Origin of the sequence: Methylophilus sp. Leaf408 (genome assembly GCF_916856905.1) — a bacterium.
In the GTDB taxonomy this organism is placed as follows: Bacteria; Pseudomonadota; Gammaproteobacteria; order Burkholderiales; family Methylophilaceae; genus Methylophilus.
In genome coordinates, this window is sequence record NZ_CAKASK010000001.1 from 517004 (window position 1) to 632346 (window position 115343).

The window sequence follows — 115343 nt, forward strand, 5'->3', positions numbered from 1 at the left end:
CAAAGCTTGCAAACCTGAAGGCGATGACCTGCGCAAATAACGAACAAAGAATCACATTTTTTCCACCAAGCTGATAAGTGGCATACTCAATGAGCGCGGCACCAAAGCCAGCGGTCAGCATGGCAATGAACAGGAACAAGAATGACCCAGGGTAAAAGAAAAAGGCGACTATGCCGGGTAATGAAATAAAGTGGTGTTTGCTTTTATCCGTTTTTACATAAGAAGATTCGATGAAGTTGTTATCATAAAAGCTGGTCTGGTTCTCGTCATACACTTCATTCACAGCTTCTTTCCATAACGGCCAGCCTAGTTTGGGGTAGCTTGAAACGGCCATCACACCTTCCATGCCTACCCACCTGTCGATAAACAGCGGAGTAGCGCTCGCATGCATCTCTTCTATAACTTCTGCTTCGGATTCAAAGTTATTAAAAAGATCTGCACGTATGAAATTGACGATATATACAGAACCTACAAATAATGTAGAAAAAACAATAGCTACGATAAATACGTGCCGTAATCTGAATGTGATGCCACTGAACTTGAGGTTTCTGAATACGCCGTAAAGTAACGCCGCTGAGTTCAGGATCATCCCTCTGCTTAACAGAGACACATTTGATACAAATGCTTCAATCAGACCCAGGGAAATAGTGATGGAGGAGATTGTTTTTTTGATCTGGAACTCAAGCCAGAGTATGACTGCCGAAATAGACGCCAATCCAAACAGCAGCAGCCATTTGTAAACGCCATTTAAGCCGAAAGGCAGAATGGTTCTGGTGATGCTACCTCTTTGATAGACACCTAAAAAAACATTGCTGATGCCTACAGCCAATATTAACAATAAAAAAGCCACCCAGATGCTTTTGCGATAGCGGACATAAAAGTCGAATAACCCTGTTTTTACAGCATCGATTTTTTCAGGATAATTGAATAAAAACTGCTCTCTTAACAGGCTTGCGATCAGCAGCCCCAGAAAAGCGACGCTGCTGACCAGCAAGCCTTTATCAAATGCGGCGGCTGAACCATCGAAATTGCCGACCGGCACATAAAACATACCATTGGTGGAAATAAGCCTGATGCCGCACTTGAGCCAAAAGCCTATCCAGAAGAAGATCCCGATAAAGGTGTCGAAGAAAATGGCATTTCGTCTAAAACCAAAATAAAGCAAAAGATTGGATGTGACGCTGAATATTAAATAGACATGCGATTGACCGATGTATTTGCTGGCACTGATGACATAAAGTAGAAATATGCCCGCCCAGAACAAATAAATAAGCGGTTTAGATAATTTGTTGTCAGCCAGAGATGCGTAGGTGAAGTTCATTTTATGTTCTTTTTTTATGTTGATTTAAACGGCTCAGGTAAACGCCCCACAGAAAAAAACTGAGTATACCGGGGTAAGGCTGCTTTAAGCCCATGTAGAAGATATTTTCTATCAGCAGAAGAAATATAATCGACAGCAGCGGGTATAAGAGATTGGCTTTGCAAATGACCTGGCGGTATTGAGTCCAGGTTCTGTAAGCAGTAAATATGATCAGCGCCAATATCGGCAAAAGCCCGACCAAGCCAAAATTATAAATGAAATCCAGGTAGTAGTTGTGAGGGCTGGCCGCGTTACCACGTTCTGAAATATGTGAATGACCTACCAGGAAAGTTTGAGGATGCTTTTGTATCGTGTCTAAATGGTTTTGCCAACCAGTAGATTTCTGATCCCAGCCGTACTGTACTTTGGTGATCATGCTGACTGGCCCGGCTTCTAAGTCGGCGTTCTTCATCAAATTGAAATGCTGGTGGCAGGTAAAAACAATGACGATGATGAAATTCACGCCCAGAAAGGTTTTTAACCGTTTGTTTTCTTTCAATTTTCCGAAGAAAAAGACATAAGACAGCATGCAGATAAGATAGTTAGCTACAATAAAAAGCGAACCTGTCATCACCGAATATATCGCCAGCAACAGCCATAGCAGCAATAGCAGGCGAGGCTGGTAAGCATCACGCCACAAACGTTCAAAAATAAAGGTGTAACTGATAATGAACATGACAGGCACATAGTGCAAGTACTGGTAAATACTGAATATTTTCATGGATGGCAATAAGGTCACTGCCCCGGCAAACAACGTGAATGCCAGTTGTAAGGAAACCACAATCAATATGGTGTAGAAAAAGACTTTTTCGAAGGTAAATGTCGCCTGGGTTCTGTTCTCTTCAAAAAACTGGCCGGAGATCAGCGCAAACATCGGCAAGCTGAATTGTGCGATCTGGATAAATTTGGATTCTTGCGCCAGCGTTGCCGCCGGGGTGCTGATGATCACAGCCACAGTCATCAGCACAAAAGATAGAAAGATGAACAGCAGGGAAACTCTGGCACGTGAAAAAGCGCCTATGCCCAATAAAATCGCAAAGTTAGCAATGATGGAAAATGGAAATGGCAGTTTTAATATGGAGCGATCGCTATCGAAAAAAAGATCTGTTGAAGTGAAAATGCCTGAACCAAATTGAAAGAAAACAGGCAAAACCAGTAGACATATAAGTAGTGGCGTTACCTGGGCAAAGGTTTTTCTCCAGTTTGCCAAATGGCCGAGCTCATAAGACTCATAGCTCTTATAAAATAACCATGCCAATACCGAACTGAACAAATACATGGCAGCCATAAACTGCACACCCAGAAGGTAATACACCAGCGGCATGATGGCGACCAAAAAGACGTTCATTAAAACGTCCGGGCCGAATAAGTCATGGTCGTCGTGCGTTTGTAATAGCCGATGTCGGGTCAACTGTGCAATGACCATAGGCACGGCGCCTATCATGGATAAGCCTACCGCTTGCCAGAATAAAGGGGATTTATTAAAAAGCGTGAACATGGACGATGTGAAAATGAGGCAGGCGCCCATGATGAAAAATACAGCCATCAAGATTTTTAACAATTTCGGGTATTGAATATGACTGTTTGCCTTTTGAGCAAACACCATCGTTGGACCAAATGCGTTTGCAATGACGGACCCTAAAATACCACCGATAGCAAACGCCACAAACAAATCACCTGCGACAGATTTTCCTAGCAGGTCAACCATCAGAAGCCGGAACACGTAAACAGTAATGCCAATGACCGCAGTTGATCCAATGTGCGGCGATATTTTTCTGAAAGTACTGTACAGCTGGTTGAGGCCAGTACTCGATATGCGTAAATAGAATCGCCCGCTTAAGCAAAGTGGCAAACTCGCCCAAAGCAGTATGCCCAGTAAGGGGAAGGGCATGTTGGCAAGTAACCAAACCAATGCAAAAGCAAGCAGTAGCGATTGCATCAGGAAATATTGAAAAGCTATTTTTTTATGATTAAGCCGTTCCATTTCTGAAAGGAATATTTCATCCAGCCACTCAATTGACCTGCGTAAAAGCAAAAGAAGCGCAATAAACGTATTTACATTGGATATCGATGAAAGCCAGTAGGCAACTGCTAACAGGGGCAGCAATAAAATGAGCCGATAGTAGAGTAGCTGTTTTGCTTCTAAGCCTGAGGTGCTTTTTAAAATAAGATTTCTGGCATTGGCTGAAAATGCACTAAATAAGGCTAAGGTAATGGCTTGGGTGATCGCAATGTCTGCTGCCAGTTCGTTTAAGCCGGCAAGACCACAAACAATTAACATGCCGGTCATGGCCAAATTGCTGGACATGAATGCAAATGGAAAGTAGGAAAGTTTTAGCATCGCGATTGATCAGTATTTTTTGACAGGGCCATCTTTTTTTGTGACTTCCTGTTTTTTGCTACCGGAGCATCAATTTTAGATCAGCTCAGAAAGCTATTTTGCTGCGAAGTGTATTTTAGCAGAGAAGGCCTTAAGCAAAGTAGAAGCCATTTTATTTTTTTAAAATATGAAAATAGATGTCAAGAAGCTGGGTTGCACTATTTTCAATAGAGAAATGGGACAGAGCCCAATCTCGGGCTTGCTGGCCTAATGTATTTCTAAAATCCAGATTGAGTGCCAGGCTATCAATCGCATCCGCCAATAATACCGGTGATGGATGATCAATCGCCAAACCGGTGACACCATGAATAATGGCATCTTCCAGCGGATGTTTGATTGCAACAATACTTGGGATGCCAAAAAGCGCTGCTTCAAATACCGGCCTGCCACAGGCATTCAAGTGCGAGGGAAAGCAAATCACATCCATGCCAGGGTAAAACTTTCGAATGTCTGGCAGGAAGCCTTTGAAAGTCACATGCTTTTCAAGGCCATTTTCCCTGACGAATCGTTTGGCTTCTGCAAGCACATCCTCATAAAAGCCCAGTTTTTTAAGCAACCACTGTTTTAAACCGGCCGTCTCTCTTGCGTTTTCACCAGCAATCGTAAAATGCATTGCCCGGTGCCTGTCATTAACGAGAATGCCCGCTGCTTGCAAGAATTCATAAACGCCTTTAGAGCGCAACAGGACACCTGCCATACCGACGTTAACAACCTGTGTGCTAGTTTGAGGTTCAGCAAGATTGGATTCAATACTGATGCCGTTATGAATGACCGTGGTTTTTAGCCAGCCTGGAACAGAGGCGCGTACGGTTTCATCGATGCAAATCACCGTGCTGGCAAGTTTGTTCAGAAGTTTGAATACCTGGCGTGTACGCCAGCTCGTTTGATCGGGGTGCTGTACTGAGCGAACATGAAAAACCATAGGCAGTTTAAATATCCACCTTGCCAGGATTGCTGTTGGCAATAATGTGATTTCGTTCACATGAATGAGGTCGAAAGCCGCTTGAGACCTCAGCCTGAGTAAAGCAATTAAAGTGACCGGAAGATAAAGTAATTCACGCAGTAAGATCAACCATCTTAAATGGCGGTAGTAACCATATCTGGTGTGGTCGAATTGCGATAATCCTGTGGTTTCCACTACATTCATACCTGCCTTTTGAAAGGCGGTCGCAGCCGTTCCAGCAGGCGTAAGAATAACGGCTTCTATATTCCCCAGTTTTTTTGCTGCCGCATACAGCTCGATCAGGCTTTTTGAGGCCCCTCCGAATGCGCCAGCAGGATGCAGGTATAAAACTCTCATTTCTTTTTAATGATTTTTTTGTAGAGTTGATTGAGTTTATTCGCTAACACGAATTCAGAAGGGAAATGATCATGCGCTTGCGGAGGGCGTGACAAGTAATCACACAGGTCACTTGCCTGCCACTTCATTTTTTTCAGAAAATAATCGATGTCTGACTTTAGGTCATCTTCATCAGGGTAGGGCGAGTGTGCAAGAAGCTGTTTAGCCTCTGCTCTTGTCATTTGCCCTGAACATATCAGTGTTGAAAGATGCAAGCGTCTTTTATCAACCCCGAATTTCTGTGGCAAAAGATAGCCTTGATAAAAGCGGGTAAAGATGGATTCATAATGCTTGTAAGGGTAGGGTCTATAGCCGATCTTTTCCTGTATCTCTGCCAGGCAGGTCGGTTTGTGGTAATCAACGTAGTCAAGAAAATCCAGCCATTGGATACCCCGCACAAATCTGTACCAGGCGTAGCTTAAGACGCTCAGGGTAGGCATGCTATTCAGTTTGGCACCCGATCTCCTGGCGATGGCCTTGATATTGGTCTGGTCAAATTTGAACCAGTTCCAACCTTTGGGCATGGGCATGCCTTCGGTAGTGGTATTAGTGCCCGCGAGTATGTGTTTGATGCCGTACTTGGCTGCCAGCCTATAATTGACTGCGAGCATGGCGTTATCATAGAGCAATTCAATATCAATCACATCTGCGTCAAAAAAAGCCTGCTGCAAGGCGCGGTATTCGTGCCAGTTGATGACATGCGTATATAAATCTACGCCCAGTTTTCTGACCAGGTTCTCGATGTTATTGACCGCCAGTTCTGAATTCCAGCCATTATCCATATGCACTGCTAACGGCCGTAAACCATTGAGTTTGGCGATGTATAAGGCATATGCGCTGTCGGCGCCGCCACTGACGCCGATAATGCAATCATAAGGCTTGCCTTTGCCGGACTGCTTGATGTCGCTGATCAGCCGGTTGAACTTGTCCTGCAGTGCCTGTTTGCTGGCTGGCTGGAAGTTTTTCAGTTTGATCAAGGTCTCAGTGCAGTAGTTACATTGCCCGCTCTGGTCAAAAGTGATTTCTGAAGCACTTTCATCCATTACACAACGTGTGCATTCTTGTAATGGTTTAGTCATGCGGCATTTCCTGCAAATAGTTTTTTGATCTGGGCGTATTCCGGGTAAGTGATCAAGACTGCGCGATGTGGCCCATAAAATACAAACATGCTGCCCGCTGCCGCTGCAGATGCGCCATTGTCAAAAGCCTGTTGCATATCGTCAAGATCTTTTGCACCGCCACAAGCCACCAGGGGCACACCGCTGATCTGGGAAAGCCGCTTCAGGCGTTCAATATTGTAGCCATTAAATATGCCGTCACGGTCAACATCATTGATCAGGATCTCACCGACGCCTGCAGCGATCAGATTTTTAAGATGTGCTTCAGGCGCTATCGCTGTCAGGCGCTTACGACTGGCGTCATACACCCGCTCATGACCCCAGAAATTAAGTTTAATGTCTATGGCACCGACCACGCTTTGTGCACCCAATTCTGCCACCAGCTGTGGAATCAGCTCAGGGTCGTAGATGCAGGCACTGTTAACGGCGATTTTTTCCACGCCTAGTGAAACCAGTCTTTTTGCCTGCGCCAGCGTTTTTACACCGCCGCCATAGCAAAGTGGCATAAAGCATTCGCCCGCAATGCGTTCAATCAGGTCGTAGTCTGGTTCAAGATTCAAGCGCGAGGCCCGGATATCCAGGAATATCAGTTCATCGACATATTTATCATTAAATATCCGCACTGCATTGATCGGGTCACCGACATATTTTGGGTGGCCAAATTGCCTGGTTTTAACCAGCCCACCATCTTGTAATAGCAGGCAAGGGATGACACGATTAAACAAGCCGTTCATAGCGCTACAAACTTTCTGAACAGATTCATGCCGTACATATGGCTTTTTTCTGGGTGGAATTGCACGCCCATGATGTTATTGACTTCAAAAGCAGCGACAAAATCATGACTGTAGTGACAATAAGCGGCCACATCGTCAGGTCTGTCCGCTTGAACATAATAGCTGTGCACAAAATAGAAACGTGAGGGTTCAGCTGTGGCAGAGTCAAATAACTTTCTATCAGGCTGGGCTGCGATATGGTTCCAGCCCATGTGCGGGATCTTGAGGTTATCAACAGCTAAGAATCTTCGCGTCTCGGCATCTACCCATCCCAATCCAGGCAAGCTGCCTTCTTCACTGCCACGGGTCATCATCTGCATGCCCAGGCAGATACCCATTACCGGCTTCTGCTGCTCCAGTACTTGCGCATTGAGTAATTCAATTAATCCGGAAGCCTTTAGATTGGCCATGCCGCGGTCAAAGTGCCCTACACCAGGCAATATCAGTTTGTCAGCAGCCTCTATCTCTTCAGGTTTGCTGGTAATAATGACCTTGGTACGCAGTTTACGTAACATATTAAATACTGAGCCAACATTGCCCATGCCGTAATCTATGATGGCTATCAACGGAAATCCCTATACATTTCTCAAATGCTTTCTGGCAAAGTTGTGGTAATTATCCTGCCATCCACTTGCCCATATGTTTTCAGCCTGGCCTGCAGCTATCAATCCCTGATCTGGTTGTAGTATTTTTGCGAGCAGGTCTTCTTTATCGGTAAACGACTCAAAAGGGTGATGCGGAAAATAGAAATTGGACTTTGGGGTATCCCAGATTAAAACGCGGTCTACCAAACCAACAGCTTCAAACAGGCCGGTTGAAACTTCATTAATGACCACATGCGCATTTCTAAATGAATCGTAAATGTCCAGTCGTGAGTCTATGCTGAGCTTATCCAGGCTAGTCGATGACAATATTTCATTCAGCTTCTGCCGTTCTAAGGGGTGCGGCCTGAAAACGACTTTGAATGCGGGCAGGTTTTTGGATAAAAAAACCGCCAGCTCAAGGTACATGCCAGTCTCTATGCCATCTCCCAGAACCAGGATCTCATTTTTATGCACTTGCCCGGCAGAAGTCGCAGCCAGTCTTTCTGATCTGTGTGGGTTGCCGATCGCTGTCTTTTCAACTGGCAGGTTGATATATTGATGCCACCATTCGCCGTAGCTTAACAGGGCATTTGGCAATAGCGACTGATAGTCGCTGTCTGTGATTAGTCTGGCACCATGGTTATAGGCATCGTGTCCGGCATTGATGGCACCATGCTGGTATTCAGCCACATAAATGCCCATTTCCCTTGCTGTATGGTTAATGACAGCGGAATGCCCATAACAGGCTTCTTCTTTTATCAGCAAGGTCGGTTGCAGTTTAGCCAAAAGTGCCTGATAGAACTGTTTTCTGACCGGCAGGATGGCGATCTTTTTCGATAGTCTGCGTTGTACCAGCTGGTAAATGTGTTCTGGCAAAGCGATGCCAAGCTTAAGCTTAAGGTTGGTTGTGAATATATCAAGCAACTGCTTTGCCAGCGACACATGCTTATGCGTCACTTTCAAGTTTGAGTATATAGACATTTTTACCTGGGTCGGTGTGTGGTACATCACCTTGTTGTTCGCCCTGTTTTCGGGCCAGTTCCAGTTGAATAAATCTTCAATGACCAGCGTATTTTCATGATGTTGCAATGCAAAATAATCGCTAAGCCGATTAAACAGCTGGCCATTTTTAGTGATCAGGCCAGCACCGGTCGCCATCAACAGGATAGGGCTGGTTTTTGCATTAAATGTCAGGTTGTGCCACGCGGCTTTCAATAGCGCGCTCACGGCTTTTGTCCGGCTCTGCACCTGTGGCGACAGGTTTATCAAAGAAGCGGTTTTATATACCTGTTCAGAAATCACCCACTGGATGACTTCCTGGCGAACCAATGGCCATAATAAAAGCCCGGTCTGAGGGCACCTGACATCGAGCAAGGCTGAGTCATTCTCGACTTCAAGAATATCTTGCAAACTTATCATGGCTGATTAGATGAGATCCCAGCTGAGCGGCGTTCCTCGTGGACAGTCTTTAGTTAATGTCTTGCCCAGAAATACAGATAAATACTTTGGTGCCAGGCCCAGCCCCGGTCTTATGGCTCTCAGATTCGCTGGAGAAAGTACATCACCAGCTTTCATGTCTTGCACAATGTAAAGTGTACGGCGGAATTGTAGTGATTTTTTTTCTGCAGCAGTGACACCATAGCTTACTTTTCCAAGCGCTTGCCAGGCGCGTTTGCTTTCAATCACCAGTTGCGCCATTTCAGCCGGTTCCATTGAAAAAGCGCTATCTACGCCGCCTTCAGAGCGGTCCAGTGTAAAGTGCTTTTCAACCACAGTGGCACCCAGGGCGACGCTGGCAACTGAGACACCTACGCCCATGGTATGGTCCGAGAGCCCCACCTCACAATTAAACAGAGTTCTGAGGTGTGGGATGGTTAGAATGTTGGTGTTCTCTGGTGTCGCAGGATAAGTGCTGGTGCATTTCAATAAGATCAATTGCTCACAACCTGATTCGCGTGCTGCACGCACAGTGTCGTCCAGCTCGGCGATCGAGGCCATGCCGGTCGAAATGATCAAAGGCTTTCCAGTAGCCGCCACCTTGCGGATCAATGGCAGATCAGTGTTCTCGAACGAGGCGATCTTGTAGCAGGGCACATTGAGCGACTCGAGAAAATCGACAGAGGTCTCGTCGAAAGGTGTGCTAAAGGCGAGCATGCCCAGCTCTGCGGCTTTGTCAAAGATAGGCTTGTGCCATTCCCACGGTGTATAAGCTTCGCCGTAGAGCTTGTACAAAGACGTGCCATTCCATAAGCTGTTTGCATCAGCGATATGGAATTCTCTTTCGTCCAGATCCAGTGTCATGGTATCCGGTGTGTAAGTCTGGATCTTGAGCGCATGCGCCCCGGTTTTGGCTGCGGCCTCAACGATCTGCAGGGCGCGGTCCAGGGACTGGTTATGATTGCCGGACATTTCAGCGATCACAAAAGGCGGGTGGCCGGCACCGATCGGGTGGTGGCCAATAAAAAAATCTTGTTTCATGTTTTAGAGTACTTTCTCATAGCTTCTGGAGACAGGCTTGTAACCGGCATGCGTGAAAAAACGCTGTGAGATGCTGTTTTCTTCAATGACGTTTGCCTTGATCACAGAAATATTTTTCTTATTAGTTTTCAACCATTGTTCAGCACTGCTCAGAAGTGATTGCCCCAAGCCTTTATGTTGGGCTTCTTGTATTAAATAGATGGATACCTCGGCTGAGTTGCCATCTATATCGAATCTTACAACACCCACCGGGTTTTCTTTCAATTCACCTATCAGTAATAGTCTGTCCGGATTGGAAAGTGTGTTCCTGAACCATTGTGTATGTTGTTCCAGGGTAATAGCCTGCTGGTTAAAAGAAACCGCTCTGATTTTTGGATGATTTCTCCACTGGTACAGGTCATGCTCGTCTGAAATGGTTGCCAGACGCATATCCAGATGCGTGGTGGTGAGCAGGATACGCGCTACTTTTGTTGCGCCTGCACCATCTACCAGTGTTGCAGAGTTCACTGAAAGCAGGTGGCGCAGGGCCTGATTGTCTATTAAAGCCTGCACATGCATCTGTATCTTCAGCGGCGCTATATCATGGCTGTCAAACGAATAAACCATACCGGTCTGAGATAAATCATTTAATTGTGCGATCTGGTGCTCTGCAATGGCGATGCTGATAGTGGGCAATTTGAGGCATGCACGCTCCCAGACAGCACCACCGCCGGCACCGATAGACAGGTCAGCCTTTAGCATTAACTCTGCCATGTTCCTGGTCTGTATGTGTAAAGTAAAGCCGAATTCGGCACAAGATAAGATCAGTGCTTTGCGCGCAGGGTGCTGAGCGCCTATCACAACATCTACGGACCAGTCGCGGTCTTGTATATTTGATAATGCCAGCACGGCTTTACTGGTGAAATCAAACTGATCTATGCCACCAAAAAAAACCAGTATCGATTTCACACTGCCGTTTCGAATGTCTGCCAGGCTCCTGCGTGCTTTAAATTCATTTCTTAGCAGCGCATATTCGGGACCTGTAAGCATGCGGCAGCCTTCGGGCACCAGGCGCTCATATCTATTGTGCTGGTCAAGATAAAAATTCTGATCAAATAATATATCGCAAAAGTGTTCCCGGTCGGCGAGGTCATCAATGACCATGATTTTCCTGGCTGCCGGACGCATGATTGTTTCCCAGGATTTGTCCAGCGCGTAATGGTCTACAATAATCCAGTCAAAAGTATCATTTTTAATGACGTTCAAGGTCGCCGCAGCATCTTCAGTCTGCGATATGTCAAGCCAGTGAGAGTGGGGTAATACAGAAGTATTTTTTTCGCTGATCTCTGGAATATGGTCCAGTAGCGATACAGTAAAGCCTTTGGCCAGCAACATGCTTTGCAGGTTGTCTGGCAAATGCCTGCATGCAAAATGCACACTAGCGCCTTGCGCTTTCAGCTCTTCAGCCAAAGTACTGCATCGCATAACATGCCCGGTGCCTATATCGGCAGATGCATCGGTACGAAACAGGATTTTCACTTAGGGGTAGCTCACAAAGTTTTCTCTGATAGCAATACCTGCTGCTTTCATTGCCTGTTTTGCGCCAGCAGGTGTCTGTTCAGTGAAATGAAAAATGCTGGCAGCAGCCACAGCCGAAGCGCCGGCCTGGGTGACGATATCTATCATGTGCTGGTAATTGCCAGCGCCTCCTGATGCAATGACAGGCACATTGACTGCCCGTGTCACTTGCTCAGTGAGCGCCAGGTCGTAGCCTTGCATCGTGCCATCCCGGTCTATCGAGGTGAGCAGTATTTCTCCCGCGCCACGATCAACCAGTTCACGCGCCCAGTTAACCGGATCTTTGCCTGTATCAATGGAGCCGGCATGGCTGCAGCATTTGTAAAGTCCGTTAGCATCGAGTTTGACATCTATGCTAGCTACTACACATTGCGCACCAAATTTTGCGGCAACCTGGTCGATCAGGTTCGGGTCTGTGTAAGCTTGGGTATTGATAGCTACCTTGTCAGCACCTGCATGAAGCAAATGCAGTACTTCATCCAGGCGCGTGATGCCTCCGCCCACTGTCAGGGGTACAAAACATTCTTCAGCGAAATCTGCTACTGACTCGTGGTCCGGCGAATTTTTCTCATTGGATGCGGTGATATCCACCACAATTAACTCATCCACATCTCTGGAATTATAAACTTTGATGGCTGGTAATACGGCACCCACCCGGCGCCAGCTATCGAAACCAACGCCTTTGACCAGGCCAAAATCCTTCCACAACAAGGTTGGAATGACTCTTACTTTTAACATGCTGCATACGCCATAAAGTTTTTAAGCAATTGCCTGCCAGCCTTGGAACTCTTTTCAGGGTGAAATTGGCAGCCAAATATATTATCTTTAGCAACAACTGCGGACAGTGAGCTGCCATATTGAGTAGTTGCCAGCAGATCTTCACTGTTTCTGGTTTTAAAGGCAAAACTATGTACGAAGTAGAAGTCTGAACTATCGGGGATATGCTGGAACAACACATGGTCGGCAGCTTGGTAATGCACTTCATTCCAGCCCATATGTGGTACGCGTTGATCACAACCCAGCTGGTCGATTCTTTTCACTGTGCCTGCAATGAAACCTAAGCCCGCAGTTTCCACTCCTTCATCACCGACATCGGCCAGCATTTGCATGCCTAGACAGATACCAAGTAAAGGTTTTTTTTGCTGCAGCACGGTTTCTTGCAAGGCTACTACCCAGCCACCTTTGGTCAGGTGAGACATACCCTCAGGGAAAGCGCCCACACCCGGCAAAACGATCCTGTTGACTTCGTACAAGGTGGATGGGTGATTTGCAATCACGACCTCTGCACCAACCTCTTCAAAAGAGCGCCGTACGGAACCCAAATTGCCCATCCCGTAATTTATGATCGCGACTTTCATGCGTTGTCGTAATTGATTTTCTCTAAATTGCCGTATTTATCTTTAATCAGGCTGCCTGAAGCATCTTTCTTAAAAATCTTTTTGTTTGTGAACTTGTCACATATTTTGATGAATTCATCGACCGTCATATCCAGTGGCTCCAGAATTTTCTCAATCGGCTTGCCCAGGTATGTCCATGGGAATTTACCGTCACGCGCCTTGACGATTTCAAGTGCATCCTGGCGGGTGATCCGGTTGCGTCGCACATGCAGGCAGGCAATGTCGGTTGCGCGAGAAAAGCCGAATTTAAGGTATTTGAAATAATCATGGATACCGGTCTGGTGATTATCCAGATTTTCGTAGTTGACCATACTGCCTTCAACCGGCTGATCAAAAGTGACGAATCCATTCGCTTGTGCAATCAAAGCATTGGAGAGCCCATCCCACGGTAGATAGTGGCCCAGGAACAGCCCGGTCACGCCCACGCGTTGTAATTCTTCATCACTAGGATATTGGTAAGGCAGAAGATGTCTTGCTTCAATGCCATAGCTTTCAGTCAGATCGGCCACACGCATGCCCAGCAGGCCGCCGAACTCCTCAAGCCAGCGTCTGGTCAAGGTGTTGTTATCCGATGCTGCGGCAGGTCCACCATATTCATTTTGAGGGTTTTCTCCCCAGACGATCAATGGCACGTTGTATTGAACGGCTGCGCGCACTGGGATGGTGAAAATACCTACATGCTCGGGCCAGGAGATATCGCCCACTTCCACCAGCCCGATTTTATTCAGTTTCGCCCTGACCAGCGGGTTAGGGGAGAACTCAACATAATCTACGCCGAGTTTTTTTATGTTCTCTATGTTTTTTCGACCGATCTCTGACAGGTCACAGGTAGTAGAGGTCACGCACAATGGGTTAAGCCCCAATTGAAGCATGCGTATCACCTGATAAGTACTGTCTTTGCCACCGCTCACCGGCACGATACAATCCCAGTTGGTGCCATTCTTGCGGTATTTTTCGAGTACTGTCAGTAGTTCCTGGTGCCTTTGGTCCCAGTCAACTTCTTTTCTTTTTTCAATTGAGCGACATGCATTACATATACCTTCTTCATCAATATGAAGGTCCGGCTTAGTGTGCGGCATTACGCAACGTACGCAATATTTCAGCATATCAACCCTTTTTTTCCATCAAAAACCAAGTGATATCATCTTGCGGGAAGGATGGGTCGCGTTTATACGAGAATCCGTAATCAATGAGTTTCAGGTCACTAAAAGTATCTAGCATCTCACCCGCAAAATCACGTTTGAACAGACGGTCTGTATGCCCCCTGTAGTTAATGCTCACGGGTGATGGGTTGTAATACTCGCATACCAGTATGTATCTGTTTGAAGCGTCGTAAAGCTTTTGATAGACCTTGCTTAACATCTCTGGATTAATGTGGATAAGTACACCTTTAATCAAAGCCAGGTCAAATTTTTGCGTTGCCGGATATTCAAAGATAGATCCTTCAAACACATTTGATTCGCCTATCACTTGTGAAAGCTCCTTAGCGGCATCCGGATTAATTTCAATCGCATTAAGCAGTGTCTTGGGGTAGAGCAGCTTGAGCGCCCGTAAATTCATGCCGATATTGGCACCAAATTCAATACAGGTGTCGATGTTGGCTACTCTTGCAAGTGCATTACTGAAGAATTTCAGATTAGACGCCAGTAACATCTCTCCCTGGTTACGAGATATGTAATCGGAGCCGAAGCTGCCTGCCCAGAACGCTTCTTGCTCTGTCGAAAATTTTTCGTTTTCTTTCATTTAAATATCGTTATCCCTAATTTAGCTTAATGGAGTTGAATGTACCGATTCAGGTTTTTTGTATTCTTGTAACCTGATTTAATTTGTCGATTAAATCCTGATCAGTCTTATATTTTAAAACTAGATGTGCATTTAATGCCGCTAATTCTTTATTTTTATCTAATATACTGAATACGTTCTCAAGGGTTGCTTCCTTGTTTTCAGAATCGAGCTGTTCAAATAGTTTTTCAAAAAGCTCAAGATCTTCCGGGTAGTCCAGCGTCAATCTGTAATCCCTGACCAGTTGCTCAGGTAAATCAACCAATTCTACTTTAAAAATATCCGGATTATTTTGCATATACCAGGTCATGTATTCCGAGTATTGCGCGCTTCCTAAATAGCTGATGACTCGTCTTAGTGCTTCCGTATTATAAATCTCGCACGCTGTACCCACGGCAAAATTTTTGGCAGCCGTATAGTCTGCACCTGTCTGGAAGTGATGTGTCAGCAAGTATTCTGCGATTTCTGAAGAAACGACAGGGCAATCTGCGGTTACCCTGACGATGACGTCAATATCATAAAGGTCGCATGCACCCAGATACCTGTGTATGACATCGTCAGGATCACCTTGCCAGAATTTAACTTTCTGATCTAGTGTGTAGTCGGAAAGGACTTTATCTTCTTCAATAGTCGATGTGGCGAGTATGACTTCCTGGACATCTTTTATGCGTGAGACATTTTTTAAGCAGCGTTCTACCGAAGGAATACCATGAATCGGCAAGATGGCTTTATCTTTCAAGCGCGTGGATTTCATTCTGCAAGCGACGATAGCCGCAATTCTCGCCGGTTTGAAATGTGATGCCTGGATCACATCTCCAGCTTCTAAATTCAGGCTCGTCACTTTTTTGTCGAACTGTATGTCTGTGATCTGTTTGAATGTAATGCCGGTCGCAGGTGTGCGTCTGAAAATAATATCAGCTTTGGATAACAGGCTGCCAGCCGCCACAGGGTGTTTCAAAACAGGGATCTGAACTGTTTTTTTCAGGTAATTTTCCTCGGCTTCACTGATAAATGAGCCGTGCAAAATGCTTTCTGACGAACTGATCCTGTCCGCTAAGGTTTGCATTTCTGCTAAATGCAGAGCTGAGAATTTATCATATTTGGCACTGCTTCTGTCCAGCGTAATGTGCTTTTCAATAATGGAGCATCCTGAAGAAATGCCTAATAGCGGTAAAATTGTAGCCCACTCACTTTCAGCATCGACATGATCAGCAAGGCATATCCGGTATTGGGGGAATGCAGCTTTGATGATGGCTATTTTTTGTAATCCAGAGTCTTCTAGTTTAGTCGGATATGCTTGATATCCGATTTGAAGCACGATCTCAGCTTGTGGGGCAATTAAATTAAACTGTTTGATGATCGATTCGATCTGTGAGATTTCAAAGCCAGAAATATTCAATATCAGCAACTTGGCCGTGAGGTCTATCCCTTGAATCGCTGATATCACTTCCTGATTATCCAATACCGATGCCTGCAGCTTGATGCCGCGTAGCAGTTCAGTATTGCCAGCAAAGATCTCTACGCCATAAGTGTCAAAAATGTCTAATAAAACACCTGTGAAGTATTTATTTGATAGCTGGATGATATCGCGCCATTTTTCAGCGGTCAGTAACAGCTCTTTATAAACGTTGTACCACTCGTAGTCTGCTGTCGCTATCCTGTCAGGATGGAATGGTTGAAATTTTATGTACTTTTCACTGTATTTAACATTGGCGAATTCGTGAACGGTTTTTTCCAATAATGCATAATCTCCGCCATGTGCATTTGCACATTCAAAAATCAGAGGTAGTGTGTTTTTGCTCATAAATTTTCTATTTAAAAACGCTTAAGAAGATAGAGTATCAGGACAGGTTGTTTTTAAGGAAAGACACGATCAACGCCTGGTCATTATGTGATAAGTCAAAAAATAAAGGGATACTGATCGCCTGGTGAAAGTACTCTTCAGCGTTGGGAAAGTCTCCCCATTTAAAACCTAAGGCTTGATAGTAGGGTTGTGTATGTACTGGTATGTAATGCACCTGAACCCAGATATCAGCCTGTCTGAAAGCATCAAACAGTTTTTTTCTCTGGTTCTTTTCAACCCTGATAGGGTAAAGGTGCCAGGATGAGTCCTCTGATTGAGCAGGCCTGGTCACCGGAAGGTCCTCAATGAGCGTGTGATAATGTCTCGCCAGCGCTCTTCTTTTGGATACAAATTCAGTAAGTCTTTGCAATTGGCTGTATCCCAGCGCCGCCTGTAGATTGGTCATCCGGTAATTAAAGCCGAGTTCCAGTTGCTGATACTCCCAGGCGCCCTCAGCGGGTTTAATTAAATGCTCTTTTCTTTGGGCAATCCCATGGCTACGCAAGCGTGCCAGACGGTCAGCCAGCTCTGGTTGATTAGTGAGCGCCATGCCGCCTTCAGCGGTAGTGATGATTTTGACCGGGTGAAAGCTGAAAACAGTAATATCGCTATATTCGCTGGCGCCTACAGGCTTCCCATCATATTGCGCACCGATCGCATGTGATGCGTCTTCAATAATACGAAAGCCATACTTTTCTGACAGTGTATGGATCGCCTTCATGTCACAAGGCAGCCCGGAAAAGTGTACGGGAATCACTACTTTTGGTAATCGACCAGTTTTCTCAGCGGCTTCCAGTTTTGTTTGCAGCGCACTTACACTCATATTGAGCGTAGCAGGATCAATGTCAACGAAATCTACATCAGCACCGCAGTACCTTGCACAGTTTGCACTTGCGACAAACGTATTCGGGCTGGTCCATACTATGTCACCGGCTTTTACATCCAGCGCCAGGCAGGATATATGTAAAGCTGCAGTCGCATTGCTGACTGCAATTGCATATTTGGCCTGACAATGATTTGCCACTGCAGATTCAAAATGAGCAATTCCCGGCCCCTGGGTCAGCCATTCCGAGCGAAGCACTTCTACAACAGCAGATATATCTGCTTCACTGATATTTTGTCGGCCATATGGAATCATAATTATCTCTGGATTTAAGCTGGGGTATTAAGGTGTTTTCTGGTTTCTGGCTTGATTATTTTTAATAGCTCTTGATTAAGCCAATGATGAGCATCCTTGGTAATGTGATAGCCATCATCAAGCAGAAAATCTGGTCTTTTTAATGTTTCGTTATAAAAGTCTAAAACTATAGCATCGTTATCTTTGGCAATGACGTCCAGGCAGTTGTTGTAGTTTTTGATGATTTTCTCTATCTCAAAATTCCTGGCTTGCAGCTGCTTTCCTGGATGGGGAATGTTGACGAAAACTATTTTACAAGCAGTTTTTTCAACAAATCTTTCCAGATTTTCTTGCCACGCATTTAAAGGAACAAACTGAATCAGTTTCTTTTGCGTGAGTGAGTATCTGTTTCTGGAGTGATAGGAGATGATCAGTTTGCCTAATTTGCTCAGCAACTTGACAGACATCATCGCGCGTATCAGCAGGCGTTGGTAACGACCAAAGAGTCTGGGCATGCAGTCAACAATGCCAAGAAAATACACAATAAGGTCCGGCTTGATGGAGTCTAGCGTTTCAGATAAGTAGTTTATCGAGATCGCATTTTGCGAGGAATTCGCTCTACAAGACGCATTCAGGACAAAATAATCATAACCATCGCTATTTAACTCTTGCTGGAGAAGGTAGGCATATATATCTTCATGCGCGATACCCTGGTCTGGTCTCACCATAGAGAGCGAGTCGCCTACGATAAGTACTTTATTCATGATTGACCTTAGCCGGGAAAAAGTAAAGCCATTTCATCGGGTAAACACGGGAAGAAAATAACCAGGTAAAAACAAACATTAATATAGACGATATCAAGACTGCCTGAGCGGCACCTATCAAGCCATTAGTGTGAATTAACAGATACAGCAAAGCACAATGTATCAGGCTGACTGTCAAAGTGATGATAGATAACAAGTGTGTTTTTCCAACGAACACTATATAAAGTCCAACCAAATAATATAAACCAGAAAACATGCCAGCATAAACTAACCATGGCACATAAGTAATCGATGTATTGAACTTGTCACCAACGATGAGTGGCAGTACAAATGGCAAAACAAAAATGTAGAGGGTGCTTATTAAAAACAAAAAACCAAAAATCCAATAGGTTTTTTTAACGATGCCTAATTTTTCTTCTTCATTATTCGTTTGTAATTGTCTCATAAGCTCGGGTGAGTAAGACTTGAGCAGCCCATCAACAATAAAATTAATAATCAACGATACTTGCAGCGCCACTGTGAAAATCCCAACCTGACTGGTATCCAGAATTTTGGCTATAAAAAACCTGTCAGACATCGCCATGACTAAGCCGCCAATCACATGGGGAATGAGTGGAACTCCAAAAAGTAATGCTTTCCTGGTATATGAACGATCACCTCTCCAGGTAATGGCCTGGTCATTCTGCATTGATAACAATGCCAGAGCACAAAAAAACAATGATGAAAGCACTATGCCAAGAGCACGCCCCTCCCAACCCATGAACAGCCAGAATACCAGTGCGAGTGACAGTGAGATATTAAAAACAGTTTGTGAAACCTGCGCAATGCTGTAATGCAACGCTTGTTCTTTTACCTGCCACAAGGTTAACCTGATATTGATGATGAATTGTGCTGCCGAGGCAACAGTGGCTATTAATAGCCAGTGCTTGGGAATATGAAGGAATTGCGATAGTTGGTCGGAAAACAGATATGCGATCAACAAGGTCAGGGATGTGCTGCCAATTAGAATCTGCACACACGAGCCAACAAAGCGCGGGTGGTTGATCGATTTATTGAAAAAATTAACGCTGACTGCGCCATGGATACTAAGGCCGGTGAATGCTCCCAGAATTGAAATCAACAGGCTGATCAATGTCACTAATCCATACTCCTCGGGAGTAAAGACACGTGTCAATACCGGTAAAAGCAAGAATGGGATCGCACCATTGAGCACATTCGCCAGGGTGTAAAGGGCTGTGTTGCCAAATACACGGGACTTGAACACGGTTTTAAGCATTTAAACGGTCAATGCTTTGGATAGCGCTTCCGCAATGGTATTTTGTGCGTTACCGTCCAGATCAGGTGACATGGGCAGGCTCATCACTTGTTGTGCTACTTTATTCGCCACTGGCGTAGGCTCTTGAGAGCACAGGTTTTTATAAGCGGGCTGTTCGTTTAAGGGAATAGGGTAATGTACCGCCGTTGGAATGCCTTGTTCGTTCAGCGTTGCCTGGAGTTGTTCCCTTGCGTCTGTAAACACAGTGTATTGTGCATAAACAGAGGTGCGGTCAGGGCGTTGGGTGACCAGGCGCACTTTGTCACTTAACAGTGCATTGTAGCGTTGACCTATCAGTTGGCGCTGCTCGATCTCCCAATCAAATCGCTCCAGTTTTGCGAGCACGATCGCACATTGCAAGGTATCCATTCTGCCGCCCACGCCGATTCTGGTATGCACGTACCGTTTGGATTGGCCATGTACCCGGATCTCGCGCATGGCCTGGGCAAGCGCATCGTCATTGGTGAAAATCGCACCGCCGTCACCGTAGCAGCCTAATGGTTTGCTCGGGAAAAAGCTGGTGCAGCCTATGGTTGATAAGTTGCCGCTTTTTCTGCCTTTGTATGTAGCGCCGAAACTTTGTGCAGCGTCTTCAATGACAGGTAGCTGGTATTTTTCAGCAATCAGGTTGATCTCGTCCATATCTGCTGGCTGCCCATACAGGGAGACTGGCATGATGGCTTTGGTTTTGGCCGTGATGCGGGCTTCAATGAGCGATGCGTTTATATTGCAGGTGTCTGCTTCGATATCAACGAAAACAGGTATGGCACCAAGCAGCACAATGACTTCTGCGGTTGCTACAAAAGTGAATGGGGTAGTGATGATTTCATCACCTGGTTGTATATTGAGTGCCATCAGGCTGATCAGCAGTGCTTCTGTACCTGAAGCGACGGTAATGCAGTGTTTGGCCGCTGTGAACTCTTCCAGCTTTTGTTCCAGCTCGCGGACTTCCGGCCCCATGATGTATTGACCATGTTCAAACACACGGTTGATCCTTGCCTGGATCTGGGTCTCCAGTGCGCGATATTGTGTTTTGAGATCAATAAACGGAATGGTCATTTTTCAATACATTCAAGGTTGTTGCCGTTGAGCTTGTATCGCTCGCCGGTATGTGGGCAGGTATATTCACTGTGGCCGGACAAGGGCAGGGGAATGCGCTCGCCATGTTTGCTCATCCAGCCTATCTGTCTGGCGGGGACGCCTACCATCAAGGCATAGTCGGCCACATCATCTTTAATCACGGCGCCCGCACCTATGAATGCGTAAGCACCTATCGTTACGCCGCATACGATAGTCGCGTTTGCACCTATGGTGGCACCACGCTTGACCAGGGTATTACGGTATTCATCTTTTCTTGAAATGAATGAACGAGGGTTGTAGACATTGGTAAATACCATGCTTGGTCCACAAAATACGTCATCTTCCAGTGTGACATTGTCGTATACCGAGACGTTGTTCTGGATTTTCACATTGTTGCCAATGACCACCTTGTTGCCGACGAATACGTTTTGGCCTAATGAGCAGCTACTGCCGACCTGCGCCTGACTACAAACATGTACCCAGTGCCAGATGGAAGTGCCTTCACCTATGCTGGCGCCTTCATCAACAATGGCTGTTGCATGAATAGAAACGGCCATGCTAGTAATCCAAAGGGAAACCGACACGTTTGCCATCACGGGCGGAGAGGTAAGTAGCAATCAACACTTCCAGAGATTGTAATCCCGCTCTGCCATCGGTTTCCGGCGCAGCTTCGCCACGCATGACCTTGATGACATTCTCGTAATACATGGGGTGACCTAAACCATAGACCGAAGTGGTCTGATAGTTGCTGTCATGGATTTTTGCATCTTCCGGATCAGGTTCGGCAAACTCCCAATGCTGGATTTCATTGACTGCCACGCCACCAACGCGAACTGTGCCTTTTTCACCGAGAATGGTGATTGAGCCCTCAAAGTTTTTAGGGTAGGTTAGCATAGTCACATTCATTGAACCCATCGCACCTGAGCGCCATTTCAGGCTAAGCACGCCGGAATCTTCGGCATCAATTTTTCTTTCAAGAGTGGCCGTGTACGCATGCAGGCTTTCCAGAGGACCAATCAGCCATTGCAATAAATCGACATAATGGCTGGCCTGGTTCATAAAAGCGCCGCCATCAGATTCCCATTTGCCGCGCCAGCCGCCTTGGTCGTAATAAGATTGCGGACGTGTCCAGAACACATTCACATTCACCATGTAAATTTTACCGAAACGCTGTTTTTCCATTGCGCTTTTCAATAATTGCAAGGTCGCGTTACGGCGGTTCTGTTTGACAACAAACAGATGCACGCCAGCTTGATCGCAAGCTCTTACCATGCGTTTGCCATCTTCCCAGCGGGTAGCCATGGGTTTTTCGGTAATGACATGTTTGCCAGCTGCTGCGCATATGACCGCCTGGTCAGCATGCAAACCGCTAGGCGTAGTCAATATAACGATATCCGCCGTTGTAGTGGCTAACATGGCGTGCAAATTCAGATGCGGAGTCGCGCCTGTTTCCTCCGCTGCAGCCTTGAGTGCAACCGGGTCAATATCGCATATATCCACTAATTCAGCTTGAGCTGACAGTTGCTTGATGGATTCAAAATGGTTTTTTGAAATGCGGCCGCAGCCAAGCAGGGCAAAACGGACTTTTCGATCAATAATGGGGATGTGCATATTGGGTCATAGCCTGAATAGGGTGAAGCCTGAGCACTGGCTCTGTTCCTTCGAATAAAGTCCTTTAATATCACCTAACACTGGGTTCTTCTGAATGCAGAGGTTTCTTAGTGCAGCGGGTTCAAGTTTTCGGTATTCGTTATGGCCGACGGCTACAATCACAGTGTCAACATTTTTGACTTCATTGTATGCGGTGAGCTGAATGCCATATTCATGAGTCACCTCTTGAGCATCTGCCCATGGGTCAGCAACGACAACTTCAACACCCCAGGATTCCAGTTCCCTGATCAGGTCAATTACTTTGCTATTGCGGATATCCGGGCAGTTTTCTTTAAATGTAATGCCTAACACGGCTATTTTACTTTTTGAAACGTCAATGCCGTTCTTTACCATTAGCTTGATGACATTTCTGGCTGCATATCTGGCCATATTGTCATTGATTCTTCTGCCGGCAAGAATGACCTGCGGGTTATAACCAATTTGCTCTGCTTTATGCGTCAGGTAATAGGGGTCGACACCAATACAATGTCCGCCAACCATGCCTGGCCTGAAAGGCAGGAAATTCCACTTGCTGCCAGCGGCTTCAAGCACTTCTAGCGTATCTATTCCCAGACGATTAAAAATGACTGATAACTCGTTGACCAGCGCGATATTCAAGTCGCGTTGCGTATTTTCAATCACTTTGGCTGCTTCAGCCACTTTGATAGAGGTGGCAGGGTAGGTTCCGGCAGTAATAATTGAGCGATAAAGCTCATCTACTTTTTTTGAAATCTCCGGCGTAGAGCCACTGGTGATTTTTTTGATTTTTGTGAGGGTATTGACCTTGTCGCCGGGATTAATACGTTCAGGGCTGTAACCACAGTAAAAGTCCTGATTAAAAGTTAATCCAGAAAACTTTTCCAGAATGGGTACACATACTTCTTCGGTACATCCAGGATAAACAGTAGATTCGTAAATAACGACACTGCCTTTGGATAAAGCTTTGGCAACCGTCTCGCTAGCTTTCTCAAGCGGTGTCAAGTCCGGCCGATTCGCACTGTCGATAGGAGTTGGGACAGTCACTATGAAAATTGAGCATTCTCTCAGTTTGGACTGATCTGTCGTGTACTCAAGGAGCGTTGCTTCTTTTAACTGCTCAGGGGAAACTTCGAGCGTGCTGTCTTTTGCGTTTCTTAATTCATCCACTCTGTGAGAGTTAATATCAAAACCCACCACAGGACGTAACTTGCCAAACTCAACCGCCAGTGGAAGGCCGACATACCCCAGCCCAATGATTGCTATTTTGTTCATTTTAATAATTATTAATGGAAAATCTGTTAAGGATTGATATCTGAACTTAACCAAATGCCTGATAGCTGGAATTATACATAAGGTTGATGCCACTTCATGTAAATAACTTTACACTGCCAGCAGTTTGCTAACTCCCCTGGCTTTTATTCAGCATCGCCTTGATATTCGCCATCTTGCTTTTGCCATATTCCTTACTGACAGGCTCACCGGAGTCGTTAAACGGGTTGCCAAAGTGTTTAACGTCATCTTTGGGTAATTCAGCGATAAAGCGGCTGGGCTCACAGGCTTGCATTTCCCCAGCGCGTTTGCGTTTTTTGCACCAAGTGATGTTGAGGGATTTTTGCGCGCGGGTGATGCCTACGTACATCAGGCGGCGTTCTTCTTCTATCTGGTCGTTATCTATGGATTCACGGTGTGGCAGTATGCCGTCTTCGCAGCCGATCAGGAACACGTGACCATACTCCAGGCCTTTGGAGGCGTGCAGGGTGGATAGTTTTACCGCGTCCGGTTCACCGTTTTCTTTACCTTCCAGCATGGTGATGAGGGCGACCATTTGCGTGAGTTCGAGCAAGTTTTTGCCGTCTGATTCGTTGCCGTATTCAGTTGAGGCTTCGCCTTTTTTACTAAGCCAGGCGACAAATTCCAGTACGTTGCTCCAGCGTGATTCTGCCGCACGTGCTTCTTCGCCGTCATACAAATAGGTCTCGTATTGGATGGCATTCAGCAGGTCGTTCAGTACTTCGTTGGCAGGGTCTTTAACAGCCCGGGTTTGCAGGTTCTGGATATAGCGACAGAAAGTGAGCAGGTCATCGAGTTGTTTCGCTCCGATATCGTGCTGGAAACCCCCTTCAAACGCCGCGGCAAACAGTGACAGTTTGTGTGCACTGGCGTATTCCCCAAGTCTTTCCAACGTGGTGTTGCCTATGCCTTTTTTCGGCGTGGTGGCCGCGCGGATAAAGGCCGGGTCATCATCTTCGTTGGCAATCAGGCGTAAATAGCTGGTGATGTCTTTAATTTCGGTTTTGTCGAAGAAGGATTGTCCGCCAGAGATAGTGTAGGGAATCTTGTGGTTGCGCAGGAATTTTTCCATCACTCGTGCCTGATGGTTGCTGCGGTACAACACCGCATAATCTTTATAGGTTGTGCGATGCTCGAATTTATGCGCCTGCAACTTCATCAGTACGGTTTCGGCTTCGTGTTCTTCGCTTTGCGTGGCGGTGACGTGTATCAGTTCGCCTGTACCGAGGTCGCTCCAGAGTTTTTTCTCAAACAACTTCGGGTTATTGGCGATCACGCTGTTGGCTGCACGCAGAATACGTACTGTAGAGCGGTAGTTCTGTTCCAGTTTGATGACTTTGAGTTTGGAGAAGTCTTTGGTCAGCTGGCGCAGGTTTTCAACGTCCGCACCGCGCCAGCCGTAAATTGCCTGGTCATCGTCACCCACCGCCGTGAATTGGCCGCGTACACCCGTCAGTTGCTTGATCAAGCGATACTGGCAGGCGTTGGTATCCTGGTATTCATCAATCAGCAGGTATTGCAGTTTGCGTTGCCACTTATCCAGTGTTTCGCTGTGCTGGTCGAAAAGCTCAACCGGGACTTTAATCAGGTCATCAAAATCCACCGCCTGATAAGCGCGCAGGGTTTGCTGGTAGAGCTGGTAAACGCGCGCGGCGGCATGGGTTAACTCTTCATCCGCCTGTGATTTGGCCTGGTCAGGATTTACAAACGCGTTTTTCCAGCTGGAAATCTGCCATTGTGTTTTGCGCAGTAATTGCTTATCTGTGGTCGCCAGGATATCGCTGAGAATTTTAAAACTATCAGAGGAATCCAGAATGGAGAACTGCGGTTTGTAGCCGAGCAGGGCGGCTTCCTGGCGTAGCATTTGCAGGCCCAGGGAGTGAAATGTGGTCACCGTTAAACCTTTGCCGCTTTTACCTTCCAAAAGCGGTGACACGCGCTCCTGCATCTCACGCGCGGCTTTATTGGTAAAGGTGATGGCGGCTATCTGCGAGGCTTTGTAATTGGCCTCGTTAACCAGATAGGCGATCTTTTGCGTAATGACGCGGGTTTTGCCGCTGCCGGCACCCGCGAGCACCAATAATGGTCCATCAAGGTAATGAATCGCTTCGCGCTGAGGAGGATTTAACAGGTGCTGCATGGAACTTCTACTGGTTGGAGAGAGACAATCAAAGAAAGGAATTAGCCTGTATGGACTATTTAAGCCCTTAATTTATATGGGTATAGTCTGGATACCATAGTATTATTCCCTATCAGGTAAACTAAAACTTTGACCTTCCCTTTGCTAGACCTCAATAGTGTCATTCTATCATCAATCGGCCTCACCTTTACTTTGGTTCTGGTCCTATTGGTATTTGGCGCTTACCAGCAAAAGTCATTAATCATGCATTGGGTGCGTGGTTTGGGCATGATGGGCGTTGGTCTTTGCATCTATTTTATTCCCCTGATCGCATCTAATCCTGGACAGAGCATTGTTTATGTAGCTGCCTCGATGACATTGTTTGCACTTGGCGTCAGCATTTATGTCAATGGCATACGCATGCTGCGTGGCTATCGCGTTTATCGCTATCGAACCTTGCTAGTGATGACGACATTGCTGGCCTGTAATGCTGTCATGCTCAATATGCATGCTGCAGAAAAGTGGATAGTACTCTCTAATTTGCTGGTCCTGGTATGGGTATTTTCTTATGGCAGCCGTAGCCTGATAGGCCATGGCCTCGATTTCGTCGCGCAAGTGTTCTGGCTCTGTTGCAGCCTGTTTGGTGGCATCAGCCTGATGCTGGGATTTTTCGCAATAGAAGTTGCAGTATCAAATGAGGCAGCACTGTTGTCGTTCATCCATTGGCCGGTGCATGCTTATCTGACGACAGCGATAATGCTGGTCCTCACCATCGTCACCAGCCTGTTACTTCTGGTAATGAATATTCGTACCCAGGCTGGGCTACAGGCTATTGCAACGCTGGATGGCTTAACCGGCGTATTGAATCGCCGTGGTTTGCAGGAGGCTGCTAATCGTATGCAGGCCGTTTCACAGCGGATCACCTTGCCGATGGGTATGCTGATTGTGGATCTGGATTACTTTAAAAAAGTGAATGACGTTTACGGCCATCTGGTTGGTGATGTGGTGCTGAAATCGTGCGCCGGCAATATACGTGCAGCACTACGCGGTGGCGATGTAATCGGGCGTTATGGCGGCGAGGAGTTTTGTATCCTGCTGCCTAATACTGGCGAGCAGGAAGCCATGGTGCTGGCTGAGCGTATCCGCAGAACAATAGAAGTCACCCCAGTAAGTATTGCAGGTGTGGAAAGTATGAGTGATGATACCCATGCAATTAAATGTACAGTCAGTGTCGGTGCGGTTAGTTCCGAAACGGTGGGTTATGCGCTGGAAAGCATGTTTGCAGCGGCAGACCAGAATCTCTATAAAGCCAAGCAAAATGGCCGTAACAGAGTGGCCAGTAATATTGAGTTATTGATGACGCAACCGCCAGCCATGGGCAAACCTGTCAAACGTAATGCCAGCGTCATAGCTTAAAACGAAGTAGATTAAAACATGACTCTTCAGGAGGCGTCTGTTTCTGCGTCAGCTTCTGTTGAGTTTTCAGCTTCATTGTTGATTTTTTCTGGTTTGGCGGCGGCCAATGCGATCATTTCAGCACGGCTTTTGGGTGATTCTAGACTCACCCTGCCAATTGCGCCGCCACGATAATCAGTCAGGAATGCCATTGCCGTGCGCTCCATATCCCATTGCCCGTCATTACGCTTGTAGGCTCTGCGTTTGGCAATCGCCTGTAACAGGTCTATCCCATCTATCTGTTGCACATCCAGTTTCATGGCATCCAGTTTGTAACGAGTATTGATTAATGCCGGGTATTGTTTCAAAAGTAAGTTGCCAAGAAACTCTGCTATATCTTCATCAATCACGGCATTGCGACCAATGGCATGGCTTGCGGCCAGCATATAGCCATCCGATTCATATTCGATCTTGGGCCACATCATGCCAGGCGTGTCCGTGATGCTTTGATTGTCACCCAGGTCGAATCGCTGCTGGCTTTTGGTGACCGCGGGCTCATCACCGACTTTAGCGGCGCGGCGGTTGAGCAGGGCATTCATCAATGTGGATTTACCAACGTTAGGAATGCCCATGATCATCATACGCAAAGGTTTGAGAGGTGAGCCACGATGCGGTGCCAGTTGACGGCACAGGCCAGGTATTTTTTTTGCGTCACCGGTTTTTTTGCATGAAAGGGCAACCGCCTTGGTATTAGGTTGGCTATTAAAGTAATTGAGCCAGGCTTGTGTGATTTGCGGGTCGGCTAAATCAGCTTTGTTGAGGATTTTCAGGTTGGGGCGCTGGCGGAAGTTACGCATCTCTTCAATCATGGGATTGTGGCTGGCAGCAGGTACACGCGCATCCAGTACTTCAATCACCACATCGATATGCTCCAGGGTTTCCTCTGCCTTTTTGCGGGCTGAGGTCATGTGTCCCGGGTACCATTGTATCGCCATATTTTTGCTCCATCATTCCATCAAAAAATACGGTGTTTTCACGCTGTGCCGTACTTCAACTCTCGCTCCGGCACATTTTTTCTGATTGCAAATGTTGCAATGGCCAACGCTACGATTGGCCATTTTAACATTCAAGCGTGCAACTCGCTAAATTTCGTCAGGCTTGAAACTTACTTCCAGGTATACCCGAGTGTGAACAACGCCCGCGTGTCACCTTTTCTGCGATCATCTGCCGGGCGGGTGTCCAGGTTGTAATCCAGTTGAGTGGTTGCGCTCAAGCCCATAATAAATGGAAAGCGTAAGCCAGTTGAGCTGTAAAGGAGGATTTGTGAAGGTGCACGTGGGGTATACAACACTTCGTGGCGATGAAATGCCTGGACGAAGGAATTAAACAGGAACTGGTTGTAGTTAACGGCCCAGCGAATGGCTGCATGGTCCTCATCTTGCTCCTGGTAGAAGTCCTGATCGATCCACGACAGACCGCCTTCCAGCGACAGATTGAGTTTTTCTCCTTCAAATAGCTGGTAACCGGTACCCACACCGTACTGGCTGCGTAATTTGATGTCCCTGAACCGGTCTTTTTCCTGGATGGTATTCAGATAGGTAAACCATTTTTTTGTAAAAAAGTGGTCATACTGTCCACGTACACGCATATTGTTCTGGGTTTGTTCACCGTTATCTTCTGCCCAGTATGCGTAACCCTGCGCGGTATACCTGTCTTCCAGGCCGCGCGTGATAGATTCGCCGTTGAACTGCATATTTCGGTTTTTGCTATTGCCGTTATTGAACGCACCGCCCAGGTTAAGGTTGCCGCTCCAGACATAGCCTTCACCAATCAGGTCTTTAGAAGGGTTGATATATTGAATTTCTGACAGTTCAGTATCGACTAATTCTGTTTTAGCGTCTTCATCCAGAATGGCCTGGCCGTTCTCACCATGTTTCAAATAGCCAGTCACAACACTCTGGTCAGATAGCATCATAGTGTACGGTTTTTCCGCATCGATACTTAAAATGTCCGCCCAATTCAATTTGATTTCACCCGCGTACGAAGTATTGATCACTACTTTATCGGTAATTTTCACCACCAGGGTGCCGGTGATTTTATCGCCGTTTTTCATCCAGACACTGTCTGAATATGCACTGCCGGAAAACAATGTGATTAACGCAATTAAACTGTACAGAAGGTAATTCAGCTGTTGTTGTTGTTGATGATTAAGGGCCTTGCTGGCAACATTTAAAAACATTCATTCTCCCTTATTAATTGAATAGCTGACGTGAAACCTGGCGAGTGAAGCACTTCCAACAAGCTTTTCTGGCAAAGTTGAAGTAGATTAAGATTCACATGGCATCAGCGCATGGCGCTAAAATTGACCAACCTGATAGGGTAGTCAGCAAAAAAACGCGTGAGTTCCCGATATAAGTTCCTGAGTAAGCCAGTCAACAACAATGACAATCCAGTCATTTATGCTGAGTCGCTCATTTATTGCTAGACTACTGGATTAGTATTTTAAAGCAGCAATTCGTATGGTCAAAACAATTTTGCCGCCCGAGGTCAAACCGGGCCAATCCATTCCTTTATTGCAGGCATTGCACATCCTGACGCGCGACGGCAAGCTTAACCAGGATAGCCGCCGTAAACTCAAGCAGGTGTATCACCTAGTTAATTTTATCGAGCCGCTGATGCAGTCAGTCATGACAGCACAGCCAAATCCAGTGCTAGTTGATCATGGTGCCGGTAAGTCCTATCTTGGCTTTATCCTCTACGATTTATTACTGAAGCAGCATTCTGGTGGCCAGGTAATCGGTATTGAAAACCGCGCTGAGCTCATAGAAAAATCCCGCCAGCTAGCCAGCGAATGTGGCTTTGAACGCATGCAGTTTGAGCCATTGACCGTGGCGGATGCCATGAGCTCGGAACAATTGCCGGCAAAGGTGGACATTGTCACCGCACTGCATGCCTGTAATACCGCCACCGATGATGCCATACAGTTTGGCCTGCAAAAGCAGGCGCAATACATGGTGCTAGTGCCCTGCTGCCAGGCAGAAGTGGCTGAAGTGATGCGTCAGCATAAAGCGGATTCCCTGGCAAAAACCTTGTTGAGTGAGCTCTGGCGTCACCCGATCCATACCCGTGAATTGGGTAGCCATGTGACCAATGTATTGCGCTGCCTGGAGCTGGAAGCGCATGGCTATCAAGTGACTGTGACAGAACTGGTAGGCTGGGAGCACTCAATGAAAAACGAACTGATTATTGCCAAATTCACTGGCCAGAAAAAACGTAGCGCGCTCGAGCGTGGCCAGCAACTGTTGGAGCAACTGAATTTAACCAGCCTGGCCAGCCGATTTAATTTCCAGGGTTGATGACGTTGTTTAATATCTAGTCGTAATAACCATAAAAAAAGCCCCTAGTATCAGAGGCTAAATAGAGCCATTGGGCCCAGGGAAGAGACTTCAACAGTTTAAAAGCGTTTACCAACTCCGACACTGATTACCCATGGATTGACATCCAGTGAGTCAATCTTGGTCCAGCCACCCGCGGTTTTCAGTTTTACGTCGGTATCTATCCAGAGATATTTGACGTCAGCATTCAACAGCCAGCCATCTTTTAAATTCACATCGAAACCAGCCTGCAATGCCGGGCCAAAGCTGGATCTGTCAATTTTAATGTCCGTTCCTGCCAGCGGACCCTGGCTAAGTTCCAGTTTACGATCCAGCATAAAGGTGGCGTTAATCCCTGCACCTACATACGGATCAAATGTCTGATCGGGATTAAAGTGCCATTGCGCAGTTAGGGTTGGTGGCAAGGCATCAATACTACCTAGCCTTTGATTTGGCACTACTGCGCCTGGCTCTTTGCTGACACTGACATCGTGTTTGGAACCCAAGGCCAGAATCAGTTCAGTAGCAATGTTTTTGGTCCAGTAGTAGCTGATATCCAGTTCAGGGATAGTATTGCTATCAACTTTCAGCTCGGCGCCATTCGACATTGCGCCAGCGGCCACATTTCTATTCACATACTTGCCTAAATCGCTGCTTTCATTGGGGCTGATATTGGTAGCGCGCAGGCGGACTACCCAGTCGCCTTGTTCGGCCTGTACCTGTATGGCGGGCAACAAAGCTGCCAACATAAAACTGATTGCTGTTTTTTTCATTGTGATCACTCCATTTGCTTTGGTGTTGCATTGAACTTGATGGCATTGTAGGAGTGACAGACAAAGCAGGTATTGACCCAAATCAACTAACTAGTGAGTGATTCGGGTCGATCAACAACGATGGGTGAGATTAAAAAAGAGAGGTGTTTTAAAGGTTTTGAGGAGTAAATCAGACTCAGTATTTAATAACTGCTGCGTTCTTTCCATGCCTCATCCAGCACTTTGGATTTTTGCTCGAATACGGCTTTTTTGGCTTCCAGATCGCGTTCAGTCTGCGCTTTTTCGTTCTGGTATTGTTGCAGTCTTTCCTGTTCCTTGGCAATCAATTCCTCTTGCGATTTGATGCGCTGGTTCAAGTCATTCAGCTTGCTCATGGCATCGCCAACAGCATCACGGGCAGATGCCGCATCTTTCTGTTCCGGCAGGATGCTTCTGGCCATTACTGATTGACTAAAAACAGTCATCGCCACTGCTGCGAACATGAATGAAGCAATTAGCGAATAAGTAACAACAGATGAAGCGAGTGGTGATGTAGCAGCGTTTTGTTTTAAGCGCATGTATAACTCCGTGAGTATAAGAACAAACTCTTTAGTAAATTTATCTTGAACACAATTGTACTTGCGTATGCAGCATTAGCAAGCCATTGTTTTTTAGTAACCCAGCTGTGCATAAGGTTCCTGATTGTATAGCTGGTTAATGCTTAAGGGCGACGGCCAACAAAAAACCCGCCTAACTGGCGGGTTTTTTGTTAAATCAGCGTTGACTGATTATTTGTTCATAACGTACATAGTTACTTCAAAGCCAAAACGCATTTCAGTAGCAGCTGGTTTAGTCCACATGATAATCTCCTTTTGGTTGTTAAGTGCATCTGAGCGATGTACTTGTATGACTCTCACTATACGCACCTGTTTCAAAATCGTCCTGAAGCCATCACGTAAAAAAGGCTCATGATTTTACGTAGTTTTAGCTTATGCATTACTCGAGCTAATCTTCAAACACTGGCAGATGCATGTAAGCGTCAGTCGTAAAAGGTTTCTCCTCAAACAGGTAAGGGTATAGATAGAGCCTTAACTGTGTATGGAAATTGGTAATGCGTTGCCGTTGTGCTAACAGGTCAGGCACATCGCTCTGTGCAATGTCTTCCAGGTTACGTTGTACCCATACTGTCGGCAAAAATCTGGCTAGCAAGCCAGTGGCTTGGTTACGTTGATTGAGTGCCTGTTCACGTGCGGAAACTTGTGATTCTAGTTTTACATCTGCCATATGTTGGAAAGCGTAATACCATTTCCAGTGAAAACGCTCTGTCACTGGCGGTGAGTCTTTCCACTGCGGATACAGGGCATAAAACGGCGCCAGCGTGTCTTCTTTGGGCAAGTCCCAGGCACCATGTACCCATTGCCTGTGCTGCAAGGCAATCTGGCTGCCGTCCTGTAACGGGTAATGGTGATGCAGCCACAGCTGGGAAAGATTGGGCAATACTACGCAGAGCATGACCCAGATACTAGCCAACAGCATGGCGTTGAAATTGGCGTTGAGCGCGCGTTTACGCAGGCTGATGGCCGCGCATAATACAGACCAGAAAAAAGTATATAAGGCAGTGATCGCTAGTATGCGTATCAACGGCGAAAATGAAAGTGTTTGCGTGGCAGCAAGTAACAATAGCGGTAACACGAATGTGAGCGTGACCAGCAGCCAGCGGGATAATACGCGGTTACCCCAAAACAACTTTGGCTCGGCCATCAAACTACGTAAAAACAGTAGTCTTTGAGCTTGCTGCTCACTGGCTTTTAAGTCGTGCATCAGGGCGATACATAGCAAAGGTGCAAAAAATACCAGAAGGAAAGCGTAATCAAACGTACCCAGCATCACATATTCAGGATGATGGGATTCACCATCGTAAAGCTGGCTTTGTAAGCCCAATAAACGTATGCGCTGTATATAGGGAACGACCGACCGGTTACCCAGTGCAATAAAACTCCACTCGCCAGGGCTATGGTACACATTATGGAACAGGTAGTAGCCCAGTTCGCCAGCGTCCAGCGTTCCATGATGGCTATGGTGTTCGAGAAAATCCTGCTTGTGCAAAATTTCTTCCTGTTTTGCCTGGTTGATCTGTGCGTTAATGTGGTTGATATTTTGCCAGCCGTTATACAGGCTAAAGCCGGTCAAAAACAGGCTTAGCAGCAGCAATATAATGATGCTGCGTTGCTTGAGCAATAAAGTCAGTTCATGTTTCATAAGCGGTGCGACACTTTAAAAAGCAAACATCCCGGGATGAATATCCAACCCAGCAACACGAGAAAGCCTGCCAGAATGCTGCTACGGCTGACGGCCATAGGTGACAAATGAACCGGAGGGCGGGGTGCTTTCTTCCAGAAATCTGCAGATACACGTGTGTTCTTATCGTCATGCTGAATGACTTTGAACGTGTGGATCTGGTTGAGGTATTGAATTAACTTGTAGCGGCGATCTTCTGCTTGACGGATAAATGCCTGGTGATGCGGCAGGTCATTGCCGGCGCTGGCCATCTGTATATATTGCAACGCCAATGCAGGTGTTAGCCACAACCAGTGCCGGATACTTTCATTCTGTTTAGCCAGTTGCGCATCGTGAAGCACTTGCTGTTCACGATAAACAGCAGTGGTTAAACGCTCACCTTCCTGCATCAATATGCCCTGATAGTTTACTGGCAGATCTTCTACACTGCTGACATGGTATTTTTCCAGTACGCTTTCTTTAAAAGCGGCAAAATGCGGATCGTTGGGATTATGGCTGTCACCTATGGCCTGCAGTTTGGTTTCCGCATGGTATTCAGCTTCTGTTCTTGGTTGGGTCGGGTATGAAATCTGGGCCAGATTCGCTAATCCTCGCGGGATAATAATGCAGATACATACCCAGCACAGCAGCAAGGTCAGCAACGCACCATGTAATTGCTTGCTGAACCACGACACGGCCACGACCAGTAGGCACCATCCGGCGATATAAAGCGCTTGCGAGAGCGCTAGGATAGACAACCTGAGCAAAGCCTGCTCACTCTGCCAGCTCCAGGCCAGGATCAACAGGGTTTGCAAACACAACAAGAAAAACAGTGGCAAAAACAACGCCAGCCATTTTCCGCTCGCGATTGCCCAGCCAGGCGTGCCGTTGCCGCGCATAAAAGCGAGAATGCCACTGATTTTATCGGCGGTGACCGTGGCATAGGCAATCATGATTAAAAACAGCGGCATCCACCATTGCACAATCATGGCCGGGGTAATCAATGGGAAGCGGCCAAGACTGGTGGCCTCGGTGGCCGGATTGAAATTTGCGCTATTTAACCGGTGCGCTTCAAGGTAGACCAGATGCCCGGATTGATCGAGTATGCCCGGCTCGATCACGCTGAGCGGGTGTACCGGCTTGGCGACAAAATCACCGTAATGTGAAACCCGGTGCGGGTGGCGGTCAGGTTGCGATTGCCAGTCATGCTGGCTACGTGCCGTGACTTCTGCGACGGTGTTTGCATGGTCTTGCCAGTGATGATGGGCGGCAAGTGCGGCAATCGCCCATAGAGCAACTAATACCAGCAATAACAAAGCAGGAACGCGTGCATGCCATAAGCGCCGCCATTCATTGATGGCGATTTTCCAGATCAATGAGTTCATACCTGTCCCTGATATAGTCTTTTGAGGCTATCCAGCGTGATTGCTGATTCGTTCAAAGCTACCGGTTGTAACTGGCCGTTGGTCAGCATCAGCAAACGATCAGAAAAGGCGATGGCAGACAGTACGTCATGCGTCACCACCAGCACGCCCATACCACGCTCTTTGCATTGCACAATGAGTTGGTTCAGCTCTTCGGTGGCCTGGGGGTCAAGCCCGGAATTGGGTTCATCCAGCAACAAAAGTTTTGCCTGTTTTGCCAGCGCGAATGCCAGCATCACCTTTTGTTTCATGCCTTTGGAGTATTCGCTACAAGGGCGATGCCAGGATTGCTCAGGCAAGCCAGCCATGGTCAGGCAGGTTGCAATATCCATGCTCTGGCTGATGGCACCCAGGCTTAAAAAGTAACGGATATTTTCAATCGCGGAGAGATGGCCGTATACCGCCGGTTGTTCGGGCACATATGCGAGATGCGACAAAGCCTGACTTTTTGCTTGTGCGATATCAATACCGGCGATCAGGATTGAACCTGTTTGCTCGGCCGCATCTTGTAACCCAAGAATGCTTTTCAGCAGGGTAGATTTACCTGCGCCATTGCTGCCTAACACTGAGACGACTTCACCAGCACGCAGGTCCAGGGCTAGCTGGTTTAAGATTTGACGCCCGGCAAAACGCAGGCTTAATTGCTGGATCGATAGTAATGCAGTCATTTGAAATCCACAGTTGCAGTGAGCATAAAGTTACGGCCGGCACCCGGGGCGAAATTCAGCTGGTTAGTTGCACCTGTGGATGAAAAGTCATACACATACTCATAATATTTATCGAAAATATTGTTGGCCAGCAAACTGACTCGCCCCCAGTTAGTTTTGTAATCCACATTGGCGTTAGTAAGCGTGTAGGCGCCATATTTGCCGCCCTGATTGCTTTCGTTGACGTAATAAGCGCCCTGGCGATCAATGTGAAGCCGCGCAATCCAGTCAGCGTTTGGAGTAAATTGCAGGCCTAAAGAAGCCGTGTGGTCCGGGATACTGCGTATCGTATTGCCCTGGAAGCTTGGATTAAGTGCATTTGGCTCATCAATTTTGGCATATACTTTAGAGAGATTACCCCAGAAGCTTAAGTAGTCATTTAACTTATAATCCACACTGGCATCTACGCCTTGCCTGCGCGTTGCACCCAGTAATCGGCGGGTACCATCGATATTGATAAACTCATTTTCAGCTTTTTGCTGCCAGTATGAGAGGCGAGTGTTCAGATCGTTATTCCAGGCGCTTTTCAGGCCTAGTTCCCAGCCATCGTTAATCGCGACATTCACAGGTACTGTACCGCCACGTGTATTCAAATCGGTTCCGGTGGGTGTCTGGAAGCTTCTGCCAGCATTGGCAAATATTGTCTGCTGTTCAGTCATCTGTGCAAACACGTTAAATTTGGGTTGCACGATGGTTTGATCATTTAGCAGGGTGGTGACTAAAGTGGTATTGTTGTTTACAAAATTATTTTTTGGGTCACTGGTGAGGCGATCCACTCTATAGGCAATATTCCAGCGTAACCAATCCAGTGGCGTATTCTCCAACTTTGCGTAAACACCCTGGGCGGTGAAATCGTAACGTGCATCTCGCCTGATAGTCGTTAAGCGCTGACGAAATTCACTGACTTCCTGATGCTCAATGTCGTAACCGGACTCAAACCCCCATTGTAGGTTGATCTTCCAGTTGAGTTTTGCGATAAAACCGGTAGATGTTTGCTCATCAAGCCGGTTTTCCACCCCAGGCGAACCGACAAATCGCACATTGCGCTCTCGGTCAAAATTCTGCCAGTAACCCTTGAGGCTAACATCCACATCATTATTAAAGAAATAGTCGTAATGCAGACTTAAATGCTTGAATTCTTTCTCGCCACTATCGTTCAGCGCATTCGGCGCTACGCCGGTTCTGTTGGAACGAGCCTGCGCTTTAGGCATATAGCCAGGCGCTTCCGGTGAGTTGTATTTGCCGTATTTGGCACTCAAGGCAAGGGTGGATTGGTCAAAATCCAATTGCCAGCGGCCGGATAAAGCTATTTTCTCACTCTCGGTATGGTCCCGGAAACCGTTGCCTTTACGGTAGCCCATCGCATAGTTTTGTGTGAAATCACCTTGCTTTTCGCCATAATAGCCTTGCATTTCGCGCGTTTGAAAACTGCCATAGCCAAATTGCATTTGCTTGCCGGTGTCCTTGCGTGTTTCGACCTTATAGTTACCGGCTGTGGCAAACAAACCAGTGGTGGCATCACTGGTCCCTTTAAATACCTGGATGTTCTGGATATTGGTCGGGAACAGGTAATCCAGCTCGCTCAATCCGGAAAATAAATTGGAAGGGATACCATCGACCAGCAATTTAGCATTCGGTGTTTCGCCGTCACCACTAAAGCCGCGGATAGAGATTTCGGTATTCACTATGCCCTGGCTGTAGCGTGAGAGAACCACACCTGGCGTTTTACTGAATAATTCCAGCGTATCGGTTACATGTTCATATTCAAGTTCATCGCGGGTGATGACATCAACAGAACCGGCGAGGCTTTTATCAGTGGCAGAGACCTGCTCTTTTTTACCGAGAACAATCACGCTATCCAGTTCAATGTTAACCGGTTCTTTGGCTTTGCTTTTTTGTCGGCTGCTGTCTTTAATTTTTTCTGGTACTTCTATTTCCTCCGCTGATACCGATACGGCAGGTAGTAATATCATTGCCAGCAGACTGACAATTGTTTTTTGATGCGGCATGTTTCTCTTCCCTGAGGATTTATTTTAGATTTATCCGGACAATCTCATCATTATAAGTCCGTCAATTTAGCTTTCTCACTAAAAAACCTGACTGTCATTCACAAAAAAACATGACGTAGACGTCGTGATACTTTTATGGGAATCCGTGTCACTTTTATGAGCATTTTTTAATTCGATTGATCACCAGATCGCATCTAATGCCAGCACCACACGTGTCGTAGTTTCTGCTATCTGGGGTGAGCGATGAATAGCGCCGCTATGTTGATTACCTTGCCACAAACTGCCTTTTAGCAATACCAATGCTTGCTCAGGCGCCTGACGTATGCCTCGAGGATGCAGGACTAGCGATTGGTTGAATATTTCATCGGTCGGGTGTGTGCTGGCAAATGCATTCCTATTGCAAAATGCTTCGTCCAGCCATTCAGTACCTCGGCCGAGATAAGTGCACAGCAGGCGGATGCCGGTGCGGTCAATATGAAACTTAGGGCACATGGCATGCTTCAGCACTTCCAGCCTGATGCCTACCGAAGGACAATCCATCAGGTCAGCATAAAGCTTAACCAGCAGGCAGATATCAGCGAGCAAATCTTGTTTGCCGATGCCTTCAGGTAGACGTAGTTGTCGGTCAAGCAGGGCAGGCATTGTTTCTTTTTGTCTTGTCGTCAGCCTGCTGCCAGCGCTGAGCTGGTTGCTGAATTGCTGCAAATAAGCAGATATTCTCGGGTTGTTAGGCCTTGTGACAATACCTACTTGTTGAGAGGGTTCAAAAATAGACAGACATTCCATCGCGTCAAAATCTATATTCATGCCGGGCAACGAAGTGGTCTGATGCGATATTTGCTTGGTGAGGCGCATGATTACACCATTTCCTCTGTCACTTGTTGCTCTATTTCATCATGCTCACCCATTGACCACCGCGGGAATGGGTCGGGGAGTCTACGCCAGGCATCCATACCCAAAGCAATCTCATGCTCGGTTAGCAGGCAGGCATCAAAACCGGCGATCAGGGCTTCTTTCTGCATATGCATGCCAATAATCACCAGTTCTTGCTGACGGTCGCCGTACGGTGCTTGCATGCGTGCGTGTATCTCCTGCAGGCTTTCCGCATCGTCCGGCCAATGCTCGCTTGGGGTCGCTGCCCACCAGATGCCCGCCAGTTCCGTACGCGTGACGGCGCCTGCCTGTGACCACATGACGCAAAACTCAGGGCGAGAGGCAATCCAGTAACGTCCTTTGGATCTGACCACGCCTGGCCATTCGGTATTCAGCCATTGCCATAACCGTTGCGGATGAAAAGGCTTGCGCGAACGGTAGACAAAGCTGGAAATGCCATATTCCTCCGTCTCAGGCACATGCTCGCCGCGTAATTCCTGCAACCAGCCCGGCGCATCGGCTGCCAGGTCAAAATCAAACAATCCGGTATTCATAACGCGGTTAAGCGGCACTTTGCCAAAACTGCTATGGAGGATGTGAGCACGAGGGTTTAAAGCTTTTAAAATACCTTCCAGTTGCGCTATTTCTTCCAGCGTCATCAGGTCAGTTTTATTCAGCAGTAGCACATCGCAAAACTCGATCTGGTCAACCAGTAAATCAACCACCGTACGCTGGTCTTCTTCACCCAGTGATTCGCCACGCTCGCTGAGCAATGTTTGAGAACTATAGTCTTTGAGGAAGTGATAACCATCCACCACGGTGACCATGGTATCCAGCTGTGCAACATCCGCCAGCGAAATGCCATCTTCATCGGCAAAGGTAAACGTCTCGGCAATCGGCAAAGGCTCTGAAATGCCGGTGGTTTCAATCAGCAGGTAATCAAAACGGTTCTCTTTCGCCAGGCGCGTGATTTCCACCAGCAAATCCTCACGCAAAGTACAGCAGATGCAGCCATTGCTCATCTCTACCAGCTTTTCTTCCTGGCGTGATAACTCAGCACCGCCATCACGCACCAGTTGCGCGTCTATGTTCACATCCGACATATCGTTAACAATGACTGCCACCCGCTTGCCTTCGCGGTTATTGAGGATATGGTTGAGCAGGGTGGTTTTGCCAGCACCGAGAAAGCCGGAGAGCACTGTCACAGGGAGTTTTTTCATGGCGTTTTCCTTCATTGTTTCTAGTGATTGAATTGCCGTTCGCGGCGCTCATGTCGTTCTTGCGCTTCCAGACATAGTTTTGTGGTGGGCCGTGCAATCAGGCGTGCCAGGCCAATGGACTCGCCGGTTTCTTCGCAATAACCATACTGGCCGGTGGTTATCCGCAACAAGGCAGACTGTATCGTTTTGATATGTTTGCGTTCCCGTTCCCGCGCGCGTAGTTCCAGGCCGTGTGTTTCTTCCTGGGTGGCCCTGTCGGCCGGGCCCGGTGTTTCCTGCTGCTCGTGCAAATGCACGCTGGTGAGTTGCATATTGGCTTGCAAGGTTTCTAGTTCCGTGAGCAACAGTGTTTTAAAGAATGCGAGTTGTCCGGCATTCATATAGGCAGTTTCAGGCATGGAAAGTAATTCAGCAGGAGTCAACATCATTACGCAACTTGGTTGCAATGCAATTTTGTTGCATTTTAAGTTGATATAGAATTAATTGCAACTATGTTGCAATTTAAGTATTAACTCTAACGTGTTTAGTATCTAGAGGTTTAAATGTGGAAGCGTGAAACAGTCAGGATTGCTGGCAATCTAGGCAAAGCCCTTTCAGGCTGATTTCGATATTCGATACACGGTAAGTATCAAATAATGATTGCGGAATGTGCGCCGCCAGCTCGTGTATGCACAATACAGTCCCGCATTGCTGGCAGTGCAAATGTGCGTGACCGTGGTTATTTAGTAGGCCTAGATGGGCTGTGTCTGCACTGCGGTAGTTGCGTTTAGGCGCGTTCAGCTGGAATTTCCAGGCGCGGTCATCGCTGGAAATTTTATGAATCAAGCTATTTTCCAGCAACCAATCAAGCACTCTGTATACCGTCACGCGGTCTATCTCCACGCCTTGCAAAGCCGCCAGAATATCCGGGTGACTAAGTGCGTTGGTGGATGTTAACAGGGTATTCAATACAGCAACCCTGGCTTTGGTCGGGCGCAAGCCAGCATCGGTGATTATTTGTTCAGCAGTCAGCATAGTTTATTTTGCTTAGGAAACACGCAATAAGTGATTGAGCAAGATGAAGTGCAAGGCGCACGGAACGCAGAAACCGAGACAGTACTTTAGTACGGCGAGGTTGCGAAGCTGTATTCATAAAGTCTCGTGCAACGAGGCAATTCGCTTGCGCAGACACTTATTCCGCGTTTCCTTAATTATGAGCTACAGGATAACATCGAGCAACCTGCTTTTTGCCTGGCCCAGTCCGGGCGTTTTTGTGCGAATGCTGACATTCCAGGCTGCTCGGTGTATGGGTTACGCAATACTTCAAGCAAGGTCAGCAGCCGTGAATTATCGCCCTGGGTGGCGAGGTCAATCGCCTCCTGAGCAAGGTAGTTACGCAACACATAAATCGGGTTATTTTCTGACATGCGTTGCAGCCGTTTTTCTGGCGAAAGTGTTGATTGCTGCAAACGTTGGCTATAGCGATGTAACCAGCTTTGAATATCTTCCCCAAATTGTTTCAAGCCTTGTTCCGTGTAGAAAGCTTCCCCAAGCACGGAGAGTTGCGGCTGGCTGATGTCCAGCTGCTTGAGCTGGGTAAAAAACAAAGTCTGGTCAACTTCTGCGCGCTGCATCAGCTCAAAGATGTCGTTGATCAACTCGCCATCGCCGTTTTGCCAGGCATCCAGGCCAAATTTGCCAGCCAGTGATGACGTCAGTGCATCAAAATACACCGTGTCAAAATGATTGAGTCCATTTGATAGACCATTGTTTTCAGGCAGTACAGTTGCCAGCGCTTCCGCTAACCGCTCAAGATTCCAGCGCGCGATATCTGGTTGGCGACCAAAACAGTAACGACGACCTTGTGCGTCAGTAGTATTTGGTGTCCAGCCCGGGTCAAAATTATCTACCCAGCCATAGGGGCCATAATCAATGGTCAGGCCGAGAATAGACATGTTGTCGGTATTCATGACGCCATGCACAAAGCCCACCCGCATCCAGTGCGCGACCATGATCGCTGTGCGAGCGCATATTTCGCTGAACCACGCTTCAATCATGCCTGGGCCTGGATTATCCACATCCAGTAGTAAACCTGTGCTGGGCCACCAATCGGCATAATCCCTGTCTATCGTAAACCCGATAAAATGCTTGAGTAACGGCAACTCATTACGGCTGGCAAGTATTTCAAAGTGGCCGAAACGGATAAATGAAGGCGCTACCCGGCAAACAATCGCGCCAGGTTCAAATTCAGGGTTTCCGTCATAAAACATATCGCGCACCACTGAATCGCCAGTCGTGACCAGGCTCAAGGCACGGGTGGTGGGGATGCCGAGGTGATGCATGGCTTCGGAGCATAAAAATTCACGCAGGCTGGAGCGCAATACAGCGCGGCCATCAGCGCGGCGAGAGTAAGGCGTTTCGCCTGCACCTTTGAGTTGCAGCTCAAAACGATTTTGCTGATGAACTAACTCACCCAGATAGATAGCACGTCCATCTCCCAGTTGCCCGGCCCAGTTGCCAAACTGATGGCCACCGTATCGCGTCGCATAGGTAAACATGCCTTGCAAGGCACCGTTGCCGCCTAGCGTTTGTACCATCTCCGGATCATGCATATCAGCTTCGCTCAGGCCCAGCATGGCAGCTACCTCCGGACTGTAAGCAAGTAATTTGGGTTGCTTGACCGGCGTCGGTTGCACGGCTGACCACAGGCAATCGCTTACCTGGCGGGTGTAGTTATCGGTAATGCGGTCACCGGGTAGTTCACGAATAAAACGGTTATCAAATATCAGCGGTTTCATATTCTCTATTGTAGAGGGTATCCCTTTATGACGACTATGTTAATTAACACCTGGCTTAATTTAGTCACCGCAACCGGCTAAAGTTCAATCTCTGCCAAAAAGTACATGCTTCTCGGGTAAAATAGCGTTTTGAATTCAATCGTGTGTCATCCACACCTCAAATCTCCCGCAATGAATGTTTTTTACGAAGAAGACGGTGGCTTCAAAGTCGCTTCCATCATGACTGAAGCTGACAGCAGCATGCAAGTCGAGGCCAGCACTGGCAAACGCAGCAAGATCAAAACCGCCAATGTGTTAATGCGCTTTGAGGGCAGCCTTTCCGGTTTTCTTGAGGCCGCACAAACTGAAGCAGAAACCCTGGATACTGATTTCTTGTGGGAATGCAGCGGTGAATCAGAATTCGGTTTTGAGTCACTGGCGGAAGAATACTATGGCGGCAAACCCAGCCGCCAGCAAGCAGCGGCGATTGCGATCAAACTGCACAGTGCACCCATGTATTTTTATCGCAAGGGTAAAGGGCAGTATAAAGCCGCGCCGCAAGAAACCTTGAAAGCTGCCATGGCTGGCGTCGAGAAAAAACGCCAGCAAGCCGAGCTGATGGCGACTATGACCGCGCAGCTGACCGCCAAACAATTGCCAGAAAGCTTCTCTGCCAAGCTCGACCAATTGCTGTATGCGCCGGATAAAAACGCCATGGAATGGAAAGCGCTGGAGCAAGCGGCCACCGAGCTCAAAAAGTTACCGGTGCAGGTGCTGTACGATGCTGGTGCGATCCCGTCTATCCACGATTATCACCTCGGCGCTTTTTTGCGTGAGTATTTTGCCAATGGCACTGCGTTCCCTGAGTTCTCATTGGGTGCTTTGCCTGAGGATCTGCCAATATCAGCAGTGCAGGCATTCAGCATCGATGACAGCACGACTACCGAGATTGATGATGCTTTATCCGTCACAACCTTGCCAAACGGCAATACGCAAGTAGGTATTCATATTGCCGCGCCAGCATTGGGGGTGACGCCGCGTGAGTCATTAGATCACGAAGTCATGAAACGTTTGTCTACCGTGTATATGCCTGGTCATAAAATCACCATGCTGCCCGAAACCGCCATCCGCCCATTCAGCCTCGATGCCGGCGAAACCAAGCCTGCCTTGTCGCTGTATCTCGAAGTGGCCGCTGATTTCAGCGTTGTCCAACAGCATAGCCGCCTGGAACGCGTGCAGATCGCGCACAACTTGCGCCATGACACTTTAGAGCCTTATTTTAACGAGAATACGCTGGAGACCGATAGCGGCCACTCGTTGTGGCAGCCGCTGGTGTTCCTGTTCCACTTTGCTGAAAGCCTGGAAAAAGCGCGTGGCAAATACGACCCGACCAGGCCGCAACCGGTAGATTACAATTTCTACGTTACCGATGGGATCGTCAGCATCATCAACCGCCAGCGCGGTTCGCCTATGGATAAACTGGTGGCTGAATTAATGATTGCCGCGAATAGCCAGTGGGGTTTATTGCTGGCTGAGCATAATGTGCCGGGGATTTACCGTGCACAGAATGGCGGCAAAGTGTATATGACAACCAAGGCCGAGGGTCACCAGGGGTTAGGTGTGGCGCAATATGCCTGGTGTACTTCTCCGCTGCGACGTGCGGTTGATTTAATCAATCAACGCCAGATTATCAGCGTATTGACGATGCAGGAACCAGTCTACGCCGTCAATGGCGATGAAATCGTCGGCCATATGCGCAATTTTGACCAGACTTACAATGCCTATAACGAATTCCAGACCCGTATGGAGCGCTACTGGTGCCTGCAATACCTGGTACAGGAAAACATCCAGGAAGTGGAAGCCACCGTCTGGCGCGAGAACCTGGTCCGCCTCAGCGGCTTGCCTTACATGACCAAAGTCTATGGCATGCCGGTGATAAAGCCTGGCAGCAAAGTGCAATTGTCAGTGCAAAAAATAGATACTTTGCTGATGGAACTTGAGTGCAAGTTCTTGCGCGTGATTGAAGAAACGGTCGCTGACAACACTGAAATAGCCTCAGTCGCCGAAACAGGGGACACGCCTGCAGATGCGGCGGAAAACGCATAATGTTTAAATTTAACCGTAAAATTCATAAAGCGATTTCTGATCTCGAAATGGTCGAAGTCACTGAAGTCGATGGCGTGCGCTCTATGCACCTGGGTTCGCCGACGATTCAAAGCAGCATGAAAGTGAAAGACCCGTTTGCGCTGGTACTGGCGTATTCATGGGGTATGCTGAGCAGCCTGTTGTTCAAGCCGGATGTCCGCAATGCCGTACTTGTAGGTCTGGGCGGCGGATCGATTGCCAAATATGTCTGGCAAGCCTGCCCACAGATTAAACAAACTGTGATTGAGTTGAACCCGCAAGTTATCCAGGTCGCGCGCAGCCATTTCTTTGTGCCGGAGAATGATGAGCGGCTGAACATTATTGAAGGTGACGGTACTGCCTATATCCAGCAGCATCTTGGGAGTTGTGACTGGCTGATGATGGATGCGTTTGGCAGCAACGGCCTGCCGCCTGACTTTTGCACGCAGGCATTTTTTGACGATTGCGCCGAGGCATTGACGCCGGATGGCCTGTTTGCCATTAACTTATGGGGTTCAGACAAAAAGTTTGATATCTACATGCAGCGCATCGAGCAAACATTTGACCAGCGCGTGTTGATGATGCCTACCGGCAAACCGGGCAATATCATTGTGTTTGGCTTTAAGCCTGAACTGGCCATGCCGGATTTAATCACACTGCGGAAACGTGCGCAGGAAGCCATGCAAACGCATGCAATCCAGTTCCTGGATTTAATTGACCGTTTACAGGGCGCAAACCCAAATGACGGCAAAGTATTCACATTGAGCAGAGATTAGTTAAAGCCTGCAACAGCGGCTCACTGTTCAACCATTAAGTTGATATTCAACTAGAAAATCAGAGATAAAAATGCGTAACCATTATTTTGCAACCTGTCCGCGCGGTTTAGAGACCTTACTTGTTGAGGAATTGAAGCTTAGCGGCGCCAATGACATCAAACCTACCGATGGCGGTGCCAGCTTTAGCGGTGACCTGGGCGTGTGTTATCAGATCAACCTGCATTCACGCGTGGCCACCCGTGTGCTCATGCAAGTCGGCAACGGACAGTACGCAACGGAAGAAGATATTTACCAGGGTGCACTTAAAGTGAATTGGCCGAACTGGTTCAATGTGAAATACAGCATGATGGTGAAAGTCACCGCGGTGCGCAGCCCGCTGAAAAGCCTGGAATTCATTACATTACGCGTCAAGGATGCCATTTGCGATAAATTCCGCCAGGCCGTGGGTAGCCGACCCAATATTGACACACGGGAGCCGGATATCCGTGTACATGTCTATTTAACCAGTGACCGTTTTCTCCTGTATGTAGATACATCAGGCAACCCGTTGTACCAGCGCGGCAACCGTAAAAATACCATTGAAGCGCCGCTGCGTGAAAACCTTGCGGCCGGTATTTTAAAACTTTCCGGCTGGCAACCAGGCCAGGCACTGCTGGACCCGATGTGTGGCAGTGGCACTTTCCTGCAGGAAGCGGTAATGATGGCGCTGAATATTGCGCCAGGCCTGAACCGCAATTTCGGTTTTGAAAAACTCAAAAACTTTGAATCAGATACTTTCAAGAAAATCCGCAATGCAGCCGCCAAAGCCGTGAAACCTGTCAGCTTCCAGAAGATTTATGGTTCAGATATGGATCTTAGAGCCGTGCGTGTCACCAAACAAAACCTGGAAATGGCCGGCTGGAGCGAAGCGGTACAACTGAGCCATATCGAATTTACCAAACTCACTCCTCCAGCCGACAGCGGCGTGCTGGTGGCGAATCCACCATATGGTGTGCGCATCGGTGAAGATGAAACACTGGCCGAGTTATATCCACAAATGGCTGCCACACTTAAACAGCAATTCAGTGGCTGGAATACCTACTTCCTGACCAACGATTTACGGATGCCCAAACTGATGCGCTTAAGCCCAAGCAAAAAAACACCATTGTTCAATGGCCCGCTTGAATGCCGTTTATTTGAAATCAAGATGGTGGCAGGTAGCAACCGTAAGCAGGTCTCTTAGTATTCTATATCCGCCAATATGTTAGCCATGCATCTGATGGCGCATTCAAGCATGCGGTGCAATGTTGAATGTAGTCAGGAGCGTCAGCAAGCTCCCGGAAATTGCAATGCAACGTTGAAGCGGATGCCTTGTTGAAATGTTAATGATTGTTTTATTTTAGTCACATATCTATATTTTAGTATAAATTATAGTCGTAAATATTATCGCTATATCATTTCCTGCGTTTACTGTGGGAACCCAGCTTTAACCATTACATTTCACCAATACTAAGAATCAACGAAGAGGCTTTGTATGGATGCTTTATTGAGTTGGTTGGTCCCTGGCGACTTTATGCCGCATGGTCATTGCTATTTATGGACGCCCGTCCTGCTGTGGATGTATGTTGTCTCCGACACTGTCATAGCAATTTCCTACTACACGATCCCGATTGCATTGCTCTACCTGGTTAAAAAACGCGCTGATCTCGAGTTTAATTGGGTATTCGTCATGTTTTCAGTGTTCATCTTTGCCTGTGGAACGACGCATTTGATTGCGATTGCAACCATTTGGGAGCCTGCCTATTGGCTAGATGCCGCCATGAAAAGCGTGACGGCTGTGGCTTCAGGGATTACCGCAATCATGCTGTGGCGTTTGATGCCGGTTGCCTTGACGATTACCAGCACAAAACAGCTGAAAACAACCATCGCCAGGCTGGAATCTGAAGTACAGAAACGATTGCTGGCAGAACAGGCGCTGGCAAAATTAAATTTGAATCTTGAACATCTGGTCAAAGAACGCACTGAAGATTTGAGCAATATCAATGTGAGTTTGCGTCAGGAGATAGAACAAAGAAAACACACGGAGCTGGAGCTGTTTAACCAGAGGCAACTGGCGATTGTCACGCTGGAATCTATCGGGGATGCGGTGATTACCACCAATATGCAGTCCGAGGTGACTTATCTTAATCCGGTGGCCGAAAAAATGACGGGCTGGAGCAAAGCCCAGGCGATGGGGCGTCCTATTCTGGAAATATTCAGGATTTTGAATGAAAGCACCCGCAAGCTGGCAGCCAACCCGGTGGATGTGGTGTTGGCGCACAACAAAGTTTGCGGGCTGGCAAATCATACCTTGTTGATTGCCAAATCAGGCGCTGAATATGCCATTGAGGATTCAGCAGCGCCGATTCGTGATCAGAATGGCGCCATTTTAGGCGTGGTGCTGGTGTTTCATGACGTGAGTGATGCACGCCAGATGGCACAAAAAATGACTTATCTTGCCGAGCATGATTACCTGACCGATTTGCCGAATCGATTGTTGCTGACAGACCGTATCACGCAAGCGATCAGTGCGGCGAAAAGAAGGGATTCCAAGCTTGCGATTCTGTTTTTTGACATAGATCATTTTAAACGGGTGAATGATACCCTGGGTCATGAAGTTGGTGATCAATTGCTCAAAGTCATGAGCAAAAAGCTTCAAATGTGCATTCGAGCCTCTGACACACTCAGTCGCCAGGGCGGAGACGAGTTTGTCGTGTTATTGCCCGAATTAAATGATGACACGGTGCCTGCCGAAATCGCACAAAAAATACTCTCTGCCATTAAAGACCCGATCAACATCGCTAATCACGAGTTATATATTACCGCCAGTATTGGTATTGCCGTTTATCCTGATGATGGTGATAGTGTGGATGTGTTAACGAGACATGCAGATGCTGCGATGTATCATGCTAAAAATTCAGGTAGAAATAATTATCAATTTTTTACCAGAGAAATGAGTGCGCGTGTTGCGGCCCAGCTCACGATGGAAAACAGCCTGCAAAAAGCCATTTCAAACAATGAGTTACTGTTGTTTTATCAGCCTAAAATCAGTATCAAAACTGGCAAGATTATTGGCGCTGAAGCGCTTATCCGTTGGTCGCACCCGGAATGGGGGCTGATGATGCCAGATCGCTTTATCAAGATTGCTGAAGAGTCTGGCTTGATCAAGGGCATTGGTCACTGGGTATTACGGGAAGCTTGTACGCAAAATAAAAAATGGCAAGATGCCGGCTTGCCCGAGATTCCGATTGCGATTAATGTTTCTGTGGTGGAATTACATCACGCTCACTTCACGCAGGAAGTCATGAAAGTGTTATTACAAACCGGTCTGCAACCCTATAATCTTGAACTCGAAGTGACTGAAAGCGTTGCGTTTCAGAGTGAGGCGACTGTGATTCATGATTTGAATAAATTAAAAGAGATGGGGGTTAGGCTATCGGTAGATGATTTTGGAACTGGATACTCCAGCCTCTCGTATCTCAAGCTGCTGCCTGTGAATACCATTAAAATTGATAAAAGCTTTATTCGTGATATACAAATTGATATCAACGATGCGGCAATTGTCACTGCCATCATCAAAATGTCCCAAAGTCTGGGGTTAACTGTCATTGCCGAGGGCGTTGAAACTCAGGCACAACTAGAGTTCTTGAAATCGCATGATTGTGATGAGATGCAAGGTTACCTGTTTAGTCGGCCTTTGCCTGCAGATGAATTTGAAGCCTTGCTTGCACAGCAATAAACCTTGCCATCCTTTTATTTTTGAATAATTTTATTTATGACCGAACCCGAAAACCAGACTACTGATTCTTTGCTGACTTTACGTCGACGTATCAATGCATTTGTGGAGGCCCGTGACTGGGCACAGTTTCATTCCCCAAAAAACCTGGCGATGGCGATGATCGTGGAAGTGGCTGAAGTGGTAGAGCATTTCCAGTGGATGACCGAGCAGGAAAGCCGCCAGCTAGATGCTGACACCAAAGAAAAAGTAGGGCATGAGCTGGCGGATACCTTTGTTTATCTGATGCGCATCGCCGAAGTCTGCGGAATTGATTTGATTGCTGCGACCAATGCCAAAATCGATCTGAATGCCCAGAAATATCCGGTAGAAAAATGTAAAGGTAGTAACGATAAATATATTAAATATCAATAACTTGAGTTTAATACTTAAACTATTTTATATTTAAGGATGCTGTCAATGTCCAACAATTTTCAATCTGCTGTGACCAACCTGCTGCAACAGCAAGGCATTCAATTTCAGGTCATTCAAATTCCTCTGAGTGAAGATAAAAAGCCTATCCGCAGCCTTGAAGAATTGCTTTCTGGCCAGGGATTGCAACCGCAATCAGTGGTGCGCAGCATAGTGTTTAAAGGCGAAAACAGCGGGTTCAGTTTACTGGCGGTAGCCGGAAGTGGCCGTGCAGACTGGGCTTTATTACGCAAACACCTGAATGAGCGTAAATGCCGTATGGCAGAGTATGACGAAGTGCCGGAAGTGACTGGCTATGTAGTTGGCGCAGTACCACCGATAGCTTTGCCGGACGATTTGCGCGTGCTGGTGGACAGCAGTGTTGCAGAATATGAAACTGTAGTGATAGGCAGCGGGGTGCTGGGTTATGCGCTGGCACTGCGCTCAGCAGATTTGCTGAGCTTGCTGAATGATAAAGAAAGTGGCAGTTTTGTGAAGCTTGAAGCTTAAGATTCTTCTCGAACCTTACAATGTAAAGAAACAGAATAAGCTAGCTAAGCTGACTTAACCACCCAGCATGGTCTTAATCGAACTATTCTTGGCCTTTTCAACCATTATCGCGGCTTTATCCGGCTGTTGGCTAATGGACTCGGTCCAATCGCTTTCCCCTTCAGTATCACCTTCACTGCCAAACATGCCCATTAAGCCGGTACTGTCTTCGGCATTTTCTTCTTCACTGCCAAACAGCAGCATGGTATTGCTGAGCTGAATCTGCCGCATTTGCTGTAACAGGCCTTGTGCGGTATAGATTTCTGTTGTGTTGCCCGATTGTCCTAATGTCACCTGCGCACTGGCGCCAGCTGGGTTGTCTGTTGCGGTATCGGCAGCAGTCGTGGCATCTTTCTGAGCGCTAGCCGCGGTTTTGGCTGTGCTCGCTGTTTCGCTAGTCTGTGTGGATGCAGCGGACTTCGTTGCGCTATTGTCAGCGCTATATGCTTTGTTGATCAATGCGGCCAGGTTAGTCTGGATGCTGGACAATGACATGCTGATGCCTCCCATAATATTGCAGATACAATACGCCACATCTTGTTAACGGCATCCAACCATTAAACTTTAGAAAATTGTTCAATTCTTTGTAACGCTACTCCTTCATGGTTGATTTATGCCGTTAGGTGCGTGGTTTTTTCCGGTTTTATGGTAAGGTTTCAGCCTTGTTCAGACACATCAATTTTCCCTTCTCAAGATGACAACTGTCCGCTATTGCATCAATGGCAAACTGGTCAATGGCATCGCGCCAACCAACCGTGGCTTTGCTTATGGCGATGGTGTTTTTCGCACCATGCGTTTGTTGAATGGTGAGCTGCAAGACTGGCCTTTGCATTACCAGACCCTGGTGGCAGATTGCAGCAAAATCCAGATTGTGTGTCCTTCTGCCGAATTACTGATGCAGGAATTCAAATACTTGATGGCGTCTGCCAGTGAAGAAGATACGCAGTTCAGTATCCTCAAGATTATGATTACGCGTGGCGAGGGCGCGCGTGGCTATGCGCCACCGGCAGTGAGTGAACCCACACGGGTGCTGATACAAAGCCCGTTACCGAATTATCCGCCGGAGATTTATGCGAATGGTGTGGCGTTATATACCTGCCAGACGCGGCTGGCGCATCAGCCTTTACTGGCCGGTATCAAGCATTTAAACCGCCTGGAAAACGTCCTCGCGCGTGGCGAGCTGAAAGACCCGCGATTTTTTGACGGTTTATTGCGCGATTATGATGACCATGTCATTGAAGCGGTGAGCGGCAACCTGTTTATCCGCAAGGATGGCGTGGTAATGACGCCGGTGCTGGAGAGTTGCGGTGTGGCCGGCGTGATGCGGCAGAAAATACTGGATTGGTATAAAACGCAACGCCAGACCGTGCTGGTAAGCACATTAACCATAGACGATTTGCTCAATGCAGAAGCGATTGTCATCGTGAATAGTATTTATGGTGTGTTGCAGGTGTCGCATATTGATGATCAGCCGGTTGCGACCAATCACTGGGCGAAAGAGCTCCGGTCACAGCTGCATTATGTAACGCATTAAAAGTTTTTATCAGGCACTACATGTTTAAGAAAAGCTTCAAATACGGGTTAGCGGTTCTGGGGTCATGCGGACTGGCGCTGACGCTCTGGCTAGTCATTTATATGATACGACCATTGCCTATGGTGTCTGAAACCATAGGCTTGCAAATTCCCGCCGGCGCCAGTGTGCGCGGCATTGCAGACCAACTGGTATCGGCAGGGGTGTTGAAAGAACCTTATAGTTTCCTGGCGGTGGTCAAACTGACAGGGAGCGGCAGCCGACTTCAAGCGGGTGATTACGCTTTAAATGCACCATTGCAAGTGCTGGGCCTGATTGATGTACTCAAGCATGGCACATTTGATCAGCTTAAACTTCAGTTGACTGAAGGCAAAACCTTTAGCGACTTCAGGCAGAAGCTGGCGCAAATGCCTGGCATACGGCATGAGACACAACATTTATCTGATAGTGAGTTAATGGAACTGGTTAGCGGTGAAGCCAAGCCTCCTGAAGGCTGGTTTTTTCCGGACACCTATTTTATTGACAAGCAAAGCAGCGATACGGAAATGTATAAACGGGCTTACCAGAAAATGACGCAGTATTTATCTGCCGCTTGGGAGACACGTCAATCCGGTTTGCCTTATAAAACGCCATACGAAGCACTGATCATGGCCTCCATCGTTGAGAAAGAAACTGGCGTTGAAGTGGAGCGTCCGCAAATCGCCGGTGTGTTTGTCAATCGTTTGCGGCTGGGCATGCGTTTGCAGACTGACCCGACCGTGATTTATGGCATGGGCAGCCGTTATCGTGGCAATATCACGCGACGGGATTTACTGACGGATACCGCTTTCAATACTTATACGCGCAGTGGCTTACCGCCAACGCCAATTGCTTTGCCAGGCCTGGCCTCTATTCAAGCGGCATTACATCCCGCCAATACCAAGGCGTTGTATTTCGTGGCAAACGGGCAGGGCAGGCATGTGTTTACCAGTACGCTGCAAGACCATAACAAGGCCGTGCGCGCCTATCAATTAAAGAAACACTAATGACAATCAGCATGAGTTGGGAAATAAAGTAATGGCAGGTTTGTTTATTACGCTTGAAGGCATGGATGGCGCGGGTAAAAGTACGCATATTCCCACCATACTGGCATTGCTGGCAAAGTCTGGCCGTGAAGTGGTTTCTACTCGCGAGCCCGGTGGCACCCCGTTGGGTGAAGAGTTGCGTGAACTGCTCTTGCATAAAGAGATGCATGTGGAAACCGAATCATTACTGATGTTCGCTGCCCGTGCGGAACATCTGCAGCAGGTAATCCTTCCGGCATTGGCGCGTGGTGCGATTGTTTTGTCTGACCGGTTTACCGATGCTTCCTATGCTTATCAATGTGGCGCACGCGGATTGCCTTTAGCTAAAATGCAGGCGCTTGAAAAATGGGTGCAGGGTGACTTGCAGCCGGATATCACCTTGCTGTTCGATGTGCCGGTAGAGGTCAGTATGCAGCGTCTGGCTGGGGCACGCACACCTGATAAATTTGAAGCGCAGGGGATTGAATTTTTTGCCAAATTACGCGCCCAATATCTTGCGCGTGCGGCCGAATTTCCACAACGTTTCCGCGTGATTGATGCCAACAGGTCTTTGGAAGAAGTAAAGAAATCAGTTGAAGAAATCATCATATCATTATGATTAATAATGTATATCCATGGCAAGAATCGCTGTATACACATTGGTTGCATGCAGGCGACAGCCGCCACCATGCCTTGCTGTTTCATGGCAAGGCCGGGATAGGCAAACTGGGTTTTGCAAATGCACTGGCAGCAGGGCTGTTGTGCTCGCAACCACAGCAAAACGGGATTGCCTGCGGTCAATGTCAGTCATGTCACTGGCTATCAGAGGGGGCGCATCCTGATTTCAGGGAAATCACGCCGGAAGATGACGAAGTCGCAGATAGCGCAAAAAAGAAAACTCGTAAACGCCAGCAGATCCTGATTGACCAGATTCGTGCATTGAATGATTACCTGGCCCTGACCAGCCACCAGGCAGGAGGCATACGTGTGGTACTCATTCACCCCCTGGAAGCAATGAATGTTGCGGCTTCCAACGCATTGTTGAAATTACTGGAAGAACCTCCGCAGCGTACGCAATTCCTGTTGGTTTCGCATCAGCGCCAGGCCTTGTTACCCACCATTTTAAGTCGTTGCATGCAGGTGGATATGCCAGTGCCAACGCATGAGCAGGGCTTGCAATGGTTGCAGTCACAATCAGTCGCGCAGGCTGAATGGCTCTGGCACTATAGTGGTGGTGCACCGACGACTATCCAGCAGGATGACCTGGATTGGTATGGCTGGTACCAGCAGTGGAGCCCGCACCTTTCGCGTGGTGCTGCCATGGATAGTGCGCTGGCAGGTGGTATATTGATCAAACAAGGGATTAGCGCAGCCATTCAGGTGCTGCAAAAATGGCTGCTGGATTTATGGCTGTCGCGGCATCAACTGCCATTACGCTACCATCCGGCGGAGTCCGCTACTTTACAAACACTTGCATCGAAACTTGAGTTAGCACGCCTACTGGCATTTCAACAGCAGTTAAATCGTTTTAAAATGACTGCACAGCACCCGTTAAACCAGGAATTGCAATTGGAGCAATTATTGCTCCAATACAAGAAGATGTTTGGCTAATAGATTAGCCCAGGAGTCCATGCATGACTGACACCCAATCACCATCGACGATGAGCCCTGCCAAGCCAGGTGTGCTGTCACTGGCTATCCGTGAAAAAGCCGCCTTGTTTGCTGCTTACATGCCTTTTGTCAAAGGTGGCGGACTATTTATCCCAACCAGCAAACCCTTCAAAATGGGCGAAGAAGTATTCATGCTGCTGACCTTGCTGGATGACCCGCACAAGCTGAAGATTGTCGGTAAAGTGATCTGGATCACGCCACAGGCAGTGAATAATAAACCGCAGGGCATAGGCATCCAGTTCAGTGATCGCGATGGCGGCGTAGAGGCCAAGAAACGCATTGAAACCATACTCGGCGCAGCGCTTAAATCCAGTCGCGCAACCCATACTATCTAACAGGTTTTTGGATTATTCATGTTTGTAGATTCGCATTGCCATATTAACTTTCCCGAACTGGCGCAAAACATCGACCAGGTACGCGCCAGCATGCTTACCAATGAGGTCGGTCATGCCTTGTGTGTATCGGTCACACTGGATAAGTTTCCCGAAGTATTGATGCTTGCCGAGCAGTATCCGAATATCTATGCTTCTGTTGGCGTGCATCCTGACTATGAAGATATCCAGGAGCCAACCGTAGCCGAATTGGTCTCGCTGGCCAATAATCCGCGCGTGGTGGCCATCGGCGAAACCGGACTGGATTATTTCAGGCTGACTGGTGACCTGAACTGGCAACGTGAACGCTTTCGCACCCATATCCGCGCTGCCAGGGCCACAGGTAAGCCGCTGATCATTCATACCCGCAATGCAGCCGAAGATACCTTGCGTATCATGCAGGAAGAGGGCGCAGCAGAAGTGGGCGGCGTGATGCATTGTTTTACCGAAAGTTGGGAAGTGGCGCAGGGCGCCATCGAAATGGGGTTTTATATTTCATTTTCCGGGATTGTCACTTTTAAAAATGCCGTCGCCTTGAAAGAAGTGGCGCAGAAAGTGCCACTGGCATCGATGCTGATCGAGACTGATTCACCTTATCTGGCGCCTATTCCTTTCCGCGGCAAAACCAACCAGCCTGCCTATGTGCGCCACGTAGCTGAAGAAATCGCCAGGTTACGCGATATTCCATTACAACAAGTAATGGATGCCACTACCAGCAACTTTTTCAGCCTGTTTAAGCACGCGCAGCCATGCAACTAACCATACTTGGTGCAGGTTCCAGTGCAGGCACTCCCGCGGTGGGTTGCCCTTGTGCCACTTGTGTCTCCACTGACCACCGCAACAAGCGCACGCGTTGTTCCAGCATGGTGACGCTGGATGATGGTCGTGTGATCCTGATTGATACTTCGCCCGATTTACGCCAGCAGGCACTGCGTGAAAATATGCAGCGGGTCGATGCAGTGTTGTTTACCCATACCCATGCCGACCATCTACACGGTATTGATGACTTGCGTGCTTTTTGCCAGATCAACCGCTGCCAGATTCCCCTGTACAGCTATCCGGAAGCGATCAGCCATATCCAGGATAAATTTGGCTATACCTTACGCGAGCCCAGTAACTTCTGGGATTTGCCCGTGCTGGCAGCCCATGTGGTAGAAACACCGTTTGAAGTGGCGGGGCAGGCCGTGACGCCCATCCCGGTGATGCACGGCAAGATACGTATTTATGCTTATCGCATAGGGAATCTGGTGTACATGACGGATGTGTCCAGTATCCCCGAATCCTCTTACGAGTTGCTCATGGATGTGGATCTGCTACTCATAGATTGCCTGCGTGAAAGCCCGCACCCCACCCATGTCAGCCTCAGTGAATCGCTGGCGCTGATCAGCCGCATAGGTGCCAAACGCAATGTGCTGATTCATATGACCCACGAGCTGGAATATCATGCGCTACAGGCAACACTGCCGGCCAATGTTGAAGTGGGTTACGATGGCTTGCAGCTAACCATCTGACCAGGACGTGAACAAGTTTACCGTGGTTGCAGTCAACCAAATAAGGTTATAAACAGTTATACTTTCACAAACACGATAATTGTAAAATTGAATTTGGATCACAGGGAATAAACATGAAGTTTTATGCAAAGATTTCGGCTGCTGTTATGGCACTGGTGATGTTCAGCAACGTGGCATCAGCCTTCGCTGGCAAAACCTACAATGAAAACGAATTCATTGATAATTTTAGCGGCAAGTCAAAAAAAGTAGTGTTGGAAAAACTGGGTCAACCCTTCAAGAAACAGCAATCGGTAAAGCCTAGCAATGCGAGTAACATGATTGCAGGCGTGGGTGGGCAAGAGAAAAGCTCCAAGCCGGTACAAGTGGAAATGTGGTACTACAAAAACATCGTTAAATATGATGCCAAAAATACCTATAAAGAAACCGAAGTGACTTTCGTGAACGATAGAGTGATGAATATTGGATATTTCAATAATCGTTGATTCCTTGGATGATTAAAAAAGCTGTGTCTGTGGGCACAGCTTTTTTATTTGTACCTTCCACAAATATATCAACTAGCTAATGTACGCCGCCTAATGCAATCATGAGTGCCACAGAAGCATTAAATCTCCGGCCGGTAATTGTGAGCAAATTGCGCTCTGCATTCAATAATGCCGATTGAACAATCACTACATTCTGGTATTCACTGATACCCGCTCGATAGCGGTTTTCAGTTTGTTCAACCGCCTCACGCGCGAATTTTACGGCGATTTCCTGTTCCACCGCTTCCGCTTCCAGAATTCGCAGCAACGCCATATTGTCCTCTACTTCACGTATCCCGTTGATAACTGTCTGTTTGTAGCTGGCAACGCTGGCGTCATAACGGGCAATCGCTGCATCCGTTTGCGATTGACGTAGTTGATTGTCAAAGATAGGGCCCGCCAATGCCGGGCCTAGCGACCATACGCGGTTCGGCAGCGATAACAGGTTGCCCAGCGTATCGTTGCTGTAACTCAGGCCTGCACCCAGGCTCAGGGTCGGGAATAGTGCCGCTCGTGCAACGCCGATCTGCGCATTAGCCAAGGCAATGCGGCGTTCGGCAGCCGCAATATCCGGTCTTCTTTCCAGCAGGCTGGAAGGCAGGCTGGCTTCTGCAATCGGAAAAGCAATACCAGTCACTTGCTTATAGGGGCTAGACGGGATCGAAAGCTCGGCCGGGACTTTTCCTATCAAGACTGCTATTGCGTGTTCCAGTTGCGCACGCGCTGCCGTGATGTCGATTGCTTGCGCCCGGGTATTGCGTAATTGTGTTTCGGCCTGGGCGATTTCGGTACGGGAGGCTAATCCGACGTTGTAACGGTTAATGGTAAGTTTCAATGAACGCTCGAAACTTTGCGCCGTGGTATCCAGCAATAATTTTTGCGAATCCAGTATGCGTAACTGAAAATAGGTTTGTGCAAGTGCGGACTGTACGGATAGTTTCACGGCAGCCAGGTCCGCTGCAGTAGCTTCTGCATTTGCCTCACCTCCCAATATGCTGTTGCGTATCCTGCCCCATAAATCGATTTCCCAGCTGGCACTAATGCCTATACTAAGCTCAGTGCTTGCGCCCGAATTGCTGTTATTGCCACGGATAATGGCTGATTGCCCGTTGATTGCCGGCAACAGGGGGGCGCGGCTGCCTCTCGCCAGTGCCAGGCCCTGGCGGTAATTGGCTTCAGCAATCAGGATCGAGTAATTTGCCTGGTTAGCTGACAGTAATAGTTGAGTGAGCTGTGCATCCTGGTAGCGATCCCACCATTTGTCCGACAATGCAGGGCTACCTGGCGTCGCCGCTTTCCAGCCGGCAAACGCACTCGCTTCTTTATATTGCTCGGGGATCACCATTGTGGGCCGGGTATAGGCTTCCCATACGCTGCAGCCTTCCAGCAACAGGCCAGCAATTACCAGAAAGCTCAATTTGATATTTTTCATACAGATGTGATATTTGTTGAAACAGGTGTTGTTCGTTGTGTTTTTTTTGTTCTAAACTGATTCAGCTTGTCCAGATACAAGTAAATGACCGGGGTAGTGAATAAGGTTAAAACTTGCCCTAACAGCAAACCGCCCACAATCGAAATACCTAATGGCTGGCGGATTTCGGCGCCATCGCCTACGCCAAAAAGCAGGGGCAGTGCGCCCAGCACAGCCGCAAATGTAGTCATTAAAATCGGCCGGAAGCGTTGCATGCAGGCTTCTACAATTGCTTTATCAGGAGAGGTGCCTCGATGCTGGATGATATAGCGTGCAGCATCTATCATGATGATGGCGTTTTTCATCACGATGCCGATGAGCAGCACGATGCCTATCATGGCGATAATCGTCAACTCACTGTCAAACAGCAATAAAGCCATTAATGCTCCAATCCCGGCCGAGGGCAGGGTGGAAAGTATCGTGATGGGATGTATCAGACTCTCGTAAAGTATTCCCAACACGATATAAATTGTGACTAGTGCAGTCAAAATCAGCCAGGGCTGGCTATCCATGGATTCTTTAAATGCTTTTGCTTTACCTGAGAATGATCCATGTATGCTTTCGGGTGGGTCCAGGGATACAAAAGCTGCTTCAATTGCCTGGCTGGCTGCATCCAGTGCATAGCCTTCCGCAATATTGAAGGAAATGGTGGCGGCGGCAAACTGCCCCTCATGATTGACTGCCAGCGGGGTATTGACCAGCTCCCAGCGCGCGATGCTGGACAAGGGTATACGCTGGTTCTGGAGGCTGTTTAAATAAATATGGTTTAATGATTCCGGTCCTTCTGCAAACCGTGGTGCCAGCGTCAGCACAATAAAGTACTGGTTCAATGGCTCATAAATGGTAGACACCAATCGTTGGCCGAAGGCATCGTTTAATGAAGCATCAATCTGGCGCTGGGTAATGCCTAGCCTTGCCGCAGCATCACGGTCTATCACCAGGTTTGCCTGTAAACCCTTATCTTGTGCATCACTGCTCACATCGGTCAGTTGCGGCAGTTTAGTCAGTGCATCCCTCAATTGCGGCGAGAATCTACGCAGATCCTCGATGTTGCTGGAGAGCAGGGTATATTGAAATTCAGCCGAACCGGGTCTTACGCCAATATTAAATTCCTGCTGCGGCCGTAAACGAAGCGAAGCACCGGCTACCCTGTCCAGTTGCGGGCGTAGTCTGTCCACAATCTCCTGTGCGGATGCTTCGCGCTCTTTCCTGGGTTTAAGGCGAGCATTCAACATGCCGGTATTGGACTGTCCGCCGCCAAAGCCACCGGTGTATTCATAATAAGTTTCTATATCCGGGTCACTGGCAATCACGCGCATGAACTGGTCGACTTTTTCACGCATCGCCCAGAACGACAAGTTCTGATCACCTTCAAAGTTACCTTGCAACCTGCCGGTATCCTGTAACGGGAAGAAGCCTTTGGGCACGATGGAATACAGGTAGACATTGCTGCCTATCGCCACAAAAAACAGCATCAGGATAAGTGCGGAATGGCGGATCGCCCATTGCAATGCCTTGTAGTAAGCCCGGTGCGGAATATCGAAAATGCTCGCCAGCGCGTGTGACAGCCTGTTGGGTGAAGGATCGGATTTCAGTAATCGTGAGGATAGTACCGGGGTAAGCGTCAATGTAATCAGCAATGACAGTACCACTGCACTGGCCAAGGTGATGGAGAATTCGCGGAAAATACGCCCGATCACGCCATCCATGAACAGCAACGGGATAAAGGCAGCAATCAGCGATAGGCTCATGGCAATAATGGTAAAAGATACTTCATGCACCGCCTGGAACGCCGCCTGCAATGGCTTTAATCCATGTTCGATATGACGCATAGTGTTTTCAACCACCACAATCGCATCATCCACAATAAAGCCGGTGGCAATAATCAGCGCCATCAGCGTTAAGTTATTCAGGCTGAAACCACATAAGTAAATCACTGCGAGGGTACCCAGCAGTGAAACCGGGATGGCGATACTTGGAATCAGCGCAGCGCGGCCACTGCGTAAAAACACGAAAGTGACCAGGATCACCAGCACGATAGAAATCAACAGCGTATGTTCCACTTCCTGCAGTGACTTCCTGACGATGGTACTCCTGTCAATCAGCACTTCCATTTCAATGCCGGGCGGCAGCAAGGGTTTCAGTTTTGGCAATAAGGCCTTGATGCCATCCACGGTGGCGACAATATTGGTGCCGGGAATATTATTGACTGAGATCACTACCCCTGGCTTGCCATTGACACTGCCGGTGCTGCGTAGCTCTTGTACCGAGTCCTTGACATCGGCAATGTCGTGCAGGCGGATAGGGGCGCCATTGCGCCAGGCCACGATTAAATCTTCAAAGTCGGCGGCTTTATTGCCACTGTCATTCACATCAAGCTGCCAGCGCTTGTCATCATTTTCAACAAAGCCTTTCGGCAGATGCGCGTTGGTATTTGCGATCACATTGCGTATATGCTCCAGGGCAATACCATATTGATGCGCAGTGAGCGGGTTAACTTCAACGCGCACCGATCGCAAGGCACTGCCATTCACATTCACCTGGCCTACACCATCGACCTGGGAAATACGCTGACCGACCAGTGACAGGCCAATATCGTACAGTTCGCGCCGACTGTAGCGCTCCGAAGTCAATGCAATATGCATAATCATGTTGGAGCCGCTTTTGCGCCAGGTCGGGTTGCTTTGCATGCCGGCAGGCAGCAAAGGCACCGCTGCGTTAATGGCTGCCTGCACATCACGTGCTGCTCCATCTGCATTTCGGTCCAGGTCAAATTGCAAACTGACCCGGGTTTGCCCTTTGGAACTGCTGGATGTCATTTCATTGACACCGGCGATATTGCCCAGGGAGCGTTCCAGTGGCGATGCTACAGCAGAAGCCATGGTTTCTGCGCTGGCCCCCGGCAATCTTGCAAATACATCAATACTGGGCATTTCAACTTGCGGGAGGGACGCGATAGGCAAGGCAAAATAAGCTGCAATCCCCGGCAACGCGATTACCACCGCCAGTAAGGTGGTGGCAATCGGCCGTCGCAGGAACAAGGTCAACCATGCCATCAGGTTGGCCTCGCCGTTTTCTGCTTTGCTGTCTGCCAGGTTTTGGCAAGGCGATCAAAAGTCAGGTAAACCACCGGTGTGGTAAATAAGGTCAGCAGCTGGCTCAAGAGCAAGCCACCTATCATCGCAATTCCAAGGGGCGCGCGTAACTCTGAGCCGGGGCCATCGCCCAGAACAAGTGGTACGGCGCTGAACAGCGCTGCCAGGGTAGTCATCAGGATAGGCCGGAAGCGTAACAGGCAGGCCTGGTAGATGGCTTCCAGAGGGGATTTGCCATGCTCGCGCTCAGCCTCAAGTGCAAAATCAATCATCATGATGGCATTTTTCTGCACAATACCAATCAGCAGAATAATCCCTATGATCGCGATCACGCTTAATGGATGATTGGTAACCATCAGGCCCAGCAAAGCACCTACGCCTGCAGTGGGGAGTGTTGACAATATGGTTAGGGGATGAATATAACTTTCGTACAAAATGCCGAGCACAATGTACATGGTAGTGATCGCCGCCAGCGTTAAAAATAACTCGTTATCCAGTGCGGCAATAAATGCCGATGCCGCACCCTGAAAACGGGTAATGATTGTTGCCGGAAATTGCATCTGTTGCCTGACCCTTGTAATCGCCGACACAGCGTCACCCAGCGCATAGTTCGCGGCCAGGTTAAAGCCGATTTCAATCGAAGGCAGCTGGTCTTCACGGTATATCACCAGGGAAGCAGGTTTTTCGCTTACAGTCGCGATACTTGCCAGTGGCACTTGCCGACCGTTGCTGCTGGAAACAAATACTTGTTCCAGCGCAGCCAGCCCCGGGCTTTGGGAGGGCTGCGCTTCCAGGATCACGCGGTATTGATTTGCCTGTGTGAAAATAGTAGTAATCATGCGTTGGCCGAATGCACTGTATAAAGCATTGTCAACATCCGCCATGGTGATGCCAAGACGGCCGGCATTGTCCCTGTCCACGACAATGGCTGCGCGTAAGCCATCGTCATGCTGGTTGCTGGCGACGTCCGTTAACTGCGGCAACCGGCGAAGTTTTTCAAGAAACGCCGGCAGTATCTGAGCTAACCCCTCCGGATCGGTACTGGTCAGCATGTATTGATACTGGGTTCGGCTGACACGGTCTGACAGCGTCAGATCCTGCACCGGCTGCATATGCAGGATCAGAGGTGAACTCTCATCCAGGGTATGCTTTAATCTGCTGATCACTGCTGTGGCTGATGATTGCCTCAGGGGATAAGGTTTGAGGTTAACCAACAAGCGGCCGCTGTTATGGGTGGTATTCACGCCATCAATGCCCACCACTGATGACACGCTGTCTACATCCGGGTCACGCAGGATTTCATCTACAACCCGCTGTTGCTTCAGGCTGACTTGCCTGAAAGCATCCGAACCTGGTGTTTCGGTAATTACCTGGATAAAACCGGTGTCTTGTACCGGAAACAAACCTTTTGGAATCACGATCGCCAGCGCAACCGTCAGTAGGAATGATAGCCCTGCAATAGCCAGCACCCAAGGTTGATGATTTAAGGAAATCTTCAGGTAACGACCGTAAATCTCGATCACCTTATCGCTGAATGTTGGGCGCTTATCATGCTGCGGTGGGGCGGCCTTGAGTAAACGCGCGCATAGCATAGGAGTAAGCGTTAATGACACCACCGCTGAAATCAAAATGGCTACAGCCAGTGTCACGGCAAATTCCCGGAACAGACGCCCGATCACGTCGCCCATAAAAAGCAATGGTATCAGTACCGCAATCAGTGAAAATGTCAGTGAGATAATGGTAAAACCAATCTGGCGGGCACCTTTCAATGCGGCCTCAAGTGGGCTTTCACCTTCTTCAATGTGTCGGGCGATGTTTTCAATCATCACAATCGCATCATCCACCACAAAACCGGTGGCGATGGTGAGTGCCATCAATGTCAGATTGTTGATACTAAAGCCAGCGGCATACATGACACCAAAGGTACCCACCAAAGATAGCGGAACAGTCAGGCTGGGAATCAGGGTGCCGGCTGCGGTGCGCAAGAACAGGAAAATCACCATCACCACCAAACCGACCGCCAGCATCAGCTCAAACTGCACATCGTGCAGTGCGCTACGGATGGTATGGGTGCGGTTGGTTAACTCCCTGATTTCAACATCGGCAGGTAATCCCGCGGTCAATGAGGGCAATCTGGCCTGTATCTGTTCAACCACCTCAATGACATTGGCACCCGGCTGGCGCTTGATATTGACGAGTACAGCCGGGGTTTTATTGGCCCAGGCGGCAAGATACATGTCTTCCTGTGCTTCTTTGATGTCTGCGACATCGCTTAACCTTACCGGCCTGTCGTTGACATTAGCAACAATCAATTGACGGTATTCCTCCGCAGAGCGCAGCTGGCTGTTGGCATCCAGTTCATAAGCCAGTAGTGGGCCATCAATATTGCCTTTGGCCTGGTTAGAGTTGGCGCTATCAATCAGGGTACGCAAGTCATTCAAGCCCAGGCCGTAGGCGGCTAAAGCGGATTGGTTCACCTGGATGCGGATAGCCGGTTTTTGACCGCCATCGACACTGACCAGTCCGACACCATTCACTTGCGCAATTTTCTGCGCCATACGGGTATCCACAAGATCACGCAATTTTGGTAACGGCAAAGTGGAGGAGGTTACCGCCAGTGTTAATACCGGTGCATCGGCAGGATTAACTTTGTTATAGATCGGTGGCGCTGGCAGGTCGGCAGGTAAAAAGCTGCTGGCGGCATTCATGGCTGCCTGCACAGATTGAACAGCCACATCCAGGCTGGTTTTCAGGCTGAATTGCAGCGTGATCACCGAGGCACCGCCAGAGCTGGCAGAAGACATGTGAGCCAGGCCGGACATAGAGCCAAACTGCCTTTCCAGCGGTGAAGTGACATTCATTGCCATTACTTCAGCACTAGCGCCAGGGTACAAAGTTACCACCTGGATGATCGGGTAATCAACTTGCGGTAAAGCGGACTTGGGTAACAGGCTGTATGACAGAATGCCAGCCAGCAAGATGGCCAGCATCAGCAGCGAGGTCGCCACCGGGCGCAAAATAAAAATTCGAGACGGATTCATCATCAACCAGTGCGCTGCTTAAGCAGGCGCATCCGAACGGCGTTTATGTGTCTGGTCCGGAGAGCCAGCACCGTGAGGACGCCTGGATTTTTTTTCGGCACCTGGCTCGTCTTTATCGTCAAATGCATTGGCCGGGTTTTTAATTTTTACTTTGGCATTCTGTTTAAGTTTATCTATGCCGCTGCTGACTACCTGGTCATTTACAGCGAGACCATTTGTGATGGCTGCAATTTCACCGGTAGTGTGACCAACGGTGACCGGCTGCAGGATGACCTTGTCGCCTTTCTCGTCACGCACAATCTTGTAAACAAAGGCGCCGTCCGGCCCATGCTGTAAAGCATTGACCGGAATCACACTGGCATTGCGTATGGTGTCGCTATACAGGCGGACATTGATGAACTGGTTGGGAAACAGGCGATTGTCTTCATTGGAAAATTCCGCCTTGAGTTTCAGCGTGCCAGAAGTGGTGTCAATCTGGTTATCAATACTGGTCAAAAAGCCGTTGGCCAGCCTGGTATTATTTGCTTTGTCCCAGGCTTCCACCTTGAATTTATGATGGCTGCCTGGTGTATGTGTCTGTTGGACCAGTTGCGTGATTTTGTCTTCAGGAAGCGTAAACACCACATGAATCGGGTGGATGGCGTTAATAACTGCAATCGGGTTTGTGGTAGTGATATTGTTGCCGCTATCTACCTGGCGTAAACCGATACGGCCACTGACCGGAGCAATAATATTGGTATAACCGAGTTGCAGCCTGGCATTCTCCACCGAGGCGTGGTCAGCTTGTACCGTACCCTGGTATTGTTGTACCAGTGAAGCCTGTGAGTCTACCTGCTGTGACGCAATCGAATCTTGCGATTGCAGCGTTTTAAAACGCTCCAGGTCAATCTGGCTGTTTTTCAGCAATGCCTGGTTGCGTACGGCCTGGCCCTGGATTTGTGCCAGCGCCGTTTCAAATGGTTTCGGGTCTATCTTTGCCAGCAATTGCCCTTGTTTCACCAGTTCACCCTCTTTAAAAGCCACCTGTATCAGCTGACCGTTGACACGGCTGGTAACTGTGACTACCGCGGAGGGAATTGCAGTGCCCAAGGCCGAATGGATGATAGGTACATCGGCTTTGACAACCGCTGTCACCAACACTGGCACAGGTTTGTCACCACGATGGCGACCACTGCCCGGCCCATGTTTACCCCCATTTTTATGGTCTGCATCATGAGATGCGGCAGGGTCTGCTTCATCCGCAACAACTCCATTCCGTGCTTCATAAGCCCGCCAAAGCCATATGGAACCCCCGATCAGGATCACACTGAATAAAGCTAGGAATAATAGTTTTTTAAAAGACATACTGGCTCATGCATCTACAGGCGGTTAAGGGGTTTGTTTAATTGCTATACATACGCACGGCGGCTGACAAATGCCAGCCGCCGTGCATGTTCAAAATAGAAACAAACAGTAGTGTTTATTTCACATCTTTTTCCCTGAAGCTATCGTGGCAGGATTTGCATGATTGCGTCAGTTTGCCAAACTTGGCCTTGATCTGACCCACATCGCCAGTGCCAGCCACCTTGGCAAATTCATTTGCTTCCAGGTTGAACTGCAAAGCTGCCTTTTTCGCTTCTTCAGGCTTTTCAAAGAACTCGGATTTTAATCTGGTTTTCTTCCAGCCTTCACCTTTGTCTGTGCCAGGGCCATATAACGCGCCCAGTCCCGAATTCGCAGCAGCAGCAATTGCATTCGCCGCGGCAACTATTTCTTCTTTTGACAGTGTATCCGGATTGTCGAGCTGGGTTTTGATTTTGTTGGTGTTCCAGCCAATAAAACTGTAAGCAGATTGGCGGAACTTGATCTGATCTTCAATCGGGCCAGCAGAAGCTGCTGCTCCTTGCAACATCAAAAGCGCGCACAGGATTGTCTGAATTTTCATGTATTTTTTCCTTGAAATGATGATAAAAACGCCTGTCGTTACCATGCATGCTGTGAAGCAGGCACAACTGGGGCAGGCGGGGGCTGGTAAAAAAAGGTATGCGCTTGCGGGCTGAACAGCAGCCAGGTCAATGCGCCAGCAGTGATTACACTAAACAGTAAGCGCCATCCCAGCCTTTTACCGATAGGCGGAAGCGTTAATGAGGCGGCAAGGGGCACGGACTTTTTCCCATTGATCATTGGTTTTAACAGGTTGTCTTTTTTGAATAACCCGTAGAAAACGATAGCGATGACATGCAAAACGATCAGGCCCAGCAATACATTAAACAGCAGGGCATGTAATTCGGACATCTGGTCGCTCAGTGTTTCATCTGCATATTTGGCTAACGGACCTTGCAGCGTGATGTCATCACTTGCAATTACGCCGGTCGCAACCATCCCTGCCAGTAATAACAGGAGCGCAATCACTGACAATGCTCCGGTTGGTGTGTGTCCAACGCCCTGCCACGAACTTTTAAAGTAATTCAGCAGCTTGCGCGGGGTAGGGAAGAACTGTGTAAATCTGGCGGTCGGTGTGCCAACAATCCCCCAACTTAAACGGAATAACACCAGGAAAGTAATGGACAGACCCGCATACCAGTGGATATCCACGTCCAGCCAGTCGGTTTTCACCGACACATATGAAACTGCTACCGTAATAACCAATAGCCAATGAAAAAGTCGTAGTGGAAGGTCCCAGACTTTTATGGTGGTGTCTTGCATGTGTCGCTTAAATTCCAGTTGCTTTAATTAATAGACAAATAAGTCCGGATAAAAAAGTTAGTCATCAATAAGGGTGATGCTTTCAGCGATGACTATTAGCAGAAAATATGCCATGTTGTTTTGCCGCCCATCTGATTGGATGATTTATGCAGTACATGTTTTAACATGATGATTTTTATATACAAATTTTTTAAAGGGGGTTATCTCAAAATCGCGATATTTTGTGTTCTGAGTTAATACTGTTTGTATCTGAGCAGTTTTAAAAACAAACTGTTGATATAGAAACAGCTTCAGGTGTGCTTTGAAAATTGACGATTTGTTTCAATGGCAACAGTCTGTTCTGGCAAGTGTTGAAATTTAAACAGCTGTTTTAAATATAAATAGAATTCGAAATAATTTCTTATTAATTTATTGGTTAAAGTTTTCCGATAATGCATTGATTTTAATAAATTAAAATTTATTTGTTTCACTTCAAACAAGGTTTCTTAATGATTGGCATAGCAATTGCCAATACGGTCCCTGAGTTTATAAGCATAAATAACCAGGGAGACCTTAATGACTGTACTAAAAGTCAGAAGAGCAATAAGAGCTGTTGATAATAAAACAGCCATCGTATTTAAAAGAAAAGTGCTGCAATCTGCAGTGAGTCTGGCCATTGGTGCAACACTAGTAGTCCCAGGCCTTTCAATGGCTGCGGATCCTACAGTAGCTGATTTGCAAGCGGAGAATGAACGCCTTAAAAAAGAACTTGAAAGCCTGAAACAGAGCCTGAATTCAAAAAAAACAGATAGCACTGCGGTGAGTAATGAAGAAGCTGATTCAGCAGCAGACGCCGCACCAGCACCAAAAACCAAGCAGGCAGCAAAAGCAGAGGAAGAAGAGCGCATTACACAAAATGTGCTGGATTCGCTGATCGTCACTGCACGTGCGCGTGAAGAAATCGCACAAGATGTACCACTGCCGGTTGAAGTGATTGGCGGCAAGCGTCTGGATCGTGACAATATCGTCACGATAAACGAACTGGTCAAAGCAGTCCCCAACCTGGGTGTGTTTGGCAGTAATCCACGCCAGACAAGTATTTCGATTCGTGGTATCGGTAAAAACAGTGCTAACGACACCTTGGAACCTGGGGTCGGCGTCATTGTTGACGGTGTTGTGAGCTCTTATGTAGGTCAGTCATGGAACGACTTTAACGACCTGGACCGTATTGAAGTGTTGCGCGGCCCTCAAGGAACCTTGCTCGGTAAAAACACTACTTTGGGTGCGATCAATATCACCACTAAAGCCCCTAGTTTTACACCCGGTTATAACGTAGAGGGCCGTGTGGGCGAGTATGATCAGATGATAGGTAAGTTCTCTGCCACAGGGCCGTTAGTAGATGACCTGCTGGCGTACCGTGCCTCGTTCTTTTTTAACAAACAGAATGGGATGCTGGATAACGTCTGGCAAAGCAATGGACCTTCCAGTAACGAAACATGGAATGAGACCAATCGTATTGGCGGCCGCGTACAATTCCTTCTGACACCTAGCGAAAACTTGTCTATCCGTACCATTCTAGACAGAACGCAAACAGTGGAGAATGGTAACAAATCTTTGCTAACTGAGGATCCTATAGCATTTGCAAATGGCCCAACAAGAGGGACTACATTTACTACCCGCTTAGGTCGTCCTTACTTTAATAATCCTGATGGGTCGCGTTTTCAACCAGTTATCGGCAATGGCAATAATATTCAAGACTCTCAGGCACGTCCACAACGTACTGATCAAGGTGGTATTTCAGTACAGGCTAACTGGAATGTGAATGATGCCTACAGCCTGACCTCCATCACAGCATATCGTGGTCAAGAGTTCGATATTAAAAATGGTGGTAATACCAAATTTGATATCGGCAATGGAGGGCAGCAATTGAGCAACCGTCAGTTTTCTCAAGAGTTACGCCTGAATTATGTTGGCGATAAGGCTTACGATTACCAAGTTGGTTTGTACTATTTGAATGCCAGTGTCTATTCAGATGATCCGAGTTATTTTGGAGCTGATGCTGGTGCTTTTAATGCTACCAATAACCAATGGACAGCTTTGCAGGCACAGCGCTATCGTACTCTGCTCAGGGATTCGCAAGATGGTGTCTATCGTTCTTATGTATTGAATCCAACCACCGAGAGTTATGCTGCCTTCGGTCAAATTAACTGGCACTTGACCGAAAAAGCCACTTTGACGTTGGGTTTACGTAATACATTGGAGTTTAAAGATGGACGTAATAAACGTGAGCTAGACCGCGCAGGAAAAGGTCTTACCAATGCGGCTGGTACAGATGATTCAAAAGCAGCAGATTATGGCCTGACCTTAACCCCAGGCGGTAATACTGCTGATGATCGTGCATGGGCCGCAGCCAAAGAGTTATACCGTTCGGCTATTGGTACAATTAATAACCCGAATGGGATTTATGATTGGCGCGAGGGTCAAAGTATTCGGGATAGCTCCATCGGTTGGCTTATTAATCCAAGTTATAAACTGAATGAATCCACATTGTTGTATGCGTCTGCTGCACGTGGAGAAAAATCGGGTGCCGTTGAATTTAATGCGGATCCTAGCAGTCCTGACTATGGTAGGCCTCTTAATGTGAAGCCTGAAAAAGCATTAGATTTTGAACTTGGTTTCAAAACATTGTTGTTTGATAACCGTTTATTGTTGAATGCCAATTTGTATTACACGCAGGTAAAAGATTATCAGGGTAATGTCACCGTACCAGCACCGACTACGCAAGATCCAGAAGCAATCCGTGGTTATTTGGGGAATATTCCTGAAGTCATTGCACGCGGCCTGGAATTCACAACTGCTTTTGCTGCCACGCCTAATCTTCGTTTGAATCTAAGTGGTGCTTACAATGATTCTTACTATAAAGAATTTGATAGCACTACAACAGATGTACAAACTCCAAGGTTAGTCGATTTCTCAGGACGACAGTTACATGGCGCTCCGCGAGTTACATTGAGCTACGGTGCCGACTATAACTACTTCTTTGGTTCAGGTTATCGCGCGCATTTCTTCGTCAATAACTCATATCGTTCAGGAACTTATATTGGCGCGACCCAAGCGGCAAGCACCTATCAGGACTCTTACAATATTACGGATGGCGGTGTAGGTATAGGGAGTGCTAGTGACAAATGGGAGTTTACTCTGATAGCTAGAAACCTGTTTGATAAATACTACGTTACTGGAGCAAGTACATATAGTTCATCTGCCCCTATCAGTGAACAACCAGGTTATGGACGCACACTTGGCATTGCTTTCCGCGCCAGGATGTAAATGGATGACTACCTAATTATTTAGCCAGATATGCTGCGTCGCTTTCTCAAAGAGAGGTGACGCTAAAGCATTTATAAGACTTAGAAAGAATGTTATGAAAAAATTATCAGTAAGTGTTTTTCTGGTTTTGTTGTACGCAGGTCTGGCGAATCCGGTGATGGCTGAAGATCCTCCCTCACCTCCAGCCAATACGCCTGCCAGGGTGCCTGCCGCCAAAGGGCCATCACTTACGCTGGCGGTTGAAGCAGCAAAAGTTGCCGTTGAAGCCTGTGCCGCAGATGGAGCGCAAACTGTTGCTGCCAGTGTGGTCGATTCTGCAGGCGTGTTAAAAGCTTTGCTGGCAGCAGATGGCACTTCACCACGTGGCGTCAGTTCCAGCACAGTCAAGGCGCAGACCGCGCTGCAATACAAGAAAAGCACCAGCGCTTTGTTCGAGCAGGCAAAAACAGATAAGGCATTTGCTGATGCTGTCGCTGCTAACCCCAATATCAATGGTCGTCCCGGCGGTATCCTGATTAAGGTTGGTGACGAAATTATCGGCGCGATTGGTGTAGGTGGTGGCCGTACGGATGAGCCTTGCGCCATTGCCGGTTTACAGAAAATCCATGACAGGCTCGCACAATGATGTTTAAAGGTTATTCCATCAGAAACCTGATGTTGTGGGTCCTCTGGATGGGATTAAGCCTGCCTGTCATGGCGGCTTCAAATCAGACCAGCACACCGCAGGTGACAGCCACCTTGATTTCTTCACATAGCCACATTGCGCCAGGTGAGCAAATTATTTTGGGGATCAAACTCGATATTCTGCCTCACTGGCATACCTATTGGCGTAACCCTGGGGACTCCGGAACGGTGACTACCATAGGCTGGAAATTTTCCCAGCCAGTAGAGGCGGGTGATGTGGTCTGGCCATTGCCGGATCGTTTCAAAATGGGCCCGATTGTGAATTACGGCTATGAAAATAGCGTGACATTACCCACGCCGTTGAAATTGCCAGTCGATTTAAAACCTGGCAAACCGCTGAAAGTGCAGGCGGTGGTCGACTGGCTGGTGTGCAAGGAAGAGTGTATTCCACAGCAAGTTGTTTTATCGCTGGATTTGCCAGTGGTAGCCGCTGGCCAAGGGCAGAAAACTGCTGCCCCCGATATCGATCTGGCATTGGAAAGACAGCCTGCCAAAGTAAGCTGGCCTGTCCGTTTGCAAGGCAGTGATGGTTCATTGACATTACTGGTAGATGCGCCCGAACTGGCTGATGCAGCAGTGAAGGATATCTGGTTCTACCCTTACGAATGGGGAAAGATTGCCCAAAGCCATGAGCAGGTAGTTACAAAAACCGCTACTGGCATCGCCATAGAATTGCATGCCGGAGATATGCCGCTGCAACCCGGCGAAGCACTGGAAGGCGTGTTAATTGCAAAGGGGCAGAGCATTGAAACCAGCGGTTATTTACTGAATCCCAAACTGCAAACCATGACTGAATCCAATCCCGCTGAAACAGGCACTGACAGCCTGTTGCTGGCGATTTTTCTGGCGTTCGCAGGCGGCATGGTCCTCAACCTGATGCCTTGTGTGTTTCCGGTACTGTCTATCAAAGCACTTTCTCTCATCTCGCATTCCAGTCTCGGTCGCGGTGAGCTGATCAGGCAAGGGCTTGTTTATACCCTTGGTGTGGTTGTCAGCTTCGTTGCGCTAGCCCTGGTTCTGGTGTTGTTAAAAGCGGGTGGGGCACAGGTGGGCTGGGGCTTCCAGTTCCAGTCACCATGGTTTGTGTTCCTGATGGCTTACCTGATGTTTACTGTCGGCTTGAATTTATCCGGCGTGTTTACCATTGGTGGCGGTATCAGTGGCGTAGGCAGTCATCTGGCGGATAAGCCTGGTTATTGGGGCAGTTTCTTTACTGGTGTACTCGCCACTGTGGTGGCGACACCTTGTACTGCGCCATTTATGGCCGCTGCCTTAGGGTTTGCGCTGGCGCGCCCAACACCTGAATTGATAGTGATTTTTATCAGTCTAGGTCTGGGCCTGGCATTTCCTTATCTGCTGCTCACCAGTTGGCCTGGCCTGCAAAAAGTATTGCCAAAACCGGGTATATGGATGGAATACACCAAGCAGTTTTTTGCATTCCCCATGTATGCAGCCGCCGTGTGGCTGGTGTGGGTGCTAGCCCAGCAGCAAGGCGAGCTGGCGGTGGTGCTAGTCCTCAGTGGTTTTGTATTGATTGCATTGGCGGCATGGATCTATTCCATCAGCAGGGGTGCTTCATCCACCAGGCTTAAATTTGCAAATGCTGGCGTAGTGCTGGTGGTGGGACTTGCTATCGGGCTGGTCACTTTGCTGGCCGAAACCACACCAGAGACATTACCTGGCAAGCAGGTCGCCTCCACAAAACAGCATTGGCAGCCGTATTCGGCCGAAAAACTTGAGTCCCTGCTGGCAGAAGGCAAACCGGTGTTCCTGAATTTTACTGCGGCTTGGTGCATCAGTTGCCTGGTCAATGAAAAGGTCGCGCTTAGCCAGCCGGAAGTCGTAGAGGCATTCGAACAACAGGGAATTACGTATTTAAAAGGTGACTGGACCAACAAAGATGCCGAAATCACCAAAATTCTGACTAAGTTCGGGCGTAGTGGTGTGCCCTTGTACGTGTTTTATCCCGCGGGACATGCCGGTAAGCCGATTGAGCTGCCACAGATTCTGACGCCAGCCAGTGTGCTTTCCCATATCCAACCTTAATTAACCACAACTTTTATACAACCCAGGAGCTATCATGCAAATTAAGCAAATTTTTACTCATACCTTGATCGGTTTGGCGATTGGCGTATTCAGCCAGTCAGTCTCTGCAGAAGCCATTATAGATAAACCGGCACCGACATTCACTGGCACCACAGCAGATGGCGGTAAGCTCAGCCTGGATTCGCTGAAAGGCAAAACAGTGGTGCTGGAGTGGACCAACCACGAATGCCCGTTTGTAAAAAAACACTATGAAAGTGGTAATATTCCACAACTGCAAAAAGACGCAGCCGCTAAGAATATTGTATGGGTACAAGTAAACTCATCCGCAGAAGGTAAACAAGGCCATGTGAGTGGTGCAGAAGCCACCAAACTGAATGAATCCAGAAGCGCAAAACCTGCTTATGTGGTGCTGGATGCGGATGGAAAAATTGGCCAGGCTTACGGCGCACAGACGACACCGCACATTTACATTGTTGACCCTAAAGGCATCCTGGTCTACAAAGGCGGCATCGATGACATTCCAACTGCCAAAGTGGAAGATCTGCCAAAAGCAAATAACTACGTGCGCGAAGTATGGGCAGCATTGGCCGATGGCAAGAAAGTGCCGCACGCCAGCACCAAGCCTTATGGTTGCTCAATCAAGTATTCAAGCTAATTCTCTCGACTTGACCATCAGTGCCGGGAGCCAGTTATTCTGCCCCCGGCATTATTTTTAAGGAACACCATGTCTCACATCACGGAAAATAATAAAAAACTTGGCCTGCGCATTAACCGAATCAAAGGTCAAATCGATGCGCTGGAAAAGTCACTATATAACGGGGTGGCATGCGCTAATTTTCTGCACCAGGTAGCTTCAGTACGCGGCGCAATTGACGGTTTGATGTCAGAAGCATTGGAAGGACATATCCGCGAGCATTTGGGACATGCGCACCAAAGCGATGAAGCTGGGCACAATCATCAGGAAGACCTGGATGAAGTGATCAATGTGCTCAAAACCTATCTCAAGTAACTCCTGCCTACCAGTCCTGCTCTTGTAAATCATACATCTGCTACAAAACTGTGCAGATTGCAACAACACATGTCCGTATTCATTCTGCTAACTGATTGATTTTATTGACAACCATGTTTGGCACAACTCCTGCTATCCCAATCCCCTGATAGGGAAGCCCCCTATCCATTATTATCATAGTCGCTTTTGTCTTAACGAAATAAATAAGGGATTTAGATGTATAAGAAGAATAATGGCTGGTGCTGGTTGATGGCACTATTGGCGACCGCATGGACAACTTCCGTAAATGCTGAAGCCAAAGATACATTACCGGCCATTGAAGTCAGAGCCGAAATCCATGCATTGATTGGGGTTGCGGATTCTGCTTCAGATGGCAAAGTGACTGAAAAACAATTGGCGCACCGGCCATTCTTGCGCCCCGGTGAAGTGCTGGAAACTGTGCCTGGTTTGATCGTCACTCAGCATTCGGGCGATGGCAAAGCCAACCAGTATTTCCTGCGCGGCTTTAATCTGGATCATGGCAGTGACTTTGCTACTTATGTGAACGGTATGCCTATCAATATGGTCAGCCATGCTCACGGCCAGGGATATATGGACCTTAATTTCCTGATTCCGGAACTGATAGGAGGCCTGCGTTACCAGAAAGGCCCATATGCCGCTGAAGATGGAGATTTTAATACCACTGGTTCGGCGCGTATCCAGTACAAACGCTCGCTCAAAACGCCTTTCGCAGCATTGACCGTTGGCGAATACCAGTACCAGCGTTTTTTGACAGCCGGAAGTGCTGAGTGGAACGGCCGCCAGCTGTTGGGTGCTGCTGAACTGGTTGGGTATGATGGCCCGTGGGACCAGTCGCAAAACCTGAACAAGGTCAATCTGCATGGCAGTATCAGTGAAGGGACAGCCAGTGACGGTTACACCATTACTGCCATGGCCTATAAAAGCACCTGGGTAGCCAGCGAGCATGTGCCCCAACGGGCCATTGATAGTGGCGAGATTGGCCGTTTTGGTACCTTGGTTCCCAATGATGGCGGCAAAACTCATCGCATCAGTTTGTCAGGTGAATGGAACCAGAGTGATGAGCGTTCTTCAAGGAAAATCAATGCCTGGGTGATCGACTATGGCTTAAACCTGTTCAGTGCGCCATCAGGTTATATCAACAGCCCTGATGGCGACCAGCATGAGCAGGAAGATCACAGAATTCTGTTTGGCGGCCAGGCCGAAAAGCATTGGTTATTACCTGTGGGCTCGTTTAATACCGAAGTGATTGCCGGTGCGCAGTTGCGCCATGACCGCATCGGAGCTCTGGGTTTGTATGACACGGTCAATCGTGTGCGTACCAATACCGTCAGTCAAAATAAGGTTAACCAGACCGGCAGCGCTCTTTATACTGAACTGAAAACGCCTTGGTTATCCTGGCTGCGCACCAATGTCGGCTTACGGTATGACACCATTTCTGCCGATGTAAATGCCCGTGGCGGCCAATTCAACCTGGCGAATGGCGGCAGTGAGACTGCACATCAGGTTAGCCCTAAGTTGGGTTTAGCGATCGCACCATTCAATCAACTTGAATTTTATGCTAACTGGGGCCGCGGTTTCCATAGTAATGATATCCGTGGTGCCGTCATCACCAATAATGCAGTTGATGGCTTGCCAGCCGAGCGGGTGCCATTACTCGCCAAAAGTACAGGCGGTGAAATAGGGCTGCGTGCAGCACCATTTGAAGGATGGCAAACAGCATTGGCAGTGTGGCAGGTAAAATCTGCTTCCGAATTGGTGTTTGTTGGCGACGAAGGAATCACTGAACCACGCGGTAGTTCACATCGTTACGGGGGTGAGTGGACTAACCATCTGACTTTGTCAGATTATTTCTTCCTGGATGCCGATCTGGCGTTATCAAAAGCCAGGTTTGACCGTGAAGAAAATGGTGGCCGTCATGTGCCTAACGCTATCCCGGTAAGTGCATCGCTGGCGGCTAACTATGATGATGGCAGCCATTGGTCCGGCGGCATCAGGGTACGTTATATCGGTTCTTATGCATTGGAAGAAACCGGTACGCAAACATCATCTTCATTTTTGACAGCAAACGCCAGGCTGGACTATCAATTCAACCCACACTGGCAACTGTCTGCCAGCATCCTTAATCTATTGAATCGCAAGGCAAATGACATCGAGTATTGGGGCGGCGCCTGCTCGCGTCAGGATGGGGCAGGTTGCGGCGGTGGACAGGGCATTGATGGACGTCTGGTTCATCCGCTGGAACCACGCACATTACGCGTAGGTTTGCGCTACAACTTTTAAGACTAATGATTGTTTCTAATGCAACATGCTGATACGGCAACTGTTGCATAGTAAACAGCCTGGTAAATCCCTTTGAATGGCACGTGATTAACGTGCCATTTTCATTTTATAAAATTCCTTTTCAGATCAATTGATTAGATAGAAAAACTCCAGGCCTGAAGCTAGTCATCCCACACTTCAAAAGCTGGCACGCAGGTTGCAATAGTAATGGCCGATATCGCATGTCATGGTCACGGCTATGCATGTATTGCATCACTCTGTTAGACCTATAAAAGGATTACAATGAAAAAAATTCACCTGGTAGTGGCTTCACTATTTCTTTCTGCGGCAACGTTATCTTATGCCGGCGGTGTAAGTAACACTGGCGCAACAAATACTGCACCCGCCAATACACAAGAAGCGAAAAAACCACCTATCTCAAAAAAACTGGATAAAGCGGATGTGGATGCCATCCTTGCCAAACCTAGCGACTACGTGCTGATCGATCTACGTCGCCCTGATGAGCTGATCAAGATTGGCGGCTTTCCTGTATACCTGAACATCCAGTCCAAAGAACTTGAACAGTACCTGGATTACATCCCTAAAGATAAACAGATCGCTACTATTTCCAACCATGCCGGTCGAGCCCATGCAGCTGCTGATTTGCTGATTGGGAAAGGCTACAAAGTAGTGGGTGCGATTGGCGTGCAGGATTACGAAGCACAGGGGGGTGCACTGACCCGCATTACACCGCCAGCGCCGAAGTATGAAGTAAATGCCGATATTCCAGGCGTAGTCGCCAAAGGCACGAAATACGAGTTTCTTTATGAAGGTTTTGAAGGCACTGAAGGTCCTATCACTTTGCCTGACGGTTCGGCTATCTTTACTGAGACTCGCGCCAACCGCATTACACAATTAAAAGAAGACCGTGGTGTTTCGATTTTCCTGCAGAACAGTAACGGTTCTAATGGCCTGGCATTTACACCAAAGGGTGACCTGATCTCGGTGCAAAACCTGAAACCGCAAGTAGGTATCGTTTATCCGGCCGGCCATGAAAAAGTGCTGTCTAACAACTTTGAGGGCAAACCTTTCCAGCGTCCGAATGATTTGGTGCTGGACAAAAAAGGCGGCATTTACTTCACTGACATCGGTGTGATACCCAAGCCTGAAGAAAAAGATGCGGAAGCAGCCCGCCCTGCGGTGTACTACATCACGCCTTATGGGAAAACTACCCGTGTTATCAATGACCTCAAGCGTCCTAACGGTGTACAGTTGAGCACAGATGAAAAAGTATTGTACGTGGCCGATACTGCCAACCAATACCTGATCGCCTACGACATTAAGGCTGATGGCTCATTATCCAACAAGCGTGATTTCGCCAAGCTGGATGGTTACCAGAAAAACCCGGCAGGTGAGTTTGCCAGTGGTGCAGATGGTATTGCGATTGACGCTGAAAACCGTGTCTATGTGGCTACCAACTCCGGTGTAGAGGTATTTTCTGCCAAAGGTGAGAAGCTGGGTATTATTGCTTTGCCTAACAAACCACAGAATCTGGCTTTTGCCGGCAAGGACAAGAAAACCCTGGTGGTAGTTGGCCGTGGCGCCGCTTATCGTATCCCATTGCTGGCGCAAGGCTTCCTTGGCCGCGCTAAATAACCATTGATCACAGACATTACGGAGAATTTGAATGACGCAAAAAACAGCGAAGGATTTTCATCCGGAAGTATTGGGGCTGTTTGACAAGTTTGTGCACGGGGATATCAGTCGGCGTGACTTTCTGAACCAGGCTGGTAAATATACAGTTGCTGGGGTGACTGCGAGCGGCCTGCTGGCGACTTTGACGCCCAAATTTGCCCAGGCCAAGCAAGTCGAAGAGTCTGATGTGCGGATCAAGGCAGAGTACATTGAAATTGATTCGCCGAATGGTTACGGCAAAGTGCGCGGCTATCTGGTCACGCCAGCCAATGCCAAAGGCAAGTTGCCGACTGTGCTGGTTGTGCATGAAAACCGCGGCTTGAACCCGCATATTGAAGATATCGCGCGCCGTTTGGCTGTGGATGGCTTTATCGCATTTGCCCCTGATGCCTTATTTCCGCTCGGTGGATATCCTGGCGATGAAGACAAGGCGCGTGAACTTTTCCAGAAGCTGGACCAGGCTAAAAGCCGTGAAGATTTTATTGCCTCAGCGGCTGCACTAAAAAAACTGCCGCAAGGTAATGGCAAAGTCGGGGTGGTCGGCTTTTGTTATGGCGGCGGTATTTCCAATTTTCTGGCGACTAAAGTCTCCGATCTTGGGGCAGCAGTCCCTTTCTATGGTGGGCAGCCTGCTGATGAAGAAGTCGCCAAAATCAAGGCGCCTTTATTGCTGCATTATGCAGGTCAGGATGAACGCATCAATGCTGGTTGGCCTAAATATGAGGCCGCACTAAAAGCCGCAAAAGTGAATTATCAGACATTTATTTACCCTGATGTCCAGCATGGTTTCAATAACGATACAACGCCGCGATACGACGCGGAAGCTGCAAAGTTAGCCTGGGGAAGGACGGTGCAGTTTTTCCGTCAACACCTGGCCTGACTATCTCCCCGCAGCAATTAAGCTGACATCAGTAAATTGCTGCAATCTCTGTGTATGTTATGCCCTGATTAAATCCCTCTTTAATGGGGCAGGGCGTAGCATACCTTTTCTTTTTTTAGTCCTTCTATTTTTACTCATTGCTGGGTAATCAACACCCTCTCGAGCCATTTGTTGCGCAGGCAACAGCCGCTTCCTGGTGTCACCATCATTCAATGTGAGGTTTGTTGATAAATGATATATAAATCATATACTTAAATAAGTGTTTTGTTTGGGCTAATTGATGGCATGGAGTCTGCTATAGCCATAGGGGATAAGCCTATAAAACAAGTGTTGAAGCGGATGATTGCTACTAAATACTGAGATTTGGGCCTAATCGTATCAGCTACTATTTTTAGGGACATTCATGACCATTATTCAATTTCTACAAATTCTGCATGACTCAGAGTTTGGTACCAGTGTGCGCGAATCACTGTATCTGTTTCCGTTGCTGGAAGGCATTCATTTGATCGGGCTGGCACTATCGGTGGGCTTGATTATAGCAACTGATCTACGACTGATTGGGGTGTTCCTCAAGCAAGTGCCCGTCAATGAAGTGCTGCATAATTTCAGGCCTTATGTGTTGGTGGGTTTCCTGATCACCTTTGTCACCGGCATTATTTTGTTATGGGCTGAAGGCCCGCGTATCTGGGAAATACCGGTTTTCCCACTCAAACTGGCACTCATTGTGGTCGCCGGTTTCAATGCACTTTGGTTTGAACTGAGGTTTGGCAGGACTGTACAAGTATGGGGTCAGCAGGCTCAATTTCCGGCAGGCGCCAAGCTGGCAGGCTGGGTTTCGCTGATTTCATGGAGCGGCGTCGTTATTTTGGGGCGGTTGATTCCATACCTTGAAGCAACCCAATCCAGATTCTAATCTTAAGTAATTGCGAGAACCAGATCATGACCACAGAAGCTTTTTTTAACGAACTTCAAACCAATCAGGTAAGCCTGTATATTTCGCAGCTGAATGCATTTGCCGGTGCAGTTGCACAACTGTTTCACATACTGGGATTCCTGTTGATTTTAACTGCCGTATTAATCGTAAACCTGCGCCTGATTGGGTTTGGATTGCGCAAGCAACCCATTCCTTACCTGGCTAAAGTCACTAATCCCTTGATCCTGGCTGGATTGGTACTGGTTGCCATATCCGGCTTGTTTATTCTTTTGCCGAGCGCGTCATTGTATTACCCGAATCCTGCATTCTGGCTGAAGTTTTATCTGCTGGCCGCGGTACTGGTAGTGCATTTCACGATCACAAGGCTGGTGACGCGTAAAGAGAATCCAAAACCTGTGGTCGCAATATCCGCAGCAATACTGAGCCTCACCCTGTGGTTTGGGGTTGCATTTGCAGGACGTGCAATCGGTTTTTTGAATTAGACTACAATCGCAATAGAAAGCAAGTTTATACATGAATGTAAAGGTAGTGTTTTTAACCACGTTTTATCTGGTGATTACTGCGTGCAGTAAACAAACAACAGAAATACCGGACGGAATCAAACCATTTGGCACCTTGCAGGAGCTGATGCTTTCGGTGATTGACCCTCATGTGGACCCTATCTGGAATTCCGTCTCCACTACGGTTACAAAAGAGGGAGTTGAGGAAAAAGCACCTGCTACAGATGCAGAGTGGGCTGTACTCCGGCAGCATGCCATTGCGTTGATAGAGGCCGGTAATTTATTGCAGATCCCTGACCGGCAGGTTGCGGTGACCGGGGCCAGTACTTCCATACACCCTGTTGAAGAGGATCCCAAAAAGATTGAGGAGCTTATCCGCAATAATCACGCTGATTTTGCCTTGAAAGCTCAGGGGCTGCAGGAAGCAACCAAAATTGCGCTAATCGCAATTGATGAGAAAAATCCTGAGGCTTTGCTTAAAGCTGGCGAGGGTATAGAAAAAGCTTGTGAAGCTTGCCACTCTGCCTATTGGTACCCGAATGATAAGCGCCCTGTTTCATGGAAGCCATTAGGTCAGGCTGAGTCAGGGCTATTCGCACGTTTAATCAAGCTTGCATATGTAAGTTAGCAATTCGCTGATTGGCTCAACCGGAATAGCTTCTACTTTTTCAGAAGGCTATTCCGGTTTTTTTGTTTCAGCTAAACTCATTGATGAACCAACTGTTAAAGCGGAGCCAACACCATGTCAAAAAATATCGTGGATGCCAATTACCGGTTTATTTCTGCTTCGCAAGAGGTGAATGCCCGCATTACGCAACGGCAGCAAGCCCTGACCCTGTATGTGACGCTGACAGTCAGTTTGCTTGCAGCCCTGGTGGCACTTAAACCTTCTGGTGCAGCGAGTGACCCTTTACCAATAGAATGGTTGGTGCTTGGATTCCCCGTGGCTTCGACTAGTCTTGCATTCCTGGATTACAAATCAGAACGAGCAATTACCAATCTGCGCCGTTTCCTGTCTGAGCTTGAGAGGCTGGATAATGCCCATACGCATATGCCAAGCTATAACACTGACCCGAAATGGGCGATGGGGGCCAATAAGGCCCGCCGTTTTCATGATTATGCTGCGGCAGTATTAGTAGCAGGAGGAAATGCTATCGGCTTGGGCGCGTTTGTCAGTATTTATCCGGAGCAGATTGTTGAGCATCCGGCTATGATATTGATTGCCATAGCAGGTGCGGTAGGTTCATTAGTCGCTCTGCTGTGGATTCCCAAATGGAGTTATATTCCTTCTGAGGTGCGCCGCAATCATTATTAGGTTTAACGCTGCAATGCCAAACGTTTAAAGCCATAGTAAAGGCCAGTGAGACTAATAGTCAGCCCGGCGATAGATAGCAGAATAATTAACAACCTGCGCCAAAATTGCGGTTCAATCCCCGGGAAGTTCCATGTGTGCAGTGCCGTAAACAGCCATCGATAAGATCGGCTACGTGTATCCTGGCTGGAAACGATTTCCCCTGTGACTGCATTGATGTAATAGCTCACATTAGAGTCAGCCGCAAAACTGGCGCGCGCGATAGGAAGGTGCTTGTTATCCGGTGTGTAATAGGCGTCCCCTTGTTCAGGGATCCATTCGATAGATGTCAGAGATGCTGTTTGTAAATCCCTGACAGCTGCCTGTAATTGTTGCAGTGTGTATGCAGGCAATGCATTGCCGCTCACCGCGTCTATCCTTTGGGTCTTATCCAAAATATGGCTAATGACACCTACTTTTCCCGAAAATGAGGTCCATTCAAGGAGTTTTGTCTCGGCCGAAAAATGATCTGGTAGTCGGTAATCATCTAAAGAAACCGGCTGGCCTTGCCAGTTATGTAATTCTTGATCGGATAAACTGCGGTCAGACAGCCAGTTCATCGGTGTCATCGAAAGCCAGCCGCTGAATAACCAGGTAAATAAAAACAACCCCAGTGCATAACCCGCAACATGATGTATACGCATAAGGCCGCGATAGGGGGTATGACGATTTCGGCTATAACGTGAAGCCAGCCGCATTCTTAACATGCCTATCCAGATGCCAATCGCCGATAACGCAATACCAAAACCGGCGGGCCATAAAATCACCTGTCGCCAGACGTCTCTGTTAGCGCGCAACTCTGTGAAATAAACCCAGTGGGTGATTGAACCCAGCCAGTTCCAGAATCTTTCATGCCGGCTGGTTTCAAGCACAACCTGGCCGGTACGGCTGGATATATATATTTCTGACTTGCTGTCGTTATCGAGCGAAACTTTATAAAGCGCGCGGTGTGGATTCAGCCTGCCGGAAAAAGACCACTGATCAAGTGCAATCAAACTCACTTTACTAACGTGTTCCGCCGGTTGGAAAGCCAGTGCATTACGGATAGCCATTTCACGATCAATGACAACTCTACTCCCGGAGTCGGCCCAGACCGCACGCCAGTGATCTTTTAAAAAATAGTATACCGGCCGGCTTTGTTGCATCTCCAGCTGGATTTTTTTGGGAGTTGTCTCTAGAGATTGTCCAGAAATTGAATGCCAGGCAGTTTCGGGTGAAACCTTTACTAAGTCGCGCTGTAATGTCTGCAGGTGACCCAGCTGTTCTTCATTTGTGAGAGAGGGGTAGCTGACAAATAACATCACTACCCCGGATAGCAGCCAGAGCACGACGAGTGGGCCAAGAATAAGGCCTAGCCATCGATGGGTAAGATACAGATATCGCAAAACAACTAACTCAAGATGCTTGCTTAAAAGTTAAACTCGCCTCTAATTTCGGCACGGCGAGATTCACCAATGAGAAACTGCTCGGTATCGTAAGAGACAGCCGCATACAACTTATTGGTCAAATTGCGGATGCTGCCACGCAGTGTGATATTTTTATTAATGTGCCAAGCTACATTAGCGTCATAAACGGTATAGCCAGGCAATTTTGTCGTATTTGCATTATTCGAATAACGTTCACCAACGAAACGTGCACCTAGTCCGGCTTGCCACAATGGTTGCTGGTAATAGACCCACGCATTAGCTACACGCTCCGGAACATCAACTGGGATGTTGCCTGCACGCGAAATACCCGCACTACCTTCACGCAATTCGTCATATTGAGCATCCAGAATAGCAAGGTTAAAGTCTGTGCGCCAATGATCAAGCGGTAATAATGAAGCAGAAAACTCTATGCCCCTGGATGATTGCTTACCACCCTGTACCGTCTGCGTTGGGTTGCTGGGATCACGCGTGAGAATATAATCCTTGCTGATATCGTAGATAGCCACAGTAAACTCGCCTTTCCGATTCTCGAGCACATGCTTGATACCAATTTCAGTCTGCTCTGCCGAGGTAAGTTTAAAGTTGCGATTGTTTGAACGTGTGCTAACAATCGTAGAGACAGGGTCAGAACCTTGACTCCATTGACCATATAGTGATGTGTTCGGTGAGAACAAGTAAGTAGCACCCAGACGGAATGAGAAGGGAGAGAACTGCTTGTTGTAATCAGTGGTTCTGTAAGGAAGGATGGCAGTATGATCGAGGTCGATCCAGTCTTGGCGAAGACCTGCACTTAAGGTTAGATCAGGCGTAATGCGAAATGCGTCTTCTACAAACAAGGCTTGTTGCACTGTATTGGAGGTAAATTCCTTTAGCGTTGGGTCTATGGTTTGAAACAAGCCAGGATTGCTGTTGCTAATATCAACCGTACTACTCGGGTCATTGCCCAGGTAGAAGTTGTCAAAATACTGGAAATCAACTCGAGCAACTTCATAGCCTACAGACCATTTGTTTTCATGATTCCAAAGATCACTCGTGCCGGCGAGAATAGTCTGGTTGCCCAGCTGCCTTTGTTTGTGCTGTATCTCGGTATAAGTGTTCCTGTCGACGGTATTAGGAGTAGTGCCTAAAGCGTACAATTCAACTCCACGCCAATGCCTGCGTGAGTTAAACCAGTACGCTGTGTTAGTAAGTTTCAAAGAGTCTGAAATATCCCATTCCAACTTGGCTTTCAATCTGTCATCCAGGAATTCTTGAATAGCATTGTCTACATTGTAATTCTCGTCACGCAGCTCACTTTTAATCCGGCCATTCTTTAATGGGATGCCAGTGTAATTCATAGGATTTTCATCACTATGATCATAGATAAAGTTCAGCTTGAGCGTATCACTTGGCTTGATCTCAAAATTAGTCATTAGCTTGTGACTGTAATAACGTCCATCATCCACATGTCCCTGACCGCCCGAAGCCGATGCATCAATACGTACGGCGGCTACTTCACCCACTGGTGCTGTGCCGCCTATCCCTAAACGATAGGCGCCTTGTGTGCCACCACTCACCAGGCCTTGCAATGAAAATTCGCGGTTTGGTGCTTTGCGGATGCTGTTCACAATGCCGCCGACTGAAGCGTCACCGAACAGTACTGATGCCGGGCCACGCAATACTTCGAATCTGTCATAGCCCCAACTATCGGAGGGGTAGGTGATGGTCGTAGCCGCGACTAGCAAACGTATCCCATCTTCTGCCTGGGCTACTGAGTTGTTGCCGGTGAAGCCACGGGCAGAGTAAGCAACACCGGTGCCCAGGTTGCTAATATCTGTGAAACCAGTAGTTCGGGAAACAGCTTCGCGTATGCTGAAATCGCCACGAAGTTTCACTGTTTCGGCATCCAGTGTTTCAACACTGGCGGGTGTTTCCAAATTGGTTAATCCAAGGCGGCTACCAGTACTGGTTTTCGCTTTCAAATTAATAGACGACTCTTGTTCTTGTTTACCTTTCACTTCTACAGCGGGTAACTCCTCTTCAGCGGCCATTGCTGGTTGAAATTCTGTTAAAGCTGCCAGTGATAAAAATAATGCAGATAAATACGAATATGAGGGCTTAGCTCGGCGTGACATGAATCAATTCTTTCTAGTTATAAATACAGTTATTTTTATAGGGGGGTGGCCTATATAAATAGGGGAGGCGCCTATAGTACCCGATTCATAGCAGAATGTGTGCCATCTTATTAAAAACTCTTTTAATCAATGGCTTGTATGATTTTCGCTTTTTATTTTAATGTTGCCTCTGTTGATTTTGCAGCAATTGACTATTGAGAACTGTTGCAGCGCAAGCAGTAGAATTGCCGATTTTTAATAACTATTTGATATAACTGAATGACAAAATGTTATTTGTAATTATTATGTAGCAAGCGTATCTTTCACGTTTTTGAAAATAAATACCACGTGACGGATACACAAATGGCGAGAAATGATCGTGACAATGCGGGCGAGGGAGTATGGACAGCATCCGAGTTTGATGAAAACCTTTCGGGAGAGGACAAGATTGTTCTTTTTCCCAATCCACAACGTTTAAGTTTATCCGTTAGAGCAAGCGCACTCATTTATTCTGATGAGAAATCGAAACAGTTACTTTCTTTGATTGAAAAGGTAGCACCAAGTGATGCTACTGCTTTGATTAAAGGTGAAACTGGGACGGGCAAGGAGTTGGTAGCAAGACATATCCATAATTTAAGCCCAAGAAAAGCGGGCCCATTTGCGGCCATCAATTGCGGTGCCTTTTCAGAAACATTGGTTGAAAGTGAATTATTCGGTTACGAGCGTGGTGCGTTTACCGGCGCCGTCGGTTCCAAAAAAGGATGGTTCGAGACTGCCAACGGCGGGACTTTATTCCTGGATGAGATCGGAGATTTACCTCTCTCCACCCAGGTGAAGTTGCTCAGGGTTTTACAGGAGCGTGAAGTGACGCCGATAGGATCCCGAAAACCGGTTCCAATTGATGTACGGCTGATAGCTGCGACCAATGTAAACCTAGTGGAGGCCGTGAATGCAGGCAGGTTCAGGGAAGATTTGTACTACCGGATTAAAGTGGTCCCCATTGAGATCCCGCCTTTGCGAGATCGTAAGGGGGATATTTTGCCTCTGGTTGAACATTTTCTGGAGGTCTATCGCAATCGCTTGCATACGGTGAAGCCGCAACTGACAACAGACACAATTAAATTGATGAATGATTATCCATGGCCGGGAAATATCCGCGAGCTGGAAAATGTCATTCACCGGGCATTACTGGTGTGCGACGGCAAATTGCTGAAGCCATCGGATTTGAACTTGCCAAGTTTGCAAAGTCTTGCAGGCTCCGGGTTAAGCAATAGTTTGTCACTTGAAGATCAGATGGATGCTTTGCTCAGTGAATATATCAAACTTGAGCCAGATGAATTGCTTGAGAATTGCGTTAAAAGAATTGTGCTCAAAGCTTATGAATATTCACACCAGAACCAAGTGCAAACGGCGCGGGTGCTGGGGATTAGCCGTAATGTGTTAAGGGCTTATTTAAAGCAATACGGCATTATTCAGTAATTACTTTTGCTAGTTTTTAACAGGTAGTCTCAAGCGCCACTCAAAACAACGAGTGGCTTTTTTGTAGCCATGAGGACTGTTTGTCACGCAACAGTAGTTGTTTCTACAGAGACAGTTAACCATTGGAAGAAATGCGATTTATGTCTTAACCAATTGAATATTAATGGGTTTTTATGTTGGCACAAAAATTGTATATATAAAGCAATATTTCATGGATGTACAAAGCAAGAGATTATGCATATGTACGCTTGCTTAAGGGAATAATTGATGTCGAGTTCACTAAGTCGTTATGTAGTTGATGCATTTGATGACAAAACTTTTAGCCAGTTGGCAAAGCCAACGGCACAATTGGCTGCAAAACTGGAACGGATTGCTATCAAGCAAGGGTTGCAGTTTGATGGCGAGCTAAAAAAGAGTGTTTACATTTGGGCTGGTACAGGCATTGTTTTACTGCACCTGGCTGCCGTATGGGCATATCTTAATTACGAGCAGCCTCCTTTGGTTGTTGAACCTAAGCATGAGGTGGCGATTGAGTTTATCAAACCTGAAATTCCACCGCCGGTGGTAGAGCCGCCTCCGCCACCACCGCCTCCGCCGCCACCAAAAGTACAGAAAGTAGCACCGCCGCCACCCCAGCCCATCGCAGCACTTAAAACGGCGCCTGCGGTTGAAAATGTGGCGCCGACTGATTTGACTGTGCAAGAAAACACCAAGGCAGAGGCAACCAGTGCGCCGGTGATGGCAGCCAGCGGTCCGCTGGACAAAAGCGCACCGATACCTGAAGTAGCGCCACCACCAGCACCGCCTGCACCCAAGGTTGAAGAACCTGTAACAGAAGCTTCTGCTAACGCAGGCTATTTGAATAACCCCAAACCTGATTATCCCGGTGCGGCATTAAGAAATGGGTGGGGTGGAACAGTCATATTGCGTGTACGAGTGTTGGCAAGTGGAGCCCCTGAGAGTGCAACAGTCAAAAAATCAACCGGTAAGAAAGTACTTGATGATGCGGCTGTAAATACTGTCATGAAATGGACTTTCGTACCCTCTAAGCGTGGCAGCACACCTATCGATGGCTGGGCTACTGTGCCAATTATTTTTAATCCTGAACAATAAGGAATTTAGATTATGTTAGAAGTATCTTCATCAACATCTGCAGTCGTACAAGGTGTATTGATTGCATTAGTCATCGGCTCAATTTTCACCTGGGTTTTGATTTTAATTAAGGCCTATCAGGTGTGGCTGATCCGCCGTCAAAACGTTAAATTCCGTGGCGCATTCTGGTCTGCATCCGATTTGAATGCAGCTTCCAAGTTAGAAGGGCATGCAGGCCCTGCTTATCGTGTCGCCCAAGTGGGTTTTCATGCACTAAAAGAGTTTGATGCTTCATCAGGCGCTGGTGGGGATTTGCAGCACTCCGGTGACCGCCAGGATGTACTAGAGCGTGCTTTAAAGCAGCAGATTAAAAAAGAGCGTTTTATCCGTGAAGCCGGCCTGGTAGTACTGGCCAGTATTGGTAGTACTGCGCCATTCGTCGGTCTGTTTGGTACGGTGTGGGGCATTATGCACGCGCTGACTGACATCAGCCGCCTGGGCTCTGCCAGCCTTGAAGTCGTTGCAGGCCCGATTGGTGAAGCATTGATAGCGACTGCAATTGGTATTGCTGTAGCGGTGCCGGCGGTGCTTGCCTATAACTTCTTCCTGCGCCGCTTGAAGACCAGCAGCGACAACCTGGATGATTTTGCCGCAGACTTGATCAAAGTATCCCGCCGCGTGACTTTCCAGCCACGTATTGAAACTGGCAGTACAACTCAAGAAGCTAATGTAGTGCGTAACCTGAAAGGAGCGATAGCTTAATGTCTTTTAGTTCAAGCGATGGCGACGACGTCCTGAGTGAGATCAACGTAACCCCATTAGTGGATGTGATGTTGGTATTGCTGGTGGCATTTATTGTGACTGCCCCGGTGATGACCAATGCAATCTCCGTGAATTTGCCTAAAACGGTTGCAACCAAACCTACCGACCAGCTTAAACCTGTGACATTAAGTGTAGACGCCAAAGGCGATGTTTACGTGGATAAAGACCAAGTGCCCTTGACCGAGCTTGAAAGCAAGTTGAAAACGATTTACCAGCAACGTCCGGAACAGGTGTTTCATCTGAGTTCAGACGATGAAGTGAATTATGGGTCTGTTGCAAAGGTGATGGCGATAGTGGAACGTGTTGGCATATCCAAATTGGCTGTATTGACTAAAGCTGAGTAATACAAGCGTAGAGAAAATAGTGGAGATTTAAAGAATGACTAAATTAAATAGTTTTGTGTGCTTTAAGGGGACTTTAGCCGTCATAACTACCGGCTTAATGTTAAGTGCACAGAATGTGACTGCACACCATGCTTTTTCGGCAGAGTTTGATGCTTTGAAGCCGATTGAAATTAAAGGTGTGGTCACCAAAGCCGAGTGGGTGAACCCGCATAGCTGGGTATATGTAGATGTAAAAGAAGCCGATGGCACAGTCAGCAACTGGGGATTTGAGTTTGGGGCACCTTTCAGTCTCAAACAAAAAGGCCTGACCAAAACTGTGTTGCCATCAGGTACTGAAGTAGTCATCAATGGTTATTTATCGAAGAATGGTAAGAAATTCGCCTATTCCACTTCTATCAAATTGGCCGATGGCCGGGTATTCCAGACTGGCGGTGCACAGGACGCACCAGCATTGCCGTCTGCAGGTACCACTAACTAATGTCACTGATGACAAAAAATTAAAAGAATGGGATTTCAGTTGATGCTTTTAAAGATGCAATCCGGGCAACGTGTGAAAGAAATAGCGACCTTGCTGTCTTTCATGGTGTTGGCCTTTTTTTTACCGGTCGATCATGTATTTGCCCACGATACCAAAATTCCTCGCGGAGCTGACAAAAAACCGGATTTTTCCGGTATATGGGAGACCACCAGTTCGGCAGATGAAGATTTGGAGCCGCATATTGCACGCGCTGATGCTTCTTCTGGTGTGGGTGTGGTGGAGGGTGGAGAGATTCCTTACCTGCCGCAAGCTCTAGAGCAGCGAAAGAAGAATTTTGAAAACAGGTTCACCGCAGATCCACGCTTGAGAGGTGCCACGCTCGGCGTACCACGTGGCATCTATTACCGTGAACCCATCCAGCTATTCCAGCGGCCACGTGATATCACTATCGTGCATCAATTTGGACACTCGGTACGCACTATACACACCAACAATACCGAGCATCCTGATGATCCTAACGACTGGTGGTTAGGCGACTCCCGTGGTCATTGGGAAGGCGATACCCTGGTTGTTGACGTGAAGCACTTTAATGACAAAACCTGGCTGGATCGTTCAGGTAACTTTCACAGTGATGCACTGCACGTTGTGGAGCGCTGGAAGCTGGCTGATGCTAATACGATTGAATACAAGGCCACGATTGAAGACAAAAATGTGTTCAGCCGTCCATGGAACATCACTGTTTATTTGCATCGCCACCCAGAAAAAAACTTTCAGCTCATTGAAGATTACCGCTACACCCTCGAGTACGAGCAACATTACCCGCCAAAGCCGGACACTAAATAGCTCAGTAACTCAGTTAAAACAAATGAATGGTCAATGAATCATATGATGAAACATGGTATTAAGCGCTTTTCAGGGTACTCCAGTATTTTCCTTGCTTTGTGCGCAATGGCAGCGTCAGAGTCATCGCTGGCTGCCGATGAAGCTAAGAGCAAGGCTCAGCCAGTAGCTGCAACACCGGTTGTCACGCCACTTGGTCAGACCAGGATTGCCCGTGAAACTTCATTTCCTAAACTGGTCTCAGGAAAATGGAGTGGTCCGCGGTTGCCGGATGGCCAACCTGACATTAGTGGCTTGTGGTCGAACACGATTGGTAATCACAGCAATCTGGAAGACCCGCAAGCAGGGGTGATTTACGAAGCCAGAAAAAAACCACTGGGGCCACGTGAAGAGCGGGCACCAAGCCGAATCAGCGATCCTCAGGATGGTAAATTCCCTTTCCAGCCATGGGCCAAGGAAAAGGTGGAACAGTTCAGAATAGGCTTTCATAACCCCACCAACCCAGGTCATGTAGAGCCAAACGCACGATGCGCACCTGGCGGCGTGCCAAAATCTTTTTACTGGCATGGTTATGATATTTTGCAATATCCTGGGTATGTATTGTTTGTATTTGATAACGGCAGCCGCATTATTCATCTCGACAACAAGGCGCATCTGCCTTCCAAATTAAAACTATGGAACGGTGATTCCAGAGGGCATTGGGAAGGTAATACACTGGTAGTTGATGTGAGTAATCATAACGGAAAAGCACTGTTCGGACGCTCAGGTGAGTTCGTCAGTGAGAATGCCACTATTAAGGAAAAGTATATTTTTTCTGACGATGGCAAACGTTTTAATTACGAAGGCACGTTTGATGATCCGACCATCTATACACGTCCATTTACCATCACCATTCCTGCCATCAAATATACCGAAGCGGAGGATTCTGATGGCTGGAACCTGGAAGCCCGCTGGGCAAAAACTAAAACCAGCGCCAAGTATTTGGAACATGATGAACGTATATGCTTTGAAAACAATGGTGGCTTCGGTTTAGGTGCAACAGATACGCCACAGGTATTAGTTAAATAACAAATATTTCCAAGTTCATCGACTGATAAAGCCCGGTTTAAACTGGGCTTTTTTTTATGGTATTTGTAGCTTTATTCGATATAAGGGAAATGAATAAATGATCTTAATCTTAGTAAAATTTTATACATAACTCAGAGTGAAAAAAGCTGTTTCCACAGCAACAATCGCTAAAGATTATGTTGGGTGAGATGCAGTATTTTTAAATTTACAAAGATATTATTTTATTAAAATAAAAAATAAATTTCAATAAAATCAAGCAGATAAAAGATTATATAACATCATTCTTTTGTATGGTACGCATCTTGCGATAAGGCATGCGTGACAAAGTTTTAAAACTTACTATAAAAGGGATGATGTAATGCAAGACATTAATACAGGGACACACGCCAGACCCAAGATTATTGCCAAACTGCTTTCCACAATGGTGTTTGGAAAACACCATTCGACAGCAGTTTTCCGCGGCACCGCATTTACTGTATTGGCTGGACTTTCACTAGCAGGTTCTCTGGATGCATACGCGGCTGAGAAAGACTCTAAAGAGATCAGAGATAAAATCATTCAGCTTGAACAAGCGCTTGAAGATGCCAAAAGAGAATTGAAAGACCAGACTGGTGAAGAGCCTGCAAGCTCTGCAGAAGCCACTGGCAAAGCAGAAACAGCTAAAAAGACTGAACCAGAAGATCAGAACCTGCTTGGTTCCGTTGTCGTGACATCTCGTAACCGTGCAGAGATAGCGCAGGATGTGCCGATCCCTGAAACCATTATCAGCGGTAAACAGATTGACCGTGACCGTATTTTTACTATTGATGATTTAACCAGGGTTACGCCAGGTTTGACTGCAACAACACCAAACGCCCGGCGTTCCGGTATTTCAATCCGTGGTATCGGTAAGACTACAGGTAGTGAAAATGCTGAATCCGCAGTGGGTATAGTAGTGGATGATATTTACCTGAGCCAAGTAGGGATGTCTTTCCAAAACTTTACCGATCTCGACCGTGTAGAGGTTTTGCGCGGCCCCCAAGGTACATTGAAAGGTAAAAATACTACCTTAGGCGCAATCAACTATGTAAGCCGTGCACCAAGTTTTACAGAGCAGGGTTGGCTAGAACTGGAAGCAGGTGGCCGCCTTAGTGAAGATGCTTCTCCTTCTGGACAGAAAGCACGCGGCTCTTATAGTAATGCTATCGTAGATGGATTATTAGCATGGCGTGGTTCCTTCTTCGTAGATAAGCAAGGAGGTGACCGTGACAATGTTTTCATTGAAGGTGGGGAGTTTCATGAAAAAAATCGCCTAGGGGGAAGATTGCAGTTCCTAGTTACTCCCACTGAAAATATCACTGCTAAGATCAACCTAGACTCCGCAGTCGCGAATGAACTGAGCAATACCAAAGCCAAGATCGTTGATCCGATAGCCAATCAAAGACTGAGTCATACTGGGCGACTTTCTCGAGCATGGTTTGATGGCGGCAATTACAGACCAATTATAGGTAAAGACAATATAGATAAAGTCGAAATTAATGCTGCACAGCCATTGAAAACATATAACCGTGGTATTGCTGCAACCGTTGATTGGAATCTGGGTCCGGTCACTTTGACTTCCATTACCGGTAGCCGTAAATACCATTTTGATGCGCGGAACGATAACGAAGAAACAAAGTTTGATATTGCGCGCGGAGGTACATTGGTCGATGCCAGACAGTTCTCACAAGAATTCCGTCTCACTTCAGAACCAGGAGGTCTGCTGGACTACCAAACTGGTGTGTACTACCTGAATGCATCTGCTGACACAACTTCACGTAATTTGTATGGTGAAGATGCTGGTGCATTTTATTTTGGAGGCACTGATGCGGAATTTGATGCACTCTTTAACACGGCTGCTGGCCGTGAGTTGCTTAGAAACTCTCTCGACAATGTATATGCAACCAATCGGCAGATATCTAAAACGGACAGTAAGGCAGTGTTTGGTCAAATCAACTGGCACCTAACCGATAAAGTCGATTTAACAACTGGTTTGCGTTTTACCCATGAACAGCGTAGCAATAGCATATCCAAAAGCAATACTATGTATGATGGTTCGGCGCTTACGCCACTGACAGGCGCAACAGCGCCTATTACTGCGATACGTACTTCGGTGCTTGGCAACACTTACGGTTACAGAGACGGCGAGTTAACTGAAAATTCAATATCATGGTTGTTAAGTCCGAGTTATAAATATAACGAAAACGTAATGTTTTATGCATCTGCCGCTGGTGGTGAGAAATCTGGAGTAGTTGCTTTCCGTACTAATAACGGTGCACGCCTCGATGCTGAGCCAGAGAAGTCTTTAGATTTCGAACTGGGTTTTAAGAGCGTGTTATTTAATAGACGTTTGTTGTTGAATGTCAACTTGTATAACACAGTAGTTAAAGACTACCAAGCTAACACAAGTACTTTTGTAGGTGTCTCACCAGGTGTGCCTACTGGCTATCGTTCTGATTTTGGTAATATTCCTGAAATTACTGCGCGAGGTATAGAGTTGGATGGTGCATTTAGCGCTACATCTAATCTGGTCTTTAACTTTGGTGCAGCCTATAACCATGCGGTATATACAGATTGGGAAGAAGCGACTTGCCCTCAAGAAAGCAATGCTGCCATTTGCGATAATACTGGCAAACAAATTGTAGGTGCACCAAAGCTGACAGGTATCATAGGCGCTGATTATCGACTACCACTTCCTGGTGGCTTTACGGGCCATGCTTTCTTTAGCACAGTGTTTCGCTCCAAACAAAATCTGGAGGCTCAATTGTCGGAATATGGTGAAGTTAGTGGTTATTCAGTCACAGATGGTGGTATTGGTATTATTACCAATACCAAAAACAAATTTGAACTTAATCTAGTTGCCAAAAACCTGTTTGACAAACGTTATACTACCAGCGTTAATAACTACAACAACCAATATCCAGTTGGTTGGGATGGTCTTGGAACATTCCGTTATATCGGATTAGTGCTTAAAGGTACGCTGTAATCATTACTTAATAAAAATCGCCCATACAGGGCGATTTTTTTGTCTCTGACTAATCAAGCTTTTCTATTTAAAATGTTATTTGTTACCAGCAGGGTGAATATTCCTATCACATAATGAAATACAAGCTTAAGTACGACCATGCAGCTTCAAGCGAATCAATCACGAAACACTCACACCCAACTCATTTAATCTGTTCAGTTCAGTCGTATTTTCTGAAGTATGGCATTCTAAAATTTCCACATCTTTATCTTTAAAAGTCAATTTCTCGACTGTATTGATATTGCTGGCAAACTTGCTATTGAGTTCGCCGCATTTGTGGCTTCTTTTATTGACAAAGCTGAGATACTCTTTTTTTCTAGACTCCAAAATTGAGGCAGGGGCTGAGCTATCATTGATTAGCTTTGTGAAAGCACTACGCAGCCTCAGTTCAGAAACGCTCCAGATATTAAACACTAGCATGTTTTTTTGAGGCTCTTTCAGAGTTGGTTGTTCTGCTTCATGATTAGCTGCAGTCTCTGTGTTTGCTTCGGTATGCTGAAGTTGGTTACCCGCCGCTGATTCAGGTTGCTGAGTGCGAGTCACAATCACTGTAGCTTTTGTTTCGTTTTTCTTACGTTTTTTGGGCGAGGGTTTTGACTCGGGTAAAGGAGCCTCAGGCTGTTCTTCTGCGGGAGTATCTACTTTTGGCGTTTCAATAGCAGCAATTTCAGGTGTAGTCACCGTTTGGACACGCATATCCTGCGTAGAGAGTAGTGTGCTCCCATCTTCCTGCGCAATCAAGCCAAATATGATCACTCCAATCACGCCGATGAGAAAAATATTTAGTTTGCCAATTTCTACCAGGCCTTTTTCACAATGAAAAGGTTTTAAGGAGGCGTTATTTCCTTTTACAAACTTTGTATGATCAACCTTGATATGAGATTTTTCAGGGTGAAACGTGCTGCTCATTCATTTGTTCCAATGTATCTTCGTTCAATGTCGCCACAATGCCTTAAAAGTCTCCAAGACTCAAGGTTTTTGCACTTGATTACCAGTCAAATGCTGCGTGGTTACCTGATTGAATTAATCGATAGGTAAACAACTCTTGGTCTTTTATTGTAAATGCTTTAGTGAAATATTGATGCCTGGAATAAGATTGGAAATAGGCTTTAAACTATGTATCTGTGATAAACCTGAAATACACCAGTAGAGAGCCTTTTTAATAATAAAGGCGATTGACGCAATTTTATTTTGAGATTGAAAGTTCTACACCGCTTGCTTCAGCAAGGCGGACGATGGAAACATGCTCCCTCTCAAACGCGCTGAGCAGTTCTTTCAGGGTTGCATTGGAGAGAGCTTCATCGATATTTAAAGACAGGAATTGCAGGTCTGCCAAGACACCGAGCACGACCAGGGAGTGACGTTCTTTGAAGTTAATGCGGTCTATAAATATGGCCTGGATATTTTTTACGGAATTGCAAGCTCGGCCAACTGCTGAAAGCAGGTCCCAACCCACTTCACGGATAGCGAAATCATAATTGGCGCCATCGGCGATGGCTTCAACTTCAGCACGGTCAGTAAATAAATAATCGACGCTACGATATTTGCTGGAAAAGGCTACATGGGGTGCTTTAATTGTTTCGGCTGCTAATAACAAATCAGCAGTTAAAAAACTGCTGATGATTAGTAAACTTGAAATTAGCTTTCGCATTTGAAATTTTGATTATGCTGCGGCTATTAAGGTTTGTGTTTGTTTATCATTCAAGCTGGCGAAAACGTGATTACCTTTAACTGAAAATTTAGGTTGCTGCTCTTTTGGCTCAGTATTGGACTGTTGTGAATCAGGTGAAATGGTGTGTGAATCTTCACGTAAGATGGCATCAATATAAAAGCTTTTGTTCTTGTTATTCTTTTTAACTTTGTAAAAGTTACCAGCTTTGGTGGTTTGCATTTCAACTGGCAATACAGCTACGTTACGAATTCCAGCAGTACTATCAGTAAAGTTAGACGCTGTTTGTTGCGTTCCTGGGTTGATGGATGCACCAATAGATATGATGGTAACGATAGAGCCGATTGACATAATCACTACTGCGGCAGCTACAGCGCCAGCGGTAATTGCAGCTAATGAAATCGCGCTTGTAGCGCTGTTTGTACCTGAAGATTGTGACATTGTGTGTCCTCCCTCTAATTTCTAATTTGGTTTAATGCATTTATTTCAATGAAGGCTCAATAATGCTGATTAATCAAATTAGGCTCCATACATCTTTGGCTGAATCTCGTGTAGGAATATTCTTACAAAAACCTACATTTACTACAGAAGATAAAACCTTGTTTTTTATTGAATTTACAATCACTTAGCTAATATTTTAACTAGAAAGAGGGCGCGCAAATAAAAGTTCCGGATGATACTGATTGTGAGATGTAAGCTCTATTTTTTTGAGCTTAATTTAACGATGGGTTTATGAGGTTGAAATACACGGATGTTTAAGCAACTTCTTTACAGATATGGCGTCTGTGGTTAATGTAATTTACAGAATCCTGTTTAATATCATTTGGATATCAATTTAAAGCCTTAGAATCGGAGAAGAAGTTTGAATAAGCCAGGCAAAAAAGCATTAGCACCATTCAATCACGCACTCGGGCTTGTCAGCATGTTGCTAGTAAGTCCCGGAGTAATGGCAGAAACCAATATTGACAGGCAAACCGAAACAGCCATGCCGCGACAGAAAAACATGTATGGCCTGGGCGTTGGGGTGATTCCAAAAACTTCGGGCTCCAAAGATCAGCGTATGCTGATCTTGCCTGTCATCAACGCCAACTATGGCGAGCGCTTTTATATCAATGGTTTGCAGGCAGGCGTCTGGTTATTGGAGTCGGATGACAAACGTATCCGTATGGGTTTGTCTGCCGATGCTAGGTTTGGCTGGGATGCCGATGACAGCAGCCGTACCAAAGGCATGAACGACCGTGATTTTTCTGTAGATGTCGGCCCAGTACTGCGCTGGCAGACTGATTATGGCACCATCAATGCACAATGGGGATTCGATGCCGGTGGTGCCAGCAACGGCCAGAATGTGCAGCTACAATTTATCCGCAGTCTTTACCGGTCTGAACGGTTCCGCGTGAATGGCCTGGTTGGCGTGCAGTGGAATAACCGAAAATTTAATGATTATTACTTTGGCGTCGATGCTGATGAAGTTCGCACCGATCGCCCGGCCTATCAGGCTAAGGCGGGCACGCAGTTGCAACTAGGCGTTAATGGGATTTATAGTGTGACTGCTGATCAGGCGGTTTTTTTCGGGCTGATTGCCAATCGCCTTGGCAACCAGCAGGCCGATAGCCCGATCGTCGAAACTCGTTTTCAGCCGTTGGGTTATGTAGGTTATTCAATAGGCTTCTAAAGCGTTATAGTTTTATAAATGACAAGAACTGCTAATCCACTCAGGAGATTGAAATGAGCTCAACCCCATCTATTCGCCCACCTGTTCCGCCGTTCACACGCGAAACAGCCATTGAAAAGGTGCGGCTGGCTGAAGATGGCTGGAATTCAAGGGACGCAGCCAAAGTTGCCATGGCATATTCTTTGGATACGCAATGGAGAAACCGGGCAGAATTTGTGAAGGGCCGCGATCAGGCACAGGCGTTTCTTGAGCGTAAATGGAACAAAGAGCTGGAGTACCGCCTGATCAAGGAGTTGTGGGCTTTTACTGAAAACCGCATTGCGGTTCGCTACGCCTATGAGTCGAAAGATGACTCGGGAAACTGGTTTCGCTCTTACGGTAATGAAAACTGGGAGTTCGGGCCGGACGGACTGATGATCAATCGTTTTTCATCTATCAATGATTTACCGATTAAAGAAAGTGAACGGTTATTCCGCTGGCCTCTGGGTCGACGCCCGGATGACCATCCTGGCTTGAGTGAGTTAGGTCTTTAAGCAAACTAGAGATTTAAAAAACCGGCAAAAACTAATTTGCCGGTTTTGTTTTATAAAAAGTAAATACCAACCATCATTACCTGCCTTCAGATATTTTCTTCAAATTATCAAGGCCAGATCTATAAACCACAGTCATGGTTTTAATCGCATCATCATCGGTCTGGTTAGCGACTGGCTTATCCGAAAGGTCTTTGCGTTTAAAGTCACCACTCCAGGACACTTTGGATTTTGTAGCAGAGATCGCTTTCACACTAATGGTTGAGCGATAGTTGCTGACTGGCAACACGCCATCCAGGATTTTATAGCTAAAGGTTTTTTGCGCCGGGCTGAAGGTCAGCAATTCTTCTTTAACCTGGCTATTGTCTTGTAATGTCAGCAAGCGGATGGCGCCAGGAAGGTTAGGCGTGCCGCTTAAAATATGCGTGGTCTTGATGGCTGGGTGCCACAAGCCCAAGTCGCCAAAGTTGCTGACATTTGCCCAAACTGTATCTGCGTTTGCATTAATTTCAACTGACTCATCCAGTTTCAATGTCTCTGCTGCTGCATGGCTAGCAGCCGGAATAAATCCGGCCATCAATACCAACGATGTGAATAAAGCCCTCATTCATTTCTCCTTTTAAATTATTCTGATTTATTGATTGATAAATTGATTATCTATCCATGAGAGACTGTTTTAGAGAATAAATTCATAATAAGTACGCCAGCCAGGATAAAACCAATGCCGACGATGGCTGCAGTATCAAGTTTTTGCCCATAAAATACCCAGCCAACAATGGCCAGCAGCACAATGCCCAGACCTGCCCATATTGCGTAAGTGATCCCGATTGGAATGACTTTGAGCGTCAGTGACAGGAAGTAAAACGATAGCCCATAGCCAATGACCACCGCCATTGAAGGTAATAGTCTGGTAAAGCCTTCGCTGGCTTTCAGGCTTGATGTGGCGGTGATTTCGGAAATGATTGCGATTGCTAGATAAAGCCAGTACTTCATAGGGGTTCTCCGGAAAAGCTTGTATGGATGGGGCGTGCTTAAGTCAAATGTTAGATAGTGGTTGCGTGGGTAAAGGCAAGCCTAAATGCAGCAAATATCTCATCAATCAAAATTAAACGTGTATTGTTCAGAGGCTTTACTTGCCTGGACACCAGGCCGTTCAAGGCCGCTGGCTTTTACACCAAGCAGACGTATTGTGCGATTAAGATCTATGCGCTTTAAACATTTGCCCGCAGCTCGGCGTATCGATTGTGCATCTGCAATAGGTTTGGCTAGTGTCAGGTCACGGGTGACTGTTTTAAAATCATCGAAACGCAGCTTGAGGCCTATCTTGCGGCAGACATAGCCTTTACGTTGCAGGTCATCCGCGACACGCTCACACAAATGGGTAAAGCTTGCGCTCAAGGTTTGCTTGTCGCGCACTGCATGCAGGTTTTGTTCAAAGGTTGTTTCGCGGCTCATGGAAACCGGCTCGCTCTCGGTTACGACCGGCCGGTCATCCAGCCCGCGAGAGACGCGATAAAGCCATTTGCCGTAACTTTGTCCAAAATGTGAGATCAGCCAGGCTTCATGCAGTGTGGCAATCTCGCCAATCGTGTGGATTCCCAGTGACTCAAGCTTGGCGCTGGCTTTAGGGCCTATGCCATTGATTTTGCGTGCCGGCATGGGCCATATACGGGAAGGCAGATCGTCCATGCTGATAATGGTGATACCATCCGGTTTTTGGATATCGGAACAAAGTTTGGCTAATAACTTATTGGGCGCAATGCCGACAGAGCAAGTGAGGCTGGTGGCCTCCAATACGGCCGCCTTTAGCCTTTTTGCGATAGTCAGGGAATCCTCATCCAGCATGGTGATATCCACATAGACTTCATCAATGCCAATATCTTGAATGACGGGGCTGATCGACTGTATAGCTTCTTTAAATAGCCGTGAATAGCGACGATATAAATTAAAATTGACAGGCAGGATAATCGCATCTGGCGCCAGTTTGGCAGCACGCATGGTAGGCATGGCAGAATGCAAGCCCAGTGCGCGCGCTTCATAAGTGGCAGTGGTTAATACGCCACGGCCGACATAATCCCGCAGTCGCGAGAAAATATGCGTGCCATCATCATTCAATTTAGGGGTATCAGAAGCACGTCCGCCTACTACTACCGGCAAACCGCGGAGTTCCGGATATTGTGATAATTCGCAGGAAGCAAAAAATGCGTCCATATCGATATGCGCAATCCGGCGTGAATTTGCATCGCTCATGCTTAGCTGTAAAAAACTGAAATCATTCGAGCGAATTGTAGCGTTTTTAAAGCCGGCTTAATGTAGGAATATTGAATTAAAACTAATTCGCGATGAGCAAATATTTCAAAAAATATGAATGAAATAAAAAAACTTTCGAATGACTAAACAGGAGGGATGTTGTCGAATTTCTACCTGTAGTAAAACGGTAGATATTGGAAAGAGTGTTAAACTGACCTTATGTTGTCTCAACACAGTCAGAATAAATTTTATGCGGGTAGTTTTTTTGGGTAGCTTAAAACAAAAAAATCCTAAGTTATTACTAACAAAGGATTGTTTTATTCTTTATGGTGCCCAAGAGAGGACTCGAACCTCCACGTCGTTAAACACTAATACCTGAAACTAGCGCGTCTACCAATTCCGCCACCTGGGCTAAAGAAGCTGTGCATTTTAAAGGAAGAATTAATATTGTCAACAAGAAAAACTAAAACGCCTCTGCGGGCAAATGACCCGCAGGCGCAACGCGAAGCCGAGTTATATCAAACACCGTTACCAAGCCGTGAGCTGGTTTTGCAGCTTCTTTCCGATCAGGGTGTTCCCCTCAGCGCAGACCAGATATACCTGTTGCTAGACATCAGCCATGATGAGCGCGATAACTTTAACCGCCGCCTGGGCGCGATGGAGCGTGATGGTCAGTTAATGCGCAATCGTAAAAACGCATTTTGCCTGCCGGACAAGATACATTTAATCGCCGGCACTATTTTCGGCCATACCGATGGTTTTGGTTTTTTAGTACCAGATGACAAGACCAAGCATCCTGAAGATATTTTCCTGGGCCCGAAAGAAATGACCATGGTCATGCATGGTGACCGCGCCATGGTGAGGCTGGCTGGGCTGGATAGAAGAGGCCGCCCGGAGGGCAAGCTGGTTGAAGTGCTGGAACGAGCCAACAAGACGCTTGTAGGTCGCGTCATTCGCGCACAGGGTGTGACGATTGTGGCTGCAGAAGACAAGCGTATCAGTCAGGATATCCTGATTCCTTACCATCTGGATATGGATGCGCAAGTGGGGCAGGTGGTCACCATTGAACTGACTGAATACCCTTCCTCACATTCGCGCCCTATGGGCAAAGTGGTGGAGATTCTGGGTAACTATGCCGATAGCGGTATGGAAATCGAGATTGCCTTACGCAAGCACCATTTGCCGCATCAATTCAATCCGGCAGCCATCAAACAGGCTGAGGACTTTCCAAGAACGGTCCAGCCCAAAGATTACAAAGGCCGCAAGGATTTACGTGATCTAGCGCTGATTACCATTGATGGTGAAACGGCGCGTGACTTTGACGATGCCGTATTTGCCGAGCCGCAAGGCAAAGGCTGGCGACTGGTGGTGGCAATTGCTGATGTCAGTTTTTACGTGCAGCCTGGCGATGCCCTGGATAAAGAGGCGTTTGACCGCGGTAACTCTGTGTACTTTCCACGCCGCGTGATTCCGATGTTGCCGGAAGCCTTATCGAATGGCTTGTGCTCGCTCAACCCTGAGGTTGAGCGTTTGTGTATGGTCTGTGATATGCAGATCGATGGGCAGGGCGTAGTCAAGCAATACCAGTTCTACCCTTCTGTGATGCTGTCCAAAGCGCGCATGACGTATACCAAGGTATCTGCGTTGCTGCACGAGGAAGACCCGGCGCTGACCGCAGAATACCAATGGCTGCTGCCGCATTTGAATAATCTGAATGGCGTGTTCAAGTTAATGCTGACGCAACGTGAAAAACGCGGCGCGGTCGAGTTTGAATCCACCGAGACCATGATGGTGTTCAATGACAACGGCAAGATAGACAAGATTGTGCCGGTGGTACGTAACGACGCGCACAAGCTGATTGAAGAGTGCATGCTGGCCGCCAACGTTTGTGCCGCAGATTTCCTGCTCAAAAACGAGCAGACTTGCCTGTACCGTATCCATGAAGGCCCGACGCCGGAGAAACTGGAAGCCCTGCGCCTGTTTATGGGCGAGTTCGGTTTCGGCGTAGGCGGTGGTGAGAAGCCGCAGGCCAAGGATTACGCCAAACTGATGCAGCGCATTAAATCGCGTCCGGATGCGCAATTATTGCAAACCGTGATGCTGCGTTCTATGCAGCAGGCCGTTTACAGCCCGGATAATGTCGGCCATTTTGGCCTGGCTTACGATGCGTATACGCACTTTACTTCACCTATCCGTCGTTATCCGGATTTACTGGTACACCGCGCAATCAAGGCAGTTGTAGAAGGCAAGCGTTACCATGCCAAAGACTGGCATCAACTGGGCACCCATTGCTCGATGACTGAACGCAGGGCCGATGATGCGACACGTGATGTCACCAACTGGCTGAAATGCTTTTACATGCAGGATAAAGTCGGCGAAGTATTTGCCGGCACCGTGGCTGGCGTGACCAGTTTCGGCCTGTTTGTAGCGCTGGATGAAGTGTATGTCGAAGGCTTGCTGCATGTGACAGACCTTGGAAACGATTACTTTATCCATGACAAAGCCCGCCATGAAATGGTAGGCGAGCGTACCGGTGTTCGTTATCGCCTTGGCGACCGGCTGACCGTGAAAGTCGTGCGTGTGGACCTGGAAACCGCCCGCATCGACTTTACCCTGGCAGGGAAAGGCGACGCTTCCGATGAGGGCGCAGAAACTGAGACAGTTTCAGAAGCCGGAACATCCAGCCCAAGAAGATCGCAGGTAACAGAGGCTCGGGCCAGACCTGCAAGCCCCTATAACGCTGGTAAAACGGGTAAAGCGACAGGTAATAAAGCGTCATCCAAAGCCAGAACAGCAACAACCTCAGCAAGCTCAGGCAAAGAGGGCGCTGGCAAACCACGTACGGCAAAAGAAAAAAACCGTCGCTCGGTGCAAAAAAATAAAGGCAAACCCAAGGCGAAAGCCCGATAATATCGCCTGTGCACATTTCGCAAGGTTGTTTCTTATGCGTGCAACCTTGCGAAATATTCAAACCAGCCCGCGCTTGAACTAATCTGCGCGGCGTTTGGCGTTTGAAATCAGAATTAAATTAATTAGGAGTAACTATGTCAGAAGCCCGCATTCTGTTTGGTTTTCATGCGGTGTTGAGTCGCATGCGTCAGCATGGCAGCAGCATTCAGGAAATCATCATTGATCAAGACCGGGTAGATGCGCGTATGCGCGACCTGCTGGAGATGGCCAAGTCACAGAATATTCGTGTGATCCAGTCCGAGCGTAACCGCCTGGACGGATTTATCGGTGCACATGGCCGCCACCAGGGTGTGATCGCCAGGGTGATTGAAACGCCCATGCCTTATAAGGATATCCACGATATCCTCGAATCAGACCTGGATGAGCCACCTTTCTTTTTAATCCTAGATGGTGTGCAGGATCCGCATAACCTGGGTGCCTGTTTGCGTGTTGCAGATGCCATGGGCGTGCATGCGATCATTGCGCCCAAAGACCGTTCAGTCGGCTTAAATGGCACGGTACGTAAAGTCGCAAGTGGCGCCGCTGAAACAGTGCCGTTTATTTCAGTTACCAATCTTGCGCGCACCATGCGTGAGCTCAAAGAAGCGGGCGTGCATGTAGTCGGCACCACTATGGATGCACCAAGTGAACTGCATAACACCAAATTTGAAGGGCCGATTGCCCTGGTGATGGGTGCTGAAGGCGATGGCTTGCGCCGCCTGACCCAAGAAACCTGTGACTCACTGATTACTATCCCTATGTTTGGCTCAGTGCAAAGTATGAATGTCAGTGTCGCCAGTGGCATTGCTTTGTATGAAATCCGCCGTCAACGCGTGTTGGCCAATCCCCAGAAATAAGCTTCAGATTCATGATTACTTTAACTGGCCTTTGGCAGCAGTTACGCCGGCAGTCTCGGCGTTTGTGGTTGGGCCAGTGGCTGGCATTTTGCGGTGCCGCAGTCGCGGTGCCCATCCCGTTGATGATGCCACTGCTGGTCGATGAAGTCCTGTTAAATCAACCCGGTAAACTTACCCAGACTCTTTCCCAGTGGCTCCCGCCAACATGGATGGGTCCCATCGCCATCATTGCTTGCGTGACGATTTTCACCATTTGCTTGCGTCTGTGCAGTGTATTGCTCGGTGTGGCTACCACCCGCATTTTTGTCAGTTTATCCAAGCAGGTCACATTAGGCGTTCGGCAAACGCTGCTCGACAAGTTGTCACGTATCCGCATGCAGGTATATGAAAGCCTGGGGGCAGGGCAAATCACTGCGCGCCTGCTGACGGATATTGAAACACTGGATAAATTCCTCGGTGAGACCATCGCCAAAGTGCTGGTTGCCGTATTAAGTGTGATTGGTGTCGCCGTAGTTTTGCTATGGATGCACTGGCAACTGGCCTTGATTATTCTACTGCTTAACCCGTTTGTCATTGCGCTGACCATGGTGCTGGGTAAAAAGGTCAAACTATGGAAACAGCGCGAAAATAATGCGTTTGAAGTGTTGTCGCAATCAGTCAGCGAGACACTGGAAGTGATGCAACAGCTTCGCGCCAGCAATAGTGACAAACGCTTCCTCGAACAGGCTAAGCAAGCCGCGGAAGCGGTCAGGGAAGCCGCTACCGCTTCCGGCTGGAAATCAGATGCTTTATCCCGCTTGTCATTTGGCGTATTCCTGTTTGGCTTCGAGATTTTCCGTGCCGTCGCCATGTTGATGGTGGTGTTTTCGGATTTGTCAGTCGGCCAAATGATCGCCGTGTTCGGCTATTTATGGTTCATGATGGGGCCGGTACAGGAGCTGCTCAATGTGCAATTTTCCTACTATGCAGCCAAAGCGGCTCTGAGCAGGATTAACCAGGTACTGGAAGCAGATGAAGAGCCGCATTATCCGGCAGCAGTGAAAGGTTTCACTGACCAGCAGCCCGCCGCCATTACGCTAAAACAGGTGACTTTTGCCTATGGCGAGGGTGACCCGATACTTGATCAGGTCAGCCTGGATATTGCGCCGGGGGAGCAGGTCGCCCTGGTTGGAGTTTCCGGTGCAGGAAAGTCTACACTCGTGCAGTTGCTACTCGGCTTGTATGCGCCTAACCATGGACAGATTTTGTTTAATGGAAAATCGATAGAGCAATTAGGCTATGCCCAGGTTCGTGAGCATGTAGGTGTGGTCCTGCAACATCCCATGTTATTCAATGATAGCGTGCGGCAAAACCTTTCCATGCAACAACCTTATTCTGATGATGAGCTATGGCAGGTACTTGAAGTAGCCCAGTTGGCGCAATTTGTCCGTGATTTGCCAGAGCGGCTGGATTCGCAACTTGGACGTAGTGGCGTGCGCTTGTCAGGTGGACAGCGACAGCGGCTGGCGATTGCGCGCATGATGCTCAAGCAGCCGCAAGTTGTTATCCTCGATGAAGCGACGTCTATGCTGGATACCCACACTGAAGCCTTGCTACATGCGGCTATGCATGTGTTCTTGCGTGGCCGTACCACGATTACCATCGCGCATCGTTTGTCGGCCGTGAAAGAAGCTGATCGTGTACTGGTGTTTGATGCTGGCCGTATTATTGAAGAAGGCCAGCATGATACATTGGTTAACCAGGCGGGTAGTGTTTACCAGCGTTTATATGGTCAGCAAACAGCCTGATTCATGCAAACAGGCTTGCCCGGATTGAAAGGCCAGGCCTTACTGTCGTTGATTATTACGTTAAGCGAAACAGTGTATTGATTTCCCGCTAGTTTTTCTTAAATTCTTATCCGGTTACATTGAGTCATCCCGAATTTCTTCGGTTATCGACCTCAATGACAAAGGATAAATGATGAACTACACCAAATTTAAAATTGCGATGCAAATTCCAGTATTACTGGCTGCACTAATGGCTTCATCAGTTTTGCCGGTGTATCAGGCAACGGCGGCAGAAACATCAACGCAAGCTATCCAGAATGAAAGGGCTGTTTCATATCACACGGTAGTGATTGATGGCGTGAAAGTATTTTACCGCGAAGCAGGGCCTAAAAATGCGCCTACAGTCCTGCTTCTGCATGGCTTTCCAACCTCGTCACATATGTTCCGCAATCTTATACCGCAACTAGCTGACCGTTATCACGTCATCGCGCATGATTATCCCGGCTATGGTCAAAGCGATCAGCCAGCCATGGATAAGTTTAGTTATAGCTTCGACAACCTGGCTGCAGTAGTAGACAAATTGACCACCAAGATCGGTTTAAGCAACTATGCCCTCTATGTACAGGATTATGGTGCACCTATCGGTTACCGCCTGGCTGCTGCACACCCGGAAAAAATCACTGCAATCGTTGTGCAAAACGGTAATGCATATCAAGAGGGGATAGATAATCAGTTCTGGGAGCCGATCAAAGCCTACTGGAAAAATAAAACAGAAACTAATGCAGCCAAGCTGCGCCCGCTGCTGGAAATTGGCGCTACCAAATGGCAATACACTGAGGGCTTTCGTGACCCGGCTAGGCATGTGAGCCCTGATACCTGGGTAATAGACCAGGCCTATCTTGATCGCCCTGGAAACAAGGATATTCAAGTTGAGATGTTCTACAGCTACGGGACGAATCCTCCGCTTTACCCGGCATGGCAAGCGTATTTCCGTAAACATCAACCACCCATGTTGATAGTCTGGGGTAAGAACGACAAAATCTTTCCGGCTGCCGGGGCAACGCCTTACCTGCGTGATCTACCTCATGCTGAATTGCACCTGCTCGATAGCGGTCACTTTGCTCTGGAAGAGGATGGCGAGGAAATTGGCAAGTTAATGCACAATTTCCTTGATCGCAAAGTCAAACGCTAAAAATGCAGTGAGCGGAAAATATTGATTATTTTCCGCTCACTGTTTGGATTCTAGATAAAGGGGGAAGCGACCAGTCTGCGCTTAGTGACTGACTATCCTGGATACATAATTTTTGTCATAAGCTTTTTCACCCTGGTCATTGAGCACATGGGTGATTTCCCCGGTTCCACCTAGCGACACACTGGTTATGTGATCAAAGTGAATGCCCGGGCCGGTTGGTGCTTCAATCGCACTATGCAGTTTGACGCTGGTATTCACATCAAAGAAGCAGTAAATCCCCATGCCGATGGCTTTGTGGTGTTTGACATCGTCAGCGACTTTATAGGAGGCATAACCGTTGTTGCTGCCGTTCATCCAGCTTTGCTGGTTGGGCACATCATAAGGCGCTTCACTTTGGTAAAAATAGACTTCGCCATTCTCACCATTCCACAAGGTTTGATAGTTGTGGAAGTGCTCCACAAACAAACCGTACATGGTGACGTCATCACCATTCACGATAATACCGTGTTTGGTTTTGTTGGTTTGCCAGCCTATGCCATTGCCGTGGTCGCCGCGCCACACCCATAAGTTATCGCCTATGACATGGTTGCTGTTCACAATCACACTATGTGTGGCATTGCCGACGCTGGCACCACCCACCCTGAAAAATACATCATGCAGGGTGCTCGGGTTTTGCGCATGGCTGACAACCGTTTTCTTGTCGCCAAGCTGTAGCAATATGTCAGAGTTCTTTTCACCGGCATCAAATAGTACGCCGCTGACTTTGACGCCATCCACATCGGCCACAGTCATCGCGATATTGCCAGCAGTAGGCAACAGGGTGGCGATGCCTAATCCCAACACAACCGTATTCGGTTTTTTGATTTGGATTGGGGCATCAAGTTTGTAAATGCCTGGTGTCAGCAATAAGTGTTTGCCCTTGCCCAATGCGGCATTGATGGTTTTGGCGGTATCTTTATTGGCTTTCGCAATATAAAACTTGTTTAACGGCAGGCTTTCACCTGCTACGCGTTTGTCTTGCCAGCTGACTCCCTGAGTGTCTTTTCGCAATGCCGGAATAAAAACACTGTAATGGCCCACGCTATCAATATTTAAAAATGGTTTTTCACTGACCCGCGGCGTGCGCTCAACCACAGTATAGGGCGGTGTAGGCCAGTTGTTGGCTTCGGGCGCATTTTTTACGCCTACGAAAACCATGTTCCAGTTTTGGTTAGTCCAGCTGCCCAGGGTGGAGTTGCGGGTAAACCATTGTTGCTGGGTACCGGAATTGATCTCCTGATCAACCAGGCTGTCTGCCATAAATCCGCCACTCGACCAGCCGCCATTGTCATCCAGCAACATATTGCCGCGCACATGGATGCGGCGTAAAGGGGATGCCTGTGAAACCGCCCATTGCATGGTGCCGTTATCAGGCGTCACTGAAAGGTTTTCTACACTGCGCCAGAAGTTTTGCGTGGCATCACCGCCATGCCAGGAGGCTTCCACCTGGATACCGCCTTGCAGCATGACATCATCGGGAAACTGCCCCAGACCTAATAGCTGGGTATAAAACCCTAACCTGACTTTGTTATGGTAAACGCCAGGCTTGAACAATACCGCATAGCGCTCAGGGCCGAACTGGTTAGCTTCCTGCTGTTTGAATATGGCATCCAGTTTGTTCTGGATATCACTCGAGGGCATGGAAGGATCCATGATAATGACGTTCTCACCGAAATCTGGTGTTTGTGAAGGCGTATTTTGCGCTTCTGTTGCCTGGCAGCCAGCTAGCACCAGGCTGGCAAATAACGCAGAGGTCTTTGCACCAAGAGGCAGGTTGAAGGCTGGAAAATTTGAATGAGACAATGAAAAATAAGGCATCAACAAATGGGCTTTCATTTTTAAGTATTTGTAGGCTGGACCATGACATTGGCTATGAAATTCAATTTTTCTTATCATCCGTTAGCAGCTCATGACTTCAAATAAATGAGTTTTGTTTGAAAAATCAATAGCCTATGGCGCAAGCTTTAATGTGCTCAATGTATCTCGCCGAACACGGCCAAGCAGGTTTGCATCCTCAATCAGCGATTCTCCGTAAGAGGGAATCAGTGCTTTCAATGTGTCTTGCCAGGCTGGCGTTTGCATACGGTCGCCAAAACAGCGTTCGAGTACATCCAGCATGGCTTTGACACTCACTGATGCGCCTGGCGATGCGCCTAGCAATGCTGCCAGGCTGCCATCGGCAGAAGCCACAATTTCAGTACCAAACTCCAGTTTACCCCAGTGTTGATGGCAGCGTTTGATGATCTGTACCCGCTGGCCGGCATGCGCCAGCTTCCAGTCATGGCTATTCGCTTCCGGCAAAAATACGCGTAGTGCATTCATACGTTTTTCGTGGCCCTGGAATACTTCTTTAATCAGGTATTTTGTCAGGTCTACATTGTGCCGGCATACACCCAGCAGGCTTTTGATATTCTTGAATTTGACCGATTTGGCCAGGTCTAAGCGTGAGCCTTGCTTGAGGAAGCGGGTAGTGAAACCAGCATAAGGGCCAAATAGCAGTGCCGGTTTTCCATGGATCATGCGTGTATCCAGATGCGGAACAGACATCGGTGGCGCGCCAACTGCAGCCTGGCTGTAGACCTTGGCATGGTGTTTATTGATCAGTGCAGGATTATTGCAGATCAGCCATTGTCCGCTGACCGGAAAGCCGCCATAGCCCTGCGCTTCAGGGATGCCGGATTGCTGCAAGAGCGGCAATGCGCCGCCGCCAGCACCCAGGAAAACAAACGAGGCGTTGTACGATTGCGTTTGGCCTGAAGTTAAGTGTTGAATGTGCACCTGCCACGCACTTTGTTCTTTTAGGTGCTGCTGCTTCAGTTTGCTGACGCGCGATTGGGTCAGCAAGGTGAAATTAGAGCGTGTTTTTAAATACGCGACCAGTTGCCTCGTTAAAGCACCGAAGTTGACATCAGAGCCATGCCCGACATGGGTGGCAGACATATGATCTGCCTGCCTGCGGCCAGCCATCATCAGTGGCATCCATTCATTAAGTTTTTTTTCCTGGTTGCTCCATTGCATTTCGGCAAATAGCGGATGCCCTTTGAGCAGGGCGTGACGTTGCCGCAAAAACGCGCTGCTTTGTTCGCCCCATACTGCGCTGAGGTGCGGCACGCGCTGTATAAAATCATCGGCGTTCAATACGCCTTCTTTCACCAGGGTTGACCAGCATTGCAGCGACACTTCAAACGCTGCATTGATTTCAAGCGCGCGGCGAATCTCAATGTCCCCGTTTTTGGTTTTGGGAGTGTAATTCAACTCACAGTATCCGGCATGGCCGGTACCCGCATTGTTCAAGGCGTCGGAGCTTTCCAAGGCTACATCTTCCAACTGTTCCACCATGCAAATCTGTAGTGCAGGGTCCAGACGATGCAGAAGAATAGCCAGGGTAGCGCTCATAATGCCGCCGCCAACAAGCAATACATCGATATGGTTTGTTGCCATGGTGTGTGAGTTCCTCATAGGGAGGCGCTTGAGTTTCAAACGCACAATCATAATGCCGTCGCGCATTATAAATCGAAAAAGTCCAGCCATCATCTGGGAAATCGGTTTGGCAGGGCTGCATCAGGCTTGCCAACTTGTCAAATCAAGACTTTTGCGGTAATCTCCAGCATTCGCCAAACTGTGATTTCACAACAAAAAATCCCTGTATTAAAGGGCGGGTGAAATGACCGGAATTTGCGTCTTATTTGCTTTGAATAGGGCATGCAATATTCACAATAAACATGGCTACATACAAGGGGGAAAGTATGAAAAATCCATTGGAATCTGTCGCAGGTACTATCATTTCAGGGTTGTTATTAACTCTGGCACTGGTGTTTTTCCTTAAGAACTTTATCGCGGTCGGAGGCTAAACCATGGAACTGGTACCGGCTCTGGCACGATGGATACATTTCCTGGCAGGCATTACCTGGATAGGTCTGCTGTATTATTTTAACCTGGTGCAGATGGCTGCCTTGAAAGACGCGGCGGCGGATGGCACGGCTGCTGGCATCAGCAAACATGTGGCACCCAGGGCATTGCTCTGGTTCCGCTGGTCTGCCGTGGTGACCTGGCTGGCTGGTGCTGCTTTGCTTGGCGCGCATATGGGTGATGCTTTCATGCTGCGCAATGGTTTTGAAGTGATTGGTGTGGGTGCATGGTTAGGCACCATCATGCTGATCAATGTCTGGGTATTTATCTGGCCGAACCAGAAAAAGATTTTAGGTATAGTGCCTGCTGATGATTCAGCCAAGAATAAAGCGCGACGTGTAGCTATGCTGGCATCGCGCACAAATATGATGCTCTCCCTGCCGATGTTGTTTTTTATGGCGAATGGATTGAGTCATCGTGCAGTATTAGGATTTTAGAAGGTTCAAGACGTTTACGGCGGCTTGAGCCGCCGTTTTGTTTTTTGAAAAAGGGTTTGAAATGCATTCCGAACATTTAATGAACACCTATGGCAGGCAGCCGGTAACGTTTGTCAAAGGCGAAGGTGTCTGGTTGACAGACACCGCCGGTGATCGCTACCTCGACGCGCTGTCTGGCGTGGCTGTGAATGGTCTTGGTCATGCACACCCGAAATTTACCGCCGCACTCAATGCGCAAGTTGCCCGTTTGATCCATGTCTCCAATATTTATCAGATCGCCGAGCAGTCAGCACTGGCAGATAAGCTGGCTGAAATTTCCGGCATGGATAAGATCTTTTTCTGTAACTCAGGTTGCGAAGCGAACGAAGCTGCGATCAAGCTTGCGCGTTTGTATGGGCACAACAAGGGTATAGATCATCCTGAAATTATCGTGATGGACCATAGCTTCCACGGCAGGACCATGGCGACTTTGTCTGCTACCGGTAATCGCAAGGTGCAAGCAGGTTTTGAACCTTTGGTCAGTGGCTTTTTGCGTGTGCCTTTTGATGACCTGGAAGCCATCAAAACCATCGCTTCACACAAAAACAATGTGGTGGCTATCCTGGTGGAGCCGATTCAGGGTGAAGGTGGGGTGCATATTCCCGCTAGCCTGAGAACCTATTTTCAGGGCTTACGCGAGATCTGTGATGCGAATGGCTGGTTGCTGATGCTGGATGAAGTACAGTCCGGTATTGCCAGAACAGGCACCTGGTTCGCTTTCCAGCATACGGGGATTGTGCCTGACGTGATGACACTGGCTAAAGGCCTGGGTTCTGGCGTGCCAATTGGCGCTTGTGTGGCGCGTGGTGCAGCGGCTGATACTTTTAGCCCGGGCAAGCACGGTTCAACGTTTGGTGGCAACCCACTGGCAACTGCCGCCGGGCTGGCGACGCTGAATATTATTGCCGAAGAAAACCTGCGCGAAAATGCAGAGACTGTAGGTAATTACATTAACCAGTTGCTCACTGATGCATTAAAAGGCCAGAAAGGCATCGTCCAGATACGTAATGCCGGCATGATGATAGGTGTTGAACTGGATAGGCCTTGTGCCGAGCTGGTTAAACAGGGCTTGGCAGCAAAGATATTGATTAACGTGACTTCTGAAAAAGTTATCCGCTTGTTGCCATCACTGGTCATGACCAAGCAAGAGGCCGAAGAGTTAGTTAATAGACTCGCTCCCCTGATTTTGAATTTTTTAAAGGCAAGCGCGTGAAGTAACTGGCGCTGAAATATCATGAGTATCAAACACTTTTTGCAGTTTAACGATTTAGCGCGTGATGAGATAGAGCATATCTTTGCGCGCGCGAAATGGATTAAATCCCAGTTCAAAAATTACAAACAATACTGGCCATTAGTGGATAGAACGCTGGTCATGATTTTTGAAAAAGCCAGCACGCGTACGCGCCTGTCGTTTGAAGCAGGTATGCAGCAACTAGGCGGTTCAGCCATATACCTGAATACGCGCGACTCGCAACTGGGCCGTGGCGAACCGGTGGAAGATGCGGCGCAAGTGATTTCACGCATGAGCGATATCGTCATGATCCGTACCTTTGAGCAAAGCATTATCGAGCGTTTTGCCCAGAACTCACGTGTGCCGGTGATTAATGGTTTGACCAACGAATATCACCCTTGCCAGATACTGGCGGATATTTTTACATTCATTGAACATCGTGGTTCTATCCAGGGCAAAACCGTGACCTGGATCGGTGACAGCAACAATGTTTGCAATACCTGGCTGCAAGCCGCTGAAGTACTGGATTTCAACGTGCATGTGTCAACGCCTCCAGGCTACGAAGTCGAGTTTGAGCGTGCCAATCTTTACGGCACTGATCATTTTGAGTCGTTTGCTGACCCGATGGAAGCGGCACGTGACGCTGACCTGGTAACGACCGATGTCTGGACCAGCATGGGTTTTGAAGCTGAAAATGAAGAGCGCCGTAAAGACTTTGCCGACTGGCAAGTCGATGCCGACATGATGCGGGTAGCGAAAGCGGATGCATTGTTTATGCATTGCCTGCCTGCCCATCGTGGCGAGGAGGTTTCTGCAGAAGTGATTGATGGTTCACAAAGCGTGGTCTGGGATGAAGCTGAAAACAGATTGCACACGCAGAAGGCACTCATGGAGTACCTTTTGCTGGGAAAAATTCTTTAAGCGCTAGCTTAAGATGTGCAAGCTGTTTCGGCGCGAGCTAATCTTTAGGTTAAGCTTGGCGGCCATAGTGTTAACAGGCGGCATACCAAAGAAGCGTTGATGGAATATTTATTATTGGGAAAAGTGGCTTGATAAAACAAGCCTGATGATTTCAGTTTGGGATTTATTTAAATGAGCGATATTAAAAAAGCGGTATTGGCCTACTCCGGCGGGTTGGATACTTCCGTGATCTTGAAGTGGTTGCAAGACACCTATCAATGTGAAGTGGTGACATTTACTGCTGATCTGGGCCAGGGTGAAGAGCTGGAACCGGCGCGCGAGAAAGCGCAAAAGTTTGGCGTCAAGGAAATCTACATTGATGACCTGCGCGAAGAGTTTGTGCGTGACTTCGTTTTTCCTATGTTCCGTGCCAATACTGTATATGAAGGCGAATACCTGCTGGGTACATCTATCGCACGTCCATTGATTGCAAAGCGCCTGATTGAAATCGCTAATGAAACCAAAGCCGATGCCATTTCACATGGTGCGACCGGTAAAGGTAACGATCAGGTGCGTTTTGAACTGGGTGCTTATGCGCTTAACCCGAATATCCAGATCATCGCCCCGTGGCGTGAGTGGGATTTGTTGTCCCGCGAAAAACTGCTGGCTTACGCCGAAAAACATGGCATCCCGGTTGAAATGAAGCATAAGCAAGGCGGCAGTCCATATTCTATGGATGCTAACTTGCTGCATATTTCTTACGAAGGCCGTCATCTGGAAGACCCTTCTGCGGAAGCCGAGGAAGATATGTGGCGCTGGACAGTGTCGCCTGAGAAAGCGCCTGATGCAGCTGAGTACCTGGATATCGAATTCAAGAACGGCGATATCGTAGCCCTGAATGGCAAAGCCTTGAAAGCGCATGAAATCCTGGCAGAACTTAACCGTATTGGTGGCAAACACGGCATTGGCCGCCTGGATCTGGTGGAAAACCGTTATGTCGGTATGAAGTCACGTGGCTGCTATGAAACCCCTGGCGGTACCATCATCCTCAAGGCACACCGTGCGATTGAAAGCATCACGCTGGACCGCGAAGTCGCGCACCTGAAAGATGATTTAATGCCACGCTACGCCAGCCTGATCTACAACGGTTACTGGTGGAGCCCGGAGCGTCTTGCGCTGCAAACATTAATCGACCACACGCAAGCGACAGTCAATGGCTGGGTGCGT

At 47.7% G+C, this 115343-nt stretch carries 99 protein-coding genes and 1 tRNA gene (2 of these 100 running past the window's edge); 46 read left to right on the forward strand and 54 right to left on the reverse strand.

Annotated features, from left to right (window positions below; all coding sequences use genetic code 11):
* The 22 genes from LPA26_RS02285 to LPA26_RS02390 all read right to left on the reverse strand — a co-directional run.
* A protein-coding gene (locus tag LPA26_RS02285; protein ID WP_229007163.1) for a hypothetical protein crosses the window boundary here: on the reverse strand, positions 1–1321 show its 5' portion. 113 nt of this gene lie to the left of the window's left edge; only the first 1321 of its 1434 coding nucleotides appear in the window; the start codon lies at positions 1319–1321; the stop codon falls past the left edge of the window.
* Position 1322: 1 nt separating this feature from the next.
* Entirely contained in the window at positions 1323–3650 is a 2328-nt protein-coding gene (locus LPA26_RS02290; RefSeq protein WP_229007164.1) for a hypothetical protein, read from the reverse strand.
* A gap of 202 nt (positions 3651–3852) precedes the next feature.
* Positions 3853–5040, reverse strand: a complete 1188-nt coding sequence (locus LPA26_RS02295; RefSeq protein WP_229007165.1) for a glycosyltransferase family 4 protein — start codon at positions 5038–5040, stop codon at positions 3853–3855.
* A complete protein-coding gene (locus tag LPA26_RS02300; protein WP_229007166.1) occupies positions 5037–6158 on the reverse strand; it encodes an N-acetyl sugar amidotransferase in 1122 nt (373 codons plus the stop codon). The genes LPA26_RS02295 and LPA26_RS02300 overlap by 4 nt, the downstream gene beginning before the upstream one ends.
* Positions 6155–6931 (reverse strand): AglZ/HisF2 family acetamidino modification protein, encoded by a 777-nt coding sequence (locus LPA26_RS02305; RefSeq protein ID WP_229007167.1) that lies wholly within the window; start codon positions 6929–6931, stop codon positions 6155–6157. Before LPA26_RS02305 ends, LPA26_RS02300 begins: the two co-directional genes overlap by 4 nt.
* Entirely contained in the window at positions 6928–7536 is a 609-nt protein-coding gene (hisH, locus tag LPA26_RS02310; RefSeq protein WP_255658864.1) for an imidazole glycerol phosphate synthase subunit HisH, read from the reverse strand. Before hisH (LPA26_RS02310) ends, LPA26_RS02305 begins: the two co-directional genes overlap by 4 nt.
* A gap of 9 nt (positions 7537–7545) precedes the next feature.
* Positions 7546–8973 (reverse strand): hypothetical protein, encoded by a 1428-nt coding sequence (locus tag LPA26_RS02315; protein ID WP_229007169.1) that lies wholly within the window; start codon positions 8971–8973, stop codon positions 7546–7548.
* A 6-nt stretch (positions 8974–8979) separates the two neighbouring features.
* Positions 8980–10032, reverse strand: a complete 1053-nt coding sequence (pseI, locus tag LPA26_RS02320) for a pseudaminic acid synthase (protein ID WP_229007170.1) — start codon at positions 10030–10032, stop codon at positions 8980–8982.
* A 3-nt stretch (positions 10033–10035) separates the two neighbouring features.
* Positions 10036–11550 (reverse strand): UDP-2,4-diacetamido-2,4,6-trideoxy-beta-L-altropyranose hydrolase, encoded by a 1515-nt coding sequence (gene pseG, locus LPA26_RS02325; RefSeq protein WP_229007171.1) that lies wholly within the window; start codon positions 11548–11550, stop codon positions 10036–10038.
* Positions 11551–12327, reverse strand: a complete 777-nt coding sequence (gene hisF, locus LPA26_RS02330; protein ID WP_229007172.1) for an imidazole glycerol phosphate synthase subunit HisF — start codon at positions 12325–12327, stop codon at positions 11551–11553.
* Complete coding sequence (hisH, locus tag LPA26_RS02335) at positions 12321–12947, reverse strand: imidazole glycerol phosphate synthase subunit HisH (protein WP_229007173.1); 627 nt, start codon at positions 12945–12947, stop codon at positions 12321–12323. The genes hisF and hisH (LPA26_RS02335) overlap by 7 nt, the downstream gene beginning before the upstream one ends.
* Positions 12944–14092, reverse strand: a complete 1149-nt coding sequence (locus tag LPA26_RS02340) for an N-acetyl sugar amidotransferase (RefSeq protein WP_229007174.1) — start codon at positions 14090–14092, stop codon at positions 12944–12946. Before LPA26_RS02340 ends, hisH (LPA26_RS02335) begins: the two co-directional genes overlap by 4 nt.
* Before the next feature lies 1 nt (position 14093).
* Positions 14094–14729, reverse strand: coding sequence for a pseudaminic acid biosynthesis-associated methylase (locus LPA26_RS02345; protein WP_229007175.1), 636 nt, complete (start codon positions 14727–14729; stop codon positions 14094–14096).
* Between the two features lie 49 nt (positions 14730–14778).
* Positions 14779–16572, reverse strand: coding sequence for a cytidylyltransferase domain-containing protein (locus tag LPA26_RS02350; RefSeq protein ID WP_229007176.1), 1794 nt, complete (start codon positions 16570–16572; stop codon positions 14779–14781).
* A gap of 37 nt (positions 16573–16609) precedes the next feature.
* Positions 16610–17749 carry a UDP-4-amino-4,6-dideoxy-N-acetyl-beta-L-altrosamine transaminase gene (gene pseC / locus LPA26_RS02355; protein WP_229007177.1) on the reverse strand — a complete coding sequence of 380 codons (1140 nt, stop codon included), beginning with the start codon at positions 17747–17749 and terminating at the stop codon, positions 16610–16612.
* Positions 17750–17763: 14 nt separating this feature from the next.
* A complete protein-coding gene (locus LPA26_RS02360; RefSeq protein WP_229007178.1) occupies positions 17764–18492 on the reverse strand; it encodes an SGNH/GDSL hydrolase family protein in 729 nt (242 codons plus the stop codon).
* Positions 18485–19768 carry a lipopolysaccharide biosynthesis protein gene (locus LPA26_RS02365; RefSeq protein ID WP_229007179.1) on the reverse strand — a complete coding sequence of 428 codons (1284 nt, stop codon included), beginning with the start codon at positions 19766–19768 and terminating at the stop codon, positions 18485–18487. The genes LPA26_RS02360 and LPA26_RS02365 overlap by 8 nt, the downstream gene beginning before the upstream one ends.
* Entirely contained in the window at positions 19769–20866 is a 1098-nt protein-coding gene (locus LPA26_RS02370; RefSeq protein ID WP_305080453.1) for a DegT/DnrJ/EryC1/StrS aminotransferase family protein, read from the reverse strand. It lies immediately after the preceding gene.
* Positions 20863–21444 carry an acyltransferase gene (locus LPA26_RS02375; RefSeq protein WP_229007180.1) on the reverse strand — a complete coding sequence of 194 codons (582 nt, stop codon included), beginning with the start codon at positions 21442–21444 and terminating at the stop codon, positions 20863–20865. Before LPA26_RS02375 ends, LPA26_RS02370 begins: the two co-directional genes overlap by 4 nt.
* A 1-nt stretch (position 21445) precedes the next feature.
* Positions 21446–22498 (reverse strand): Gfo/Idh/MocA family protein, encoded by a 1053-nt coding sequence (locus LPA26_RS02380; protein WP_229007181.1) that lies wholly within the window; start codon positions 22496–22498, stop codon positions 21446–21448.
* A gap of 6 nt (positions 22499–22504) precedes the next feature.
* Complete coding sequence (gene tviB, locus LPA26_RS02385; protein ID WP_229007182.1) at positions 22505–23788, reverse strand: Vi polysaccharide biosynthesis UDP-N-acetylglucosamine C-6 dehydrogenase TviB; 1284 nt, start codon at positions 23786–23788, stop codon at positions 22505–22507.
* A 127-nt stretch (positions 23789–23915) separates the two neighbouring features.
* Positions 23916–25946, reverse strand: a complete 2031-nt coding sequence (locus LPA26_RS02390; protein ID WP_229007183.1) for a UvrD-helicase domain-containing protein — start codon at positions 25944–25946, stop codon at positions 23916–23918.
* 129 nt (positions 25947–26075) lie between these two features.
* Here LPA26_RS02390 and LPA26_RS02395 point away from each other — a divergent pair, with 129 nt between their 5' ends.
* Complete coding sequence (locus tag LPA26_RS02395; protein WP_229007184.1) at positions 26076–27341, forward strand: GGDEF domain-containing protein; 1266 nt, start codon at positions 26076–26078, stop codon at positions 27339–27341.
* Between the two features lie 26 nt (positions 27342–27367).
* Here the strand turns inward: LPA26_RS02395 and ylqF are convergent, their stop codons facing one another.
* Both ylqF and LPA26_RS02405 read right to left on the reverse strand, forming a co-directional pair.
* A complete protein-coding gene (gene ylqF, locus LPA26_RS02400; protein WP_229007185.1) occupies positions 27368–28315 on the reverse strand; it encodes a ribosome biogenesis GTPase YlqF in 948 nt (315 codons plus the stop codon).
* A 170-nt stretch (positions 28316–28485) separates the two neighbouring features.
* Positions 28486–29559: a YdiY family protein gene (locus tag LPA26_RS02405; RefSeq protein WP_229007186.1), complete on the reverse strand. Its 1074-nt coding sequence runs from the start codon at positions 29557–29559 to the stop codon at positions 28486–28488.
* Positions 29560–29839: 280 nt separating this feature from the next.
* Here LPA26_RS02405 and LPA26_RS02410 point away from each other — a divergent pair, with 280 nt between their 5' ends.
* Complete coding sequence (locus tag LPA26_RS02410) at positions 29840–30676, forward strand: SAM-dependent methyltransferase (RefSeq protein WP_229007187.1); 837 nt, start codon at positions 29840–29842, stop codon at positions 30674–30676.
* A 98-nt stretch (positions 30677–30774) separates the two neighbouring features.
* Here the strand turns inward: LPA26_RS02410 and LPA26_RS02415 are convergent, their stop codons facing one another.
* The 12 genes from LPA26_RS02415 to LPA26_RS02465 all read right to left on the reverse strand — a co-directional run bounded on the left by LPA26_RS02415 (position 30775) and on the right by LPA26_RS02465 (position 42733).
* Positions 30775–31467: an OmpW family protein gene (locus LPA26_RS02415; RefSeq protein ID WP_229007188.1), complete on the reverse strand. Its 693-nt coding sequence runs from the start codon at positions 31465–31467 to the stop codon at positions 30775–30777.
* 182 nt (positions 31468–31649) lie between these two features.
* Positions 31650–32024: a hypothetical protein gene (locus LPA26_RS02420; protein ID WP_229007189.1), complete on the reverse strand. Its 375-nt coding sequence runs from the start codon at positions 32022–32024 to the stop codon at positions 31650–31652.
* A gap of 210 nt (positions 32025–32234) precedes the next feature.
* On the reverse strand, positions 32235–32306 hold the full coding sequence (gene pqqA, locus LPA26_RS14310) for a pyrroloquinoline quinone precursor peptide PqqA (protein WP_081624291.1): 72 nt from the start codon (positions 32304–32306) through the stop codon (positions 32235–32237).
* 145 nt (positions 32307–32451) lie between these two features.
* Positions 32452–33705, reverse strand: a complete 1254-nt coding sequence (locus LPA26_RS02425; RefSeq protein ID WP_229007190.1) for a DUF3526 domain-containing protein — start codon at positions 33703–33705, stop codon at positions 32452–32454.
* Positions 33702–35108 carry a DUF3526 domain-containing protein gene (locus tag LPA26_RS02430; RefSeq protein ID WP_229007191.1) on the reverse strand — a complete coding sequence of 469 codons (1407 nt, stop codon included), beginning with the start codon at positions 35106–35108 and terminating at the stop codon, positions 33702–33704. The genes LPA26_RS02425 and LPA26_RS02430 overlap by 4 nt, the downstream gene beginning before the upstream one ends.
* Positions 35105–35815, reverse strand: a complete 711-nt coding sequence (locus LPA26_RS02435; protein WP_229007192.1) for an ATP-binding cassette domain-containing protein — start codon at positions 35813–35815, stop codon at positions 35105–35107. Before LPA26_RS02435 ends, LPA26_RS02430 begins: the two co-directional genes overlap by 4 nt.
* Complete coding sequence (locus LPA26_RS02440) at positions 35812–37863, reverse strand: TonB-dependent receptor (RefSeq protein WP_229007193.1); 2052 nt, start codon at positions 37861–37863, stop codon at positions 35812–35814. The genes LPA26_RS02435 and LPA26_RS02440 overlap by 4 nt, the downstream gene beginning before the upstream one ends.
* Before the next feature lie 180 nt (positions 37864–38043).
* Positions 38044–38718 (reverse strand): DUF1826 domain-containing protein, encoded by a 675-nt coding sequence (locus LPA26_RS02445; protein WP_229007194.1) that lies wholly within the window; start codon positions 38716–38718, stop codon positions 38044–38046.
* Positions 38719–38720: 2 nt separating this feature from the next.
* The gene (gene zigA, locus LPA26_RS02450) at positions 38721–39956 is read right to left on the reverse strand and encodes a zinc metallochaperone GTPase ZigA (RefSeq protein ID WP_055831118.1); all 1236 of its coding nucleotides are present in this window, start codon (positions 39954–39956) and stop codon (positions 38721–38723) included.
* Positions 39957–39976: 20 nt separating this feature from the next.
* Positions 39977–40381, reverse strand: a complete 405-nt coding sequence (dksA, locus tag LPA26_RS02455; RefSeq protein ID WP_229008317.1) for an RNA polymerase-binding protein DksA — start codon at positions 40379–40381, stop codon at positions 39977–39979.
* Between the two features lie 136 nt (positions 40382–40517).
* On the reverse strand, positions 40518–40970 hold the full coding sequence (locus LPA26_RS02460) for a Fur family transcriptional regulator (protein ID WP_229007195.1): 453 nt from the start codon (positions 40968–40970) through the stop codon (positions 40518–40520).
* Positions 40971–41146: 176 nt separating this feature from the next.
* Complete coding sequence (locus LPA26_RS02465; protein WP_229007196.1) at positions 41147–42733, reverse strand: YdiU family protein; 1587 nt, start codon at positions 42731–42733, stop codon at positions 41147–41149.
* A 171-nt stretch (positions 42734–42904) separates the two neighbouring features.
* Here LPA26_RS02465 and LPA26_RS02470 point away from each other — a divergent pair, with 171 nt between their 5' ends.
* From LPA26_RS02470 to LPA26_RS02495, 6 genes are all read left to right on the forward strand, one after another.
* A complete protein-coding gene (locus LPA26_RS02470) occupies positions 42905–44818 on the forward strand; it encodes a ribonuclease catalytic domain-containing protein (protein ID WP_229007197.1) in 1914 nt (637 codons plus the stop codon).
* Positions 44818–45612 carry a polyamine aminopropyltransferase gene (locus tag LPA26_RS02475; RefSeq protein WP_229007198.1) on the forward strand — a complete coding sequence of 265 codons (795 nt, stop codon included), beginning with the start codon at positions 44818–44820 and terminating at the stop codon, positions 45610–45612. The genes LPA26_RS02470 and LPA26_RS02475 overlap by 1 nt, the downstream gene beginning before the upstream one ends.
* 70 nt (positions 45613–45682) lie before the next feature.
* Positions 45683–46834: a class I SAM-dependent RNA methyltransferase gene (locus LPA26_RS02480; protein WP_055871593.1), complete on the forward strand. Its 1152-nt coding sequence runs from the start codon at positions 45683–45685 to the stop codon at positions 46832–46834.
* A gap of 291 nt (positions 46835–47125) precedes the next feature.
* Positions 47126–49369, forward strand: a complete 2244-nt coding sequence (locus LPA26_RS02485) for a bifunctional diguanylate cyclase/phosphodiesterase (protein WP_229007199.1) — start codon at positions 47126–47128, stop codon at positions 49367–49369.
* A 36-nt stretch (positions 49370–49405) separates the two neighbouring features.
* Positions 49406–49780, forward strand: coding sequence for a nucleotide pyrophosphohydrolase (locus tag LPA26_RS02490; protein WP_229007200.1), 375 nt, complete (start codon positions 49406–49408; stop codon positions 49778–49780).
* Positions 49781–49825: 45 nt separating this feature from the next.
* The gene (locus LPA26_RS02495; protein WP_229007201.1) at positions 49826–50326 is read left to right on the forward strand and encodes an aminoacyl-tRNA deacylase; all 501 of its coding nucleotides are present in this window, start codon (positions 49826–49828) and stop codon (positions 50324–50326) included.
* A gap of 54 nt (positions 50327–50380) precedes the next feature.
* Here LPA26_RS02495 and LPA26_RS02500 read toward each other — a convergent pair whose 3' ends face one another.
* Positions 50381–50860, reverse strand: coding sequence for a hypothetical protein (locus LPA26_RS02500; protein WP_229007202.1), 480 nt, complete (start codon positions 50858–50860; stop codon positions 50381–50383).
* 199 nt (positions 50861–51059) lie between these two features.
* On the opposite strand from LPA26_RS02500, the gene pabC reads away from it, so the two are divergent.
* The 8 genes from pabC to LPA26_RS02540 all read left to right on the forward strand — a co-directional run bounded on the left by pabC (position 51060) and on the right by LPA26_RS02540 (position 56974).
* Positions 51060–51899 (forward strand): aminodeoxychorismate lyase, encoded by an 840-nt coding sequence (pabC, locus tag LPA26_RS02505; protein ID WP_229007203.1) that lies wholly within the window; start codon positions 51060–51062, stop codon positions 51897–51899.
* Between the two features lie 20 nt (positions 51900–51919).
* Positions 51920–52921, forward strand: a complete 1002-nt coding sequence (mltG, locus tag LPA26_RS02510; protein ID WP_229007204.1) for an endolytic transglycosylase MltG — start codon at positions 51920–51922, stop codon at positions 52919–52921.
* Positions 52922–52952: 31 nt separating this feature from the next.
* Positions 52953–53558 (forward strand): dTMP kinase, encoded by a 606-nt coding sequence (tmk, locus tag LPA26_RS02515; protein ID WP_229007205.1) that lies wholly within the window; start codon positions 52953–52955, stop codon positions 53556–53558.
* Entirely contained in the window at positions 53555–54550 is a 996-nt protein-coding gene (gene holB, locus LPA26_RS02520; RefSeq protein ID WP_229007206.1) for a DNA polymerase III subunit delta', read from the forward strand. The genes tmk and holB overlap by 4 nt, the downstream gene beginning before the upstream one ends.
* A gap of 23 nt (positions 54551–54573) precedes the next feature.
* On the forward strand, positions 54574–54945 hold the full coding sequence (locus tag LPA26_RS02525; protein ID WP_055871619.1) for a PilZ domain-containing protein: 372 nt from the start codon (positions 54574–54576) through the stop codon (positions 54943–54945).
* 18 nt (positions 54946–54963) lie between these two features.
* Positions 54964–55740, forward strand: coding sequence for a TatD family hydrolase (locus LPA26_RS02530; RefSeq protein ID WP_229007207.1), 777 nt, complete (start codon positions 54964–54966; stop codon positions 55738–55740).
* Positions 55731–56492 (forward strand): MBL fold metallo-hydrolase, encoded by a 762-nt coding sequence (locus LPA26_RS02535; RefSeq protein ID WP_229007208.1) that lies wholly within the window; start codon positions 55731–55733, stop codon positions 56490–56492. Before LPA26_RS02530 ends, LPA26_RS02535 begins: the two co-directional genes overlap by 10 nt.
* Before the next feature lie 146 nt (positions 56493–56638).
* Complete coding sequence (locus LPA26_RS02540) at positions 56639–56974, forward strand: hypothetical protein (RefSeq protein WP_229008318.1); 336 nt, start codon at positions 56639–56641, stop codon at positions 56972–56974.
* Between the two features lie 76 nt (positions 56975–57050).
* On the opposite strand, the gene LPA26_RS02545 is transcribed toward LPA26_RS02540, so the two are convergent.
* The 6 genes from LPA26_RS02545 to LPA26_RS02570 form a co-directional block, all read right to left on the reverse strand.
* Positions 57051–58445 (reverse strand): efflux transporter outer membrane subunit, encoded by a 1395-nt coding sequence (locus tag LPA26_RS02545; RefSeq protein ID WP_229007209.1) that lies wholly within the window; start codon positions 58443–58445, stop codon positions 57051–57053.
* Positions 58442–61540, reverse strand: coding sequence for an efflux RND transporter permease subunit (locus tag LPA26_RS02550; protein WP_229007210.1), 3099 nt, complete (start codon positions 61538–61540; stop codon positions 58442–58444). The genes LPA26_RS02545 and LPA26_RS02550 overlap by 4 nt, the downstream gene beginning before the upstream one ends.
* Entirely contained in the window at positions 61540–64623 is a 3084-nt protein-coding gene (locus LPA26_RS02555) for an efflux RND transporter permease subunit (protein ID WP_305080455.1), read from the reverse strand. The genes LPA26_RS02550 and LPA26_RS02555 overlap by 1 nt, the downstream gene beginning before the upstream one ends.
* A gap of 15 nt (positions 64624–64638) precedes the next feature.
* On the reverse strand, positions 64639–65964 hold the full coding sequence (locus tag LPA26_RS02560; RefSeq protein ID WP_229007211.1) for an efflux RND transporter periplasmic adaptor subunit: 1326 nt from the start codon (positions 65962–65964) through the stop codon (positions 64639–64641).
* A 115-nt stretch (positions 65965–66079) separates the two neighbouring features.
* Positions 66080–66544, reverse strand: coding sequence for a cytochrome c (locus LPA26_RS02565; protein WP_229007212.1), 465 nt, complete (start codon positions 66542–66544; stop codon positions 66080–66082).
* Between the two features lie 38 nt (positions 66545–66582).
* Positions 66583–67305, reverse strand: coding sequence for a cytochrome b/b6 domain-containing protein (locus tag LPA26_RS02570; RefSeq protein ID WP_229007213.1), 723 nt, complete (start codon positions 67303–67305; stop codon positions 66583–66585).
* 555 nt (positions 67306–67860) lie between these two features.
* Here LPA26_RS02570 and LPA26_RS02575 point away from each other — a divergent pair.
* The 12 genes from LPA26_RS02575 (at position 67861) to LPA26_RS02630 (ending at position 81954) form a co-directional block, all read left to right on the forward strand.
* Positions 67861–70611 (forward strand): TonB-dependent receptor domain-containing protein, encoded by a 2751-nt coding sequence (locus tag LPA26_RS02575; RefSeq protein ID WP_229007214.1) that lies wholly within the window; start codon positions 67861–67863, stop codon positions 70609–70611.
* A gap of 94 nt (positions 70612–70705) precedes the next feature.
* The gene (locus LPA26_RS02580) at positions 70706–71236 is read left to right on the forward strand and encodes a heme-binding protein (protein ID WP_229007215.1); all 531 of its coding nucleotides are present in this window, start codon (positions 70706–70708) and stop codon (positions 71234–71236) included.
* On the forward strand, positions 71233–73341 hold the full coding sequence (locus LPA26_RS02585; protein WP_229007216.1) for a protein-disulfide reductase DsbD: 2109 nt from the start codon (positions 71233–71235) through the stop codon (positions 73339–73341). The genes LPA26_RS02580 and LPA26_RS02585 overlap by 4 nt, the downstream gene beginning before the upstream one ends.
* Positions 73342–73375: 34 nt before the next feature.
* Positions 73376–73996, forward strand: a complete 621-nt coding sequence (locus tag LPA26_RS02590) for a redoxin domain-containing protein (RefSeq protein WP_229007217.1) — start codon at positions 73376–73378, stop codon at positions 73994–73996.
* Positions 73997–74065: 69 nt separating this feature from the next.
* Entirely contained in the window at positions 74066–74350 is a 285-nt protein-coding gene (locus LPA26_RS02595) for a metal/formaldehyde-sensitive transcriptional repressor (protein ID WP_229007218.1), read from the forward strand.
* A gap of 216 nt (positions 74351–74566) precedes the next feature.
* Positions 74567–76651: a TonB-dependent receptor gene (locus LPA26_RS02600; protein WP_229007219.1), complete on the forward strand. Its 2085-nt coding sequence runs from the start codon at positions 74567–74569 to the stop codon at positions 76649–76651.
* A 282-nt stretch (positions 76652–76933) separates the two neighbouring features.
* A complete protein-coding gene (locus tag LPA26_RS02605; RefSeq protein WP_229007220.1) occupies positions 76934–78286 on the forward strand; it encodes an SMP-30/gluconolactonase/LRE family protein in 1353 nt (450 codons plus the stop codon).
* Between the two features lie 31 nt (positions 78287–78317).
* Positions 78318–79205, forward strand: a complete 888-nt coding sequence (locus tag LPA26_RS02610; protein WP_229007221.1) for a dienelactone hydrolase family protein — start codon at positions 78318–78320, stop codon at positions 79203–79205.
* Between the two features lie 403 nt (positions 79206–79608).
* Positions 79609–80118, forward strand: a complete 510-nt coding sequence (locus LPA26_RS02615) for a DUF6644 family protein (RefSeq protein WP_229007222.1) — start codon at positions 79609–79611, stop codon at positions 80116–80118.
* Positions 80119–80144: 26 nt separating this feature from the next.
* Entirely contained in the window at positions 80145–80621 is a 477-nt protein-coding gene (locus LPA26_RS02620) for a DUF6644 family protein (RefSeq protein ID WP_055871671.1), read from the forward strand.
* A gap of 31 nt (positions 80622–80652) precedes the next feature.
* Positions 80653–81267: a cytochrome c gene (locus tag LPA26_RS02625; RefSeq protein WP_229007223.1), complete on the forward strand. Its 615-nt coding sequence runs from the start codon at positions 80653–80655 to the stop codon at positions 81265–81267.
* A gap of 114 nt (positions 81268–81381) precedes the next feature.
* Positions 81382–81954, forward strand: a complete 573-nt coding sequence (locus LPA26_RS02630; RefSeq protein WP_229007224.1) for a hypothetical protein — start codon at positions 81382–81384, stop codon at positions 81952–81954.
* Positions 81955–81956: 2 nt separating this feature from the next.
* Here the strand turns inward: LPA26_RS02630 and LPA26_RS02635 are convergent, their stop codons facing one another.
* Together LPA26_RS02635 and LPA26_RS02640 are read right to left on the reverse strand one after the other, a co-directional pair.
* Positions 81957–83375, reverse strand: coding sequence for a PepSY domain-containing protein (locus LPA26_RS02635; protein WP_229007225.1), 1419 nt, complete (start codon positions 83373–83375; stop codon positions 81957–81959).
* Positions 83376–83398: 23 nt separating this feature from the next.
* Positions 83399–85531, reverse strand: a complete 2133-nt coding sequence (locus LPA26_RS02640) for a TonB-dependent siderophore receptor (protein ID WP_229007226.1) — start codon at positions 85529–85531, stop codon at positions 83399–83401.
* 342 nt (positions 85532–85873) lie between these two features.
* Here LPA26_RS02640 and LPA26_RS02645 point away from each other — a divergent pair, with 342 nt between their 5' ends.
* The 8 genes from LPA26_RS02645 (at position 85874) to LPA26_RS02680 (ending at position 94637) form a co-directional block, all read left to right on the forward strand.
* Positions 85874–86989 carry a sigma-54-dependent Fis family transcriptional regulator gene (locus tag LPA26_RS02645; protein WP_229007227.1) on the forward strand — a complete coding sequence of 372 codons (1116 nt, stop codon included), beginning with the start codon at positions 85874–85876 and terminating at the stop codon, positions 86987–86989.
* Positions 86990–87256: 267 nt separating this feature from the next.
* Entirely contained in the window at positions 87257–88102 is an 846-nt protein-coding gene (locus LPA26_RS02650) for an energy transducer TonB (protein WP_229007228.1), read from the forward strand.
* Positions 88103–88114: 12 nt separating this feature from the next.
* On the forward strand, positions 88115–88843 hold the full coding sequence (locus LPA26_RS02655; RefSeq protein ID WP_055871688.1) for a MotA/TolQ/ExbB proton channel family protein: 729 nt from the start codon (positions 88115–88117) through the stop codon (positions 88841–88843).
* Entirely contained in the window at positions 88843–89247 is a 405-nt protein-coding gene (locus LPA26_RS02660) for a biopolymer transporter ExbD (RefSeq protein ID WP_055831195.1), read from the forward strand. Before LPA26_RS02655 ends, LPA26_RS02660 begins: the two co-directional genes overlap by 1 nt.
* 97 nt (positions 89248–89344) lie before the next feature.
* Entirely contained in the window at positions 89345–89725 is a 381-nt protein-coding gene (locus LPA26_RS02665; RefSeq protein WP_229007229.1) for a DUF6152 family protein, read from the forward strand.
* 42 nt (positions 89726–89767) lie between these two features.
* Positions 89768–90568 carry a hypothetical protein gene (locus LPA26_RS02670; protein ID WP_229007230.1) on the forward strand — a complete coding sequence of 267 codons (801 nt, stop codon included), beginning with the start codon at positions 89768–89770 and terminating at the stop codon, positions 90566–90568.
* Positions 90569–90601: 33 nt separating this feature from the next.
* On the forward strand, positions 90602–91633 hold the full coding sequence (locus LPA26_RS02675; protein WP_229007231.1) for a hypothetical protein: 1032 nt from the start codon (positions 90602–90604) through the stop codon (positions 91631–91633).
* Between the two features lie 358 nt (positions 91634–91991).
* Positions 91992–94637, forward strand: a complete 2646-nt coding sequence (locus LPA26_RS02680) for a TonB-dependent receptor (RefSeq protein WP_229007232.1) — start codon at positions 91992–91994, stop codon at positions 94635–94637.
* 159 nt (positions 94638–94796) lie between these two features.
* Here LPA26_RS02680 and LPA26_RS02685 read toward each other — a convergent pair whose 3' ends face one another.
* The 3 genes from LPA26_RS02685 to LPA26_RS02695 form a co-directional block, all read right to left on the reverse strand.
* Positions 94797–95585 carry a hypothetical protein gene (locus tag LPA26_RS02685; RefSeq protein ID WP_229007233.1) on the reverse strand — a complete coding sequence of 263 codons (789 nt, stop codon included), beginning with the start codon at positions 95583–95585 and terminating at the stop codon, positions 94797–94799.
* A 277-nt stretch (positions 95586–95862) separates the two neighbouring features.
* Positions 95863–96327, reverse strand: coding sequence for a hypothetical protein (locus LPA26_RS02690; RefSeq protein WP_229007234.1), 465 nt, complete (start codon positions 96325–96327; stop codon positions 95863–95865).
* A gap of 12 nt (positions 96328–96339) precedes the next feature.
* On the reverse strand, positions 96340–96786 hold the full coding sequence (locus LPA26_RS02695) for a hypothetical protein (RefSeq protein WP_229007235.1): 447 nt from the start codon (positions 96784–96786) through the stop codon (positions 96340–96342).
* Between the two features lie 421 nt (positions 96787–97207).
* Here LPA26_RS02695 and LPA26_RS02700 point away from each other — a divergent pair, with 421 nt between their 5' ends.
* Entirely contained in the window at positions 97208–98017 is an 810-nt protein-coding gene (locus LPA26_RS02700) for a MipA/OmpV family protein (RefSeq protein ID WP_229007236.1), read from the forward strand.
* Between the two features lie 53 nt (positions 98018–98070).
* Positions 98071–98550, forward strand: coding sequence for a nuclear transport factor 2 family protein (locus LPA26_RS02705; RefSeq protein WP_055831204.1), 480 nt, complete (start codon positions 98071–98073; stop codon positions 98548–98550).
* 76 nt (positions 98551–98626) lie between these two features.
* Here the strand turns inward: LPA26_RS02705 and LPA26_RS02710 are convergent, their stop codons facing one another.
* The 4 genes from LPA26_RS02710 to LPA26_RS02725 form a co-directional block, all read right to left on the reverse strand.
* Positions 98627–99154, reverse strand: coding sequence for an SRPBCC family protein (locus LPA26_RS02710; protein WP_055831205.1), 528 nt, complete (start codon positions 99152–99154; stop codon positions 98627–98629).
* 50 nt (positions 99155–99204) lie between these two features.
* Entirely contained in the window at positions 99205–99540 is a 336-nt protein-coding gene (locus LPA26_RS02715; RefSeq protein ID WP_055831206.1) for a multidrug efflux SMR transporter, read from the reverse strand.
* Between the two features lie 102 nt (positions 99541–99642).
* Positions 99643–100797, reverse strand: a complete 1155-nt coding sequence (dinB, locus tag LPA26_RS02720; RefSeq protein ID WP_229007237.1) for a DNA polymerase IV — start codon at positions 100795–100797, stop codon at positions 99643–99645.
* A gap of 327 nt (positions 100798–101124) precedes the next feature.
* Positions 101125–101209, reverse strand: a tRNA-Leu gene (locus LPA26_RS02725).
* A gap of 35 nt (positions 101210–101244) precedes the next feature.
* On the opposite strand from LPA26_RS02725, the gene rnr reads away from it, so the two are divergent.
* From rnr to LPA26_RS02745, 4 genes are all read left to right on the forward strand, one after another.
* Complete coding sequence (rnr, locus tag LPA26_RS02730; protein ID WP_229007238.1) at positions 101245–103707, forward strand: ribonuclease R; 2463 nt, start codon at positions 101245–101247, stop codon at positions 103705–103707.
* 134 nt (positions 103708–103841) lie between these two features.
* Positions 103842–104603, forward strand: coding sequence for a 23S rRNA (guanosine(2251)-2'-O)-methyltransferase RlmB (gene rlmB / locus LPA26_RS02735; RefSeq protein WP_229007239.1), 762 nt, complete (start codon positions 103842–103844; stop codon positions 104601–104603).
* Positions 104604–104614: 11 nt separating this feature from the next.
* Positions 104615–106390 carry an ABC transporter ATP-binding protein gene (locus LPA26_RS02740; protein WP_229007240.1) on the forward strand — a complete coding sequence of 592 codons (1776 nt, stop codon included), beginning with the start codon at positions 104615–104617 and terminating at the stop codon, positions 106388–106390.
* 172 nt (positions 106391–106562) lie between these two features.
* On the forward strand, positions 106563–107561 hold the full coding sequence (locus LPA26_RS02745) for an alpha/beta fold hydrolase (protein WP_229007241.1): 999 nt from the start codon (positions 106563–106565) through the stop codon (positions 107559–107561).
* 81 nt (positions 107562–107642) lie between these two features.
* Here LPA26_RS02745 and LPA26_RS02750 read toward each other — a convergent pair whose 3' ends face one another.
* Together LPA26_RS02750 and mqo are read right to left on the reverse strand one after the other, a co-directional pair.
* Positions 107643–109436, reverse strand: a complete 1794-nt coding sequence (locus LPA26_RS02750) for an adenylyl cyclase (RefSeq protein WP_229007242.1) — start codon at positions 109434–109436, stop codon at positions 107643–107645.
* Positions 109437–109550: 114 nt separating this feature from the next.
* Complete coding sequence (gene mqo / locus LPA26_RS02755) at positions 109551–111107, reverse strand: malate dehydrogenase (quinone) (RefSeq protein WP_255658868.1); 1557 nt, start codon at positions 111105–111107, stop codon at positions 109551–109553.
* A gap of 347 nt (positions 111108–111454) precedes the next feature.
* Here mqo and LPA26_RS02760 point away from each other — a divergent pair, with 347 nt between their 5' ends.
* The 4 genes from LPA26_RS02760 to LPA26_RS02775 form a co-directional block, all read left to right on the forward strand.
* Entirely contained in the window at positions 111455–111946 is a 492-nt protein-coding gene (locus LPA26_RS02760; RefSeq protein WP_055871721.1) for a urate hydroxylase PuuD, read from the forward strand.
* Between the two features lie 61 nt (positions 111947–112007).
* Entirely contained in the window at positions 112008–113198 is a 1191-nt protein-coding gene (locus LPA26_RS02765) for an aspartate aminotransferase family protein (RefSeq protein WP_229007244.1), read from the forward strand.
* 21 nt (positions 113199–113219) lie between these two features.
* The gene (gene argF, locus LPA26_RS02770; protein ID WP_055831226.1) at positions 113220–114137 is read left to right on the forward strand and encodes an ornithine carbamoyltransferase; all 918 of its coding nucleotides are present in this window, start codon (positions 113220–113222) and stop codon (positions 114135–114137) included.
* A gap of 171 nt (positions 114138–114308) precedes the next feature.
* Positions 114309–115343, forward strand: partial view of an argininosuccinate synthase gene (locus LPA26_RS02775; protein ID WP_229007245.1) — the 5' portion only. It continues 189 nt past the right edge of the window; the window shows 1035 of its 1224 coding nt (coding positions 1–1035); it begins with the start codon at positions 114309–114311; its stop codon lies beyond the right edge, outside the window.

Bases quoted from the DNA above. Each gene is read 5' to 3' on its own strand.
- LPA26_RS02290 (WP_229007164.1), bottom strand. From the start codon at position 3,650: ATGACCGGCATGTTAATTGTTTGTGGTCTTGCCGGCTTAAACGAACTG.
- LPA26_RS02295 (WP_229007165.1), bottom strand. From the start codon at position 5,040: ATGAGAGTTTTATACCTGCATCCTGCTGGCGCATTCGGAGGGGCCTCA.
- LPA26_RS02300 (WP_229007166.1), bottom strand. From the start codon at position 6,158: ATGACTAAACCATTACAAGAATGCACACGTTGTGTAATGGATGAAAGT.
- LPA26_RS02305 (WP_229007167.1), bottom strand. From the start codon at position 6,931: ATGAACGGCTTGTTTAATCGTGTCATCCCTTGCCTGCTATTACAAGAT.
- LPA26_RS02315 (WP_229007169.1), bottom strand. From the start codon at position 8,973: ATGATAAGTTTGCAAGATATTCTTGAAGTCGAGAATGACTCAGCCTTG.
- pseI (WP_229007170.1), bottom strand. From the start codon at position 10,032: ATGAAACAAGATTTTTTTATTGGCCACCACCCGATCGGTGCCGGCCAC.
- hisF (WP_229007172.1), bottom strand. From the start codon at position 12,327: ATGTTAAAAGTAAGAGTCATTCCAACCTTGTTGTGGAAGGATTTTGGC.
- hisH (WP_229007173.1), bottom strand. From the start codon at position 12,947: ATGAAAGTCGCGATCATAAATTACGGGATGGGCAATTTGGGTTCCGTA.
- LPA26_RS02340 (WP_229007174.1), bottom strand. From the start codon at position 14,092: ATGCTGAAATATTGCGTACGTTGCGTAATGCCGCACACTAAGCCGGAC.
- LPA26_RS02345 (WP_229007175.1), bottom strand. From the start codon at position 14,729: ATGAAAGAAAACGAAAAATTTTCGACAGAGCAAGAAGCGTTCTGGGCA.
- LPA26_RS02350 (WP_229007176.1), bottom strand. From the start codon at position 16,572: ATGAGCAAAAACACACTACCTCTGATTTTTGAATGTGCAAATGCACAT.
- pseC (WP_229007177.1), bottom strand. From the start codon at position 17,749: ATGATTCCATATGGCCGACAAAATATCAGTGAAGCAGATATATCTGCT.
- LPA26_RS02360 (WP_229007178.1), bottom strand. From the start codon at position 18,492: ATGAATAAAGTACTTATCGTAGGCGACTCGCTCTCTATGGTGAGACCA.
- LPA26_RS02365 (WP_229007179.1), bottom strand. From the start codon at position 19,768: ATGCTTAAAACCGTGTTCAAGTCCCGTGTATTTGGCAACACAGCCCTT.
- LPA26_RS02370 (WP_305080453.1), bottom strand. From the start codon at position 20,866: ATGACCATTCCGTTTATTGATCTCAAAACACAATATCGCGCACTGGAG.
- LPA26_RS02375 (WP_229007180.1), bottom strand. From the start codon at position 21,444: ATGGCCGTTTCTATTCATGCAACAGCCATTGTTGATGAAGGCGCCAGC.
- LPA26_RS02380 (WP_229007181.1), bottom strand. From the start codon at position 22,498: ATGCACATCCCCATTATTGATCGAAAAGTCCGTTTTGCCCTGCTTGGC.
- tviB (WP_229007182.1), bottom strand. From the start codon at position 23,788: ATGAACAAAATAGCAATCATTGGGCTGGGGTATGTCGGCCTTCCACTG.
- LPA26_RS02390 (WP_229007183.1), bottom strand. From the start codon at position 25,946: ATGCAGCACCTGTTAAATCCTCCTCAGCGCGAAGCGATTCATTACCTT.
- ylqF (WP_229007185.1), bottom strand. From the start codon at position 28,315: ATGGCGATACAATGGTACCCGGGACACATGACCTCAGCCCGCAAAAAG.
- LPA26_RS02405 (WP_229007186.1), bottom strand. From the start codon at position 29,559: ATGTTTTTAAATGTTGCCAGCAAGGCCCTTAATCATCAACAACAACAA.
- LPA26_RS02410 (WP_229007187.1), top strand. From the start codon at position 29,840: ATGGTCAAAACAATTTTGCCGCCCGAGGTCAAACCGGGCCAATCCATT.
- LPA26_RS02415 (WP_229007188.1), bottom strand. From the start codon at position 31,467: ATGAAAAAAACAGCAATCAGTTTTATGTTGGCAGCTTTGTTGCCCGCC.
- LPA26_RS02420 (WP_229007189.1), bottom strand. From the start codon at position 32,024: ATGCGCTTAAAACAAAACGCTGCTACATCACCACTCGCTTCATCTGTT.
- LPA26_RS02425 (WP_229007190.1), bottom strand. From the start codon at position 33,705: ATGAAACATGAACTGACTTTATTGCTCAAGCAACGCAGCATCATTATA.
- LPA26_RS02430 (WP_229007191.1), bottom strand. From the start codon at position 35,108: ATGAACTCATTGATCTGGAAAATCGCCATCAATGAATGGCGGCGCTTA.
- LPA26_RS02435 (WP_229007192.1), bottom strand. From the start codon at position 35,815: ATGACTGCATTACTATCGATCCAGCAATTAAGCCTGCGTTTTGCCGGG.
- LPA26_RS02440 (WP_229007193.1), bottom strand. From the start codon at position 37,863: ATGCCGCATCAAAAAACAATTGTCAGTCTGCTGGCAATGATATTACTA.
- LPA26_RS02445 (WP_229007194.1), bottom strand. From the start codon at position 38,718: ATGCGCCTCACCAAGCAAATATCGCATCAGACCACTTCGTTGCCCGGC.
- zigA (WP_055831118.1), bottom strand. From the start codon at position 39,956: ATGAAAAAACTCCCTGTGACAGTGCTCTCCGGCTTTCTCGGTGCTGGC.
- dksA (WP_229008317.1), bottom strand. From the start codon at position 40,381: ATGTTGACTCCTGCTGAATTACTTTCCATGCCTGAAACTGCCTATATG.
- LPA26_RS02460 (WP_229007195.1), bottom strand. From the start codon at position 40,970: ATGCTGACTGCTGAACAAATAATCACCGATGCTGGCTTGCGCCCGACC.
- LPA26_RS02465 (WP_229007196.1), bottom strand. From the start codon at position 42,733: ATGAAACCGCTGATATTTGATAACCGTTTTATTCGTGAACTACCCGGT.
- LPA26_RS02470 (WP_229007197.1), top strand. From the start codon at position 42,905: ATGAATGTTTTTTACGAAGAAGACGGTGGCTTCAAAGTCGCTTCCATC.
- LPA26_RS02475 (WP_229007198.1), top strand. From the start codon at position 44,818: ATGTTTAAATTTAACCGTAAAATTCATAAAGCGATTTCTGATCTCGAA.
- LPA26_RS02480 (WP_055871593.1), top strand. From the start codon at position 45,683: ATGCGTAACCATTATTTTGCAACCTGTCCGCGCGGTTTAGAGACCTTA.
- LPA26_RS02485 (WP_229007199.1), top strand. From the start codon at position 47,126: ATGGATGCTTTATTGAGTTGGTTGGTCCCTGGCGACTTTATGCCGCAT.
- LPA26_RS02490 (WP_229007200.1), top strand. From the start codon at position 49,406: ATGACCGAACCCGAAAACCAGACTACTGATTCTTTGCTGACTTTACGT.
- LPA26_RS02495 (WP_229007201.1), top strand. From the start codon at position 49,826: ATGTCCAACAATTTTCAATCTGCTGTGACCAACCTGCTGCAACAGCAA.
- LPA26_RS02500 (WP_229007202.1), bottom strand. From the start codon at position 50,860: ATGTCATTGTCCAGCATCCAGACTAACCTGGCCGCATTGATCAACAAA.
- pabC (WP_229007203.1), top strand. From the start codon at position 51,060: ATGACAACTGTCCGCTATTGCATCAATGGCAAACTGGTCAATGGCATC.
- mltG (WP_229007204.1), top strand. From the start codon at position 51,920: ATGTTTAAGAAAAGCTTCAAATACGGGTTAGCGGTTCTGGGGTCATGC.
- tmk (WP_229007205.1), top strand. From the start codon at position 52,953: ATGGCAGGTTTGTTTATTACGCTTGAAGGCATGGATGGCGCGGGTAAA.
- holB (WP_229007206.1), top strand. From the start codon at position 53,555: ATGATTAATAATGTATATCCATGGCAAGAATCGCTGTATACACATTGG.
- LPA26_RS02525 (WP_055871619.1), top strand. From the start codon at position 54,574: ATGACTGACACCCAATCACCATCGACGATGAGCCCTGCCAAGCCAGGT.
- LPA26_RS02530 (WP_229007207.1), top strand. From the start codon at position 54,964: ATGTTTGTAGATTCGCATTGCCATATTAACTTTCCCGAACTGGCGCAA.
- LPA26_RS02535 (WP_229007208.1), top strand. From the start codon at position 55,731: ATGCAACTAACCATACTTGGTGCAGGTTCCAGTGCAGGCACTCCCGCG.
- LPA26_RS02540 (WP_229008318.1), top strand. From the start codon at position 56,639: ATGGCACTGGTGATGTTCAGCAACGTGGCATCAGCCTTCGCTGGCAAA.
- LPA26_RS02545 (WP_229007209.1), bottom strand. From the start codon at position 58,445: ATGAAAAATATCAAATTGAGCTTTCTGGTAATTGCTGGCCTGTTGCTG.
- LPA26_RS02550 (WP_229007210.1), bottom strand. From the start codon at position 61,540: ATGGCATGGTTGACCTTGTTCCTGCGACGGCCGATTGCCACCACCTTA.
- LPA26_RS02555 (WP_305080455.1), bottom strand. From the start codon at position 64,623: ATGATGAATCCGTCTCGAATTTTTATTTTGCGCCCGGTGGCGACCTCG.
- LPA26_RS02560 (WP_229007211.1), bottom strand. From the start codon at position 65,964: ATGTCTTTTAAAAAACTATTATTCCTAGCTTTATTCAGTGTGATCCTG.
- LPA26_RS02565 (WP_229007212.1), bottom strand. From the start codon at position 66,544: ATGAAAATTCAGACAATCCTGTGCGCGCTTTTGATGTTGCAAGGAGCA.
- LPA26_RS02570 (WP_229007213.1), bottom strand. From the start codon at position 67,305: ATGCAAGACACCACCATAAAAGTCTGGGACCTTCCACTACGACTTTTT.
- LPA26_RS02575 (WP_229007214.1), top strand. From the start codon at position 67,861: ATGACTGTACTAAAAGTCAGAAGAGCAATAAGAGCTGTTGATAATAAA.
- LPA26_RS02580 (WP_229007215.1), top strand. From the start codon at position 70,706: ATGAAAAAATTATCAGTAAGTGTTTTTCTGGTTTTGTTGTACGCAGGT.
- LPA26_RS02585 (WP_229007216.1), top strand. From the start codon at position 71,233: ATGATGTTTAAAGGTTATTCCATCAGAAACCTGATGTTGTGGGTCCTC.
- LPA26_RS02590 (WP_229007217.1), top strand. From the start codon at position 73,376: ATGCAAATTAAGCAAATTTTTACTCATACCTTGATCGGTTTGGCGATT.
- LPA26_RS02595 (WP_229007218.1), top strand. From the start codon at position 74,066: ATGTCTCACATCACGGAAAATAATAAAAAACTTGGCCTGCGCATTAAC.
- LPA26_RS02600 (WP_229007219.1), top strand. From the start codon at position 74,567: ATGTATAAGAAGAATAATGGCTGGTGCTGGTTGATGGCACTATTGGCG.
- LPA26_RS02605 (WP_229007220.1), top strand. From the start codon at position 76,934: ATGAAAAAAATTCACCTGGTAGTGGCTTCACTATTTCTTTCTGCGGCA.
- LPA26_RS02610 (WP_229007221.1), top strand. From the start codon at position 78,318: ATGACGCAAAAAACAGCGAAGGATTTTCATCCGGAAGTATTGGGGCTG.
- LPA26_RS02615 (WP_229007222.1), top strand. From the start codon at position 79,609: ATGACCATTATTCAATTTCTACAAATTCTGCATGACTCAGAGTTTGGT.
- LPA26_RS02620 (WP_055871671.1), top strand. From the start codon at position 80,145: ATGACCACAGAAGCTTTTTTTAACGAACTTCAAACCAATCAGGTAAGC.
- LPA26_RS02625 (WP_229007223.1), top strand. From the start codon at position 80,653: ATGAATGTAAAGGTAGTGTTTTTAACCACGTTTTATCTGGTGATTACT.
- LPA26_RS02630 (WP_229007224.1), top strand. From the start codon at position 81,382: ATGTCAAAAAATATCGTGGATGCCAATTACCGGTTTATTTCTGCTTCG.
- LPA26_RS02640 (WP_229007226.1), bottom strand. From the start codon at position 85,531: ATGTCACGCCGAGCTAAGCCCTCATATTCGTATTTATCTGCATTATTT.
- LPA26_RS02645 (WP_229007227.1), top strand. From the start codon at position 85,874: ATGGCGAGAAATGATCGTGACAATGCGGGCGAGGGAGTATGGACAGCA.
- LPA26_RS02650 (WP_229007228.1), top strand. From the start codon at position 87,257: ATGTCGAGTTCACTAAGTCGTTATGTAGTTGATGCATTTGATGACAAA.
- LPA26_RS02655 (WP_055871688.1), top strand. From the start codon at position 88,115: ATGTTAGAAGTATCTTCATCAACATCTGCAGTCGTACAAGGTGTATTG.
- LPA26_RS02660 (WP_055831195.1), top strand. From the start codon at position 88,843: ATGTCTTTTAGTTCAAGCGATGGCGACGACGTCCTGAGTGAGATCAAC.
- LPA26_RS02665 (WP_229007229.1), top strand. From the start codon at position 89,345: ATGTTAAGTGCACAGAATGTGACTGCACACCATGCTTTTTCGGCAGAG.
- LPA26_RS02670 (WP_229007230.1), top strand. From the start codon at position 89,768: ATGCTTTTAAAGATGCAATCCGGGCAACGTGTGAAAGAAATAGCGACC.
- LPA26_RS02675 (WP_229007231.1), top strand. From the start codon at position 90,602: ATGAATCATATGATGAAACATGGTATTAAGCGCTTTTCAGGGTACTCC.
- LPA26_RS02680 (WP_229007232.1), top strand. From the start codon at position 91,992: ATGCAAGACATTAATACAGGGACACACGCCAGACCCAAGATTATTGCC.
- LPA26_RS02685 (WP_229007233.1), bottom strand. From the start codon at position 95,585: ATGAGCAGCACGTTTCACCCTGAAAAATCTCATATCAAGGTTGATCAT.
- LPA26_RS02690 (WP_229007234.1), bottom strand. From the start codon at position 96,327: ATGCGAAAGCTAATTTCAAGTTTACTAATCATCAGCAGTTTTTTAACT.
- LPA26_RS02695 (WP_229007235.1), bottom strand. From the start codon at position 96,786: ATGTCACAATCTTCAGGTACAAACAGCGCTACAAGCGCGATTTCATTA.
- LPA26_RS02705 (WP_055831204.1), top strand. From the start codon at position 98,071: ATGAGCTCAACCCCATCTATTCGCCCACCTGTTCCGCCGTTCACACGC.
- LPA26_RS02710 (WP_055831205.1), bottom strand. From the start codon at position 99,154: ATGAGGGCTTTATTCACATCGTTGGTATTGATGGCCGGATTTATTCCG.
- LPA26_RS02715 (WP_055831206.1), bottom strand. From the start codon at position 99,540: ATGAAGTACTGGCTTTATCTAGCAATCGCAATCATTTCCGAAATCACC.
- dinB (WP_229007237.1), bottom strand. From the start codon at position 100,797: ATGAGCGATGCAAATTCACGCCGGATTGCGCATATCGATATGGACGCA.
- rlmB (WP_229007239.1), top strand. From the start codon at position 103,842: ATGTCAGAAGCCCGCATTCTGTTTGGTTTTCATGCGGTGTTGAGTCGC.
- LPA26_RS02740 (WP_229007240.1), top strand. From the start codon at position 104,615: ATGATTACTTTAACTGGCCTTTGGCAGCAGTTACGCCGGCAGTCTCGG.
- LPA26_RS02745 (WP_229007241.1), top strand. From the start codon at position 106,563: ATGAACTACACCAAATTTAAAATTGCGATGCAAATTCCAGTATTACTG.
- LPA26_RS02750 (WP_229007242.1), bottom strand. From the start codon at position 109,436: ATGAAAGCCCATTTGTTGATGCCTTATTTTTCATTGTCTCATTCAAAT.
- mqo (WP_255658868.1), bottom strand. From the start codon at position 111,107: ATGCGCGACGGCATTATGATTGTGCGTTTGAAACTCAAGCGCCTCCCT.
- LPA26_RS02760 (WP_055871721.1), top strand. From the start codon at position 111,455: ATGGAACTGGTACCGGCTCTGGCACGATGGATACATTTCCTGGCAGGC.
- LPA26_RS02765 (WP_229007244.1), top strand. From the start codon at position 112,008: ATGCATTCCGAACATTTAATGAACACCTATGGCAGGCAGCCGGTAACG.
- argF (WP_055831226.1), top strand. From the start codon at position 113,220: ATGAGTATCAAACACTTTTTGCAGTTTAACGATTTAGCGCGTGATGAG.